Here is a 115,343-nt window from a genome sequence, read left to right on the forward strand (position 1 = left end):
AAAAAGTCCATATTGATAATCCCGGTTGGCATATGGGTCATTAGGAGACCATGTTGATTCCATCTTATAGTTAGGCTCAGCGTATTCCACATTCGGGTTATTATTCAGTGCCTTTACGGCTTTATCCACGTTTCCGACTTCCAATACCTTAAATGATGATTTGACAGGGTCCTTATCGGGAGTAACCTGTGCATTCAGTTCATTTAAAGCAGCACCTTTGTTCTGATGAGCTGCATCATCCTCGAATTTGACAATCACCTCTCCCTTTATGTATTCCCCTTGTTCTGCTGTTTGGTTGACTGCTGATGTGTGATCAGCAATGTCATTTCCTTTGTCAGCGGCTTCTCCTGTTATTGGGCATACTGCGAGCAGAAATGCCAGAGCAGCACCGCTTAGAATTGACTTCTTCATGAATTCAGTCCTCCCTTTAAAAAAGCTAATGGTAATGTTCGACAGGTTGGAGCATATTCCTGCTGAATCAGACTTGGGAAAGAACAGGTGAAGAAAGCCATTTCATAAGGAGTCTTTCGCCCCAGACTTGCATATTTAGGGGCAATTCCCCGTGTGCGCAAGGATGACGTGACAAAATAACAAATGTGCTATCAGGCTTTACAAGCAGGATGTCCTGGTTGCAGGTCCTGTGTATCATATGTTCTTTTGAGATAATCATCCTAATGCTAGCTTGTTTGGCGATTAGTGAAAGTAAAGGTAAGGGTAGTGGGCATTTAATTAAACAAAACGAAAACAGCTGCTAGTTATTGAAATAGCAGCTTCTTAGTGGGGTATTATAAAGTGAAGCACTCAAGACAGGTGTATATCAATCAAAAACCTGCCCGCCATTCACATGGAGCACCTGCCCGGTCACAAAGCGGGAGTCATCGGAAGCCAGATAGACGAACGTTGGGGCTACCTCAAAGGGCTGTCCCTGCCGATCCATGGGGTTGCCGGCGAGTGGTACCTGGTCAGCTGAGAAACTCGCGGGAATAAGCGGGGTCCAGATGCGGCCCGGAGCTATGGCGTTGACGCGGATGCCTTTACTGATCAGGCTGTTGGCAAGCGCACGGGTGAATCCGACGTTGGCACCTTTTGTCGCTGTGTAATCAATCAATTGGTCATTGCCGTAAAAGGCAACGACAGACGTTGTATTGATGATCGAACTGCCTTTATTCAAGTGCTTCAGCGCTGCACGGGTTGTGTAAAAGTGTGAATATATATTCACTTTAAATGTATCATCAAACTGCTCATCCGTAATATCCTCGAGATTTAACTGCTGGAACTGGATCCCAACATGGTTACAAAGAATATCCAGTTGTCCAAACGTTTCAACTGTTCTTTCCACAATATCAATGCATTGATGTTTTTCGCGGAGATCGCCCGGCAGTAACAGGCAGCGTTGTCCCAGTTCTTCCACCCGCTGTTTTGTCCGGTTTGCGTCGTCGTGCTCATCCAAATAAGCAATCGAGACATCCGCACCCTCTTTAGCAAATGCAATGGCAGCTGCTGCGCCTATTCCGCTGTCACCGCCTGTAATGAGTGCCACTTTTCCTGTCAGTTTTTCGCTGCCTTGTTCATTTGGATTTTCAATTATCGGCCGCGGTACCATAAGACCTTCGACCCCTGGCTGCCGGTATTGGCGCTGTTCGGGAACCGTGATGGCGACATCCTCATATTGCGTTATTTTCCCGTAGTTGGGATATAACGGGTATTGCCGCTTATGTCTTTTATCTTCAGTCATCAAATCCAACCCTTCCTGAAAATGAGCTTCAGATTTAAGATATGCCAAATAGTCACCTGCCGTGCTTAGAGTGTCTTCCGTACAGGCTCAATTGTGAGGGAAATGAATAGGCTAACAGGGAATACGCGCAGGAAGGAGGTCCGTATTGTGCACGATTACTACTACAATCCTGAAGTGAGATATTTGCTGATTTCTCGCACAGAAGGAAAGGCGAAAGTATTATATGACAATAACCCCAAAAGGTGGTCACTTCCCAAAATTGGACCAAGACCGCCATGTTATACCAATCCGCGTTATGAGCCGTATTATCCGGTCATTTAGTTTTCTGTTTCAACTATATTCTTTGTTTTAAAGGGAAAAAGTCGGTAAAATAGAAATAGAATAAGGTTGAAAGGATTTCACTTCATGGCTGACAATATAACATCGTTTGTTTTCCTATTCGCACTCATGCTCCTGGTCGGTGTATTCACAACAAAATTCTCAGCCCGGCTGGGGTTGCCTTCACTTGTGCTTTTCCTGTTCGTTGGGATGCTGCTCAACGAATTTATTTATTTTGAAAATGTGGAGCTTACCCAGTTCATCGGCATCATGGCACTGATTATCATCTTGTTTGAGGGTGGTACACAGACGAAGTGGAATAATATGCGTCCGGTCCTTGCGCCGGCGGGGGTATTAGCGACTGTCGGGGTATTGTTAACCTCTGTTATCACCGGATTTGCCGCTTATTATATCCTTGATTTGACCATGCTGGAAGGGATGCTGTTTGGTGCGATTGTAGGTTCAACCGACGCTGCGGCGGTCTTCTCTGTCCTTGGAAGTAAAAATATTAATAAGCGATTGACGGCTACATTGGAAGCTGAATCAGGAACGAACGATCCAATGGCGGTCTTTTTGACAGTTGCTTTTATTGAAATGATTAAAGTTCCGGAAACCACCATCTGGTCTGCGGTCGGCGACTTTTTTATCCAAATGGGTCTTGGCTTGATTTTTGGTTTGCTGTTTGGCCGGTTAAGTGTATTATTGATCAATAAAATAAGGCTCGACGTCTCCGGCATGTATCCGCTTCTGGCATTAGGGAGTGCCGTTTTAACGTATGGCGTTACTGATTCTTTGGGCGGCAGCGGATTTTTAGCCGTCTATGTGATGGCAGTCTTAGTCGGCAACAGTGACTTGATGCATAAGTTCTCCATTGTCCGCTTTAATGAAGGGTTCGCGTGGATGATGCAGATCATCATGTTTATCTTTCTGGGAATGCTCGTCTTCCCGAGTGATTTGTTAACGGTCGGCTGGCAGGGGGTTCTGTTAGCGATCATTCTCATGTTTGTTGCCAGACCTGTCGCAACCTTTCTATGTATGATTTTTTTCAAACACAGTGTGAAAGAGCAGATATTCTTATCCTGGACAGGGCTCAAAGGTGCGGTTCCAATCGTTTTGGCAACTTATCCGCTCATTTCCGAAGTAGAAAATGGCTACATTATCTTTAATGCCGTCTTTTTCGTTGTCCTGATTTCAGCGCTTGTACAGGGTAGCACACTGTCACCGCTGGCAACAAAACTAGGACTGACGGAGGATGGAACGGACTTTGATCCGAGCGGGTTTGAAATGATTCCTTTAGGTAATACGGATTCCGAAATCATTAAACTGCCGATTGGCAAAAAAGCTCCGGTTGTTCACTCAACATTAATTGATATTACCCTGCCAAGTGATACATTGGTTGTTGGCATTGTCCGTGAAGAAGAATTGATTACACCGGGCGGCACAACTTCAATTGAAGCCGGGGATACACTGTTTGTCCTCAGTGAAAAGGAAAAACGTTCTAAGGTCAGGGAAGTGTTTTTGGGCAAAAAAGCGAAAAAGGAAAAACCGAAGAAGAAAAAATGGTGGGACATTTTTGGCCGGAAAAAGGACTGATCAGAACCGCTGTCTCGACTAATCACTGCTTCCATAAATAGGTGGAAGCAGTTTTTGTCTTGACATTATCCTGAATTCATAATATATTAGTTCCGTACTTACAAAAAGTAAGTTAGTAATAAAAAGTAGGAGGATTTATATATTATGATTCATATCGGTTTATTGATTATAAGGTTGGTTCTTGGAATCAGCCTGGCCGGACATGGCGCTCAAAAGCTGTTTGGCTGGTTCGGCGGACATGGAGTAAAAGGGACAGGCGGATTTTTTGATTCAATCGGTGTCAAACCAGGTGTACCATTGGCCTTTCTGGTTGGCTTGTTTGAATTTGTCGGTGGACTGCTATTGGCAGCAGGTCTTCTGACATGGCTTGCAGCTGCTCTTATTGTCATTGTCATGATCGGGGCCATCTTTAAGGTCCATTTGCCGAATGGCTACTTTGCCGATAAAGGCGGCTTTGAATACCCATTTGTCATCATTGCGATTGTTGTCGGTATTGCCTTAATCGGCCCTGGCGTTTACGCTATTGGATAAAGTATCAAAAGGCGCAATTCCTTTATGGGATTGTGCCAATTTTTTCGTTATAATCACTGGAATATCAGCCAAAATAAGCATACGACACTGAAGGGAGTGATGAGCATGGGCGAACAATCCCGTTTCCGTGGTGGCCAAAAAGCGCCGAATAATGGCGTTTACATCGAAAAAGGCGAGACAGGTAGCAATGTAGAGGACCCGAGACAAATTGACATGAAAGCAGGCGACAAATTCCCGGAAAACGCCAATCCGGAACGTGTATGGGTCAATAAACGCGATCTGTCCAGACCGGGCGTCCAGGGAAGAGCCAATGACTGACGGCGGGAGAGCAGAACGTTGTTAATACTTACGAATAAGCTGCTGGTATCAGACCGGCAGTTTTTTAATGTGGTTTTATTAGCTAATAATAAATCAGCGACTACAACAAAAGAAAAGCGGTATTTTCGATTCTACATCTTTTCATGCTGAATAAGTTAAAGAGTGGGGATTTTTTCGGTATTAAAAAAGAATTGTATGAATGCTGAAACTTAATGCGTTTGTAATCGTACTGTAATATATAGATCCATTTACATAGCTTGATGGATTGGATTCATTATTTATAAGGGAGCGGATTTTTTGTTTCAAGATGCACTATTTTTAATGATTCTCGCCATTATTGGAGTTGTGGTGGTTGTTGGGGGAGCAATCGCTTTTATTATCTTCAGGCTCCGCTACAAAACAGCAAGCTCCAATGAAGCGCTCATTGTTACCGGACCGAAACTGGGTGATCCGGAAAAAGAGCGGAATGTTTTCCAGGATGAAAATGGCCGTTCAGTCAAAATCATCCGCGGCGGCGGTTACCGTCTCCGTATGTTCCAGACGGCTACACCGATTGACCTGACGTCTTTCCAGCTGCAGGTTGATTCAGAGAAAGCCTATACCAAGGAAGGTATCCCGGTGCGTGTTGTCAGCACGGCTGTCATCAGTATCGGCAGTGAGCTCGAGATTATGGCAAATTTTGCAGAGAAATTTCTCGGTAAAGAGCAGGATGAGCGGGAATCGGAATTAAGGGATGTCTTAAATGGTCATCTGCGTGCGATTATTGCTTCGCTTTCCATTGAAAAGATCTATAACGATTTTAAAGAAGTTAATACGCAGGTGAAGAAGATTGCTGAGGCGGACCTGAAAGGTATGGGTTTTGAGATCACATCATTTGCTTTGAATGATGTGGAGGATGTTGATGTCGAGAACGGCTACATCGATGCCCTAGGACGTCCGCATATTGCCGAAGTACAGAAATTGGCGAACCAGGCAGAATCTGATGCGGAGAAGGAAACCCGCATTTATCAGGCACAGAACGACCAGGAGGCACAGGACGAGGAAAACCGTCGTCAAACAGCCATCGCTCAATCCAAAAAGGACAAAGATATTAAAGAAGCTGAATTCCAGAAAGAAACAAACCGTGCCAGGGCTAACGCAGAACAAGCTGGAGAACTGGAAAAACAACGCCTTGCCCAGCAGGTGAAGGATGAAGAATTGAAGGTTCAATATATTGAGAAACAGCGTGCGGTAGAACTCGAAGAAGAGGAAAATAAACGCCGGCGCTCAATCGCTGATGCGGAAGCCTATAAAACGACCAGAGCAGCTGAAGCAGATGCGGAGAAAGAACGGATTAAAGGTGAATCTGAAGCTGAAGTTATCCGTCAGCGCGGTATTGCCGAAGCAGAATCCAAAGAACGCATGGCTCAAGCAATGGAGCAATACGGGGAAGCAGCGATTATGGAAATGCTTATCAACGTTCTGCCCGAATATGCTGAAAAAGTGTCCGCACCGATATCCCAGATTCAGGATATGAAAGTGATCGATATGGGCGGCAGCGATTCGCAGGGCGGTTCATCAAAAGTCGCCAATAATGTGACCTCAACCATGCTCGGCATTCAGGAATCCTTGAAGGAAACGACCGGCATGGATCTGAAAGCGATGCTTGAGAGCTATGTATCCCGCGGAAATGCTGATCATTTTGGCGCCCAGAAGGAAAAATATTATCAGGAAGCTTCAGCCGCCAAGGGGTCGGATGGAGATGATGACGGCTCAGTAGACAGCGACCATAATGAACAGTAAGGTCCTATCCTGTCATGGCTGAGCACATAAAAAACCGGGGCTTTTACTTAGATAATGGTGAAAGTCGCGGTTTTTAAATAGTATTAAATACTTACTTACGGCATAAGTGCAACGAAGGGATTGGCGATTAAAGCTTAACAATGAGCCAATTTTACTAATAAAATTTCCTTTTCAAGAGGAATTGGCATGTTTATTGTCGAAAGTGGAATATGGGCGTTAATATTAAAAATTTATAAGGAATGAATGCTGTGTCTCGAAAGGTCTTATTATGGTCGGGTCTATTCATGTTTATGATGGGTCATCTTTTCCTGGTGGGTTTATTGGAATTTAATCCTGTTGCCGGTAATGAAGTTATGGTGTACTTAATTATTATTGTAGGGCTGTTTTTAATTGGCGTTTCTAATTTGCTGAAGCAGCAGCGATAGCTCGAGTATTGGGGAAGACGGAAAACATGAGCAGGATGTCGTGAACATCAGCAGAAGGAGGAAATTATCAGCAGAACATCGAAAATATCAGCAGAAGAAGGGGATTATCCGCAGAACATCGAAAATATCGGCAGAAGAAGGAAATTATCCGCAGAACATCGAAAACATCGGCAGAAGAAGGAAATTATCAGCAGAACATCGAAAATATCGGCAGAAGAAGGGGATTATCCGCAGAACATCGAAAACATCGGCAGAAGAAGGAAATTATCCGCAGAACATCGAAAATATCGGCAGAAGAAGGGGATTATCCGCAGAACATCGAAAACATCAGCAGAAGAAGAAAATTTTCAACAGAACTCCGCATACATCGGTAGAAGAACAGAAACATCAGCAGAACAGCTGCTTCGGCTCTGTACACCCAGTGAAAGTGATGTGATAATAGTTGGTGTTATACATCTGTAAAACATACAAGCAATAGAGACCGTATAATCAACGACAAAAAAGGATGTCAGCAATGAAAAAATTTATTATTTTTGCGCTTAGTTTCATCGTGCTGTTCGTATTGTTCCAAATCTTATCTGGACTGATTCTCACCTATGTATACACTCCGGATATAGAGGAGGCGTGGAACCTGAGTGCTGCGTTATCCCGCGAAACTGAAATTAACAGCAGTAGCAGTTCCTTTTTAATAACATTCTTTATTGCCTTGCTTTCAGCCACAATCGCTTATTTTATCCCGAAAAAATTTTAGCTGTGTTATATTAGAGGACCTCGTACGGAATAATGAAAGTGATTGCGACCCTGTGGTGAAGCGCTGGTTTTTGCGCTGCATGTGTGACTGTAATCGGCGGATTTTTGATTGCGCTGACAGGATACATTACAGCCAACTTATTATTTAATTTGCTTAATCCCCTTGTATATCCCAGGAGGTAATCAACCAGGAAGAGGTGTTATAAATGAATAGCTGGCTGTACGGTCTATATGCACTTATATTGGGTCTGGTTTCGATTGTGACCGGAGAAATCATAACGTTTGTTATGCTGGGCCTTATTTTAATGAGCCTTCAAAATATTCATTCTACATTAAAACAGATCCTTATGGCTCAAAAAGAGCAAAATTGAATAATAAAGTTGCCCTGCCCTTGCAGTGTTGGTAGTTGTTATTCAAGTTATAATAAGCTGGATATAATTTAAGCCCTGTAAAACTTAGGATGGTTTTAATGGAAATTGGAAAACATCTGGCTTATACGAAGAAAAAGAATCCATTTTGAAAAAAGAGTGATCAAAATGGATTCAACTAGGTTGACTATAACCGGTATTATTCAGCTTCCTTTAAGTCTTCAATGGAATCAATATCCATGTAGGAAGGTACAACGAGGCCATTCCGTGTACCAGTCAGGTTAACGCCTAAATCTTCAAAGTCTCCTTCATACTTTTCATAGTAATCAGCATGTGTTGAAGGTAACCATGCACCTACCATTGCGTCTGCACTTCCATCTGCGATACTGGCAAACATTGGACCCGGTTCCACTTGCATTAATTCAACTGAGTAATCTAACTTATTTTCCAATACGTATTTTACAACATTAGAACTGGCAATTACATCGGCCCAGGCAACATACGGTACTTTTACTGTCGCTCCGTTTCCAGGCTCTGCACCTTCTATCCAGGAATTAACCAAGTCTTCATTATTTTCGACCCATTCTTTGGCTGCTTTTTGTTCGTCCATACCTTCTTCAATATTCAGCATGACCTCTTGCAGGTGATCCGGCTTCCACTTGAATTGATCAAAAAACGTATATGCTCCAGGCATGTCTTCCTTTAAACCTTTGCGTACAAGTGTATTTATATTTTCTTCTCCACCATAAACCTCTTTAGGGTCATCCAGCATTTTGAGGTCATACTCAAAAAATTTCCAGTGTGGAATCCAGCCAGTCACGATGATTGGCTCTTCTTTATTAATCGCTCCATCTAACTCTGCTGTCATAGCCGCACCGGAGCTTTCCTTAAGTTCCCAGTTCTCTTCAAGGCCATACTCAGATAATACGTTTTTCGTTTGTCCCATAATACCAGCGCCTGGGTCAATCCCAATGATCTCATGATCAACCTTTTCACCCACAGAAGCGTTCTCATTATTTGAGTTCTCACTACCTCCACATGCTGTTAAGCCGATTGATAAAGTTAGAGCTGAAGTAATTCCTAAAAACTTTTTTAACATTATGTAGAACCTCCTTGATGACTTTATGTTCAATTTTGTTTCCAAAATAACGGCTAACCTATTAAGTGTCACATATTAGAATTGCAGTCTCAAAGTTCAAAATCTGTCATATTCTTTAATGAATCTTATAATGTTAATATTTTGTCGATATAATAAGGAATATATATAGAATTACTCTGTTTTTCGTTAGTTTAGATTAATATAACCCCTTTTTCACCTTCACGCCAAAAGCCTCAATAAATTGCGCAGCCTGTTCAGGTGCGATTACTGCACCACGCAGCCCTTCCCCGTCGATATGTAAATGGGTGAACTTGCAGCGGCTAAGGTCGACATGTTTGAGTGAAGTTCCCGTGAATTGCACATCTTCGATGACTGAAGTGCCAAGAAGTAGGTTGTCCTGGGCGGCATCAATGAAGTTGGCACCTTTTAATAAACAGTTATCAAACTGTACATCCCGAAGTTCGGTCAGGTTACAGAGAATATATGGGGCCTGACAATCTGTCCAAGTCACATCTTGCATTACAGCCTGGTCAAAATCAGTACCCGTGAGCTTGCAATTACGGAACTCGACCCGCTTAAACCGTGCGCCATTCAGTCTGACGCCAGAAAGGTCACAATTATCAAAAGTGACATCCAACCACTGGGAAAAAGGAAGCTCTGTATCGGTAAACGCGACACCTTTGAAATGAATCTGATCAAACCGGACATGTTCTGCATGTACCGGGCCGATTGCGGTCCTGATCGTACCCATTTCGTAAAACATCTGATCTGTCAGCTTATCAGTTTTGATAATATCTAATTGTCCCGGTAGATCCGGTTTCTGGATGCATCTATTTTTCTTTTTCACAGTTGCAGCCTCCTTTCATAGAAATTATAGATGAATATTGAGAAGCCTTCAATTCAATAATTATTTTGATGATCGAAACGTTAAATCATATTTTACCATATAATTAGGTGGTGCAATCATCTGCCTGTAAAGCTCGATTCGTTCAACTAACATTCAGAAGGATAAAGTTCCCTTGAATGAATCCCCACTTTATCGACAGTTTGTATTATTTCCCGGGAAATATCGACAAAAATATTGCGTACGCTGAGTTTACTTCAAAGTTATAGTTTTCTTCGGAATTCGTCGCTTGCCAGCAGCATATACACTTGTCTTCCCCAGACTTTTACCATTTCGGCGGTTGTATTTTCCTGAATGGCAATTGCCTCAACACTCATCCCGCCAATGATGTGCAAATAAATCCACTTCCATTGATTGACGGTTAGGTTCCTGCGTAGATTGGACCACAGGCTTGGATCCTGCAAAACGACAGGAATTGGTACATACGTGCACGGCCCCTTTTCGAATAAATGTGTCATTTGTTTTCCCCCTATAGAAAGACTTCCTCATACTTATAATCGAAGTGAAACGCAAAAAAGGGGCATGATAAATAAAAATTTTTTGCTGGAATATATGTCTGCCAACACGTACAATGGTGGTAAAGACTGTAAGCGAAAGGATGAGACAGAATGGGGCAGGATATTAAAGGAAAAGTTGCCTATATTACGGGGGCCGGAAGCGGCATAGGCAGGGCAACAGCGCTTGAGTTGGCGCGTGTTGGTGTACATGTCGGGCTGATTGCACGGACAGAGAACAAGCTAAAGGCAGTGGCAGAAGAGGCTGCAGCCCAAGGCGTGAAAACAAGCTACGCCGTTTGCGATATCGCCAAAATAGATGATGTGAATCTGGCAGTCGAACACTTGAAAAGCAACCTTGGTGCTGCTGATATTCTCCTTAACAATGCCGGTGTCGGTCAGCGCGGTGATTTTCTCGAAGTTAATCCGGATGAGTGGAAGCATATATTGGAAGTAAATGTGTTTGGTACATACCATGTTACGCGCGCTGTGCTGCCGCAAATGATTGAGAAAAATCAGGGCGATATCATGAACATTTCATCAAGCAACGGGTTAAAAGGAACAGCGAAATCGACGTCGTACAGTGCGTCTAAGTTTGCTATACAGGGTATGACAGAGGCGCTCATGCAGGAAGTTCGCCCGTACAATATTCGTGTCTCCACACTTAACCCGAGCATGGTCGGGACGGAAATGATATTCGGAGATAATCCTGATAAAAATGATAAGGAGAAATTCATGCAGCCGGAAGACCTAGCGGAATATATGGTATCGCAGCTACAGCTGCATCCGCGGATTTTCATCAAACAGTCGCTGCAATGGGCGACAAATCCGTTTTAACAAGCACTGTCTGATAAAAATAGGGGGCGAATGCATGAAGCAAATAAAAAAGGCTGTTGTGTCAATTTCAATGATTAGGATCAACCTTTATAACCTTATCACAACTATTGCAATGCTTGTGGTTGTGATGACCCTGCATGCGTAATTGTTGAAGCATTCGTTATAACATTTAGTATGCCGTGTATCAATAACGTCTGCTTATAGGTTTCCAGAATTTAAAAATGCTTTCACAACAGCGGAAAAAAGAGGCTTTTGCCCCTTTAGCTCGATTTCGTTCTATTAATAATAATAGAACGATTTCTCAGTTCCTCCTTTATTAACTGGATAAATTCGTTATCTAATTTGTGATCGACTGCCCGATGGTATAATTCAACGAGCAATTCATCTGATAACTGTCGCATGGCATTTCTCGATAAGCTCCTTTCCTCTTGATACTCTAACCTTAGGCATAATACTATATATCCCGATTGTTGCAAGGAAAAACCTCAATTTTCGCCAAAAAACGGCAACGTTATGGCTTAATTTCCAATTAGAAAATCGAATTAAACTTGTAATAAGAGCCACAAGTTTCAAAAGACAGCCATCACGCAAAAAATTGCTTTATAAGTTCGATAAACCGCATAACAATCGGGGGCTGGTAACGGTTTTTGTCATAGGCGAGATAGACGATCCGGGAGATGCTGTCACTGTCTATTTTTTTGATAGCACAGTCCGTCTGTTTGGAATAGCGGACGTAATTCTCCGGTATGACAGTAATGCCGAGCCCGTCCTCCACAAGGCTGCAGCCTGTTTCGAACCATTCGATCTCAAACTGGATGTTCGGTTTAACACCCGATTTGCTGAAGGCATTCAGGATGTCCTGCCTTGTTTGGAATCCCTCTTTGCAAACGATGAAGTTTTCCCCTTCCAGGTCGTGGATTTGCACTGTGTCTTTCCGGTTTAACCTGTGGCCCGGAGGAATGAGTGCGACGAGATTTTCCTCATAGATTGGAATGGTTTCGATATCTTCCTGGTAAATGTACTGATTGGTGATAGCGAGATGGATATCAAAGCTATTAAGGGCTTTCATGACATCGGTGAGACTTAACGTTTCGAGCAGGCTGATACGCACATCATGATATTCGCGCTTGAAATGCGATAGTATGTCGGGTATGAAAAACATCGATGATTCTATCAGACCGATTGACAGTTCCAGCGGTCCTTGTTGCTTGAGACGATCCATTTCAAAGGAGACGTGCTCATAATGGTGGAGCAGTTTCCGGGACTCCAGATAGAGAATCTGGCCTTCTTTCGAAATCTGGAGCTGCCGTTTAGAACGGTCAATTAGAATTAGACCAACTTCCTGCTCCAACTTTTTGATTGCAGCACTTAATGATGGCTGTGAGATGTGCAGTGTACTGGCGGCCCTTGTGTAAGTTTGCTCATCGACAAGGGTGATGAAGTATTTTAACTGGCGTAAATCCATAGCATACAACCTCCTATAGACAAAAACTATCGAAATATAAAAAATGAGTATTAGTCATTATACCATAGATGAATTATAATAGTTATTAAAGTTGATATTTTCAAAAATTAGCAGCATGACAGGGGTGGTTGATATTTATAGACAGACGGATAAGGAAGTCTGGTCCGGCAGGGTTGATGATGAAGCGGACCCGGCTACTTTTCGATTTCATCAGATGGTTCAGGCGCTCGGAATTGGTGAGCTGACGGGACCGGTTAAAAATGGATTTGGCATCATTGGGTTTGCCAGTGATGAAGGTGTCCGGCGCAACAAGGGGCGGCAGGGTGCTGCACATGCGCCTGATGCAATCCGCCGATTTTTAGCTAAATTGCCGTATCTTATGGATGGGGAAACGATTGATACTGGCAATGTTCATTGTGAAGGTGAAGCGTTGGAAATGGCACAGGCTGAACTTGGCCGCCATATTAAGACGATTTTTCAGGCAGGGGCCACACCGATTATTTTTAGCGGTGCGGTATGATGATTTGATTATGACTTTGTGCACCGATTCAATCGTGTCATCGGCAGCACCTGGGGTGAGTGCTCCGTCCCCGCTTGGACTTAATCCGAAAACGGTCAGGTCAATTTTAGCCTATGCCGCGGAAAAGTATAATTTGCTCAGTTTTGATATATCAGAGGTGAACCCTTTGGTGGATGAGGGTGACAAAACGATCAAACTGGCTGCTTATTTGGCAGCGGAAGTGATTCGGAATTTTCACAGGTGATATTTGCAACTCCTTAATACACATCTTTAACAATTACCCTCTTTCCTCTATAATAAGTCAGAGAACCATCATTCGCGTGGTGGTTCTTTTTTGTTCATAAATAGAGGAGATGACCCTGTTGAATAACTGGCGCGCATTTGCTGAGGCAATTGTGGTGGCACTGGCCGGTGTTACCATATTTTCAGTTACGAATATCCCGCTCCCGTGGCTGATCGGCCCACTTGTGGCTGTTGCAGCTTGGCGGATTACGACTCAACGAGAACTGTATTGGCCGTTTACCTTTCGAAAAATAGCGATGGTTCTGCTCGGTTATTTAATCGGCACGTCATTTACACAGGATACGCTGGTTGAAATGGGTAACCATGTGCCGTCAATGATTCTAATAACCGCTCTGACCGCTACATTCAGCCTGATGCTGGGATTCATATTTTCAAAGCTGACCGGCCTTGATCTTTCCAGCTGCATGATTGGGATTATTCCAGGCGGTCTGTCGCAAATCATGGTTCTGCTTGATGAAATAAAAGGTTTGAATTCGACGATCATCATGTTTCTGCAGAGTATGCGCGTGATGGTGATAGTTATTGTTGTACCGATCGTTACGGTGTATATATTTGGTGGTGAATCCGGCGCAGAGCTGAGCGGTATGGGCACCAGCTCTGTCACTTGGGCGGACATGCCGTGCTATGCATTCCCTTTATACCCGATGCTTATGACGGCAGGGGCGTGGCTTTTTGCCCGTCTGCGGATTCCGACCGCATTATTGCTCGGGCCGATGGTGCTGACAATTGTTATGACGTTTGCAGGCCTGCCTACTCCCGAACTTCCAGTGGCGTTCATTAATCTGGCACAAGTTTTTATCGGTGTGCATATCGGTTTACAAATGCAGCCGCGCGACCTGCCTGATTGGAAGCGAATTACCGGCTATACCGTCGCTACGATTGCTGTTCTGGTGTTTTTTGGGCTTGTTATTGGTTATGGGCTGGCAATGTTATATGATTTACCGTTCCCCACGGCACTGTTGAGCACGGCGCCGGGGGGCATGGTGGAAATGGGCCTTACTGCAGTGGCAGTCGGAGGTGATGTTTCCGTGGTAACCAGCTACCAGCTTTTCCGGCTGCTTATCATTATGTTGTTTGTGCCGTTTTTCTTTAAATGGCTGAATAAGCGGGGTGCAGGCAGCTCGCGAGGTTAGAGCTGAGGATAAACAGCTGGCGTATTCAGTTTTGAAACGGTAATATAAAGACAGACCTGATAGAAAGGAAGATTCATTCTGAAGTTTTTCCGTCCGCTTGAAATCATTCTCGCTTTGTGCGTAACCATTTTGCTGGTTTACGATTATTTTCCTGATATCCCGTTTGTGGAAGCCGTGCCGTTGGAGCTCTTAATCGTTGCGATGCTTGTCTTATTTATGGTAACTGTTTACCGCAACCGGAAACATAACACGGATCAAAAAACTGTATTCCGGTCACAGCTTTTCTTCCTCGTCTATATTGTTGCGTTAATGGTCCTGCTGACGGCCTTAGGCGGGGAATCACAAGTCGGTATTTCGTTTGATAAAGGGGTTTTCTGGGCTGCTGTGGCGATAGCCATTATGGAAATATCGTTTCAGTGGCGCCGGATGCAGCAGGAAGAGTAGGATTGTGCAAGGAAAGCGAACTTACGGATTTATACTGTTTTGTTAGAACTCTTTTCGGAGCAGGTGTAACCTCTTAAACACAATTTCTTTAACATTAAATATTTTAGTGTTAAAATAAATGTGTTAAAAGAGGAGTGATGATTATGGGTAAAATACAGGATAAAGTCGCGATTATTACTGGTGGAGCAGGCGGGATTGGCAAAGGCATGGCGATGGCTTTTGTGAAAGAAGGTGCCAAGGTGGTGATTGTGGACTTGAATGAGGAGGCCGGTCAGGATTCAATAAAGGAATTAAAGCAGTACCAGCCGGAATCCATGTTCATTCAGGTGAATTTGGCTGAGCATGACAAATTGAAGGACATCATCGGTCAGGTTATAGAAAAGTATGGAAAATTGGATATTCTCGTCAACAATGCGCACGCATCCAGAAATAAGCCTTTTCTGGAAACAGATCAAAAGGACTTGGATCTGTCATTTGATACTGGTTTCTATCCGACCTTTTATCTGATGCAGGCAGCCATACCACATTTGAAAGAAACGAAAGGCAACATCATTAATTTCGCATCCGGTGCGGGGATACAGGGTCATGCGACTCAAACGGCTTATGCGGCAGCGAAGGAAGCAATCCGTGCTATTACGCGGGTTGCAGCCAATGAGTTTGGCAAAGATGATATTAATGTTAATCTGATCGCGCCAATTGCCAATTCACAGGGTGTGCAGGAATGGGCTAAGGCTCAGCCGGAGTATTATCAGGAAGTTGTTTCAAAAATTCCAATGCAGCGTTTTGGTGAGTTAGAGGAAGACATTGGTCCCGTGGCGGTTTTCCTGGCAAGTGATGAGTCCAACTATATTACCGGCCAAACCATCAACGTTGATGGCGGATCTGTCAAATTCTAGCGGTGATCGAATGAGCGATAATATTTTAGAATTGATTCGTGCAGTTGAATTGTTCACCAATAAATCGATTATCCGTTTTAATGAGGCATATGAGCATAATATCGGAATTTCATCAATTCTCGTTCTGGCTGAGTTAAATAAGAAGGGACCGCAAAAGTCATCAGCAATTGCAAAAGAACTTAGCTATACACCCGGAGCAATGACGAATATTGCAAACAAACTGATCAATGAGGGTTATGCCGTGCGCCAATATGATGAAAAGGATCGTCGGAGGGTGATGCTGGCTATCACTGATCAGGGCCAACATGCGCTTGAGGATGCACAAAAGACAGGACAAGTATTACGAAAAGATGTATTTGAAACATTAACCGAAGAAGAAATTCGGCAGTTCCGTGCTATTTATGAGAAGCTGCTGGATCAGCTGGACACATAATAGAAGATTGACATATGGGATGAGTTAAAGAAATAGTTCCATCTAAAAAGACAATTGCCCTTTTGTTATACTGAAAAGAAAGGGGGGGTACCGAAATGACTGAACAGGTGAAACATGCGATACAAGACGATTATCCGGCAGATTTTTCCCATTGCTACGGATGCGGGCGACTGAATCAGGAAGGCCACCATTTCCGCACTGGCTGGAACGAGGATCAGACGGTCACCATCTACACACCAAAACCGGAACATACTGCAATTCCAGGTTTTGTATATGGCGGGCTTATTGCATCATTGGTTGACTGCCATGGAACTGGTTCAGCGTCGTTGGCATTGCATCGTAAAAACGGGCATGAGCCTGGCGGCGCTCAAGAACCGCCGCGGTTTGTCACGGCAGCATTAAACATCGATTTCCTTAAGCCGATCCCGCAGGATATACCGCTCAAAGCAATTGGAACACCCGAAGAAGTGCATCCAAAGAAGTTTAACATACATACAAAAGTTTTTGCGGGTGATACGGTCTGTGCAAAGGCTGTGGTGACAGCTTCTGTTATGCCGGCATCATTTACACAACAGACAACAGAATGATTAGACGGCATTAGATCGGCATTCACGGAAAGGCTAATGACCATTATATACAGGAAAAGAAGAAGGAAAAGTGCAATCACTTTTCCTTCTTCTTTTTCTTTTTAAATTCTTCCCGGATTTTTTCGTTCATCACGCGGCTGATGCCGACGGTGCTTTCAACGTCCAGCACAAAGGCAATCCCTTTACCCGGCTTTTTCAATTCAGCGTCTTCATTAATAGTTTTAAGTACTTCCGTCGTTTTGTTCTTATCGATGAGTGTCAATACCACTTCTTTCTCAGGTTCGATCATAATGTTGAATAGTTTGGCCTTCTCGTGAACACCGGTTCCGCGTCCATGCAGGATGGTTCCTCCTTCCGCCCCGGCTTTTCGAGTCGCATCCACAACTTTTTCCGAATCGCCCCTGTTGACGATGGTAATGATTAAATCATATAGAACGTCCTGATCTTCCTTCATGATATCAACACCCTCCTCATCTGTTGCATCGCCTTCCTCACCATGCCACCCCAGCAAATGATTGATTCCGGCGATTTTTTTCGTATCGATTACAAATCCGATGCCCTGTCTCGGCTTATTCAGCTGAACAGAATCGATGATGGCGTGTTTGACATCATCAAAAATTTCATCGGATACAAGTGTCAGTATGACGGCTCTTTCACGTTCCGCCGGTATGCCTAAAATCCGCATCTTTTCGTTGAGCCGGATTCCCTCGCCTAGCAGGGTGGTTCCGCCTTGAGCCCCGGCGTTTCGTGAAGCCTGCACAACCTTTTTGGCCTTATCTTTTTTAACGATCGTGATGATGAGCTTCTGCCCCTGAATCGTCACTGACATACTGACTTTTCTCCTTTCTGCTGTACAGAATACCAAGCGTTAACACTGATAATATAGGAGCCAATGCGACCATTGCAACCATACCAAACCCATCAAGTAACGGGTCGCGTCCTTCTATCTGTCCGGCGATGCCGGTGAACATGGCCAGTATGAATGTTGCCGTCATTGGCCCCGTGGATACCCCGCCTGAGTCGAATGCGATTGTTGTAAATGTTTTTGGCGAATAGCGAACCATTACAAACGCTATTATATAACCTGGAATGATAAAATACCATAGGGAAAATCCAAAAATTAGCCGTATCATTGACAGTGCGACCGAAATGCCGACCCCTATTGATAATGTATACAGCAGTAGTTTTTCCGGGATATAACCACCGGATACTTTCTCAGCCTGCTCAACCATGACGGCAACAGCAGGTTCTGCATAGATGGCAAAAAAGCCAATGATAAATCCGATTGGTATCAAAACCCATTTATATGACATATCCCCCAGAACATTCCCCATTTGTTCCCCGAAAGGCATGAACCCGATGTGAACGCCCTGCAGGAAAAACGCAAGTCCAAAAAATGTCAGAACGAAGCCGATTCCGATGTCCAATAGCCGGCGAACCGGCAGTTTCAGAAAGACAAAGTGAAAAATGGCAAACAAAACAGCCAGAGGCAACAGCGCAATCGCCACCTCTTGCATGGTCTGGGGGAAGCCTTCAAATATGTGCAAATTCATCCGTAAATCACCCCCAGAATCAGTACCGATAAAATCGGGCCGATAGAAGCGAGACCGACAAGACCGAATCCGTCACTTGAGGCTGTTTTACCCCTGATAACGGTAGCAACCCCGACGCCCAATGCTAGGATGAATGGTACAGTCAGTGGCCCGGTTGTGACACCACCAGCATCAAACGAAATTGGTACAAAGCTTGATGGCGCAAAAGCAGCTATCAAAAAGATAAGCGCATAGCCGCCTGCCAGCAAATAAACAATGCTGATATTAAACACGATACGGAACATGGCTAAGGCTACAAAAATACCTACACCAATAGCGACTGACATGATTAGAACGCTCTGCGGAATAGCTCCCCCGGAGACATCATCAATTTGCGAGGAAAGAACGCGCACATCGGGTTCAGCAAACGTTACAACTGCCCCGAGGAGAAAGCCAAACAATACAATGATCCAGATCTTTTTGGTCTTGGATAAAGCTGATCCGATCATTTCTCCGACGGGAAGCAGTCCTACATTAACGCCCAGAAGAAAGAGGATAAGGCCGATGCCAACAAACAAGACGCCAATTAAAAATTGCACAAACGCCTCCATCGGCAGCCAGATGATTGTGAATTGCAGTGCGGTTATAACGAGTGCAATCGGCAGGATAGAATAAATAACCTCAAAAACAGTGTCCTTAATATTGTCCATAAAAAACCCCCAGGTGTGTTTGGTGATTTGTTGCTAGCGAAGAAACGTATATTGGAAGATTAAGATCAAAAGAGGATATATACGTAAATGTTCCCTTTTCATTATAGCATTGTGAAAGAATAATCAGAAATAAAAAGCATCAGCCCGTTCTGATGCTGTGGTTTGCGCAACCGCCATAAAAAACTGTCAAACAGTTTCGTTGACACATTCATAAGGTATAGCGATCCAGGTACAAAGAACTATTTATGTATCGAATTTTTGGAAAATTAGTTACATTGTAGTATGTACAGCATGCCCTGGAGGCTCTAATCTAGTATAGAGAGGCTTTATTAATAGATTTGGAAGGAGGCAAAAGTCATGTAAACATGATGGTTTTGCTTAATTTTAACCCTGCGACAAATGTCATGAAACTATTAACGCTGAGGGGAGGGCTGTAATATAAAAAATTGGTGGATATGTTTATTTGTTGTTATGGCGATATTGACCATACCGTTGACACAGGCCCATGCAGACGACAAAAATGCCCGAAATGTCACCATTAAAGTGATGACATACAACATTCATGCAGGCATTGGCAGTGACGGTAACTATGATATTGACCGGATTGCCGATGTAATCGAAGCGTCAGATGCTGATGTCATCGGTTTACAGGAAGTTGATAAGAACTGGGGCTACCGCAGCAATTTCGAAGACGGGCTTCAAAAGCTTGCCGAAAAGTTGGATATGCATGCCTTTATGGCCCCGATTTATAATCAGGACCCCATCAATGAAGGTGATCCAAGACGGAAGTATGGCGTAGCGGTTCTAAGCAAATATCCAATTATTGATTCAGCCAACCGCGCGATCACAAGGCTTTCAACCCAGGATGCCAATCCGGAACCGACGCCTGCACCGGGGTTTGCTGAAACAGTAATTAATGCCAAGGGGGCTATGTTTTCATTTTATGTTACACATTTGGATTATCGCGGTGACCCTTACGTCCGCGAAATGCAGGTGAACGATATGCTAGATATTATCCCGGCCGACAGTAATGCGATACTTACCGGGGATATGAACGCTGGGCCGGATGCGCCTGAGCTTTCGCCTCTTTTTAGCCGATTTAATGATGCATGGGCTGAAAGCGGAGAGGGTGAGGGCTATACGTATTTGGCTTCCTCCCCAAGTAAACGCATTGACTACATCCTGACATCACAGGGGCTGGGTGTCTCAAATGCCAAGGTCATTGACACGCTGGCATCCGATCATTTGCCTGTTGTAACAGATGTGACACTGAAACGCGGCAATGGCAGATAAACGCTTTTAAACTATGACTATAGGAGTGAATGCTTTGCTGAAACGACGATTGTTTTCAATACTATCATTCATGCTTATTTTCCTGCTATGTTTCCCTGCTTCAGCATTTGGCAAGGGCTGGGACGATCCAACAAGGCCAGGCTGGGGCAACGGTGAAAAAGCGAAACACGGTTGGATTATCAGCAAAATGAACCACATGACGCTGGAAGAGAAAATCGGCCAGTTATTTATTATCCACATGTATGGACAGACCCCCACAGATCCCAACTATGAAGAGACCAACCTGAACAATAATCGCGGCGCTAAAAACTTTAAAGAAGCAATTGAAAAATATCATATCGGCGGTGTCATTTATTTTAATTGGACGGATAACATCGGCAATCCGGCTGATGTTGAACAGGTTAACGCCCTGTCAAATGGTCTGCAGGAGATCGCCATGGATCAGCGGATGCCGATTCCGTTATTCATTGCGACCGACCAGGAAGGCGGCATTGTTCAGCGGCTGACAAGTCCCGGAACGGTTTTCCCGGGAAATATGGCGCTTGGGGCTACCCGATCAACCGATTTGGCTGGTGAGTCTGCAGGGATTATTGGAACCGAGTTAAGCAGTCTTGGCATAAACATGAATTTTGCCCCTGTGGCAGATGTCAATGTTAATCCGGAAAACCCGGTCATAGGTGTCCGGTCGTTCGGAGAGGACCCCGACCTTGTTTCGGATATGGCTGTTTCTCAGGTACAGGCTTATCAGGACCAAAAAGTTATTCCGACAGCCAAACATTTCCCGGGACATGGTGATACGAATGTTGACTCACACTATGGTCTGCCGATCATCAATCATGACCTTGAAACATTGCACAATGTTGATTTGAAGCCATTCAAGGCAGCAATTGACGCTGGTATTGAGGCGATCATGACGGCACACATTGTCGTTCCGGCACTTGATGACTCAGGGCTGCCGGCAACATTGTCGAAACCGATTATAACTGATCTTTTGCGCGAAGAAATGGGCTATGACGGACTGATCGTAACGGACAGCCTCGGCATGTCTGGAGCAAACGTGGTGGAGCCTGAGCGCGTGCCGGTTGAAGCATTTAAGGCCGGAAACGATATTTTACTGAACCCGCCTGATGTCGAGCAGTCATACAATGCGATGCTTGAAGCGGTTGAAAGTGGTGAGATCAGTGAAGAGCGCGTTGACGAATCCGTTTACCGCATTTTGAAGGCCAAGATGGAAAAAGGCTTATTCGGTGATCCGAAAACTGATCCTGATGCGGTCGAAAACATTGGCACTGACGAAAACCTGGCCAAAGCGGATGAAATTGCCAATAAGAGCATTACCATGGTGAAAAATGAGAACAACTTGATGCCGCTGCAGGATAATCAGGATATTCTGATTACCGGCCCGTCCCTCGGTAAGCCGTCCTACCTTGCCGATCAGATGGCAGGCAAAGGCTACAATGTCACAGATTATGCAACCAATACAAGTCCGACGCAAGAGGAAATTGATGAAGCAACTCTAAAGGCACAGAACGCTGATAAAGTGGTGGTTACAACGTATACGGCAAATACCAACACGGCTCAACAGCAACTGGTTTCAGCATTGCAGAGTACAGGCAAGGATGTCGTTGTTGCGGCTATCCGGAATCCTTATGATCTGATGAAGTTCCCTGACGTGGAAGGTTATCTGACCACTTACGGCAACAGAGATGTATCAGTAGAAGCACTTGCCAGAGTTCTGAGCGGTGACGTGAATCCGCAGGGCAAGCTGCCGGTTACTATTCCAGATCTGTACGAATATGGTCACCATCTTGGTTATTAAAGGTGGCGACAGTAGTTTCAATATAGAAGCAAATTACTCAGCAAAATAAAAACAGGAGGCATTCACAATGAAAAAATGGATGGTCATGCTAGCAGCCGGCATCATGACATTAGCAACATTGTCTGTCGTTATGGCAGATTCCCCGGGAAATGGTAAAGGGCCACCTGATGGTGTTCCGCCAGGTCATGACACAGACGTCAAGCTTGGTATTGATGTATTGCTGGAAGACGAAATTGATATGCTGGAGGGCAAAAATGTCGGTCTTATTACCAATCCGACCGGTGTTGACCAGCAATTAAACAGCATTGTGGATACCCTGCACAATCACGATGATGTCAATCTTGTCTCACTGTATGGACCGGAGCATGGTGTCCGGGGCAGTGCGCAGGCAGGGGAGTATGTTGAGTTTTATATCGACGAAAAAACCGGGCTGCCTGTCTACAGTCTTTATGGTGAAACGCGCAAGCCGACACCGGAAATGCTTGAAGGCGTTGATACATTGCAGTTTGATATTCAGGATGTTGGGACACGCTTCTACACGTATATTTATACGATGGCGTACGCGATGGAAGCTGCAGCCGAAAATGACATTGAGTTTGTTGTTCTTGATCGACCGAACCCGCTTGGCGGTGAAAAAGTGGAAGGCCCGGTACTGAAACCTGAGTACTCATCGTTTGTCGGGGTGTACCCGATTCCACTAAGACACGGCATGACTGTCGGTGAACTGGCCAAGCTGTTCAATGAGGAGTTTGATATTGGTGCTGATCTGGAAGTGGTTGAGATGGAAGGCTGGAACCGTTCGATGACATATGACGAGACGGGACTTGAGTTCGTTATGCCATCACCGAATATGCCGACCCTTGATACAGCAAGTGTTTACCCGGGGGCAGCATTAATCGAAGGCACAAATGTCTCAGAGGGACGCGGTACAACGAAACCGTTTGAATTGATTGGCGCACCGTTCATCGACAGCACGGAACTTGCGGCCAATTTAAACGATCAGGAGCTTGACGGTGTTCAGTTCAGAGCTGCATCGTTTACACCGCAGTTTTCAAAGCACAGCGGTGAATTGTCCCATGGCATCGAGATTCATGTGAAAGACAAAGAAGTATATGAACCAATTGAAACAGGTGTTACCATCGTGAAAACAATCCATGACATGTATCCGGAAGATTTTGCTTTCCGGGAAGAAAACAGTCAGGGCATTTCTTTCTTTGACAACCTGATCGGTAATGGCTGGGTCCGGGACAAAATTGAAAACGGTGCCTCAGTTGATGAAATCGTCAGTACATGGCAGCCGGAGCTCGACGAATTTAAAGAGACACGAGAGGACTACTTGCTTTATGAAGGGGGCAAAAAACGGGGGCCACCATGGGAATAGCCAAAACAAAAGCACTTCCGCAATTACTTGCGGGAGTGCTTTATACGTTCATAACAAGGCTCACGCTGTGTTACGGATTGACAGATCCTCTAATTTCACCTATAATGAATGATAGTCAGTCATTTAGATGGAGGATATAGGATTGGACAATAAAAAAGAGGCAATTATTCAATCAGCAATCAATGTGTTTCGTGAAAAAGGTATTGATAAGGCGACGGTTTCAGATATCGTTAAAGGTGCCGGAATCGCGCAGGGAACCTTTTATTTATATTTTTCATCCAAATTATCGGTTATGCTTTCAATTGCAGAAGTGATGACCGAAAAGATATTGAAGGAAATTCAGGAAAATGTTTATGACGATCAGCCGTTTGAGCGAAAGTTGGAATTAGTCATTGACATCGTGTTTAATTTGACGAAGGAGTACAGGGACGTGTTCGCGCTGACTTATGCGGGACTTGCTTCAACTGAGTATATGCAGGAATGGGAGATCATTTATGAATCCTACTATGCATGGTTCAGTGGCCAGCTTGAATCGGCTCAAGCAGACGGTGTCATCCGTAATTCTCTGAATCCAAAGCGCACCGCCGAGATTTTGATAGGTTTGATTGAAGATGCAGCAGAGCAGACCTATATGTACAGTCATCAAAATGACAGGAAAGCTGAATTGAAGAAAAAAGAAGTATTGAATTTTGCCGGACATGCGCTGGGGATTTAACTCAGTGTCATGTCCTTTCTTACACAGCAATGACTGATAATCAGTCATTATGAGGGGGCGTTCTGAATGAATAAATCATGGGTCTATCTTGTTCTTGTATGCTTGTTAGAGTTGTGCTGGGTGTTTGGCTTTAATGTGGCTTCCAGCTGGTGGCACTGGGGGCTTATTGCACTGGTGGTCTGGCTCGATTTGGAATGCCTCAGAAAGGCTTGTGAGGCACTGCCAACCGGTACAGTTTACGCCATTTTTGCTGCGGCAGGCACGACCGGTACCGTATTAATGGATGTGTTTTTATTTAACGGCAGCATCAATGTCGCAAAAATGTTTTTCATTATGCTTTTGGTTGTCGGTGTAATCGGTCTGAAACTTGCCGATCGCCAGGATGACAAACGTATGGAAGGAGGCTCTCACTGATGGGATGGGTATTTATTTTATTGGCATCGATGTTTGAAATGATTGGGGTGGTTGGGCTGAAATTGTCCAGCCGGCAGAAATCTATGAAAAATAGTGTGCTGTATCTCGGCGGGTTTTGTACGTCTGTTGCTATGCTGTATCAGGCTTTTGCGTATTTGCCTGTGAGTGTGGCTTATGCGGTCTGGGTTGGCATTGGGACAGCTGGTGCAGTAATTGTGAACATGATCTTCTTTGGTGAGTCGAGAAGTCTCTCACGGGTTGTGAGCTTGTCGGCCATTATTGTTGGCGTGATCGGGCTACGGGCGATTTCGTAATACTTTGCCGTGGAAACCTCAGTGTAAAGACACGCAAAGGGTCTCCTTGTGGTAATCATGTTGTTCATACTGAAGAAAGCTGGACAGCTCTTAAGAAGCGGTCCGGCTTTCTTGGTATCATGCTCAACTAGTGCCGTTTATTGAGCCAAAGCACACCGGATTTAGCCAGGCGCGGAATGTAGCCGACCATTGATTGTGACATCATTTCACCGAAGCCTTCTGAGCTTCCGAGTGATCCGAGGGTACCTTTTAATTTGAGTTTACCGGGCTTCTTCGGCTTTTTCCCTTTAAGTATGGCACCGAGAACTTCAGCAATCTGCTCTCCCTGCTGCCGGGCAAGCTGTGCGCTCGGGGAGTGTTCAGAGGAGGCACAGTCACCAACAACATAGATATGCTGTTGTTCCGGCACCTGATAAAAGTCATTGACGATAATTTTTTCCTGGTCATCCTGCTCAAGTGGGAGTTCGCGTACCAGGTAATTCGGTCTCACTCCTGCCGTCCAGATAGTGACATCGTTTACGTAACAAACACCATTGTCACAGACGCCATCTTTTTCCACATATTCAACGTTGGCACCATGAATCACACCTACGTCATTTTTCATAAACCAATTCTCAACGTAGTTCTGGATTTTTGTATCAAATGCTTTTAGAACGGATTGTCCGCGGTCAAGCAGACGAATGTTCAAATCAGGACGGCTTTCACGGACTTCAGCTGCGACTTCAATGCCACTCAGCCCTGCGCCAACAATGGTAACTTTTCCATAAGCAGGGAGGTTGCCGATCGACATTCCGGCGCTGCGTGCCCTGTTGAAGGTCTGAACACTTTCGGTAAATTCACCAGCGCCTTCAACACCGTGGTAATTGTCCTCGCATCCCAGCGCTATGATCAAATAGTCATAAGGAACCGATTCACTTCTTTCCTGCAAAACAATCTGTTGTTCATCGATATCAATTTTGGTGATTTCAGCGAACACGTAGCTCACTTTATCATGCTCTGGAAAGTCCATGCGCACATCTTTATCAGCTGATGTGCCAGCTGCTATCGTATAGAATTCGGTTTTAATTGAGTGGTATGGATTACGGTCAATCACTGTAATATGCAGGTCTTCAGGCAGATCGTGCTCAATCAGGTTCTGCAGGATATTAACACCGCCATATCCACCGCCAAGGATCACTAAATTTTTCATTTCTAAAACTCCTTAACTATCTATAAGTGCTCTTACTGTTAAGATTACCAAATGTCGCCATGGAAAACTAGGAAAAGATAGGAATTGTTATTTTTTCGCATATAACTGCGCCTAAATGGCGATTCGTTCAACTAACAATCAGCAGGAAAAAAACCTCCGGCTGATTGAAGTTTCACTTTCCCCGCATGTAATGGACAGTAACCCACCAAAGAACGGTGGCTAACTGTCCCTAAAAGCCCGATTCGTTCAACTAACAATCAGCAGGAAAAAAACCTCCCGCTGATTGAAGTTTCACTTTGAGCAATTATGGAATTACTATCATGAGGCACTTGAGCGCGGTGGAGAGACCCCGCATGTGCTTGAAAAAGCGTTCTCCTGGCATGCGAATTTTGCCAAGTATGGCACGATGCAGGAACGCTTACCGGAAATGGTTTAAAAATAAAGGGATTTGCACTGCTCATGAATGTCTATATACAGAAAAAACCACGCTAGGGGCGTGGTTTTTTCTTATGGTTATTTATTAAGCACTTTTTTCATCGCATTGATTCTGCCGGCATGGTTACCATAATGGAATGCGGCTACCGCTGCGAGTTCGCCATAGGTCTGTGCGCCCAAAACCATTTTAGGCAGTTTTTCATCAAATTTTTCAGAAGGAATTTGCTTAATCCGCTTCAATTGGTTATTCAATTGTTCTGCAAGCTCATCAGCGCTCGGGACATCTTCAGGCCAGTCCGCCGGCTTGGAGCCATTGCCGAAAAGATTCTTATAACGCTCCGGAAGGTTTTCGGTGTTATCCGGAAATCCAAATAGAAATTGTTCATTCGTTGTCAGCACATGGCCAATATGCCAATGGATTGTATTATGGAATCCCTCAGGCTGCTCGTCAAGCTGCTTCTCGCTTACGTCCTTAATTTCATTCATGAATGCGTTGTGTGTAATGCCGAATTGCGAAATAATTAAATTGTTCATTATAAAACCTCGCTTCTTATCATATTTAATTCTACTATAACAATTATCACCCCGATCCCTAAACTATAAGGCTTGACTAAAATACTTGACGAATATTAGACAAAAGTTTATTATATAAACAAATGTTTAAAAGAGGTAAGCAAACATGAATCAAAATGAACAAAGGCTTATACAGCTGATCAAAAAAGATCCATATATTTCACAGCAAAAGTTAGCGGAAGTGCTGGAGCTTTCCCGGTCATCTGTTGCCAATCTGATCTCAGGACTTATGAAACAAGGCTACATTCGCGGAAAAGCTTATGTGCTGAATGAGATGGAGGAAGTCATCTGTATCGGCGGTGCGAATGTCGATCGGAAATTCTATGCTGATGAGGCTTTGCAGCAGGGCACGTCCAACCCGGTTACCTCAACACAGACTGCCGGTGGTGTTGCTCGCAATATCGCCGAAAACCTTGGCCGGCTTGACATAAATGCCAAATTGCTGACTGTCGGCGGCAAAGACAAGGACTGGGATTACATTGCCGACGCATCTGCTCCCTACATGAACCTTGAGGATGTGACGCAATTTACCGAAGCAACAACCGGTTCGTATACCGCTGTTTTGAATAGCTCAGGAGACTTGATCTATGGGCTGGCTGATATGGATATATTTGAGCTTATGACGCCGGAATGGCTGCAGGTCCATTCGCCTGTTCTATTGCAGGCCAAATGCATTCTGGTCGATTTAAATTGTCCAAAGGAAACGTTGGCCTTTTTGTCCCAATTAGCCAAGTACCATCGGATAGCGCTCATATTGGTAACGGTATCCGCCCCGAAGATGGCACGTCTGCCTGAAGATTTGAACGGTGTGGCATGGCTGATCACGAATCGGGATGAATCTGAGGCGTATTTCAATGGCAGTTTTTCATTGCGTGATTTGGCAGCAAAATGGCTTGAACTCGGAATCAGCAATGTGATTATCACCAACGGCAAAGAAGGTGCGGTAATCGGTACCGAAAAAGATGGCATAAACCATATTCCGGCGGTTGAAACAAAGAAAGTCGTCGATGTGACCGGAGCGGGGGACGCGTTTTCAGCAGCGGTTGTCTTTGCCTGGATGCAGGGTAATGCGCCTGTTGATATCGCCCGGGCAGGGGTTGTCAATGCAACCAAGACCTTACTGTCCCCCAGCACCGTTCGCCCTGATTTAACAGCAGCACAACTACACGAAGATTTGGAGGAACTGTCATGAAGCAATATTTAGCATTATCAGAAGAAGTCAGAGAAGCGAAGGAACAGGGGAAACCAGTTGTCGCACTTGAATCCACAATTATTTCGCACGGGATGCCATACCCAAAAAATGTGGAAACAGCACGTGCAGTCGAACAGATTATTCGCGACCATGGTGCAGTGCCAGCAACAATAGCCATTATAGATGGACAAATTAAAATCGGGTTGAGTGATACAGAACTGGAAGATTTTGGCCAGTCGGAGGGTATTGCTAAAGTTTCCCGGCGTGATTTGCCGTATTTGGTCGCAACCGGGCAAAAAGGTGCCACAACAGTGGCTGCAACGATGATTTGTGCGGACCTTGCTGGCATTTCTATCTTTGTCACAGGTGGCATCGGCGGTGTCCACCGGGGAGCTGAAACATCGATGGATATTTCAGCTGACCTGGAAGAACTGGCAAAAACAAATGTAGCGGTCGTTTGTGCCGGCGCTAAATCAATTCTTGACCTCGGTTTGACGATGGAGTATTTGGAAACAAAAGGAGTGCCGGTAATTGGTTATGAAACGGATGTATTACCGGCCTTCTATACTCGGACAAGTGAGTTCCCGGTCAATTTCCGGGCAGATGATTCGGAAACAGTGGCCAGTACGCTTAGCACAAAATGGAATCTCGGTCTTTCCGGCGGTGCTGTGATTGCCAATCCGATTCCGGAATCACATGCCATGGCCGAGACAGAGATTGCAGCGGTCATTGACCAGGCGCTGACAGAGGCGGAAGCAAACAACATCAACGGAAAAGATGTCACACCATTTTTGCTGGCCAAAGTCGAGGAACTGACCGGCGGTGAAAGTCTTGATGCCAATATCGCCTTGGTAAAACATAACGCATATGTCGGCGCGGACATTGCCGTCAAGCTGGGAGACAAATTGAACTAAACCTGTTAAACACATGGGATAGCTTCCCATGTGTTTATTTTTTGACTTGGTGAATGAAACACGGTATATTAGTTACATAAAGTAACTAAATAACATTAAAATAGTTACATATTTTCTATAACAAAGGGAGGGATAAGGAAGGAATTACACAGAACAACTCGGGTAAGCTAGGTGATGACAACATGGGATTTTTCGATAAACATTTTTCAAAAAGACAGCAAAGGAGACACAAACAATGGCAAACGTGAAATTAGCAATCGTTTATTACAGTTCAACAGGTACCAATTATCAGATGGCCCAATGGGCTGAAAAGGCTGCAAAAGAGGCCGGTGCTGAAACGAAGCTGGTAAAAGTGCCTGAACTTGCACCGGAAGAAGCCATCGTATCCAATCCAGCATGGAAAGAACATTATGAAGCAACGAAGGACGTGCCTGAAGCAACGTCAGACGATGTTGAGTGGGCAGACGCGATTATCTTCAGTATGCCGACCCGCTTTGGAAACCTCCCAGCCCAAATGAAGAATTTCCTTGATACACAGGGTGGACTGTGGGCAGCAGGCAAAACCATTAATAAAGTCGTCAGCGGCATGACCTCCGCACAAAATCCGCACGGCGGTCAGGAAGCGACACTGCTTTCATTATATACGTCCATGATGCACTGGGGCGCTGTTATTGCAACACCTGGTTACTCAGATGATTCAATCTTTGCCAGCGGCGGCAACCCTTATGGTGCCAGTGTTTCCGTCGATCAGGACGGCAACATGGTGGAAGATGTTGAAGGTGCAGTTAAGCATCAGACACGCCGCACAATCGATGTAGCGTCCCGCATTGTAGCAGGCAGCTAATATGGCTGATTGAAAAAAGCCGCAGTTCTCGTTTTGAGCTGCGGCTTTTTTACGTTAAAGGTTGTCTTTCTGGCAAGATGCTAAAGTTCACACTGCTTTCGCTAAAGTTCACAGTATATTTGCTAAAGTTCACAGTATATTTGCTAAAGTTCACAATTTAAGCAGTTGGTATAAGCAAAAAAGCCTGGCAATCGCCAAGGCTTTTTTGATCCGATAAACTATTCCATCAGTTCGCTGACGATTTCATATGAGCGGACACGGGCTTTGTGGTCATAGATTTGCGAGTTGATGATCATTTCGTCAGCCCCTGTTTCTTCAAGCAGCTTTTCCAGTCCCTGCTTCACCGCTTCTTTCGTGCCGATCAATGTGTATGGTGAACTATTTGACTGTTCCACGACAGCCTTTTCCATTTCTGACCAGACCTCATCAGGGTTTTTAATCGGCGGCTGCAGCTTCTCTGGTTGTCCGCGACGGATGCTGAGTGTTTGCTCCTGCTGGGTTGTGGCCAAGTATTTGGCTTCATCTTCCGTATCGGCAGCAATCACATTGACACCAATCATCGCATATGGCTTATCAAGAATGTCGGACGGTGCAAAATGCTCGCGGTACATATTTAGAGCCGCAACGGTATTGTCTGGTGCAAAATGGCTCGCAAATGAGAATGGCAGTCCCTTTTGTGCTGACATCTGCGCACTGAACCCGCTGGAGCCGAGCAACCAGATCGGGATTCTGAGTCCTTCGCCTGGCACACTGTGTACCGGTGCGGTTCCGGCGAAGTAATTTTCCAGTTCCTCCACCTGCATTGGATAATCCTCAACCCGTTGATTCAATGTGCGTCTTAGGGCATATGCGGTCGCCTGGTCGGTGCCGGGTGCACGGCCTAAGCCAAGGTCGATGCGGCCTGGATACAGTGTTTCCAACGTTCCAAACTGCTCAGCGATAATGAGTGATGCATGGTTTGGCAGCATGACACCGCCTGAACCTACGCGCATCTCATCAGTTGCGCCGGCAATATGTCCGATCAATACTGATGTGGCCGAACTGGCAATGCCCGGCATATTATGATGCTCTGCCAACCAGTAGCGGTTGAACCCGAATTTTTCTGTGTTCTGTGCCAAATTGACACTGTTTTTGAATGACTGTTCGGGAGTACTGCCCTCCAGAATAGGGGCAAGATCCAAAACAGACAGTGGAATATTGTTAAATGTTTTGCGCTGCATTAAACTCACTCCTTAAGAAACATGATACGACCTGAAATTCTGGAGCGCCAATATTTTGCCCATTGATTTGGAAATAACTCTTGATCCGCCAATTGGTTTGTTATTGAAAAGACTACCCAGATTGATATTTTTTAAAATGCGATTTGGGGTTGGGTCATATACAGTTGAACTAAACATACATTGGTAATAGTTTGTAAAATAAGAAAGAGGTGAAACGTTATCAGTACCCAGCCTCATGAATATGTGCGAGCAACGTTTCAGGCGGTTACCGACGCTTTGTTGCCATCAGTCCAAACCGGGTACGGAACGCCTTTTAACAATATGGATTTGGGTGTTCATGATTATATCATTTATAGTCTTGATCACAGCATTTCCATTCAGCAGCAGCTCCATCATCATATTGTTCCGCTTGCATATCCCACAGCCTCGATGTTGAATATTGCCGCAATGCAGCTTGTGTATTCACAGCACGCTCAAGCCTCTCCGCAAAGCATGGTTTCCAGCGGAGGCATGTTTTCGCATCTTTCCCGGACAGATCGAATCCTGACGTTATCGGCACTGGAAAACCTTGAGATCGATCTTTACGTATTGCCATCGCCTTTTCACAATAATGCCGGGATGGTCAAATATGTGACCGATGCTGTAAACCGTTTTTCGTTATTCGGGTATTATTCTGAATGGCCGGCTTATGGCTCGACACGTTTATGCCCGCCGGGTGACCGCCAGCTTGAATTTTTTCCGTTGACGTGGCAGCAAGTTGGCTATCCAGGTGTGTCACTTGGTTATCGCGATTTCCGTGGCTTTTTAATAACAATGGCAGAGGTGAGGACATGAAGAGAGATCCTGATGTAATTGTGATTGGTGCGGGTGGTGGCGGGCCGGTTATTGCAAAAGAGCTTGGCGAATTAGGTATCAGTGTGCTGGTGCTTGAAGCCGGCCCGTGGTATGGTAATAAAAAGTGGCCCGAACCAAATGAAAACCGTGGTGCAGCCAAAGAAAGCTCGGACCCGGGGGATTTGGATGGTTCACTTTACCGCCGTCAGCTGACACGACTCGAAAATGATATGGATGACCAGGTCAGCGGCAAATTTCGTTGGGGCGCGGCTGACCGGAGACGAACCCCGTGGTACCGAAACATCCCTGATCCGGCGTTATTATGGCAGAGCGCTGGAATTGGCGGTTCGACACTGCATTACTATGCCAACTCGCTGCGTGCTTTTCCCGAAGTGATTGATAATGAATGGCCGATTAATTACAGTGACCTTGTTCCTTATTATGAAAAAGTTGAGGCGACATTGCCTGTTGAATTTGCACCGACGACATCGAAAGAAGCACTGTTTTACTATGGGGCAGATAAGGCCGGCTTTTCATTGAATCAGACACTGGATGTCACAAGCAGCGGTTATCGTCCACAGCCAAATGCCATTTTGCCGCCAAATGAGCATTTAATGGATCCAAACTATTCGTTGGAAGAATTAAGCCACATGGAAGGATGCACATTAAGCGGGCATTGCGGCCAGGGGTGTCCGTATGGGCCAGCATTGGACAAAATGGCAAAACGTTCAACAACAGTCAGCTATGTCCCGCTTGCGATGAAGACCGGAAATGTGACGTTCAGACCGAACACGTTTGTAACAAAGGTATTGACCGATTATAATACCAGTGGAAACAGGCAGGCATCAGGAGTCCAGATCCGGGATACGTGGACAGGTGAAACCGAAGAATTACGCGCCAAAGTCGTTGTGATGGCGGCCGGCTGTGTAGAAACGCCACGCCTATGGCTGAACTCTGATTTGCCGTATAATCCCTGGGTGGGCCGCGGTTTGACAAATCATTACATGGATATGGTAACAGGCACATTTGATGAAGAGACGTTAATGGGAATTTTAGGTAGTCCGTCGACAAATCCATTTGCCGGACATACGTCAGGGGCGCGCCTTGATTATCCCGGACTTGGCATGATTGAAAATATTGGGGAAAGTCCCGGCATGTCAGCACAGCTGCTATTCGGGTTTAGTCAGTATGGCTATAATTGTATTCGTCAGCATGAAGGTGACCTGTGGGATCAGCAAGGAAGACTTGTTGGCAGTGAACTGGAAAAGGCTATGGAGGACTATAGCCGAACACTCACGCTATCGGCGATTACAGATGACGAAGTACAATTTCATAATAGAGTTGAGCTTGATCCGCATATTCAGGATGAGCATGGTGCAGTGCCACGCGTCCACTATGAGCCAAGTAAAAAATCGAAAAAGAGACGCGAGCAATTAACCAGGATTGCTACCGATATTTTACGGAAAGCTGGTGCCAAAAAAGTTCACCGATCGAACCTGCCAGCTAATTACTACATCCACTTGCAAAGCACGATGCGGATGGGGTTTGTTGTTGATACATCATGTGAAGCTTATCAGGTGGGGCGACTCTATGTTGCAGATAACAGCGCCGATTTTGATGCGCTTGGCGGGCCTAATCCGACATTGACAACGCAGGCGCTCGCAACCAGAACAGCGGAACTATTGGCTTCGAAGTATTTTTAGTTTAATAAGGGTGCCTCAATGCAGTTATTTGAGGCCTCAGTTTTTTCATAAAGGGTTCGGATCTACCGGAGTCTATCGAAAATGCTGTAGATCGAATTAAAAGGTTCTTTTCTAGATATTGTTGTTTTTTATGTAGTTGATGTAAACTGCGACATAGTGAAAATTTCAATAAAGAATGGTCCTATCATTCTGATTATCGATAAGTGCTTTGAGACGCTCCGGCAATATACTTCGCTTTCCATGGGCACGGCCTCAGCCTCCTCGAAAAGCAAAGATCGCTTTTCTGCGGGGTCTTCGGACACGTGCTTTTCCCATAGGAGTCTTCGTATATTGCCTCCGCTGAGAATTGCTTACTGTAGTTTTATTCGATTATGGCGAAAAAAGAAACGTTAGTAACGATTTAAACCAGCAGCTGGAATATACTCGCTTTCCGTGGGCTCGTGGTGAGCCCACGGAAAGCGAGTATATTCCAGCTGCGTCGCCAGAAAGCTTACCTAAATGCTCTAATAAGACTTTACGTCGCAGTTTATGGATATTGTGTCAAAAACAACAACTCTTAAAAGTAATTGTTCCAGAGAAATAGCATACACGATCAACCGTTCCATTTGCTACATTGCTGTGCATGCCGTATTATAGTACAATAGAACATTGGATGTATGGAAATGAGGGATATACATGAGTAAAAAGTCCATTTACGGATTGACATATGAACAGCTGCAAAACTGGCTCACCAACCATGGACAGCGGCGTTTCCGGGTTGATCAGGTGTGGAATTGGCTATATAAAAAGCGTATCAGTCAATTTGCGGATATGAAGAATGTGAATAAAGAGACGATTGCACTGTTGGAAGAGAACTTTCTTTTGCACACGACAAAAGAAGAGCTCAGGCAGGAATCTGAGGATGGTACGATTAAGTACTTGTTCAGGCTGTCGGACGGTAATCTGGTGGAAACAGTGTTAATGCGCTTTAATTATGGCCTATCGGTTTGTGTGACGACCCAGGTCGGCTGTAATATCGGGTGTTCGTTTTGCGCCAGCGGGCTCCTTCGTAAAAACCGTGATCTGAAAAGCGGTGAAATCGTTGAGCAGATTATGAATGTGCAAAAGGATATGGATGTGAAAGGCAGCGACGAGCGCGTCAGCCATATCGTTGTCATGGGAATCGGCGAGCCTTTTGATAATTTCAATAACCTGATGGATTTCATCAATGTTGTTAACGATGATGCGGGGCTGAATATTGGAGCCAGACATATCACAGTGTCAACGAGCGGGCTTGCCCACAAAATATATGATTGGGCTGACACTGGTACACAGGTTAATCTGGCTATATCGCTGCACGCACCGAACAATGAATTGCGTACATCGATCATGAAAATCAATCGTGCCTTTCCGATTGAAAAATTGATGAAAGCTGTCGATTATTACCTCGAGCACGTGAATCGGCGTGTCACATATGAGTATATTATGCTGAAAGATGTCAATGATCATAAGGAAGACGCTGAAGAGCTGATTGAACTACTGTCAGATAAGCGCCACTTATCATATGTGAACCTGATTCCATATAACACAGTCAGTGAGCATGATCAATATCAGCGTAGTGATTCATCGACCATCCAAGCCTTCTATGAAACATTAAAGGAAAGTGGTCTTAATTGTGGTGTCCGCTGGGAGAATGGTGCAGATATTGACGCTGCGTGTGGACAGCTCAGAAGTAAACAGGTTAAAAAAGAAAATGTCGGATAAGATATATACGTCCCGTTTTGGGGGCGTTTTTTTATGAAGAAATGAATACCTTCATGAATTGCTTTTTAATCTCAGATTGCTTGCATAATGAAGATAAATTAAATTCCGATTTATTGTAAAAGTTTTACAATATACAATTGTGTGTACATGTATTCAAAAAGTACACATTTAGTTTGCAATCCAGTTTTCTTGTAAACAAAACAGCACACATACTGTCATTACAATGTGTGCAAAATTAGTAAACAAGTATACAGAAAAGAACACATGTAAGCGAAAAAGAATACGAAAAAAGTCTGATTGCTTATTTTAACTAAAAGGCTTATTCTATTAGTAGAGATGATTTAATAGAAGCGTGATAAAAAGCCTCTATTATGTTAAATCAATTTTAAGGAGGAGAAACAATATGAAAGATTCACGAGTTGCTGCAGTTGATGTCGGAAATGATGCAGTCAAGGCAAATTTCGGGAAGATGGACAATTCCTATTACATACCAAATGTGATTGCACGGGATATGGAGGATAGACCGGTGATCGGCATTGAAGATTTAGATGAAAAGGAACCGATTGATAACTTGCATATTCGCGTTCATTCCCCTGCCTTGGAGGAGAACAATGCCGTTTATCGTGTCGGGACACTGGCAACAAAAACGAACAACTCAACTGAACTTGATCAGGGGAGCAGTAAATCAGAGGAAGACCAGACATTGGTGATGCTATTTGCTTCAATCGCCCTGGATGCTGTTAGCAATACTTCTTTTAAACAGGGTAAAAAAGACGTGATTGATGCAAATTATACATTAGGCACCGGCCTCCCGTTGAGGGAAGTCAAAGAAGGCAAAGATGTTGGCTACCGTTCCCAGCTGCTCGGTTCGGTTCACCAGGTGGAATTTCTGGTAACACCTCAATATCAAGGGAAAAAAGTGAACATCAAGTTTGATGAAGTGAAAGTATATCCGGAAGGCTTTGCAGCATATGTCAATCTGATTATGGATAATAACCTGAACGTGATCAACCAGGAGTTGATCGATAAACAGATTTTGATTCAGGATATCGGCGGTCTTTCAACCGACATCGCTGTTATCCGCAACCGGAATGTTGATGATGATAAAGCACAAGGCTTCCCGTTGGGGGTTGCTGAATCACTCGAGGAAATTCGTGACGAGATTCGGACAAGACATGGTGTCGAGCTAGACAGCCGCCGCGACGTGGTTGATATCATTACCCGTAAAAATGACCGCCATCACATTATGGTCCGTGGCAGCCGGACAAACATTCACGATATCACTGACCGGATTCTGCTGGAACTGGCTAAGAAGGAATACCGCAACCTGCGCAATGTCTGGCAGAAAAATTCACAGTCGGAAATCTGCTACTTTGTCGGCGGCGGGTCTGCTGTATTAAAAGATTATATCAAAGCACTCAATAACAAACTGGATGGCTTTAACATTGATTTCTTTGAGGATGAAAAGGAAAGTATCTGGATGATGGCCAATGCCTATTACAAACTGATTATGGATTATGTGAATAAAAACACGCAGGCAGAAGCAAAGGAAAAAGCCGCCTCAGAGAAAAAGTAGGGTGATACCATGCAAGGGTCAAAGAAAAATATCGAACGCGGCCAGTCGATTACATTTCGTGTTCCTTCCGATACACCGGATTATCTGTTAAAACAGCTGCAGAAACTGAAAGAAACCGAACGCCGCAATTTTTCCAGCCAGATAGCACAATTTGTCCTGAAAGGTGTCAATGAGACCTATACACGCGAGCGAGAAACAGTGACGATTCCACTCCCGCGGCAGCTGACCAAAGAGCAGAAGAGCTGGCTGAAGCATGAGCATTCGGAGGCGCTGATTGGCACAATTGTCTATCAGCTGCTGCAGGATCCTCTTCGGGCAACATCAATCCTGTCCACATTGAACGGTAATCAGCCGATAGAGCCTGAGCCACCTTTGGCTGAGCCAGAAGTCGAGGAAGAGCCCGTAGAATCGCTGCCTGTGAAGAAGAAGCCTGATTTGGATGCGGTAGATCTTAACAATTTAGGCGATTTGCATGAGACCGATGAAGCAGAAACGGAAGAGCCTGAAGAAGATCCGCTGGCCGACTTTTTCTCCAAAATGAATAAATGAACGGTTAAACTAAACTGCCCTGATTAATAAGAGGGCAGTTTTTTCTTTGATCGCAACAGACCAACGCCCATATGAATAAGAAGTCGAATTCCAATCAAACTAACGTTAGAAAGGAGTTTGATACAGTGGAATTCGATTGGATATGGAAATCCGTTTTGATCGTGATTGCGGGGACGTTTCTGTTGCGACTTGCCGGGCGAAAGTCCATTTCTCAGATGACACTCCCGCAAACGGTAATCATGATTGGAATCGGTTCCTTACTCATCCAACCTGTCTCCGGTAATAACATCTGGATAACCATAGCAGTTGGAGCCATACTGATTTCGACACTATTCGTTATGGAATATGCTCAGGTGAAAGGAAATATTTTTGAAAAGATTATTACCGGTAAGTCAAAAGTGTTAATTGAAAATGGTACTGTCAACGAACAAAACATGAAGAAATTACGGATGACTGTCGACCAGCTAGAAATGAACCTGAGAATGAAAAATGTTAAAAGTATCAATGATGTCGAATGGGCGACGCTGGAACCAAACGGGCAGGTCGGTTTCAGTCTTAAGAATGATGCCCAGCCTGTCACGAAAAAGGAATTTAACCAATTGTCTTCGGACGTTCAGCAAATATTGAGTCAGCTGTCGGCTAATTCACAAATAAACCAGCTTAGAGCACAATTAGATGATCTCAACAATCAGATCGCCCAGTTGAAGACTCAACGTGACATGTTTAAGGAACTTGATGAAAAGCATCACGATGAAAACCCCTCGCCAAAGCACCTGCAGTAATGGCGGGGGTTTTTTGATGACAGCTTATGAGGCCGGCTTAGACCAGAAAGAATCCGACAGCCAGATAAACGCCAGAGGCTATGCCGGCACCGACAGCACAAATTTTCAGCTTGTAGCGCGCATAATCGACCAGCGGCACCTCCAGAATTGATGCGGTTGTAATCGTCGTGTCCCCAAGCGGTGAGGTCATGGCACCGAATGACCCGCTGGCAAATACAGCACCGACTGTCAATGGAATTGAGGACCCGGTTGAGACAGCCAGCGCGATTCCGAGCGGCATGAATATCCCCCATGTTCCCCATGATGAGCCGATAAAATAACTCACAATAGCTCCAAGGATAAATACAATGGCCGGAATCGTAAAGCTTGGCAAAAACGAACCGAGTGTTGCATTGATAAATTTGGAAAAGCCAAGATCCTCGGTAACAAGTGACAAAGCCCATACCAGAATGAGCAGGATAATTGCCTGCATGAGCTGATTGCCGCCGTCATAAAAGTGATAAATGGTTTCTTCCATGGATTGGCGGCGAATCATATAAAACACAAATGTCAAAATCAGCGTTATGAAAACAGCCAGCAGCATGACAAATGTGGCATCAGCTTCCGAAAAAGCCTGGAAAACGGTGTCGGCACCTTTAGACATCCCGTCCTGCCATAGCAAAAATAGCGATAACCCCAGGAGCAAAAAGAGCGGTACTATCAGATTCCATGGCTGTGCCTTGACCGTCGAGAGCTCTTTTTCGATGCCCGATCGATGGTAGTCATGCTCATTTCCCTTGTCACCGGTTTCTTTCTTTGTTCTTTCCTTTTCTGAGGATGACCAGAATGTCCGGATAAGCCCAATTACAAGCATTACAATGGCATAAAAATTAAACAGAATACTGAGCAGGAAAATCTGATAGGGATCCATGTCCAGGTTAAACTTTTGGACACCGCTCTCGACAAGCGAAATCATGAAACCGACAAATGCTGTTGCAACAGGCAGGAGAACGATAACTGAGCTCGTCGAAACATCCATCGTAAACCCGACTTTGCGTTTGGAAATACTCATATCTTTCATAAGTGATTTCACGACCGGGCCAATCATCATAATCCGAAACATCGGCATCATGAACGTGAATGGCAATGTCAGCCAGATCAGCCCCAGCAGACCGCGCTGTGATTCAATCTTTGCTCCGATCCATTCGGAAAAGCCTTTAATGCCGCCTGAAATGTTCATCATCCCGATCAGGCCCCCGAACAAATAGAGAAAGGAAATAATTTTGATGTTGTTTTCATCTGATAAGGTTGTGACAACATAGCTCACTGATTTCTCAGTACCACCGAGCACACTGAATTCGACCAGTAAACCGCCAATAAGAACGCCTAGAACAAGTCCGGGAAGAATTTTCTTAAGCCATATCGACAACCCTATGACAATCACAAACGGAATTAAGGAAAGCCACTCCATTATTTTGGTCTCCTTTCGATTAATAGCTGCACATTTTTCGTTGAACTACCTCTTGACGGCAGCCTAGTCATCAAGATTCCTATCCTCCAAGACTTCGAGTGCGGATCTTCTTTTCTTACGCCGCTTATCCTGCCGATCAATATGAATGGTTGGCGGCTGATAATCCTTGGTTGCGCGGATATCTTCATTGGAGGCCCGCATGAATGACCAGGCGAGGAGCCCCATAATAAACAGAACTGGGAAACCGGCGACAATACTGGCAGTCTGCAGTGTCTGTAAATCGCCGATAAACATTAAAACAAGAGGCATCAGACACAGGGTGAATGCCCAAAAAAGACGATTCCAGCGCAGTGGCTCGGCTTTGACTTCCTTTTGGACAACAGCAGACAGGATGTAGGACGATGAATCGAATGTTGTTGCGAGGAAGATGATTGCCAGAATTGTGAACACTGCCACCATAATCCACGACATCGGCAGCTGATTCAGAATGGCGATGATGGCAGCAGGTGCACCGTTTTCGTTCATGAAGCCAACAACGTCAAAACGGCCGGTCAGCTGTAGATGCAGACCGAAGTTTCCCATGATGCCGAAAAATAAGATACAGCCAAGCGTACCATATACCATTGTGCCGAATATCATCTCCTGGATGGTCCGGCCGCGCGAAATCCGGGCAACAAACAAACCCACAAATGGTGCGTAGACAAGCCACCATGCCCAGTAGAATACTGTCCATGCTTCCGGAAATCCTGTCTCGGTAAAGCCGCCAACGGTAGCAAATGGCTCAAGCCAGGTAGCCATTTTAAAGAAGTCGTCAACAATAAGGCCGATACTGGTGAAGGTCGTTTCACTGATAAATAATGATGGCCCGAAAACAAAAATAAAGGCGAGCACAAAAATAGCGAGCCAAAGATTGATGTCACTCAGCACTCTGATTCCGTTCCGCAGACCAGAGTACGCACTGACTGCAAATATTGCGGTACAAATGAGCATAATCACAGCTTTCATTGTAAGGTTTACCGGCAGACCGGTTACGTCATTAACGCCTTCTGCAATCATCGGTGTCCCCAGCGCCAACGTCGTTCCGGCACCACCCATAAGACCAAACATGAATAGAACATCAATGACAACCCCAAGTGGTGTATCGACTAATCGGCCAAGAACAGGTCTGACAGCTTCACTAATTTTCAGGACCGGCTTTTTGCGGACATAATAAAAGTAAGCTATCGGCAGCGCCGGCAAGGTATAGATTGCCCATGCAATCGGCCCCCAATGGAAGATACCGTATGCCGGTGCATAATTCATGGCTTCCTTCGATTCAGGTTCTATGCCGAACGGCGGACCCTGGTAATAGTAGGCCCACTCAATCATTCCCCAGTAAAGGATGCTCGAACCGATACCCGCAGCGAACAGCATGGCTGCCCATGATATCGTGCCAAATTCCTTTTCAGCATCTTTATCGCCAAGTTTGATATGGCCATTTTTGCTGAATGCAACAAAAATCAGAAAGGCAAAAGCAGCCAGACCGAAAATTAAATATAAGACCCCAAAATTACCGGTCATAAACTCATTTGCCATATTAACGAATTCTTTACCTGTTTCAGGGAAAACCGCCAACGGGATGGAGACAGCAAGCAGCAGAAATAAAGCACCAAAAAATGTCGGCCAATCGATCAAATCTTTGTTCATTATTTTCACCCTTTCTACCGATAGCTTTTCTAGATGTTTGCAGGATATTCATTGATGATGAAATGTTTGGATGGATGCTGGTAATAAGGACGGTTATGGTAAAAAGGGTGCGTGAGTCAATAAAGGGTTTGAAAGTACTATAGAGGGATTTTTAGGGAGGAGATCCCCAAGTTGTTATGAATTTCCCCCGAAGTTCACAAAAGTCTTAGTTTCCAGTGGGTATATACAAAAAAGCTGTATGAACTCAAAAAATGTTCATACAGCGGATGGATGGGCATTAGCCGGCTTCAGTTATTTGATTCGGCGGGAGCATTTGCCGCAGCTGCTGTTTTTCTTCGCTTGATAACGGGATCATTGGCAGACGGACATCTCCAACGTAAATCCCCATCATGTTAAGGGCTGCTTTAACAGGGGACGGGCTTGGCTGAGCAAACAGCGCCTGCATCGTCGGAAGCAGTTTCTGATGGATGAAAGCTGCATTCTGTACGTCACCGTTTTTGAAGCTTTGGGCCATTTCCTTCATGTCGCTCCCGATAATATGCGAGGCGACAGATATCACGCCGCTTCCGCCAATCGTCAGTGCAGGAAGTGTCAGACTGTCATCACCGCTGTAGAGGGTGAACTCATCAGACGTTTTACTGACGATTTCAGTCATCGCATCAAGGTTGCCGCTCGCTTCTTTAACCGACACAATGTTACTGATCTCAGACAACCGAATAGTGGTTTCAGGAGCGATTGCCACTGCACTGCGGCCCGGTACATTGTAAAGCATGACAGGAAGGGATGTTGCCTGTGCTATTGCTTTATAATGCTGATACAGACCTTCTTGGGAAGGCTTGTTATAGTATGGTGTCGTGAGCATGATTGCATCGATACCGGTCGCTTCTGCCTGCTGTGTCAGCTCAATGGAAGCCCATGTGCTGTTTGACCCTGTTCCTGCAATGACAGCTGCCCGTCCATCTGCAACTTGTGCGACAAAGCGGAACAAGTCCAGTTTTTCGTTATTTGTCAGGGTTGGGGATTCACCTGTCGTACCTGCAACGACTAATCCGTCCGAACCATTTGCAATTAAATAATTGACTAATGTACGTGTTGCGTTGAAATCAATATCACCATTTTGATCAAATGGGGTCACCATTGCGGTTAAAACTTGGCCGAAATTCATTGCTTATTCACACCCTTTTAAAAGTTTTTTAAAAGGCTATCCCCCATTTTCGCAATAAAAAAACAACAACGAGGGTACGCTGTTGCAGCAGAAACGTGACAATAACCGTTTCTTTGCGCAAGATAGCCCTCCATATAGTTTCCTATATGACAGTCCTGTATTTTTTCAATAGCAGAACCAACTTCGAGAATATGAGCTTCTCTTAAGTTTCGGCGAACGCCCCTTTTCACAATCGTCAGCAGACCCCATAGTCCTCTTATTGTGTACTGATGGTCTTCGCACCTCTACCCCACTTCAATCTATTGAAATGGAAAATATTTAATTAAATTTAACATAACACAGGGTTCCTGGAATTTCAAGGCATTATTAAGAAATTTAATAGGTAAACCTTAATCCGGAAAATTCCTTTATGTTCTTTTCATAATTTTTACTGCTTTGAATTCTCGGAGTTGATGTAAACTGCGACATAGTGAACATTTCAATAAAGAATGGTCCTATCATTCTGATTATCGATAAGTGCTTTGAGACGCTCCGGCAATATACTTCGCTTTCCATGGGCACGGCCTCAGCCTCCCCGAAAAGCAAAGATCGCTTTTCTGCGGGGTCTTCGGACACGTGCTTTTCCCATAGGAGTCTTCGTATATTGCCTCCGCTGAGAATTGCTCACTGTAGTTTTATTCGATTATGGCGAAAAAAGAAACGTTAATAACGATTTAAACCAGCAGCTGGAATATGCGAGACTCCTGTGGGACAGCGAGCCTAAGAGACCCCACAGCGAGCGGTCTTTGCGAGCGAGGAGGCTCGTGGTGAGCCCACGGAAAGCGAGTATATTCCAGCTGTGTCGCCAGAAAGCTTACCTAAATGCTCTAATAAGACTTTACGTCGCAGTTTATACATTTTTGTTAAAAACAACTTTTTTTAATCTATTGCAACGGAGGGGTTTCTATGATAGCCTATTAAATACAATATATATTAATAAGTTTTAATAGATACACTATATATAGTGTTCGCTAATTAAGGTGACAATTTCGTCTTAAAAGGGAATCCGGTGGAACTCCGGAACTGTCCCCGCAACTGTAAGTGTGGACGAACTGGCTATCCACTGTATCGTAAGCTTCACGGCAGCTATACGGGAAGGGCCTCAGTAGACAGAAGCACAAGTCAGGAGACCTGCCTTAGTTTGGGCGTTTCAATCCTCGGGGTAAGCGATGGTGAGACGATAGGAACATATTGCATATTTCTGTCGTTTTATAACCGTTCATCCCCGGGGTGAGCGGTTTTTATTATTTTTAAGGAGGCAAAGTCATGACACTGACAATAACCGGCGAGTTTGAGCCATTAGTTGAACAGGTGACCCAAGGACTGGACGTTGATAAGGAAGCAATTTTGGACAAAGCACGTAACAATGATGCCCCCGTTGATAAAGATCATTTAATAAAATTGGCACTGGAAAATATCGATGAGGCGAATCCCGATTGGACATTTGTCGCTGCAAGATTGTATCTGCAGACATTGTATGAACAAGCAGCAGAAAACAGAGGTTATGATGACACTCGTCAATATGGTGATTTTCATCGGCTTATTACCGCATTGACCGAGAAAGGTATTTATTCAGACCACTTGCTGCAAAAATACAGCAGACGGGAAATCGAATACTTCGGTAAAATGATTATGCCGGAACGGGATTTATTGTTCAACTATCTTGGACTGTATACCCTGACCACTCGTTATCTGGCAACTGACCATGATAAATACATATATGAACTGCCACAGGAACGCTGGATGATCATTGCGATGCATCTGATGCAGGATGAGGATTCCGAGTACCGCGGACACTACGTAGCTGAAACCTATTGGGCGCTCAGCAATCTGTATATGACGGTTGCCACGCCAACCCTAACGAATGCGGGTAAAACACACGGCCAGTTATCGAGCTGCTTTATAGATACCGTTGATGACAGTCTACAGTCCATTTATGACAGTAATACCGATATTGCCAAGCTTTCAAAAAATGGCGGCGGGATTGGGGTTTACATGGGAAAAATCCGCAGCCGCGGCAGCTCGATCAAAGGTTTCAAAGGCATGTCAAGCGGAGTTGTCCCGTGGATTAAACAGCTGAACAATACGGCAGTCAGTGTCGATCAGCTGGGGACGCGGAAAGGCGCTATCGCTATTTATCTTGATGTCTGGCATGCAGATATTGAAGCATTTCTTGACTTGAAGCTCAATAATGGAGATGAACGGCTGCGTGCGCACGATATTTTCACAGGTGTCTGTCTGCCGGATTATTTTATGGAACAGGTAGAGAAACGCGGTGACTGGTACTTATTCGATCCGCATGAAGTGCGACAAGTAATGGGCTATTCGCTTGAGGAATGCTATGATGAAGAGCGCGGCGCTGGGTCGTGGCGCGAGCGCTATCTGGAATGTGTGCGGTCCGAAGAGCTTACGAAGCGTGTGGTCCCGGCAATTGATATTATGAAACGGATAATGAAATCGCAATTGGAGGCCGGGACACCGTTCATGTTTTACCGGGATGAGGTGAACCGGCAAAATAATAACCCGCACGAAGGCATGATTTACTGCTCCAATTTGTGCACGGAGATTACCCAGAACCAGTCACCGACCGAATTTTTGGAGGAACTGACCGAAGCGGACGGCACTATCGTGAAAAAATATAAGCCCGGTGACTATGTCGTCTGCAACTTGAGTTCAATCAATCTTGGCCGGGCTGTGCCGGATCAGGTTCTGGAGCGTTTGATCAGCATACAGGTCCGCATGCTTGATAACGTGATTGACATAAACACACTGCCTTTGAAGCAGACGCAGATGACCAACTGGAAATACCGTGCTATCGGTCTTGGAACATTCGGCTGGCACCATCTGCTGGCAAAGGAAAATATCGGCTGGGAGTCAGAAGAGGCTGTTGATTATGCTGATGAACTTTATGAACAAATCGCCTACCTGACAATCAAGACAAGCATGGAACTGAGCAGGGAAAAAGGCAGCTATCCGGCGTTTGCGGGCAGCAAATGGCAGACAGGGCAATATTTTTGCGATAAAGGTTATACCGGTGAAAAATGGGATGATCTTAAACGGGATGTAATGGAACAAGGCATTCGCAATGGCTATCTGATGGCCGTTGCGCCAAATTCATCCACGTCGATGATTGCATATTCGACTGCCAGCATCGATCCGGTATTCAAACCGTTTTATTTTGAAGAAAAGAAGGACTTCAAAATTGCCGTGACAGCACCTGAACTGGATCATAACACATACGGGATTTACCGCCGGTCAGCGTATATTCTCGATCAACGCTGGTCGGTCAGACAGAATGCGGCACGGCAGAAACATATCGACCAGAGTATTTCATTCAATTTTTATGTGCCGAATACGATTAAAGCTTCTGTCCTCCTTGATTTGCACCTGCAAGCGTGGAAGGAAGGTTTGAAAACAACGTATTATGTCCGGTCAACGGCCAACGATGTCGAAGAATGTGAGTGGTGTGAAAGTTGAGAACCTTGATCGCCTATTTATCATACAGCGGCAATACGAAAGAAACTGCTGAACTGATTGCTGGTAACCTGGCAGCTGATGGCGATGCGGCAGATATGCATCGGATTGGCATTGATCCGCCGGTTAGCGCGTCCGCGTATGATTTGATTTTCATCGGTGCGTTTACGTGGGAGATGGGTGCGACCCCTGATGAGGTGAAAGATTTTGTGCTGGAAGTGGGCTATAAACCGGACAATGTCGCCCTATTCGGTACAGGGGATACGCAATTCGGCGGTGACGAGCTCTTTTGCCTGGCCGTGGATAAACTGGCCCGATTTTACCAGAGCAGATGGGACGGATTGAAAATCGAGCAGTCGCCGCGCGGCTCACAGGAATTTATCGTAAAAAATTGGCTGAAAGGAGTTCTTCATGATGTCAAAAATCTTACTTGAAAAAGCAAAAACCCTGGAACCAATCAACCCGAATAAATCAACCGCCCTGTTCGGCGGGAAGTCAAGCGGCATTCTGAATTGGAACGATATCGCTTATCCACACTGGTATAAAATGTATAAACGTCTAATCGGCAACTACTGGCAGGCAGATGAAATCAATATGTCAGACGACTTGCGCCAGTTTTCATCTCTTACTGATGAGGAACGGGATGCGTATTTGAAAATCATCGGACTGCTATCAACGCTGGATGCGCCGCAAACACGGACGGCGCTGCTGTTATCATTATATGCGACCGATCCGTCCGTTCAGTCGATCATGGCGGTCATCGCTCAGCAGGAAGCCGTTCATAATGAAAGCTACTCATATGTGCTGTCCTCAGTTGTATCGCTTGATGAGCAGAATGAGTCGTTTCAGCTTGGGCGAACTGATCCTGTTCTGCTGAAGCGAAACGAAACGATAATGCAGCAATACAATGCGTTTGTTGAGGAACCGACAATTGAAAATATCCTGAAGACGTGTGTTTATACGGCACTTCTGGAGGGGATGTTTTTCTATTCCGGGTTCGCGTTTTTTTATCATCTCGCACGAAAGAACAAGATGGTCGGTACATCAACCATGATTAGTTATATTAACCGGGATGAGCTCGAACACGGACGGTTTATTTCTGAATTATTCCGCGCAACATTGGATGAAAACCCTGATTTGAATACAGCGGCATTTTCCGATTGGGTTTATAGCAGGTTCAGCGAGTCAGTCGAACTCGAAATCGAATGGTCCGCGTATGTGCTAGCAGAAATTAACGGGATTGATCTCGATGAAATGGCTGGATACATCAAGTATCGCGCTAACAAAATGCTGCGCATGATGGGCTTGAGTGAGATTTACCCCGAACATACGGAAAACCCGATGAAGTGGATTCGCGCGTACGCCGATAATTTTGACGGCACCAAGACAGATTTTTTCGAACAAAAATCACGGCAATATACGAAAACGAGTGACCTGAACGGGTTTGATGATTTGTGAGCTAAGCCGGTGGCGTTTTTATCAGAATATCTTGAGAAATCACTTTTGCTTAAGTTCACAATAAATTCGCTAAAGTTCACAATTAAAATACTAAAGTTCTCATTATGACTCCCAATTAACAACTGTCTAAGCTTCGATGACATAATAGCCGGTGCGCTCATAAGGCGCATCGGCTAAAACATGTCGTTCAGTGCAACTAGCTCACCTGTCACTGCATTCACGCCATAGGCACAGTCCAGTTTGCCGCACATGATATAGCTATCGCGCTCACAGTCATAAACATAAACCGGCTCAATTTCGATATGCTCACGCAACGACTCAAATGCTTCCTCAGATGACATGACCGGTTCCTCAGCCGAGCTAAAGTTACTGAAAGCCTTCAGCAGTCTGCTCTGATCGAAATAATTAACCGCTGTTAGCGATGCACGGTCGATCACCAGCTTCACCTTAATATCAAGCGCATTTTTTACTGCATTTTCCTGAAGAGGTCTAATCTCAGCCAAAATATAGTCATCTTTTAGATGAATCCCGCTCAACTTGCGTTTTCCGCTTTCATTCGGATAAACAAGGCGCATAAAACGCAGCACTTCCTGCTTACCGGCTTCCACTTCAGTTTCAGTTAAAGGAATTGTTTCCGGGTGCGGTTCATTTGCGAGTACAGTCACAAGATCCACTTCAGGAGACAGGTCAATCTCTTTCTGTTCAAATTCGCCGCCTTCCAGTGGTTCTTCCCACTGCAAGACCTCGTCCAACGTCATATAAGAGCTGCGATCCTCACCATACGTAAACGGAATGGTCTGTACTGCATCATTGGTCAAGAATACTTCCTCAATACCATAGACAGGCAGCCATTTTTCCTGTTCCTGATCAGGTAGTACAAGCAGCCGGCACTGATCTTTTGCAAATGGTTCATATTTGTCAGGTGTCAGAGCAAACGGCTCCCATTCAATTTGTGCTTCATTTGGAAATTCACCGTCGATTGAAAATCCTGTCAGAACATCATCATCATTAAATCCGACTCGGATCCTCCCACTGGGTGACACCGGGATGTTATCAACCGCCGCCCCGAATTTAAGCGTCGTATCCTCCTCATGTGCAATCAGAAACTGCCGGCCAAATGTCAGCCCGGTTATCTCTTCAATCCAGTCAATCACATCTTCTTTAGCAGCAGATAATGGGTATAAGCTACTGTCTGCACTGTTGACACCCGCGGCGAAATTTAGCAGGCGTATTGCTTTCGTATGAAAATTGATATCCACGACTGCAGTCCCCTGTGGATTAAAATCTTCATCTGAACCAGCATCACCGGTTGGAAACCATTCCATATTTAAAATATAGATCGTTTCGTTAAAGTGATTCTTTTCCCGGAAAAATTGATACCGTTTAAGTTCGTGGTCGTTTAACCCGACTGTCTCGCGCACATAGTCTATGATTTCCTGTAGTTGTTCATCCATTATAAAACCTCGTTTCTTCTGGATTGTGTCCAGTATAACACCTTCCTTAAGACATCTGAAATTGCTGATGTACATGAGGACTTTTTGAAGCAAGTCCTACGATCAATTGTCAGCCAATCAGAAAACATTTAATTAAACCGCTTTCCTTTGGTACAATTGGAAAATAGGGTCTGAATATTAAAGAAACAGATGAGGTGAACAACATGGGAGTGGAGCATAATCCGCATCTGCTGTGGTTCGTCGTGGGCTATGGCGTGATCATGGTGATTCTTGGCATTTATTTTTCCAGGAAAATCTCCAGCAGTGAAGACTTTATTCTGGCCGGAAAGGGTTTGGGGACGATTGTCTTAACAGGTACGCTCCTGGCAACGTGGACAGGCAGCGGCAGCATCTCCGGCGGCGAGACATCAATGGCCTATACATACGGAATTATTCCAGCATTCATGCTGATTTTTCCCACGTTGTTGGGTATTATCATTCTATATGTGATTGCCCCAAAAATTCATGAATTCGGCAAATATACGGTCTCCGGCATTCTAGAGGCCAAATATGGTCAAACGGCTAGACTAATTGCCAGTATTATAATTATTCTGGCATTCGTCGGTATCGTATCCTATCAGATGACAGGGATAGGGTTCATTTTAAATGTGACAACGGGAATTTCCGTTGACACCGGCACAATTGTCGGTGCGGTTTTAATAATCTTTCTGGCGACGATCGGCGGACTGCGTTCAATTGCCCCGACAGACGCCTTGAGCGCGTTTTTGGCCATTGCGGGTCTGTTCGTTACGTTGCCGGTGATATATAGCATCGCAGGTGGCTGGGATGGTGTGACATCCAATGTTCCTGCTGACCATCTGACGGCGACCGGTACATTGAACACAGTGCAGCTGCTTGGTTTTCTGCTGCCGTCATTATTTTTGCTGCTCGGTGATCAGAACATGTACCAGCGGCTGGCAGCATCCAAAGGTGGCAAATCATCCAAGAAGGCGCAAATCGGCTGGCTTGTTGGCATGACACTTATTTCCCCGGCAATATCACTGATTGCGTTTGCCTCTCGCTCCATTTTTCCGGAAATTGATCCGGGTATGGCACTTATGGCGACAACAACCGTCATGCCGACAGTAATCGGGGGCGTGCTGCTGGCAGCTGCCACAGCGTTCATTGTAACGACAGGCAACTCGTATCTGCTCTCGGCTGCAACGAACGTGACGTACGATGTTGTCAAAAAACATATCAAGAAAGACGCATCCGACAAACAATTGCTTAACATAACGAAAATTTTCACGATTTTGCTCGGTATTGTTGCGTTTGTGCTCGTCACGTTCTTTCCGACAGTCCTGGAAGTACAAATGTATGCCTATACCGTCTACGGCGCAGGACTGACACCCGCTTTGCTCGCTGTCTTCTTCTGGAAGCGCGTCAATATGGCCGGCGGTGTATCCTCGATGATTGCCGGTGTTGGTACAACCTTGCTGTGGGAAATACCGCTCGCCAAACCGTTTGAACTGAACAGTGTTATTATCGCACTGCCGGTAGCGGTTATGGTGCTGATTGCCGTAACATTGGCTACTTCACGTAAATAGAAAGCAAATGTCTTAAAGTGCCGTCCTCACTTTTAAGAACGGTGCTTTTTATCCATGGCGTCAATCAATTATTTCCCGGGAAATCATAATTTTTGTGTTCCTATTTAATAAGTGAGCGGAATAAAAGAAGCTGCCCTATCAAGGGACAGCTTCTTTACTTACTAATTAAAATAATTAATGACACCTTCAACAATGCCATCAGCAACATTAGCCTGATGATCTTCAGTACGAATAACCGACAAATCATGCGGATTGGTAATGAATCCAAGTTCCACCAGTACCGCTAAATCGCTGTTCTCGCGTAATACATGATAGCCATCTTGCATAATGCCCCGGCTGTTCAATGTCATATGCTGATTGAGGCCGGATTGGATGTCATTTGCAAGTGCACGGTCATTGCCATTTGTATGGTAATACGTGCTGAACCCATTGACACCTTGAAATGGAAATGCATTATAGTGCAGACTGATGAAGGCATCTGTTGCGTACGCATTGCTGAAGCTAACCCTGTCTTCAAGCGATACATATGTATCATTCGAGCGTGTCATCATAACGGTCGCTCCAGCCGCGCGCAATTCTTCTGCAACGCTGTATGCCGTATTCATAGTGTGCGTTTTTTCAAGTGTTCCTCCATAACCGATGGCTCCAGGGTCATTTCCGCCATGGCCCGGATCAAGGACGATGCTGTAGCCATTAAGTGTACCCGATGGTTCAGTTGACTGTTGAGATTCCGCAGTGTTTGTTGTATTTGTTTCGCTCTCGGCAGATACACTGCTCGCGGCTGCATCATCTTCCATTGGATAAAGAAAGTGTGACGCGACCCATGCAACTTGTCCGTTATAATAGGTTTGTGCCCATCCATACTTTTTCTGGAATACGACAGCTTGGTCACCTGCGGAAAGCTGACCAAGCACCTCAGCGCTATGCGATGGTGCGGACCTGACATTCAGATTGTCAGCGTCAACGCCGTGAATTTGGCCGTTATTTGCCAGGGCATTCGGCGCTATGATAAGGAATAATAATAGCACAAAACCTGCAGGTATAAGTATTCGTGCTCTCCCCACAAAATCCTCTCCTCTCTTTTCTGTTCTATTACCTCATATTTTCCATTATAAGAAAATTACAAACGCACATTTAAAAAAATCGATCAAAAGTTCCAGAGTGGTTTTTGAAATATGTCGAGAAAAATATGGAAATGTCTTTTTGTGTGCAACATCATACCATGTCGTAAGCTAAAAAAACAAGGGATATCAGATTGATAGACAAGGCTTTTGCATTATCGGAACTTTTGACCCATATGATCCGTATAAGGGATACACGATCAAAAGTGAGGTGGTTGCAGCGAATGGCAGCGAAACATGGAGACATGGAAAACCCGCAAAAAAAGAAAGACCGGGGCTGGATAGCAGATCTACTTTTTTCCATACCGGAATTAATCATATTAGCGGTTAAATGGCTGTTTAAAGGGATATTCGCTCTTATGCGGAATTGGTCATAACGGTAGGAAAAGTTCAGGGAGGACTTGGGGAAGCATAAAACTGGCAAAGCATGTGTCTACATTAGTAAGTTGGCTGATGTTGATACAGATTTACTAAGAAAACTGATCCGTCAGTCGGTTGTGTTTTTGAAAGCACAGTATCCGGTGAACGGATGAGATCTGAAGGCCGTTGAATGGGGTGATAGCTCAGAAAGCTTCAATCTTGAAGCAGAAGAATAGTGCTACTGAGACGTTTCCCTGAATGTGATATCCACGACGTTTTCTGTTTTGGCATTGAATTCAATATCGATGAACACACCGAATTCCCTGTCGTCTTCCTGCAGCCATAGTTTAAATTTTTCCACCGATGTCTCATTTTTATCCTCGCGTCCACGATGCAGATAGTCGATGATGTCCGCGTCCGGGTACTTGGATTGGGTCTCTTTCATCGCAAGCCGCCCCCATTTGGCGTAGGAAGGAATATCTTTATCCGCATGAACAATGGGTTGCATATAACTGGTGCCACTAACAGCTGATAAAAGGACAATAAGGCCAAAAATAATGGATAAAGCGCGCATTAAAATCATCTCCTTACAGTTAGGATGGCACTGTACCGAGATTTTTATGAATGTTTCTGTAACGATTTTTGACAACTGCAGCTGATGTCTTCACTTGTAGGCGTGAACTGTATCATTTATACTTAATAATGGTTTATACTAATTCAAAATGGAAGGCGGTGACATAATGCGAAAAGCTTTAGCAACCTTTGTTGTATTGGCGATTATCCTGGTGATATTCTTCGTTGTTATCGAGTATACTGGCGATAGTCCGGGTGACGCCGCTTTAGGCGGTGATGGAAAGGTTGAAGCAGCTGAAAGCACAGCTGTTTCATTTCACCCCGACGGTGAAGTGGAACAGCTTTCCACTTATGACACACGCCGTATAAAGGAACAAGAAGATATAGAACAAACGCTGCAGAATGAGTATGAAAAAGGATCTCATTCGATGGAGGATCCGTTTGTGAAACTGGATCCGTATGGGGTTGCGCCGTTAACAGCGCTCGCCATGTTCGAAACGGACAAGCCTGTCAAACTTACTGTAACGGTCGAGGGAAAAGAGGAGCGCGGGGATATTCCACGTTCCTATGATGATTATAAAACAAAACATACCATACCACTGCTTGGTCTCTATCCAGACTATGAAAATACGATTACTATAGAGGCGAAGACTAAGGACGGCAAGACATCAATAAGCACATTTACCACCGAAACAGAGCCACTGCCGGATGACTTTTTGACGAATGAAACAGCAGAATCTCATCCTGAAAAAATGGAAAATGGCCTGACGTTTATTGTTCCCAGTACCCGTTATGCGTATGCGGTTGATTATAATGCTGATGTTCGCTGGTATTCAACGTTATGGAACTCGCATGTTTTCAAACGGCTGGATAATGGCAATCTACTCTATGCCACAAAGGAGAAGGGTCAGAATCAATATAACGAAATGCTTGAGATGGATATGCTTGGAAAAGTGTACAACTCCTATCTGATACAGCTTGATGATTATGAGGATACAAATGTTGTACATCATGGCATTATTGAATTGCCGAACGGGAATCTTCTGGCCACCGTGCATGATACGGAGTCGCCGTATATTGAAGATGAGATGATTGAAATTGACCGAGACACAGGCGAGACAATACGGGATTTCAGCTTCCGTGATTTATTCCCTGAGGATTTTTATGAAGATTATGGCAATGTATTCTCAAATGATGGTGACTGGTTCCATCAGAATGCCATCTGGTATGTGGAAGAAGATGATTCGATTCTCGTGTCAAGCCGTCATCAGGACCTGGTTATGAAACTTTCCTATCCGGAGGGGAAAATTGATTGGATTCTGGCCGATCACGAAAAATGGCCGGATTCTTATGATAAGTATTTGCTCGAGCCGAAAAGTGACGACTTTAAATTTCCTGCCGGTCCGCATGCTCCGATGACAATGCCTGATTTCGACGATAATGATGCAACGAATGATTATCTGCTATTTGATAATAATGTCGTCATCACCCGCGGTAAAGATCCGCTCAGCGGTGATTTCAGCCAGGCTGTCCAGTATCGGATTAATCCTGAGGAAATGACAGTTGAGCAAGTCTGGCAATTTGGCAAAAATCGCGGTGAAAGCTTCTACTCGAAGATTGTTGGTGATGCGGACTACCTCAAAGATACAGGCAACCGGCTGGTGACTTCAGGTTATATTGAGGCTGATAACGGCATGAACAGCCGACTAGTGGAAGTCAGCGATGGACAACCGGCCGATGTGATTTATGAACTTGTCATATCCGGTTTTGAAAAAGAAAGTCACAGACAGGCTTACCGCGCAGAGCGAATGCCGCTGTATCCTGATCAGGAATGGCAAGTTGAACTGGGCGACTGATTAAGAGATGAAGCAGCCGAATGCGCTGCTTCATTTTGTGCCTTATTAAGGTGAATACGATCGTGGGAATATTTTCATAGTGTGGAAGAGTTAACAGAATACGGGGGAACATCGACAGAAGGGCACAACCTTGAGCAGAAAAACACTAATATCAGCAAAGGAAGATAAGGGAGCTGCCTGAGAGGCGCTCCCTTAATTCGTTATGCCTTGATCCATTTCCAGATTTCTGCCGGGGTGGCATTTTTTCCGTACATGAGAATACCTGTCTTGAATATCTTCCCGGCAAGCTTCATCAATACCCAGATGCTGACCACCAGAATTGCCAGCGCAATGATGATTTCCACCCATGGCCACTCCCCCATTACTGTGAGTCGCATCAGCAATACGCCTGGTGTCGTAAACGGAAAATAAGTACCAATCTGTGCAACTATTCCGCTTGGGTCGTTGATAACCGGCCCAATAAAAATGAACGGCAGGAATGGAAGCATCGTGACCATGCCCTGAAAGTTACCGGCAGATGACATATCGGCCATCGTAGCACCAACACCAACGAACAATGCGGCAAAAAGGAAATAACCGAGTATGGAAATCGCAACGAGCAGAATCAATTCAGGCACAAGCAAATAATCCAGGATGTCGACACCATCCAGCTGCCAGATACTGAGCGGAATGGCAAATGCCAGAAAGACGGCTGCCTGAATCATGCCCAGTATAAAATACCCAAGGATTTTTCCCTGCATCAATTCGCCGGGCGTGACCGATGATAAAATAATCTCGGCAATTTTGTCTTTTTTCTCATTTGAAGCACTCTGAAAGATATACATTCCGGAGATTACAATGGAAAACAGGATAATAGCAGCAAAGGCACCCGGAATAACACGTTCGAAAGGATCTTCTCCGAGGAACCCGCCGCTCCCGCCTGCTGATTCAGCATCATCCGTTGCAGCCATTTCTTCTGACGTTGTTTCCTCAAACTGAATGCTCATCGAAACAGCGGCAAGTTCTTCATCAGATAATCCGAGCTGCTGCATTTGCAGCGTTTTAACCGGGGTAGACAAAATCTGTACCTGATTCATAAAACCTGTTCCGATTTCTTCACTCGTATACACCGGGATGACGCCTTCCTCCAGGGCACGCTTATCGAGGAAGATGTATGCGGCATTCCCGCTCTCGCTGGATTCCAGTTGATTTTGCACCTCATCCTCATTTACATCTGTCGTCTGAAGCTCCCAGCCCAGATCAGCTGCTTTAACTGTTTCTTCCAAGCTATTGAAAATCCCAAGCTGGTCATTAACATAAACTTGCGTTGCTGCATCGCCATCATCCGAATCGCCGAAAAGACTTCCGAAAAAGAAGAATACTAGAAACAGTGCAGGCGTCAAGAACAGCCCGATTAAAAACGATTTATTTTTCAAATTGCGTTTGATTTCCCACTTGCCGACTTTCATAGCATTACGCATGAGACACACCTTCTTTCTGAGCAATGTGACCATCAGTTGCAATATCAATGAAGATTTCGTGCAATGATATACGGTCAATCGATAATTCATGGACTGACAGGCTTTCAGGTAAATTTCTCAGCCAGCTGACCGCCTGCACATCTTTGACAAGATAGAGCACGGAGGTATCTTCATCCTGTTCCACCCGCTCGACATCCGGCAGGCCTTCCAGCTCATGCAGGTTATTTTTCCCGCGTATCGTACATTTAAAGTTGGCATATTTTTCTTTGACATCATCCATATCGCCATAAATAATCCGCTGGCCGTTATGCATCATGAACAGTCGGTCGCACATTTCTTCAACCAGATTCATCTGATGTGAAGATAATAGAATCGCTGTGCCGTTTTCAGCCAGATTGCGGATTTCATTTTTGAATAACTCCTGGCTGACCGGGTCCAGTCCGGAGAAGGGCTCATCCAGAATCAGCAGTTCAGGCTCATGAATAACAGACGAAATGAATTGCACTTTCTGCCCCATCCCTTTTGATAATTCCTCGACCGAACTGTATTCCTGTCCCTCGAGATCGAACTTTTTCAAATAACTGAGGGCGCGCTCTTTGGCCTTTTTCAGTGGATAGTCCTTCAACTCAGCCAAATAAAGCAGGATATCCATGACTTTTACGTTTTTGTACAGCCCGCGCTCTTCCGGCAAATAGCCGATTTTATGGCGCGGTATTTCATTGTGGCCATGGAAGGTGATGGACCCGGCATCGGGATACATGATACCCATAATATTGCGGATGGTCGTGGATTTCCCTGCACCATTCGGCCCCAAAATCGCCATGATTTCTCCCTTTCGAACATCAAATGAAATGTCCCTTATGACTTGCTTGTCTTTAAATGATTTTTCTAACTGATCAACTGTCAGCATTGTTTCCATATGTTTGTCACCTCTCTAATTTGAACGAACCAAATCGTTTCGTGTTAAAAATTCCGGCAGCTCTCCCCTTTTCAAATGTCCCGATTTGTTCCCATCAAATAATACGCACAAATAGTCCACAAGTTTCAATAATATCTGAAGATTGATGTCTGTGCACCTTTTTTAGATATAAACATTATATTTATACGGTATGTGATTATAAAACAATTTAATGAAAAATGCGGAACATGTTCCCGTGGGTTCGCCTTATGGGCGGGAAAAATAAAACATGGGCGGCGGATGTCACGTTATGGGCTGTTGCAGATTACCGAAACTGGAAAAATCACTCAAAAAGTGTAGAATAGTGGAGAGAAATTACTGGTCTAATTTTGTTGTTGCAGAATCCGCAGTTATTGTCAAAAAACCGACTTAATCTGCCACTTTTTGGCTGATGCTGCCAAAATTGGCGGCAAGATATGATAAGCAGGTCTCTTCCGTCGATATTTTGGAAGTTAAGCTGATAAATCAAAAATTAAGTTGAAATTTTAGAATTAAGGTCGAAACATCGAAAACCCCGCTGGTATATGGTAAATTGGGTCGGTATATTATAAATCCGGTCGATATTCCGGAAATTGAGCAGAAATACCAAAAATCTTGTTGAAATTTTATATTTAGCCAAACAGATTTTGTCAGGAAGGTGAATAAAATGGGATGGATCATAGCGATTATCACAATGGCAGCGCTAGTTTCGGCTATCTATTTATTAGATAAAAAGCCGAACCTTAGTCTGGCGATTGCCATTATTATACCATTTGTTTGTTTTTACGTTATCGGACGTTTGGATGGAGGCGTCATCTTTACATTTTTTGCAGCGATTTTTGTTGTGATTATGAATGTGCTGAACCGAACTAAATTAGAAGATTAAAAAGTTGATATTGGCGAAAAACGTCGCTATTCAAAAGGAGCTGACTTTCACAATCGGAAGGTCAGCTCTTTGTGTTGTTACCCCGATAATATCAGGATTCTAAGGATTCTGTATAAGTTTTCCAATTCTGAGCACACTAAAACAGAAAAAAGTCTGCCGAGTAAAAGGAGAGTGGCGACATGAGAAAGTATATACTGATTGCCGGTCTGGCTTTGGCCATGCTGCTGGCTGCCTGTGCAGATACAGAAGATGATATGGAAGAAACGCGGGGTGGTGACTCAAACCCTGGTGCTAAAACATCAGTGCCGGTTAGTGAAGATACGGAAAAACTGGAGGTTACGATGTACAACAAAGATAAAGAAAAAGTTGGTACAACAACAATCCGACCTGTCTATAAAGGCGTAAAAGTGACACTGGAGGCATCTGATCTGCCACCTGGAACGCATGGTTTTCACATTCATGAAAATGGCATTTGTGAAGCACCGGACTTTGAATCGGCCGGGGGACATTTTAATCCGACTGATGCCAAACATGGCTTTGAACATCCTGAGGGACCGCATGCCGGTGATATGCGTAATATAGAAGTTAAAGAGGACGGAACTACATTTGCGGATGCAGCGGCGGAAATGGTCACGCTGGAGAAAGGCAAAAACAATTCATTGCTGAAAGAAGGTGGAACAGCACTGGTGATTCATTCGGGAGCAGATGATTATAAATCACAGCCGTCAGGAGACGCAGGTGAGCGGATAGCCTGTGGGGTTATCAGTGACTGACTATGGTTGGTGTTATATGAGACCCGGGTGGGATGCCCGGGCTTTTTTGATCTGTTATACTGAAAAAAATTAATGATTAGCAGGTGTTCATATTTGGAATCAGTGGTTTTATTTTGTCTTATTATCTTAATCGCTTCTACTTTGCAGACAAGTACGGGCTTCGGCTTTTCCATTATGGCAACCCCATTTTTGCTGTTATTGTTTGAACCCCGGGAAGCAGTTCAGATCAATCTGATTTTGTCGCTCGTGATTTCAGTTTCGCTCATCATGAAAATCCGAAACGATGTCGATACCGGCATATTAAAATGGCTTATGACAGGAAGCCTGGTTGGCCTGCCAATCGGTATTGCGATATTTTTAATAATCGATATGACATGGCTGAAGATAGTTGTCAGTCTGATGATTCTAGCTCTAACAGTCTTATTGACGCTGAACTTCCGGATCCGCGGGTCACAGGCCCGTGATCTGACAGCAGGCGGCTTTTCGGGTGCATTCACAACGAGTATCGGCATGCCCGGTCCGCCACTCCTGCTGTATTTTTCCGGTACTGACACACTGAAAGAAAAATTGCGCGGTACAACACTGGCATTTTATTTATGGATATATGCAGTCAGTTTGATGATTCAGGTAGTATTTGCCGGAACTTCGGCAGACATCTGGCAATCAAGTACAGCGGGCTTGCCGTTTGTCTTGATTGGGCTGATTTTGGGGCAAAAGCTGTTCTGGCGGATTAATCAGGAACTGTTCCGCAAGTTAACATATGTGCTCCTGTTCTTCACTGGGATATATTTGCTACTGCAGCAGATTTGAAAAATGCACGCCTGATAACGTTGATCAGTCACCGCCACATCAATCCTGCAGCTGCCAAACTCCTCACTTGTGCCCATTTCAAATTCTGATAGACTCATGTATACTATATTTCGAGAGTCTAAATAACATTTTTACCCACTGATTGTCAGTTGAACCGAATCGGGTGTGCAAGGGACAGCTACCCGTCTCCGTTTGGGGGCTAACTGAATAGGACATATAGGATGAAAAGGGCGGTGACACTATGGCAACCGGAGCACAAACAGCACATGCTCAGGATAAAATCTGGACAAAGGATTTTCTGATTATTTGTCTGGCAAATTTCTTTATTTTCCTGGGTTTTCAAATGACAATGCCGACGCTGCCATTGTTCGTGGAGGAACTTGGCGGCAGTGACCAGCAGATTGGCTTGATTGTCGGCATTTTTACGTTTTCCGCGCTACTTTTCAGACCGTATGCGGGCCACGCTCTTGAATCAAAAGGCCGTGCATTTGTTTATATGACCGGTTTGGTCATTTTTGTGCTATCAGTCGGATCATATGCATTTATTTCCATTATTGCGTTGTTGTTTATCATGCGTGTTGTTCAGGGGGTTGGATGGGGCTTATCGACGACAGCGACAGGTACGATTGCCACCGACCTTATTCCACCGAAACGGCGTGGTGAGGGGATGGGCTATTTTGGCCTGTCCGGTAATCTGGCGCTCGCGTTTGGCCCTTCACTGGGCTTGACATTAACAGGATATATTTCGTTCACGTCGCTGTTTTTGATATGTGCCGCGCTGGGTCTGACAGCATTCATTTTGTCGACCCGCATTCGCTATAAGCGTGTGGAACAGTCGGAGCATAAATCAACTACGGTTAAATTTGATATATTTGAAAAATCAGCGGTCAGGCCGTCTGTATTGTTATTATTTATAACTGTCACATTCGGCGGGATAGCCTCTTTCCTGCCCATTTATGCCGAAGAGAGCGGTGTGGCCGGGATTGAGCTGTACTTTCTTGTCTATGCCCTGTTTCTCATGATTTCGAGGTTGTTTGCGGGGAAAATATATGACCAAAAAGGGCATTTATATGTTTTTCCGCCGGGGACGGTGCTCATTTTCCTTGCCATGCTTCTGCTGTCCTGGCTGCCGAATACCGGTATGATGCTAGTTGCAGCTGCATTGTATGGTTTAGGCTTTGGCGCTGTGCAGCCAACGCTTCAGGCCTGGGCGGTGAATGAATCACCTGACAACAGACGCGGAATGGCCAACGCCACCTTCTTTTCCTGCTTTGATTTTGGTGTTGGTGTGGGGGCGATATCGTTCGGTCAGATTGCCTCAATGTTCGGCTACCACATGATTTATCTGACAGCAGCCGGCTCTGTGCTGTTCTCACTTCTTCTATATGTTTACTTATATATGCGTGCTAAAATCCGGAGAGCGTGACTCTTCGGATCTCTTTATGGCTGAAAATCCTTATAAAAACTTTTCATTATGATGCCCCCTTTTGCGCATTTCTTTCGATTATAGGGCTGAAGGGAGGTGATCATTAATGGCCGCAGCACAAAAAGTAGGATCACGGTTAACGCTGGTGTTGGACGACGGTGATGACATGATGACAGGCAAAACCATTTTTAAATCAAAAAGTTTTAATAATGTAAAACCTGAAGCAACAGCTGATCAATTGTTTGCTATCGCAACAGCTGTTGCAGAACTTCAGGAACGTCCGCTTTATACGATCGAACGTTACGACGAGTCCGAAATCACTCAGGAATAATCCCAAAAAACAATAACAGGAAGGAGGGGAGAAGATGAAAAAACTTGAGCTAAAATTTTTGAATGAAGACGACAAAACCGTCACGTATTCACTGGAGGAGCCGGTTGAGCCAGTTGACCCGGCTGCTGTGGGCGCTGCAATGGACGAAATTATTTTACAAAATGCATTCACATCTTCAGGTGGTGACCTTGTTTCCAGGAAAAGTGCCCGTGTTGTGGACCGCAATGTCGTCGAAATCGAGCTTCCATAAGGCATAAGAAAAAGACCAGCGGCAACATCGCCTCTGGTCTTTTTCTAAAAACCGGCAAGGGAAGAGCAACTATCAACATTAAAGGGGGTCATATCAGTGGAAACATGGGTGTCATTTATCACGGAAGTTGGCTTTCCGATCATGGTGACGTTTTACCTGCTGCACCGGATCGAAGGCAAACTGAACGATTTGATCGAATCCATCCACGCACTTCCGAGTAAAATGAAGTGATGATTGAGTGGAGAACTTCGGCATTTGCCGGAGTTCCTTATTATCGTGCGTAAACATCACTTTCTCAGGATAAGACGTTTATAACCCGCTTGATTCTTCCATCCTGTATTAAAAGTCTTTGGTTTAAAATCGGCATCATCTCGTATACAATATTAATAGTTAAAAAGATGCCAGAAGGTAGGGTAATTGTGTTTTGAAACAAATCCGTGATCTTAATATACAAAAAATGTTTTCAACCGCCGTCTACCAACGCGGCTGGCAATATTATCAAAAAGGTCTGGTAAGTGATCTGACCTATGATAAAAATTTTAAAATCTGGTCTGCATCCGTTCAAGGGACTGAGAAATATTTTGTGGAAGTCAACACATCCGAATTGGCCAATGGCTCGATGGATGTGTATTGTGATTGTCCGGCTTATTCCACATTCGGACCCTGCAAGCATATTGCAGCCGTTTTAATTAAAATCAGCAATAGCAATGTTGATAATCCGATTAAAATGTCGCGGGATTATCGTATGACCGATTGGCTGATGAACTCTATTTCATCGCTCGCCACATATCAGCCGGCTTCCGAAATCACGTTGCAAAAAGTGCCGCTGCATGTCGAGTATTACTGCAGATGGAATTATGAACATAATTTGCTTCTTGAGCTGAAAGTCGGTGAAAATCGTCCCCTCGTCGTCAAAAACGTACAGGATTTTCTGGATGCCGTCCTTTCTGGGGATGAGCATTACTTTACCAAGACGTTCACATATAATCCGGAAATCCATTACTTTCATGAACAGGATATGGAAATTCTCGAAACACTTTATTCCATTTTGAACAATGAAAAAGTTTATGTTGACCGGAATATTTACCGGTTTATGGATGCTCCCGAGCGTGCAGTGATCATTCCGCCATTAACTGCCAGAGAATTGCTTCTGAAGCTGACTGAACGTGACTTCACCGTAAAAGCGCCGGAGGGAAACTATCAAAACATTGCGATTGCCGAGGATGAGCTGCCGTTTCAATTTGACATTTCCAAAACCGAGGAAGGCGAGCTGTCCCTGCTAATGGATGATATTGAAGCTGTGACATATTTTGAACGCTATAATATATTATTTTCGCATGGCACATTCTATTTTCCGTCTAAAGAACAGATACCGGTCATTGCCCAGCTCACATACGCCGGTAAGCAAAGCGACCGGTTGCCGATAGCCAAGGACAAAGCTGATGACTTTATTTCACAGGTAGTTCCGTCGCTCAAAAAAGTCGGCGATGTGCAAATATCTGAAAACATAGCTGATGAAATCATCCAATTTCCGCTGAAAGCCAAATTATATCTCGAATTGCAGGACAATTGGCTTGCCGGAAAATTGTCCTACCACTACGGCAGTCATGAGTTTGATCCGTTTAATGGACGGGAGCGGGATGATGACGCTATTATTATCCGCGATGTCGAAAAAGAACAGCAGATAATGAACCTAATTGAGCATGCGAACTTCCATTACAACGGCAAAGAGCTGTATATTGAAGTCGATGACGATACGTTGTATGACTTTCTGTTTAGTGTGCTGCCGGTGCTTGACAAATACCTTGAATTGTATATGACTGATGAGATCCGCCGGTTTTTTGTTGATACACAGGCTTCACCGAGCACAAGTGTCCAGCTGGAATCGTCGTCCAACTTGCTAGATATCGGCTTCAATATCGAGGGGGTTGATGATGAAGAAGTGGACCAGGTGCTCAATGCCGTCATGGAAAAAAAGCGTTATTATCGCCTTCAGGATGGTGCGTTCCTTTCATTGGAAGGGGAGGAGTTCGCCTCTGTGCAGCAGCTGTTTGATGATTTGGATATCGGGCATGCGGACTTGCAGGATGGGAATGTGCAAATGCCAGTTTACCGCGGTACCCAGATAGATGAGTTGATTGATACGAAAAAGCAGTATGACCCGGCATTTCAGAAGTTGCTCCATCAATTGCGGTCGCCCGAAGAACAGGTCTATCCGCTTCCGGAAAATTTGAATGCTGAGCTGCGGAATTATCAGCTGACCGGCTACCAGTGGTTCAAATCATTGAGCCATTACCATCTTGGCGGTATTCTTGCCGATGACATGGGACTCGGAAAGACTGTGCAAAGCATTGCCTATATCCTGTCAGAACCGGGAGACATGCCCCATTTGATTGTCGCGCCATCCTCGGTGTTATACAACTGGAAAAATGAATGTGAAAAATTCGCACCTGATCTAGAGGTGGCCGTCATGACGGGAGCACCTGCTGAGCGGGCGAAAATGATCGAGGAAAATGGCGGCAAGGATGTCTGGATCACATCCTATGCAACATTAAGACAGGATATCGAATTATATCAGGAAAAAACGTTCCAGACACTGATACTTGATGAAGCACAATATATTAAAAACTATGCAACCAAGACATCCAAGGCCATTCGTCAAGTCAGGGCAGGCAGACGTTTTGCCCTAAGCGGCACCCCGATTGAAAATTCAATTGACGAACTGTGGGCGATTTTTCAGGTGATTTTGCCCGGGCTGATGCCGAGCCAGCGCAAGTTTAAGCAGCTGGAGCATGAAAAAGTCGCATCGATGACCAGACCGTTTATCTTACGCCGGGTAAAAGGAGATGTCTTGAAAGAACTGCCTGAAAAGATTGAGTCAGTCCATGTATCCGAGCTGACGAAGGATCAAAAAGATCTTTATGTAGGATATTGGCGTCAGCTGCAGCAGGAAGCGGCCCAATCGATGAAAGAAAGCGGCTTCCAGCAGAACCGGATGAAAATCCTGGCCGGGCTGACACGTCTGCGCCAGATTTGTTGTCACCCATCCGTGTTCCTGGAAAATTATGAAGGTGAATCCGGCAAGCTCAACCAGTTGATGGATACGGTCAGAAACGCGGTGGCAAACGGTAAACGCATGCTTATTTTCTCCCAGTTTACAAGCATGCACGAGATCATAATGGAGAAATTGCAGGAAGAAGGCATTGATTATTTTTATCTACATGGCCAAACCGGGTCCGAAGAACGCGTTCAAATGAGTGAGCGGTTTAATGATGGTGAAAAGAGTGTATTCCTTGTTTCCTTAAAAGCGGGTGGAACCGGTCTGAACTTAACCGGCGCGGATACGGTCATCCTATATGATTTATGGTGGAATCCTGCCGTTGAAGACCAGGCGACAGGACGCGCGCACCGGTTTGGGCAGAAAAATGTCGTTCAAGTCATCCGTCTTGTCACAGAAGGAACGATTGAAGAAAAAATATACGACCTGCAGCAGAAAAAGCGAGAGCTCATTGATCAGGTCATCCAACCTGGAGAAACGATGCTGTCAAGCCTGAGTGAGGAAGATGTCCGCGAGCTATTGAACCTATAGCAGATAACACAAATTTTACAAAATTGTAAATTAGTTTTATAATAAGAATACGTGGCGGATCGAGGGAGTGATTCATATGAAATATTTATTTAGAGGAACCGCCAAATTCATCGTATCCAACATTGCCGTTATCTTTACAATAATGTTACTGCCAGTATTTCTCATTACCGATTCAGTACCAATCTATGAAGAAATAATGAATTACTTATTTAACAACAAATCGTGAAAAAACCGGGTATGCGTGTGACGTGCATACCCGGTTTTTTCATGGGTTGTGTCTTAGTGTGGATCCGCAGCGTCAAGATTTAACAAAATAGATACTATCATAACAATGACTTGTAACACATATAATAATCTAAATTTTTTTAAAACTTGAATTAACTGCGGATTAAAGGTAAAATACAAAGGTAAACCGTTTTCATGTTGGTTTGACCAAAAATTCAAAGGGGGTATCATCTTGAGAAAGCGAATTTTTTCTTCATTTATTTTGTTCTTTGCCATTGGAATCATATTAAGTGCCTGTGGTGAAAGCGGTCAGGGAAGTAATGGCGGAAGCGGCAGTTCCGGTGATTCAGCTGAACCAGTGACGAATTTGACCATGGGGACCGGAAGTGTCGGTGGTGTTTACTATCCACTTGGCGGTGAAATGGCCAATCTTTTTACAGATAATATTGACGTAGAAGGGTTTGACGTAAGTTCAGTCGAATCTGGCGCATCCGTTGAAAATATCGCAAAAATTCAATCAGGAGACTATCAGCTGGGGATCGCACAAAATACAACTCTGATTAACGCTGTCAATCAAAAAGGCGAATTTGAAGGAAAAACCACTGACAAAGTCGGGGTTATTGGCTCACTTTATCCTGAAGCGCTTCAGGTAGTTACACTTGAGTCAACAGGGATCGAATCTATTGAAGAATTAAAAGGTAAAAAAGTAGCAATCGGTCCTCCGGGCGGTGCTACCCGTGAAGCCGCGGAGTTGGTGCTGAGCGCATATGGAATCGAAGAAGGCGACTTTGACGCATATGAAGAAGGCTTTGGCGATGCAAAAAGTAAATTGCAGAATGGCACAATTGACGCTTCATTTGCAGTTGTAGGTGTGCCATCATCAACAACTGACGAACTAGCTAACGCGACAGATCAAGTGAAATTCCTCGACGTAGAAGGGGATGCTTTACAGCAAGTAGTGGATAACAGCCAATATGAAGCTTATACGGTTGAACCTGGTACTTACGAATGGCAGAAGGAACCTGCAGAAACAATTACCGCAATGGCACTTCTGCTCGGGTCAACTGAACAGGTAAGTGAAGATCTTGCATATCAAATAACAAAAACATTGTATGAAAAATCAGGTGATATGACGATCGAACAGGCGTCACTAATAACGCAGGACAATGCAATGACTGGTGTTGGAGATTTGCCTCTGCACCCTGGTACTGAAAAGTATTTTAAAGAAGTCGGTATTATTGAATAGGGAGAGCCGGGCATACACTGTCCGGTTTTTCTCACGAGGACACAGCATATAACTTGAAATCGGCGGACCGACCGATTTCTGCTATTCCGGCCTCTGGCATCTAACCTCAGGGAATACGAGGTGAAGTTAAATAATTCTTATAGTGTGTGTTCAAAAAGGAGGATAACAAGCCAATGACGAAATTCGATGTGTCATTGTTACCGGACTTTTTGAACAACCTCTTATAGAACAGCAGACGAAGAGAATGGAGGGAAACCGGTGGCTGAACAGCATACAAATGAAATCGACAAACATGAACTAATGGCAAAATATGATAAAGAGAGTAATTTTCGAACCAATCTGGGACCGTGGGGATGGCTTACACTTGCAATCGGAGTTGCTTTAACCATTTTTCAGCTTTATACGGCCTATTATGGCGCTAAAGTTTCCATGGTTCAGGGAGCAATTCACCTTGGTGCGGGATTGAGTCTTGTGTATTTGTTTTACCCGATAAAATCCACCATGGCTAAAAATAAAGGTGTTCCCTGGTATGATGCTCTGTTGGCGCTGGCAGCATTATTTACAAATTTCTATATTGTTTATAATTACGACCATCTAGTCAACGAGGCTATTATTTTTGGGTTTACAGCATTTGATCAAATTGTAGCTACTGCTGGGGTCTTGATCCTGCTTGAGGCAACTAGACGTGTTGTTGGTGTTCCAATTGTCATAATAGCAATTATTGCGTTACTTTATGGCTTGTTTGGCAATTATATTCCGGTAATTGGACATGCTGGCTATGATTGGCCTTCGCTGGCCACGGAGATGTTTTTCAGTTCAAGCGGTATTTTTGGTATTCCGATTCAAATTTCATCCACTTATATTTATCTATTCCTGTTTTTTGGGGTTATTCTGGTTAAAACAAATATTGGGCAATTTTTTAATGATATTGCATTAAGACTGACAGGAAAGTATACCGGTGGAACGGCAAAAGCTGCCGTTGCAGCAAGCGGGCTGCAGGGGATGGTCAGCGGCTCATCCGTTGCAAACACGGTAGGATCGGGTTCATTTACGATTCCGATGATGAAAAATGCGGGCTTCAAGCCTCATTTCGCCGCTGCGTCAGAGGCAGCGGCTTCGACAGGCGGGCAAATAATGCCGCCAATCATGGGTGCTGCCGCTTTTATTATGGCATCATATACAGGTGTTCCGTATAGTGAAATTATCGTTATTGCACTTATCCCGGCGGTGCTGTATTTCTCCGGGGTCTTTATGGGAACACATTTTGAAGCAAGAAAGCAGGGAATTCTAGGACTGACAGTTGACCAACTTCCTAAATTGAAAAATCTAGTAAAGCGGCTTGATTTGTTTGCGCCGCTCGTTATCATCATTGGTTTCCTTCTGGCGGGGTACACACCAACTTTTGCGGCGCTATTCGCCATCTTTGTCGCATTTATCATCAGCTTCTTCAGAAAAGAAACGCGTATGTCGCTGAAACAAATTATAAAATTGCTTGAAGAAGGGGCCAGAACAGCGTTGCCCGTCATTGCTGCCTGTGCGACGGCAGGTATTATTGCAGGTACTGTTACGACAACAGGACTGGGTCCAAAAATTGCCGGCGGGATTATCGATTTGGCACAGGGACAATTCTTCCTTGTCATGGTTTTCACGATGTTTGCCTGTATCATTCTGGGTATGGGACTTCCGACTACTGCCAACTATGTTGTAACTGCAACGATGGCGGCACCGGCGTTATTGGCCTTTGATGTACCGGTTATAGCTGTGCATATGTTTGTGTTTTATTTTGGCATTGTTGCTGATATTACACCTCCTGTCTGTCTGGCAGCATATGCCGGTGCAGGTATTGCGGGTGCGAACCCGATGAAAGCTGGCGTAACAGCTGTTAAGCTCGCGATTGCGGCATTTATTATACCGTATATGTTTGTTGCACAGCCGATTCTGCTGCTGCAGGGCGATGCAAATGCCTTAAATGTGTCGATTGCTGTAATAACGGCAATGATTGGTATGGCAGCAATCAGCTCAAGCTTGATTGGTTATTACGTTAATTCATTGAATTGGGTCGAACGTATTATCATGGTTATAGCCGGATTACTGCTCGTTTATCCGCATATCATGATCTCGCTGACAGGGCTGGTAATTTTTGCAGTCATTACGGCTATGCAATTTATGCAAAGTAAATCAGATAAGCCAAAACGGCAAGTGTCATAAAAAATGCAGGCGATATTGATTCGCCTGCATTTTTAAGTGGGAAATTGGGTTTGACCTAATTCCTGTGTATTCATTGGTTCAATTTAAACAGTTTTCGCGGTCGTCCTTTAACATAAGGCTTCTCCTCACCGATGATTTTGATGACGTCTCCTGCTATCAGTTTTTTTATGGTGCGTTCAGCGCTGCGTTTTGTTACGCCGTAGTATGCTGCGATATCATTAGATGAAAACGGCTCGTTGTTCCGCACTTCAATGAAATCTATGAAATTGTAGGATAGTTCATTATTTAATTTGGCCTTATGAATCAGTGATCGGTACAGTGCTGACGTGCTGAATTCCTTTTTGACGCCAAGCGGGCCGATCATATCACGGCGTTCATTGATGATGTAACAGGTGCCATCTTCCTTGGCTTCACAGGCCTGCAGCGCGAGCTTTGCATTATCGTCGGCCTGTTTTGCGGTCAATCCGAGGCCAAATCCAATGTCGACTGGAGTGTCTAGGGCGTTTTTCATTTCCTTTAATAATGCAAAGTCACGATAGCTGTTGGTAATGTGATCGAGCATTCCGCGAGTCCCGAACAACACAAACTGGCCATTGCTGATCGATAAGACGGATCCATATGTTTTCTTGGAATAATTCGATAAAATCTGCTGCAATTTTGGGTGTAATTCATTTTTTTCCGATTGAACGGCATCATTATTTTTAATACGCACGTATCCGGTCACAATTTGTGTGCTTCGTGACTGATTGATGCTGGCAATTGATTTGGCTTTTTCAATGGCGCGCATCAGATTTAGTCGGGGGACTGTCATCCCGCTGCATGGTATCCCTTTTGCACGCATAATTTGATTCACCTCGCTTATGGATGTCAGGACATAATCTATTTTTCCTTCCTCCCAGAGCTTTTCATGATAGGCAACAACCCGACCGGCATCAAAGGAGGTATCATCCTCATAATTGTAAGTATGAACCCCCTGATCATCGATACCTGTTTCATGCATAACCTCATCAACATGTCTGCCGTCAGGTACATCAATGGATAATCTGTTTAAATTATGTTCATAAATAGTTTTAACGTGGTAAATGGAAGACAGGATCATATAGGCATCAAAATCCACTTGAACAGCAGGAAGTCTTTTTTTGTCGATTAACTTCTTGGCATATAAATAGGCCAAAGCATCGGCAAATAAATATATATCACACATAACGGCTTTTTCCACCAGTTCCGCTGTTTCGTTAGGATTCGAGTAATCGAATAGAAAAAATTCTATATCTTCCTGGTCTGCAGCATAACTGTAAAATTTGTGCATTATGTCTTTATGGCCAAACACTGCAATCTTGACATTCAATTTCATCACCTCGGTACGATTCAAGGAATTGTCACGCCCGTTAGTTAACGGCATAGTAGGATAATAATTATTATCGTACGGAATTTTCGAAATATTGTCAAGATGTAAAATGGAGGAAAGTCTTTAATCTTTCGGGGTATGGAGCAGAATTTTTTTAAAGTGTGATATGATAGGCGTAACTGTAGACAAGGAGGAATATGGTCATGAATACGTTAATGGACAAGCTTGGAATGGATGTGCCGATTATTCAGGCCGGCATGGCAGGAGGCATCACGACACCTGAGATGGTCGCGTCTGTTGCGAATGCAGGTGCGCTTGGGACAATCGGAGCTGGGTATATGAGTGATACCGCACTAAAGGGAGATGTACAGACAATCAAGCAGCTGACCGATAAGCCATTTGCCGTGAACCTGTTTGCCGTCAATCTGGAGGCATTTTCCGATGATATACAGCCGATGCAGCAATTTCTTAACCGATATCGTGATGAGCTGAAAATTGACGTCGGCGGAGACTCGGTAAAAGTCCATGATTATTTGCAGGAAAAAGTTAATGTTATTCTGGAGGAAAATATTCCGATTGTCAGCACAGCTTTCGGTGTTCTGTCATACATGCTGATCGACCGCTTAAAAGCCAACGATGTCACATTAATCGGTATGGCAACAAATCTGGATGAAGCGAGGCAGCTGGAGGATGCTGGGTATGACGCTATTGTCGCACAGGGAACAGAAGCAGGGGGACATCGCGGAACATTTAATGTGGACAAATATCCAAACGGCTGTCAGACGGGATTGCACGTCTTGGTGCAGGAGCTACTGAACCATATCAGACTACCTGTAATAGCAGCTGGCGGCATACATATGAATTTACAGGTTGAAACGTTATTGAATATGGGTGTTGCAGCCGTTCAGCTCGGCACGCGATTTTTGGTTGCAAAAGAAGCCGGAACGAACACCGCCTACCGTCGTGCTCTTATTAAAGCGGGGACAAATGACACGACGATTACGAAAGTATTTTCCGGCCGCCCGGCACGCGCTATCCGGAATCGGTTCATTGAAGAGGTGGGAGGCAGCGGTGTTGCATTGCAGCCATTTCCTATACAAAATCAAATGACAAAAGATATCCGCTCCGCCGGAAAAGAATTTGCTGCATCCGAAATACAGTCTTTGTGGGCAGGCCAGGGTGTTGGAGCGATTAAAAAGGAAGAGAGTGCAGCAGAAATTGTGCAGTCACTTGTGCAAACTGCAGGCAACCGGTGATTAATGTACGGAATACGCTGATACACCCCGCACAGTAAATGCTTTTGGCCGGCAAAAACAAAAAATCGGCCAAAAGCCGATTTTTTGGTGATTATACTTATACCTTATAATGCTCTTTCACCCGTTCGCGCAGCTCGCGTTTCAAAAATTTGCCGACGGATGTTTTCGGGATTTCATCGAAGAACAGCACATCATCAGGCATCCACCATTTTGCAAATTGTGGCCGAATGAACTCAAGGAGCTCATCTTTTTCTGTATGATAACCTTCATGGAGAACGACACAGGCCACCGGGCGTTCCTGCCACTCGGCGTCCGGCATTGCCACAACACTCGCTTCAAAAACAGCCTCGTGTGCCATGAAGGCATTTTCAATTTCGACCGATGAAATCCATTCACCGCCGCTTTTAATCAAATCTTTTGTGCGGTCGATGATTTGTATATTACCTTCTACATCAACCGTTACCACATCACCGGTATGAAACCAGCCATCATGAAACGCGCTCGAACTTCGGTCATCCTCGTAATATTCGCTGGCTATCCACGGTCCGCGCAGAAGCAGCTCACCCATTTCTTCTCCATTCCAGGCCACTTCACCGTCATCACCTATGACTTTCATTTCGAGGCCAGGGACAAGCGCCCCCTGTTTAGCCCGTTCATCCAACTTCCCTTCTGCGCTCAAATCCTGCTGGTAGCTTTTCAGGCGTGAATACGTTACAAGTGGTGTTGTTTCGGTGGCGCCGTAAGCATGTGCAAATGGAACGCCCAGTTTCTGTTCAAATGCCTGAATCAGCCCTCTTGGCGCAGCGGAACCGCCGCAGAGGACAGCGCGCAAACTTGATGTATCATACTCCCCCTGCTCGAGTTCACGCAGTACACCAAGCCAGATGGTCGGAACACCTGCCGTTATGGTTACTTTAAACCTTTCAATAAACTGAGCAAGCCTTTTTGGAGTGAAACGCGGTCCGGGCATCACTTGTGTCGAACCGAACCAGGTACAGGCAAACGGTGTCCCCCAGGCATTGACATGGAATTGCGGTACAACGGGCATCGAAACATCGGATTCGGAGATGGCAGCTGTGTCGGCGAGTCCAAGTGTATAGCTGTGGAGCACAATGCCGCGGTGGGAATAGACGACACCTTTGGGTTTGCCGGTTGTTGCAGATGTATAGCACATGCCGGCAGGATCATTTTCATCGATATCTGTTTTAAAAGGTTGTTCGGGGTCGCCGGTCTGCAGCAGCGTTTCATATGAGTGGAGCGGTGCCAGGTTCGATTCAGGAAGTTCATCTTTATCGGTCATGACGACAAAGGCTTTAACGGTCTGAAGTTTGTCCTGGACCTTTTCAATCAGCGGAAGAATGTCTTCATCAATAAACAGGATCTGATCCTCGGCGTGGTTAATAATATAAATGATATGCTCGGGTGTCAATCGGATATTAATCGTATGCAGCACGGCGCCCATCCCCGGTGCGGCAAAGTAAATCTCAAGGTGACGATGGTGATTCCAGGCCAATGTCCCGACACGATCCCCTTTTTGTACACCAAGCTGGCTGAGGGCACTCATGAGCCGTCGGGTACGTTGCCCGATTTCGGCGTATGTTAGCCGGCGAAGCTTATCGTGTGTCTGTGAGATGACTTCTTTTCTCGCAAAAAACTGTTCCGCATGTTCCATCATTGGCCCAATGAGAAGCGGCGTTTGCATCATGATACCATCCCCTTTGATTCAATTTTATAGGCTTAGATATATAATATCACATTATTAAAATAATTAAAAAAACTTAATGGATGAACCTCAAAAAGGAACTGCATAACAATCCATGCTACAATGAAATAAGGTTATTACTTACATTAATCGGAGTTATTGTTATGGATGATAAACGAAAAAGCAACATACCGAGGAACAAACAGCATGATTTTACTCAGGGGAGTATTTTTAGGCATTTAATAATATTTTCCGGACCGCTGATGCTGACGAATCTGCTGCAGACATCATATCAGTTTGCCGACAGCCTCTGGGTTGGAAACCTGCTCGGAGCAAATGCACTCGGGGCGGTGGCGATTGCGAGTACGATCATTTTTACAGTTCTATCATTTGTGCTGGGACTTAATAATGCTGCTCTGACTATTCTTTCCCAGCAAAGAGGGAAAGATAATGACTCCGGCTTAAAACGCTATTTGAATGCATTTGTCGTTATTCTGACGATTCTCGCGCTGGTACTGAGTGTAATTGGATTTGTGCTGGCAGAGCAGCTCCTGCGTCTTTTGGGAACGCCGGATAATATGCTTGGGGAAGCTGAAACGTATTTACAAATCAATTTTCTTGGCATCCTCTTTTTGTTCGGCTACAACTTTATCAGCACAGTACTCAGGGCTTTAGGTGACAGCAGGATACCGCTCCGATTCGTCATGGTTGCCGTCCTGCTTAATATCATTCTAAACCCGCTGTTTATTGCCGGACTGGATCTTGGTATCAATGGGGCGGCGTTTGCTACCATTGTGGCGCAGGGTACAGCTTTCTTGTACGGCATCATTCATGTGTTATCCAAAAAACTCGCCCCGTTTAGTGTCCCGACAATCCCCTCAAAGCAAGAGGTGGGTCTGATACTAAATCTGGGTATTCCATCCGGACTGCAAATGGCAGTGATTTCAGCAGGTTCGGCAGCCATTATGAGTGTTGTCACCATTTTTGGCAGCGGTGTTGTAGCAGGTTTCGGGGCAGCCCAGCGTCTGGACAGAATTTTGATGCTGCCCGCACATGCGCTGGGGACAGCTGTGAACAGTATGGCCGGACAAAACATTGGTGTCCAAGATTGGCAGCGGGTGAGGAAGGTCGCCAAATACGGTGTACTTTACAACTTTTCGATTATGCTACTGGTTGGTCTTATTGTGGTATTGTTTGCGGAACATGGCATCCGGCTGTTCATCGAGAATGCTGAAGCGGTGGCATTTGGGACGAAGTATTTGCAGATTGTTGCCTTGTGCTACCCGTTTCTCGGCATCAACTTTATTTTAAACGGTATTGTCAGAGCGTCCGGTGCCATGTATCAGGTACTTGTGTTGAATATCATCTCGTTTTGGGTTCTGCGTTTTCCATTGATTTACGTTTTCTCAAACTGGTTCGGCGACACAGGAATTCCGCTTGGTATGGGCGCAAGTTTCTTGCTAAGCAGCTTTGCGGCATTCATGTATTACCGGTTTGGAAAATGGCATAAGAAGGAATTGTTTTCTAGAGCAACTTAGGAGCGAAAGTCTATGAAACTAGTTATCAGGCTGCTTTTTGCTGGTATAATAGCGGGTACCATTCTGGAAGTAATGTTAAAAGGAATCGACGTTTTTACAGGTAAAAAGGTGTATGCCTTATTATTAAACGTTGATTACATCCCGGTAATGAGGAAGTGGCAGATGACTGAAGTGCAAGCGTTTCTTCTGCACTTGGGCGTCTCAGTCGTGATCGTTTTTGGGCTGTATTTTTTGTTAAAACGCACGCGGAAAATGGTTTTGTGGTTTGCACTTACTACCTTCCTGATAGGCGGGTTCTATTTTCCGCTGCGGCCTTATCAGGGCGGACGCCTAATGTAATAGATATAGAGGCGCTTATGTACTGGCTGTTTGCTCATGCCGTATATGGTGTTTTGGCAGGAATTTTGGTTAATTTCAGGAAAGACAGGGAGATATAATGAAACGAAAAACAAAGCAGGCTATCAAGAAAACAGTACTCATTTCAGCCATTCTGTGCGGGCTGTTTATTGTGCTTTCCATTGTAGCACTGGAAGAACAGCAGCAATCATACAGCCCGGCAAACCTCAGTGAGCAGGTGTTGGATTATCGGCCGGTTGTGGAAAAATATGCAGCGCAATATGATGTTAAAGAACATGTTGATGTTCTGCTGGCAATGATGATGCAGGAATCAGGCGGCCGCGGTGATGATCCAATGCAATCTTCTGAGAGTTATTGCGGGTCCCGCGGCTGTATTGAAGACCCTGAGCTGTCCATCAAACAGGGCGTCCATTATTTTTCCAACACACTGGAAGAAGCCGACGGCGATGTGATGCTGGCAGTCCAGTCGTACAATTTTGGCAAGGGTTTTATTGATTACGTGGAGGCCAAGTCAGGCGAATACACACAAGAAGCGGCGGTTAATTTTTCCCAGGAAATGTATGCTTCCTCTGATAATCAGGCAAAATTCCGCTGTCCGCGGGAGGAAGCCCAAAAAATTAATGCGTGTTACGGGGATATTTATTACGTACGTGATGTAATGGCTTATACGGAGGATGCGTCGGAAAAGTAGTCTTATAAAGTCATAACATGATACGATAAATGTAAATTTAGGAAGGGGAGGCATAATGATGAGAAAAGAAATTCATACGGAAAAAGCACCGGCTGCGCTAGGCCCGTATTCACAGGCAATCGAGGCAGGTGACTTCATTTATGTATCGGGTCAGATTGGCATTAACCCGGAAACAGGCGATGTCGCTGAAGGGATAGAGGCGCAGACTAAGCAGGTCATGCACAATTTGCAGGAAATTTTGACCGAGGCGAAAAGTGACCTGTCCCAAGTGGTCAAATTCACCATTTATATTGACTCCATGGATAACTTCGCGACGGTCAATGAAATTTACGGCAGCTACTTAACAAAGCCATATCCGGCAAGAGCTACGGTTGAAGTCAGCCGACTTCCGAAAAGCGTGCTAATTGAAATGGATGCGGTTGTCTATAAAAAATAATTTCTTGCGGGAAATATGTCACATTATTGCCCCGTCATTAAGCAGAAAACGGGACCGGGGGAGCTCACTGCAATGAACCGCAAATAATACAATTTCCGACAAAATATTTCCCGGGAAATATTTTCGTGAATGAATCTCGAAGAAAAAAGAAGAACTGGGATTATCATTATTGATAAAAAGCCAGTTCTTCTTTTATAGCTTCGCGTATTTTATTTAAACATTCCTCAGGTGTTCTACCGTAAACACGACGATTGTTAACTAGTGCATAAGGCCGGACCCTACACAAGCCGCAAATCGCTAAACATTCATTCATGAGTACGGCAACCTCTGGAAATTCGCTTTCAATAATTTCTTCTATATCCAAAGAAGTGATCGCGTTTCCGTCACAGACTTCGACAACAATTGCGCCCATAGCTATCACTTTCTTTCTAAGTTTAAAATAGTACGATCTTATTTTTAACATATGTCGCCTGATTTATCAACTATGCGGTCTGCATGATTGGGGGGGTACCGGCTGTGGACAGCAGCTTAATATCAACTGCTGTCATTCGATTCAGTTAGAAGATAGCGGATGTGTACGTTTTCGTTTCTTCCCTTCATATTCGTGCTTATACCACGTAACAAGCATGATGGCACCACTTACAATCAAAAGAGCACTGGTCACGAAAAACACTGCAGAGATGCCGAAGAACCCGGACAGCATGCCGCCAAGTGCAGGTCCGATAATATTGCCTAGGAAACGTAAACTTGTGTTGTAGCCAAGCATTTCACCCTGAATGGATAATGGCGCTTCCTGCCTGATATAAGCAATCCGGACCGGGATGATGCCGCCGATTGAAACGCCGAGCAGGAAGCGTAGCACCACCAGCTGCCAGATATTTGTTACAAAGGCTCCCGGAAAATAAACTATACCTGCAATGAACAGCAGAAGAATTAAAATTTTGATGTAGCCGACACGATCGCCAATGCGTCCCCAGCGTCTGGCCATCAATAAGTTACCTAGTCCTGCCGCGGAGAAGGCCATACCGGAGAAGAATGCGATACTGACCGGGCCATGGATTTCCGCTACATATAATGACAAGATAGGCTGTATGCTGAAGTGCGCAATCTGCACAAGCGCCGATATGAGCATGACTGCAAGCAGTACGGGGTGACCGAGAATGTGCAGCAATACCTGTTTGCTCGTATAGGCTGTTTCTTTGTCTTTGCTTTCTTCATTTTTGTATAGAACCTCTCGGATGCCAAGTAGTACAAGCAATCCGGACAGGAAAATGGTAATGGAAACCCATTTGAATGTTGCGGAATAGCCGAACATGTCAGCCAGGACGCCGCCTAATAGCGGCCCCATCAGGTTGCCGGTAACACTGCCGGTCTGCAGCGTACCCAACACACGACCGGCGATTTCTTTTGGTGTCTGCGTCGAAATAAGCGCCTGGGACATTGGAATAAATCCGGTAAATATTCCCATAAACAAGCGCAGGAAAAAGAGCTCCCAGACCGAGTCGGCAAATCCCATTAACAAAACTGATAATCCCATTCCTGCAGCAGATATAATCAATATATTTTTTCGTCCGAATTTATCGCCAATGCGTCCCCAGATTGGCGAAAATAGAAACGCCGTCCCAAACGTGATTCCAAAAATCCACCCTGACCAGTTTTGCACATATGCATCCGAGAAGTTTCCGAATTCCTCAATATACAGTGAAAGAAATGGCAACACCATCGTTAGACTGCCGCCGACGAAGAAATTCGCAAACCACATAATGATTAAATTCCGTTTGACATTAGCGTTTTCCTCAGAAATTATAAGTCCCTTCTTTCCATTTATTTCGTTATCCTAAATATATAAGTATAAAGAAGTGCAAGCGTTGATTAAAGCTTAATGCTCACCGAATTATTTTTCCCTAAATCGGACAACCTGACACTGGAAAAGTCTATTCAAACGAAATATAAAACGGTATAATAAGTTTTGATCAGTCGTAAGATGTAAGTGGACAAGCAAAACTTTCTGTAAAGGAGAAACAAAGATGAAACGTTATGTACATTCAGTTATGACTGTTGTGATTTTAGCGGCTATGATGGTTGGATTTGTAACGCCGGCGCACGCCACAAACGATAGCATCAATGAAAAACTGGGTGTCCCGGTTGTTGTATATGGTGATACATTATCAGACTCTCAGAAGCAGGAGGTCACGGAGCTGCTTGAAGTGACCAATCCTGACAGTGTTGAAGAATATACGGTAACTGGTGAGGATATCGCGAATTATATCGATGGCGACCCGAATTCGAGAATGTTTTCCTCGGCGAAAATCAAGCGGGAGGAGCAGGGCACAGGGCTGACGATTAACATTGTCACTCCTGATAATATTACAGAAGTGACCAACGAAATGTATGCCAATGCATTGCTGACAGCAGGTGTGGAAAATGCCACTGTTGATGTGGCCTCGCCGGTTAAAGTCAGCGGTCACTCTGCTCTGACCGGAATCTATAAAGCGTATGATGCTGAGGGACAGCAGCTTGACAAAGAACGGATGGAATTGGCGAATGATGAACTGGATGTGGCGACAAATCTAGCGAATAAAGATGGACTGAGCCAGGAGAAAGTCAGTGAACTGCTGACTGAAATTAAGCAGGCGATAGCGGAGCAGAATCCCGCTACTAAAGAAGAAGTACAGCAGATTGTAGAGGGACAGCTCAATAATCTGGAGATATCTTTAAGTAAAGAAGACCGGCAAATGCTGATTGATCTATTCAACAGAATGCGGGATCTGGATATTAATTTTGATAATGTGAAAAACCAACTTGATGATATCGCCTCCAAGGTTCAGGAAGTGATAAATGATGAAGGCTTTTGGAATAAAGTAGAAAATTTCTTTAATAACCTGGTTAGGATGATCGGCAACTTCCTGGAGAGTGTATTCAGCTAATTGTTTGTGTAAGAATATGGCTGGCCCGCGTATTGGCAGCCATATTCTTAAATACTCTCCCCTAAGGGAAGCACCTGCTATTGATATCAGCTGTAATATACAAACCAGTAAACTAAAATCAGAATAACTCCGATATTAATGAGCAATGTTAATAAAATTCCATTATATTCATTTTATCATGACTTCAATATTTCCCGATTAATAAAAGTATATCATAGTTATTGGACACAGATTAAAATATATTTTTAAGCCCTGAACCACTGTCATGAAAGCGCTTTAGTAATCGTTTTATACCTAATGAGACTTATTCCCTAAAAAAAGCCTTTACAAACTTATAAGAATAATAGTATAATTCATATCAGCGGTTAAATCTGCTAAATTATCAGAAAATAGGATTAATTAAGGGGGTATTTTTCAGCATGAAATTCAAGAAGATTTGGCTTTTAGCATTGGCATTATTCTTTAGCTTATTCTTAGCAGCATGTTCCGGTGGAAATGAATCCGGTTCATCGGACGGCTCGAGCGGGGAGGGGTCCGGCGGAAACGGCGGTGAATCCGGCGAAAGTGGCGAAACCGCAATGGCTGAAGACCAGTCACTTACAGTGAATATTAAAACCGAACCACCATCTTTGCACCCAGGTAAGGCAACTGACACAACATCAAATGCGGTGCTTACCCAAGTGTTTGAAGGGTTGACAAGGATGGATCAGAATGGTGAGCCTCAGCCTGCGATGGCAAGTGACATTCAAGTTTCTGATGACAAAAAGACTTATACGTTTACCATTCGTGACGATGCTACATGGTCTAATGGTGACCCTGTAACAGCTCAAGACTTCGCTGACTCGTGGAAATGGGTGCTGAACCCAGACAGCCCTGATACCGATTATGCTTATCAGCTGTATCCAATTAAAGGTGCTGAGGCTGCTAAGACCGGCGAGGGCTCATTGGATGATGTTGGTATTACTGTTGAAGACGAAAAAACGTTGGTTGTTGAATTGAAAAATCCAACTCCGTATTTTCTGGAATTAACAGCATTCTATACGTATTTTCCGGTTAACCAGGATGTAGCCAAAAGTAATGATGAATGGGCTGCAGATGCAGGGGAGGATTACGTAACAAACGGCCCGTTCCTGCTGGATACATGGGAACACAAGAACCAAATTATACTTAAGAAAAATCCTGACTATTGGGATGCAGAAAACGTACATTTGGAAACAATTACAATGGAAATGGTCAATGATGAAAACACGGCAAAAAATATGTATGACCAGGGTGAACTGGATTGGATTGGGGACCCAGTGGATGCAGTTCCATTGGCAGCTATTCCGCAGATGAAACAGGAAGGAACTTTAAATATATCACCATTGGCGGGAACATATTACTATTCATTTAATACGGAAAAAGAGCCTTTTACAAATCCTAATATCCGTAAAGCATTCGCACTGTCGCTTAACCGTGAAGCCATTGTAAAAAATATTACCAAAGGTGAAGAGAAGCCTGCCATGGCTCTTGTCCCAACTGCTATTTGGGAAGAAAATGAAGAAGGTTACTTTGAAGACGGCGATACAGAAAAAGCAAAAGAATATCTTGAAACGGGGCTGGAAGAGCTCGGCCTTGACGAATTGCCAACGGTTAAACTTTCATATAACACAGATGAAGGACATCAAGCAATCGCACAGGCTGCCCAGGACATGTGGAAAGAGAATCTTGGTGTAGATGTTCAACTGAACAATGAAGAATGGAATGTTTACCTGGATTCCATGAGTGAAGGAAACTACCAGGTAGGTCGCATGGGTTGGAATGCAGACTTCCTTGACCCAATCAACTTCCTGGAAATCTTTGAAACAGTTGGGGGCAATAACTACACCAACTGGGAAAACGAAGAGTATGCCAGCCTGATTGAACAATCCAGAAGTGAAGAAGATGAAGCTGCACGTAAAGAACTGCTTCGTGAAGCTGAACAGATTTTCATGGATGAAATGCCGATTGCACCAGTTTACTTCTATTCAAACGTGTATGCCCATAAAGAATATGTAAAAGATGTAACAGTCGGCAATTTGGGTACTATTCAATTCAAATGGGGCTACATCGCGGAACATTAAGAAAGACAAATGAAAATCAGAGAGCACAAACACGTATTAAGGTATATAGCTTGCTATATGCCTTAATGCGGGCTTTAAATAAAGAAACATATAAACATTACATCAAGAATTTAAACGCCTTTGTATTTCGATGAAAAGAATTACAGTTATCAACCGTTCACTATTTCTCTTAAACTCTTTATGAGTTTGATTGAGGAAGTGGACTGTTAAGGGGTGATTAAATTCACCCCTCTTTTTATTATAAAAAACATAATACTAATAAGAATTATAAAGTTTGAGGAATTGAGATAATGGGATTCATAAAATAGCTGGACAAGCTTATCAAGGTTTTAGCAATGGAAAGAAAGGCGGAGGTGTTCAATTTTGGCAAAGTACCTGCTAAAACGATTAGGATTCATCGTCATTTCCCTGTTCTTTATCGTGACGATTACATTTTTATTAATGCAAGCCGCTCCAGGTGGTCCATTCACATCTGAACGACAGTTACCGCCGGAGATTGAAGCACAACTTAATGAACAGTATGGGCTAGACGATCCGATATATACTCAGTATTTCGATTATTTAAAAGATGTAGTCACATGGGATTTCGGTCCATCGTTTAAATATCCTGGGCAATCTGTGAATGAAATTATCAATCGAAGTGTCCCGTATTCACTTATATTAGGTGCAGAGGCTATTTTCATCGCACTGTCGGTTGGTGTATTTCTAGGAGTGATTGCCGCTATGAAACACAATAAATTTGGGGACTATTCAGCGATGGTAATAGCGGTTCTGGGTATTTCAGTTCCAAACTTCATTATGGCAGCCGCTCTGCAATATGTGTTTGCCATGCAATTGGGTGCACTGCCGGTTGCCCGGTTTGATTCATTTGCCCATACCATAATGCCAGCAGTCGCTCTGGCAACAACACCACTAGCTTTTATTGCCCGTTTAATGCGTTCCAGTATGTTGGAAGTATTGAGTTCAGATTTTATCAAAACTGCGAAATCCAAAGGACTAAGCAGTCGTATAGTTACGTATAAACACGCATTGAGAAATGCGATTATGCCAGTGGTCTCATATTTGGGCCCATTAGTAGTGGCTATTTTAACGGGAAGCTTTGTTATTGAAAAAATCTTTGCAATCCCGGGACTGGGCAATGAATTTGTTGAAAGTATAACTAATCGTGACTATACCGTGATAATGGGGACCACAGTATTCTTTAGTGCTCTTTTATTGGTTTCTATTTTAATTGTCGACTTAATTTATGGATTAATAGACCCTCGTATTAAGGTCGCAGGTAAAGGGGGCAGCAAGTAATGGCGCAATTAAATTTAAAACCGTCTGACTTTGAACCAATCGAATATAGCGAGACCGAAGCCGAGAAAATTGCCGGAGAAAGTACTTCCTTTTGGAAAGACGCCTGGCGTAGATTCAGGAAAAATAAGTTAGCCCTGTTTGGAGTCGTAATCATTATTTTACTGGGCATTATGTCGTTTATTGGAGGACCAATATCCGGATATAACTATTATTCCAATGATCTGATTAATGCAAACCAGCCACCATCAGCCGACCATTGGTTTGGTACTGACCAATTGGGAAGAGATATTTTTGCCCGGACGTGGTATGGTGCGAAAATTTCCCTGTTTATTGGTTTAGCCGCAGCATTCCTTGATCTGATTATAGGGGTCTTTTGGGGGGCTACCGCCGGATTTTTTGGCGGAAAAATTGACGAGTACATGATGCGTATTGCTGATGTTCTCTATGGCGTCCCATATCTATTAGTGGTTATTTTGTTAATGGTTGTTATGCCACAAGGGTTATGGACTATGATACTGGCAATGACCGTTACAGGCTGGATTAATATGGCCAGGATTGTACGTGGGCAAGTAATGCAGCTCCGGAATGAGGAGTATGTGATGGCAGCACAATCACTTGGCGCAGGAAAAGGCAGACTGCTATTCAAACACCTGATTCCGAATACGATGGGACCGATACTTGTTACGTTGACATTAACAATTCCAAATGCCATTTTTACTGAAGCATTTTTAAGTTACTTGGGATTAGGCGTACCTGCTCCACTTGCAAGCTGGGGAACGATGTCAGACGCGGCATTGCCATATTTGCAATACCAGCCATATCAGCTATTTTTCCCATCATTTTTCATTGTTTTAACGATGTTAGCATTTAACGTTATGGGTGATGGATTACGGGATGCACTGGATCCAAAGGAACGCAATTAATGGGAGGATAAAAAATGAAAAATGTATTAGAAGTAAATAATCTTTCCGTTTCGTTTGATACGTTTGGCGGTGAAGTGAAAGCTGTACGCGATGTTAACTTTGAATTAAGTGAAAGAGAAACGCTGGCAATTGTTGGTGAGTCAGGATCCGGGAAAAGTGTTACAGCACAATCAATAATGCAGTTAATTGAAATGCCGCCGGGAAAATTCGCTGAGGGATCAATTAAATTTGAGGGCGAAGATATTATTCAAAAATCGGACAAACAAATGGAAGGTATACGAGGTAAAGAAATTAGTATGATATTCCAAGACCCGATGACTTCATTAAACCCTACTATGAAAATAGGTAAGCAGATTTCTGAAGGCTTGATCAAACATCAGAATATGACAAAAAAAGAAGCCCACAAGCGTGGGGTTGAATTGCTGACTCTTGTAGGTATCCCCAACCCTGAAACAAGAATTAATCAATTTCCGCACCAATATTCAGGTGGTATGCGCCAGCGAGCAATGATTGCGATTGCGCTTGCTTGCAATCCAAAGGTTTTGATCGCGGATGAGCCTACAACGGCATTAGATGTAACCATTCAGGCACAAATACTTGATTTGATGCGTGATTTAAAAGAACAAACTGGTACAGCTATTGTTCTGATTACACACGACTTAGGTGTCGTAGCGAATTCGGCTGACCGGGTGGCTGTCATGTATGGTGGGAAAATTGTCGAAACAGGGTCTGCGGATGAGATTTTTTATAATGCACGCCATCCATATACTTGGGGGCTGTTAGGGTCCATGCCTAGTATTGAGGGCGGAGATGATGAGTTGCAGGCAATTCCAGGTTCGCCGCCGGATTTGCTGGACCCGCCAAAAGGTTGTCCTTTTGCTGCACGCTGCCCGTATGCTATGAAGGTTTGTGAAAATCACATGCCGGAGTATACTGAGTTATCTGATACTCAAAAAACAGCATGCTGGCTGCTGGACGAACGTGCCCCAAAAGTTGAACCACCTGAATCCGCAATTGTAGGAGGTTCGAAAGTAAATGATTGATCAAAGTCAAAAATTACTGGAGATAAAAGATTTAAAAAAACACTTTCCAATGGGCGGTAAAACTGTATTGAAAGCAGTTGATGGTATTACATTTGATATTTACAAAGGTGAAACATTTGGTCTTGTTGGAGAGTCTGGCTGCGGGAAATCAACGGCGGGTCGGACTATAATGCGACTATATGAAGCCACAGAAGGCGAGGTTGATTTTCAGGGAACGAACGTACATGGGAAAAAATCAAGCAAAGAATTAAAGGAATTTAATCGAAGTATGCAAATGATTTTTCAGGATCCGTATGCTTCATTGAATCCAAGAATGACCGTAAAAGACATTATCGCAGAAGGCGTCGATATTCATGGTTTAGCGAAATCGAAAAAGGATCGTTTAAATCGAGTTAATCAATTGCTGGAAACGGTAGGTTTGAACCAGGAACACGGTAACCGTTATCCGCATGAGTTCAGTGGTGGTCAAAGGCAACGGATAGGAATTGCACGAGCGTTAGCAGTGAGTCCGGACTTTATTGTGGCGGACGAACCTATTTCAGCCTTAGATGTTTCCATTCAGGCTCAAGTTGTAAACCTGATGAAAAAACTGCAGGAAGAGCATGGATTAACTTACTTATTCATCGCACACGACCTTTCCATGGTAAAGCATATCAGTGACCGGGTCGGAGTCATGTATTTGGGGAATATGGCTGAAGTGGCAACAAGCGATGATTTGTATCATAAGCCATTGCACCCCTATACACAGGCGCTATTGAGTGCCATTCCAATTTCTGATCCGGAAGTGGAACGCTCCAGAGAACGGATAATTATTGAAGGTGATGTTCCTAGTCCGATTGATCCTCCAAGTGGATGCCGGTTCCGGACAAGGTGCCCATTTGCAATGGATGTGTGTGCCAAAGTGGAGCCTGAATGGCAGGAATATACGAAAGACCACTGGGTAGCCTGTCATTTATATAACGACAAGTATAATGACGAATACGAAGCAAGACAAGCAGTACAGAGTTAAAACCAACGACATAATTCTTTTTTTAAATTGAAGTATGTATTGAAGCCAGATGAAAGGACTCGGTGGGTTTAAGCCATTCGAGTCCCTATTATAACGGATGTATAGACATTTTAGTACTGTGAATTTTTCGAATATACTGTTAATATTGTAATAAGAAAATCTTGAAAGGGGCTTGTTAAATATCTGAAAATAATTTACACTTTAAATATTACAGCAGTATTTCAAACAAATATAGACGTAAAGAGAAGTCAGATTCGAGAATAACAACTAGGTAACCAGGAGAATACCAGTACAGCAATAGGGTGGTCATAATGAATGAGAAGTTACTGGAAATAAAGAATCTAAAAACATCGTTTAGGATTGAGGATAGATATTATGCAGCAGTTGATGATGTGTCACTGACAGTCAACGAGAATGAAGTGCTAGCCATTGTTGGTGAATCAGGATGCGGAAAAAGTGCCCTTGCTTTTTCATTAATGGGGTTGCACAATCGAGCGAAAATTGAAGGCGATGTTCTTTTCAAAGGGGACGATGTGACAAAGTATTCTGCAGGGCAAATGAATAGGCTTCGTGGTCATGAAATGAGCATGATTTTTCAGGATCCGCTAACAGCTTTAAACCCATTAATGAGAATCGGGGATCAAATTGGTGAAGTATTGTTATTGCATAATAAAAAACTATCAAATTCAAAACGCAAAAGTAAAGCGGTTTCATTGCTGGAAAGAGCGGGGATTGCTCGGCCGGAACATGTATATGAACAATTCCCGCATGAACTATCCGGTGGTATGCGGCAGCGGGTTGTTATCGCTATAGCCATTGCAAACGACCCAGAAGTGTTGATAGCCGATGAACCGACTACGGCACTGGATGCGACGATTCAGTCACAAATACTGGACTTATTAAATGAATTGAAAGAGGATATGAATGCTGGAATTATCCTGATTACTCACGATTTAGGTGTTGTGGCTGAAATGGCTGATCGGGTAGCGGTTATGTATGCTGGTCAAATTGTTGAAGTTGCTGATGTGCATGATTTGTTTGGCAACCCTCAACATCCGTATACGAGATCACTATTAAGTTCTGTTCCTAATGCTGAGTCGATAGATTCAAAGCTTCATGTTATTCAGGGAATTGTGCCTTCTTTGAAAAACTTACCCCGTGAAGGTTGCCGATTTCGTTCCAGAATTCCATGGATCGATGGTGCAGCACATGAAGAAAACCCGAGATTACATGAAATAAGGCCCAATCACTTCGTCCGCTGTACATGTTATAAAGATTTTTACTTCCCGGATGAGGAAAAGGGGGACCAGAATCATGGCATTTCTTGAGGTGAAAGATCTGAAGGTACACTTTCCGGTTAAAGGTGGGATATTTGGAAGGACCGTTGATCATATCAAAGCTGTTGATGGTGTCTCTTTTTCACTTGAACAAGGAAAAACATACGGGCTTGTAGGTGAATCGGGATCAGGCAAAACGACAACAGGTCGGGCAATTATTGGCCTTAATAAAATCACAGCAGGGAAAGTCTCTTATGATGGCCATGACATCACAAATATAAAAAAAGCAGGTTTGGATGTAAGGAAAGAAATTCAAATGATTTTTCAGGATCCTTATTCGTCACTAAATCCTAAAAAAAGAGTTTTAGATATTATCGCTGAGCCATTGCGGAATTATGAAAAACTATCAAAGCAAGAAGAAAAAAAGCGCGTTCAGGAGTTAGTGGAATTGGTGGGCTTAAGCCCGGAAAGTATTGTCAAATACCCGCATCAATTTTCCGGGGGTCAGCGTCAGCGAATAGGTGTGGCTAGGGCCATTGCTCTGAAGCCCAAACTCATTATAGCTGATGAGCCGGTTTCCGCTTTGGATGTATCGGTTCAGGCGCAGGTTCTAAATTTCATGGAAGACATTCAGGAAGAAATGGGGTTAACGTATATTTTCATCGGTCATGATCTAGGTGTTATTAGACATATGTGCGATGATATCGGAATTATGTATAAAGGCAGGTATGTTGAAGAAGGAACGGTTGAAGATATTTTTAATAACCCGCAGCATATTTATACAAAACGTCTGGTTGCAGCTATACCTGATATTAATCCGGAGAATCGTAAAGGCCTGATTAATTATCGTCATGAAATACAAAGAGAATATGAGCAGTTCTATGACGACTATTTTGGTGATGATGGTTTGGCTTACAGTTTGAAACCTATATCTGATACACATCTAGTGGCACTACCGGAGAAAGGTTGAATCATATGTGGAAATTTACGGTACGACGAACCTTAATAATGATTCCGCAATTATTATTACTGAGTGTACTTGTGTTTCTAATGGCGCAAGCGATGCCGGGCGATGCACTGACTGGCCAAATAAACCCTGACCTGGATCCCCAGGAAATGCAGGAACAGCGGGAAGAGCTTGGACTTAATGACCCGTGGCACGTAAAATATGCTGACTGGATTACTGGAGCATTACAAGGCGACCTTGGGCAGTCCTTCCAGTTTAAGATGCCTGCCTCGGAGCTCATATGGAATAGAATGGTCAACTCCTTTTGGCTCGGGGTTGCGACATTAATCATTACATATCTGATAGCTATTCCATTGGGGATCACGAGTGGAAGGTTTAACGATTCCTTATTGGACAGTTCGATAACCGGTTATACGTACATTGGATTTGCAACACCAATCTTTATTTTCGCATTAGTCATGTTATGGATTTTCGGTTACCAATTGGGATGGTTTCCGACCAGCGGAAGTGTTGCTCCAGGGGTCGAATCGGGTGGTCTAGAATATGTTATGAGCAAAATATATCATTTATTACTCCCTGCAATTTCTCTGGGATTGATTACAACGGTTAATACAGTTCAATATTTGCGCAGTGAAATTATTGATACGAAGCAAAGAGATTTTATTATTACAGCCAGAGCGAAAGGTGCGTCTGAATCAAGAGTCTATAATCGCCATATTTTCCGTAATTCATTGTTACCTATCGCTGCATTCTTCGGTTTTGAGATTACTGGTTTAATCGGTGGAACAGTATTTGTCGAACGCATTTTCGGTTATCCGGGTATGGGTGATTTATTTATCGAATCCGTCTTGCTGCGCGATTATACTGTCGTGACATCTGTTGTTCTTTTATTTGGTTTGGCTTCGATTCTTGGGGCATTGATATCAGATATTATATTAAGTCTGGTAGATCCGCGCATTCGCATTAAATAGGAATACGACAGACTTTGGGGTGATTGAAAATGGAAAAAGAAAACGCGTATACAGACAAGTCCGTGCAGAACTCGGAGGCAAGTGAAAGCCCATCCGGATTCCGTATTCTTTGGCGGGAAATTATGCGGGATAAAATCGCACTGATCTCATTAATTCTTTTAATAATAGTTGTTGCGTTCGTATACGGGACATCAATCATCATGGATAAGGAAGAAATCGTTAAAGTAGATTTATTTGCCATTCACCAGCCGCCATCTGATGAATTTATCCTTGGTACGGATTATGGCGGACGAGATATTTTTGGACAGTTGATCATTGGAACGCGGAATTCGCTTTCAGTAGCTATCCTTGTCACGTTGATGACCGGAATCATTGGAATTGTCTACGGTTTAGTATCCGGTTATTTTGGCGGACATGTTGATAATATTATGATGCGTATTTTAGACTTCTTTTTGATTTTACCATTTATAATGGTTGTTATTGTTTTTGTAGCGATTGTCCCCAAATATACTGTGGTTTCATTCTCCTTGATTATGACAGCATTTTTATGGATGGGGATAGCCAGATTGATACGTTCAAAGGCCTTGCAGGAGAGAGAACTGGATTATGCACAGGCCTCTAAAACACTTGGTTCCTCAAATCTAAAAATCATGTTTTCACAGGTCCTGCCAAATTTAAGTTCGCTGATTATTGTAACGATGACATTAAATCTGGCAGCAAACATTGGTCTGGAATCCGGACTCTCCTTCTTAGGATTTGGATTTCCTGAGAGCACGCCAAGTTTGGGAACCCTTGTCAGCTATGCAACAAACCCGACAACGCTGGAAGAAAGATGGTGGATCTGGGTCCCGGCATCCGTCATGATTTTTGTGCTGATGCTTGCTGTCAATAATGTCGGGCAGGCGCTTAAACGTGCAACCGACGCAAGGCAAAGAAGAGGTTAATTTGAGGGGGTGAGGATAAATATAACGAGGGAAGCATAAAGGTTACTTACATTGATGCTGCCATTCCGGCATTGATGATGAGTATAAAACTGTCAGACGGGCAAGTGTCTGACTGAAAAAATTAAAACTAAGGGGAGGGTCTAATGGATGGAAAAGTCTAATGTCACAAAGGCTGTATTTGCACTATTTTTAGTGTTGCTGCTGGCACTGACAGCCTGCAGCGGCGGATCTGATGACAGTGGCGATTCATCGGATTCCGGTGAAGGAACTGAGGAAGGGTCAAATGAAGGTGGAGGAGGAGAGGCTTCGGAAGATAAACTGTATTCGATTGAAGATTTTAGTCCTTCAGCTTCAAATGATGGTGAGCCAATTGATGGTGGATCGATAACGTATGGTCTTGTATCGGATACTTCCTTTGAAGGCACATTGAACTGGAATTTCTACGATGGTGACCCCGATTCACAAATCCTTAAATGGTTCGATGAAGGGTTATTAACGTATGACGAAAACTATACGATGACAAATGACGGAGCTGCAACCTTTGAAGTGAGTGATGACAACAAAACATTCACGTTTACGATAAAAGATGGCGTTAACTGGCATGATGGCGAACCGGTTACAGCCGAAGACTGGGCATTTGCACATGAAGTCATTGGACATCCGGATTACAATGGTCCGCGTTATAACGCAAGCTTCCAGAACATCGAAGGAATGGAAGCTTACCATAATGGCGAGGCTGATTCCATTTCCGGAATTGAAGTAGTAGATGAAAAAACGCTAAAGATCACGTACAAAAAAGCAACACCGTCATTGCTGACCGGCGGCGTTTGGATCTACCCAATGGCCAAACATATTTTTAAGGATATGCCGGTAGATAAAATAGCAGAGTCACCGGAAGTTCGCGAGCACCCAATTGGATTTGGACCATTTAAAGTGGAAAATATCGTTCCCGGTGAGTCTGTTGTACTGAAGGCAAATGAAGATTACTGGCGCGGTGAGCCAAATCTTGATGAGGTCGTTATAAAAGTCATCAATCCAGATACGGTTGTTCAGGCACTGGAAAGTGGCGAAGTTGACCTTGTCAGCAAATTCCCGACAGATCAGTACCCGGATAATGCTAATTTATCCAACGTTGAATATCTTGGTAAGGTTGATCTTGCCTATACGTATATCGGTTTTAAACTTGGTACTTGGGATAAGGAAAATAATGAAGTCAAACCTAATCCTGACGCCAAAATGGCCAATAAAAATCTGCGCCAGGCAATGTGGCACGCGGTTGATAACAAATCCGTCGGCGAGAAGTTCTATAATGGACTTCGCTGGAACGCGACAACTTTGATTCCGCCATCCCACCCGGCTTATCATGATGAAAACAATCCTGGCCGTGAATATGATCCGGAAAAAGCGAAACAGCTGCTGGACGAAGCAGGCTACGTGGACACAAATGGCGATGGTATCCGTGAAGATCCTGATGGTGAGGAATTGACCATTAACTTTGCCTCGATGTCAGGCGGCGACGTAGCTGAGCCAATCGCGAACTATTATATGCAGGCTTGGGAAAACGTTGGTCTTAACGTTGAACTGCTAAATGGCCGCTTGCTGGAATTCAACACGTTCTACGATAAAGTAGGTCAAAGCGGAAACGACGATCCTAACGTTGACATCTACCAAGGGGCATGGAATGTCGGCTATGACGTTGACCCAACTGGACTTTATGGGCGTAATGCGCTGTTTAACTTCTCCCGTTATGCAAGTGAGAAAAATGATGAACTCCTGGCAAAAGGTGTATCTGAAGAAGCATTTGATCAAGAAGTACGCCAGGAAGTCTACAATGAGTGGCAGGAATTCATGGTTGATGAGGTGCCGGTCTTCCCAACATTGTACCGCTCATTAATCGTTCCGGTTAATAACCGTATTGTCAATTACGACTTGTACGATGACGACATGTCAACGGGCGATACCTACCTTTATGAACTCGGTGTCACACAGGAAGAACCAGTGAAAGCAGAATAACTTGCTTAAAAGGCTGCCTCCAAACGCCACCTTTTAGTGGTCTTTTGGGGGCAGTCCCATTTTTTGCCTAAAAGACTGATAGACATTATTTCTTTGATGTGACGAGAGGCCTCTTGAAGGATGTTTTGGACATACATATGTAATTTGAATGCTATTTTGAAACAAACCTATTATATTTGTAATATTTACTGCGCATTTCGGTAACTCTTGTAACAGACTCTTAATTCCTCTGTAACTGCATTGTCTATAAAGCTATGATAGTATTGTGAATGCAGTAATCAAAGGAGGGAACTACCTATGAAGAAGTTGGTAGCTTCAATCGCTACGGGAATCATTATTGCTGGCGCTACAGCAACGACTGCGTCTGCAGCAGACTATGATGTTGAAAAAGGAGACAGCCTTTGGGGTATCGCAAAGGAACATAATACAAGCGTGGATGAACTTGTTGATGTAAACGATTTGGAATCAACAACGATTTATCCAAACCAGACAATTTCGATCGATGGATCCAACGAGAACAATGGCACATATAAGGTACAAAAAGGTGATACATTATACGATATTGGTAATGAGTTTGGTGTGTCCGTAAATGAATTGAAAGCTTGGAATAACCTTCAGTCAGATATCATTATCGCTGGTCAACAACTAGCAACGGAAGGTTCAAATGTTGAACAGGGTGAAGCTCAGTCTGCTTCTGCATCTAAAGCAACTCAATCATCTGAATCAAGTTCATCCAATCAGTCCAGTGAATCAGCGGAGAAGTCTGATGAATCAGAACAAGTGACTCAAGTATCCACTGACAATAATACAAATGAACAGCAATCACAAGAATCCTCACAGGATAACCCTGAGGGCAAAACCATTACAGCAACAGCAACAGCGTATACTGCTGACTGTGCCGGGTGCTCAGGTGTTACGGCTACCGGTGTTGACTTGAATGCCAATCCAAACAAAAAAGTCATTGCGGTTGACCCGAGCGTTATCCCATTAGGATCAAAAGTTCATGTTGAAGGTTATGGTTATGCAACTGCTGCAGACGTTGGTGGTGCCATTAACGGCAATAAAATCGATGTTCATGTCCCATCAGAGAGCGAAGCTAATCAATGGGGCGTTCAAACAGTTGATGTAACAATCGTAGAATAATGATAAGTCAACAATAAAAAGGGGAGCATCGCATCAGATGCTCTCTTTTTATTTGACGGTTAAAGTTTCCTAACTTAATAGGTTCTTAGAAAGCGGATCTGAGTCATTCGTATAACAGATCAGCCTAATTCAAAATTATTGTATTGTTATCATCGCTTTCCTCTTTTTCTACAACGTCATCTGTATCAAAAGTTGTCTGGAAATATCCAACTATTCCAAAACTGACAACCAACCCAATAAATAGTGTCATCAAAATTTGCTTCATCATGCGTTTTCCTCTCTAATATCTTATATTACAATTATATTACAAACAGAGGGTGTTTTGCCATAAATTTGTTAAAAAAATAAAAGGGAAATCTTACTATCGCAGAATTAACATCAAAAAAAGACCTATGGTTAATGGCCATTGTAAATACCAAATAATCATATCATGTGTTAAACTCAATAATGGAACATGTTAATTCTTTAAATAAAAAATGACTAAAACGCTTACATAATAAAAGGAGGAAATAAAATGACTAGCAGCGTACTGCAAAATTTCCTGAAAGCGAATATTTCAGACTTAAAAGAACGCGGGCTCTATAATGAAATTGACCCGGTACAGGGAGCAAACGGTCCGGTGATTAATATTGACGGAAAGAAGCTGATTAATTTATCATCCAATAATTATTTGGGTCTTGCCACCGATGAGCGGTTGAAGGAAGCTGCCAAAGAAGCGGTGGATTCCCATGGGGCAGGTGCAGGCGCCGTCCGCACGATTAACGGCACACTTGACCTGCACCTTGAGCTTGAAAAGAAACTGGCGGAATTCAAGGGAACCGAAGCGGTCATTTCCTATCAGTCAGGATTTAATTGTAATATGGCGGCAATTTCTGCGGTAATGGATAAGCACGATGCGATTCTTTCCGACGAATTGAATCATGCGTCGATTATTGACGGCTGCCGTTTGTCCAAAGCAAAGATTATCCGTTTTAATCACTCGGATATGGACGATTTGCGGGCCAAAGCTAAAGAAGCGGTCGAATCCGGACAGTATAATAAGGTGATGGTGATTACAGACGGTGTCTTTTCCATGGATGGTGATATTGCCAAACTGCCGGAAATTGTGGCCATTGCCGAAGAGTTTGACTTGATAACCTATGTTGACGATGCACATGGGTCAGGTGTACTTGGTAAAGGTGCCGGCACGGTAAAACATTTCGGGCTGCAGGATAAAGTTGATTTCCAGATGGGGACCCTGTCCAAGGCAATCGGTGTCATCGGCGGGTATGTTGCCGGCAAAACGGGACTGATTGACTGGCTGAAAGTACGCTCCCGTCCATTTTTATTTTCAACGGCTGTTTCACCAGCAGACGCAGCTGCAAGTACAAAAGCCGTTGAACTGTTGATGGAATCGACGGATTTAAATGAAAAGCTTTGGGCGAACAGTGATTATTTGAAAGAGGGGTTGAAAAAGCTCGGATTTGATATTGGCGAAAGTGAAACACCGATTACCCCATGTATTCTGGGTGATGAGAAAGATACGCAGAAATTCAGCAAGCGGCTGTATGAAGAAGGGGTTTATGCGAAATCAATTGTTTTCCCAACAGTGCCAAGAGGCAAAGGCCGTGTCCGCAATATGCCGACAGCAGCCCATACCAAAGAAATGCTGGATGATGCGCTCAAGGCCTATGAAAAAATCGGCAAGGAATTGGGACTGATTTAAAAGTGATGCCCATAATTAACTTCATGAATAAACATATTTGCTGGAAGGATAGCTGGGGGAAATAACGATGAAAAAAATTCTGGTTACTGGGGCGATGGGTCAAATCGGCTCAGAGCTTGTCAGGAAACTGCGGGAAAATTATGGCCCATCTAATGTTATTGGAACCGACCTTTGGAAAAAAGAAGAAACGGAAGGTCCATTTGAGATTGTTGATGTGACCGACGGAAAGGCAATACATGACGTAGCCAAAAAACATAACGTCGATACGATCATGCATCTGGCTGCTTTGTTGTCGGCCAAGGCGGAATCAGCCCCGCAACTAGCATGGGACTTGAACATGGGCGGATTGATGAACGCTCTGGAAGCAGCGCGAGAACTTGATTTGCAATTTTTCACGCCGAGTTCGATTGGCGTATTCGGCCCGACAACGCCAAAGCAAAACACGCCGCAGGAAACAACAATGCGCCCGACAACGATGTATGGTGTCAATAAGGTGGCTGGGGAGCTTCTATGTGATTATTACTATTATCGATATGGCCTGGACACGCGCGGTGTCCGCTATCCTGGCTTGATTTCCTATATGACCCCGCCAGGCGGAGGAACAACGGATTATGCAGTGGAAATTTATTATGAGGCGATCAAGCATAAAAAGTACACGTCCTATATTGCAGCCAACACGTACATGGATATGATGTATATGCCGGATGCTTTGAATGCGATTATTAAGTTGATGGAAGCCGACCCCGACAAGCTTGTCCACCGCAATGCTTATAATATTTCAGCTATATCCGCAACACCGGAGGATTTTACAGACGCTATTCGAAAGCATATTCCGGAGTTTGAACTGACATATGACGTTGATCCTGTCCGTCAGCAAATCGCCGACAGCTGGCCGGACAGTATTGATTCGTCTGCAGCTAAAGAAGAATGGGGCTTTGAAGCGGCATATGATATAGACCGGATGACAGCAGATATGTTGGCAAAAATTCGGGAGAAATCATAAAATAAGCAGTCCAATTAAACAAAGATTGGACTGCTTATTTTTATGATTTAACTCAAAGGCAGAAAATCGATCGAGTTGTATACCCGATCGATCAAGCCATCAAGTCAGCTCGCATACATGGCTTCAACTTTCTCTTGCAATTCTTTATCCGCAATATATTCGTCATAGCTCATTTCTTTATCGACAATACCCTGAGGCGTGATTTCAATCAGCCGGTTGGCAATCGTCTGAATGAACTCGTGGTCGTGGGAAGTGAAAAGCACCGATCCTTTAAACCGTTTCAGCCCATTGTTCAGGGATGTGATTGATTCCAGATCCAAATGGTTCGTCGGTTCATCCATTACTAGAACGTTAGCACCTGAGAGCATCATTTTCGACAGCATGCAGCGGACACGTTCGCCGCCGGATAGGACGCTGGCTTTCTTCAGTGCCTGGTCACCCGAGAACAGCATCCGGCCAAGGAACCCGCGCAGAAAGGTTTCCGTTTCATCTTCCGGTGAATATTGCCGGAGCCAATCAACCAGTGTTAAGTCGCTGCGGTCAAAATAGTCAGCATTATCCCTTGGGAAGTAGGATTGTGATGTTGTGACACCCCACTTGTATGTGCCGGCGTCAGGCTCCATATTACCCATTATAATCTCGAAAAGTGTCGTCTTGGCAATATCGTTTTTTCCAACTAAAGCGATTTTGTCATCTTTTTTCATGGTAAAGCTGACATTGTCGAGCACTTTTTCACCGTTGATCGTTTTAGTTAAGCCATCAACGAACAAGAGATCGTTACCGATTTCACGGTCCGGTGTGAAGTTAATATACGGATACTTTCGGGATGACGGTTTAATGTCATCCAGCGTAATGCTGTCGAGAAGTTTTTTCCGTGATGTGGCCTGCCGCGATTTTGATGCATTTGCACTGAACCGCTCGATAAATGCTTTCAGGTCTTTGATTTTTTCTTCTTTCTTCTTGTTTTCTTCCTGAGCCATTTTTTTGGCCAGCTGGCTGGATTCATACCAGAAGTCATAGTTACCGACGTAAATTTCAATTTTTCCGTAGTCAACATCTGCAATGTGTGTGCATACTTTATTTAAAAAGTGGCGGTCATGAGAAACAACGATCACTGTATTTTCAAAGTTGATCAGAAACTCTTCCAGCCACTGAATGGCGTGAATGTCCAAACCGTTTGTCGGTTCATCCAGAAGCAAAATATCCGGGTTTCCAAAGAGTGCTTGTGCAAGCAATACTTTGACTTTCTGGTCTTCGGGCAGCTCCGCCATTTTTGCTGAATGAAGGGATTCACCAATACCGAGCCCTTTCAACAGAACGGCTGCATCGGACTCTGCTTCCCAGCCGTTCATTTCAGCAAATTCACCTTCGAGTTCAGCAGCACGCATGCCATCCTCTTCGGAAAAATCAGGTTTCATATAAATCGCGTCTTTTTCCTGCTTGACCTCATACAAACGTTCGTGCCCCATCAGAACAGTTTCCAGAACATCATATTCTTCAAAGGCAAAGTGATCCTGCTGCAGCACAGCCATTCGTTCATTAGGAGATGTGGAAACACTGCCTGATTGCGGCTCAACGTCACCGGACAGGACCTTCAGGAAAGTGGATTTGCCGGCACCATTCGCACCAATGACACCATAACAGTTGCCAGGCGTGAATTTTAGGTTCACATCCTCGAATAATTTCTTATCAGCATATCGCAAACTTACATTATTAACCGTTATCATTCATTAACGTCCTCCAATTAATATCATCACCGTTAGCTTAAGGGATTTAGGCCATTTCGTCAACGTAAATGGATTGTTGGCACCTATTTGTTCACAAAAATTTTAGAAAAATTGATTTTGCTGCTTAGAAAATTTGGCTTGTCGCCAAGCTTTCATGGCGAAAGCTTAAGTTCTGCCAAAAAGGATTATATTTTCCTGGGGGTTTATGCAACAATGTAAAAAAGTATTTGCGGGATGACGGAGGGAGAGGCCTATGGAAGGAAAAAGCACCCCGCTACACCGAAAGCGTCGAAGGAATCATTCGTATTTATATTGACAGAAAAAATAAAAAGGCTTGTGATTAAATGATCAGAACCTTACAGTGGATGTAGAGGTTCTTTTGTTTGGCGCGGTTTACTGTTTAATTGAAAAAAGAACAATCATTCACTATAAATTTACTAATGATGAAACTAATCCTTCTGCCACTACAGATAATGTTGCCATTATGACTGCCAGCGTACTAACTCCCAGAGTTGTCCAAATAAACACTTGATTTCTCGAGGCTCCAAGAGTCGTTATGGCACCAGCACCAATTTGGCTACTAAACAAAATAGACGATAAAAAACATACGCCGGTTGCCCCAAAACGATCAAAAGTTCTTTTTATTCGGGGGTTAATTCCCACAGGTGCTCTATCTCTCTTCCGAAGTTTATTATATACTGTGTGAAAGAGTTTGTTAATTTCAGTTCCAAAAAATACAAAAAACAGGACACTAATCGCATTTCCGAGAATGGCTACAATTAGTGCTGCAAAAGGCGGAAAGTTGAAAACGATGATTGCCGTTGGAACAGTTAAAAATACTTCAAGAAATGGAACCATACTTATAAAAAATATAAAAATACATTGAAGCAAAACGTTTTCCATATTAAATACCTGCCTTTTCCTTGTTAGGTCAACTGACTTAAATACATTATAATACAGATGACTTAAAAAATCAAAGGAGTTATAATATGCCTAAAAAAATAAATCATGCTGAAAGAAAAGATCAAATTGTAGATGCAATGTTTCGTATTATTCATTATTCAGGTTTCGAAAAAGCGACATTACGTGAAATTGCCAAAGAAGGAGAATTATCTTTAGGTTCTGTTCAATACTTTTTTCCAAAACAAAAGGATATATATATGTTCGCAATGGAGGTTATTTATCAAAGGTTTGAGGAGAGAATGCAAAAGGTCGTTCAGGTAAACCAAGGAGGATTTGAAAACGCAGTTCGTATGATAAAACAGATTGTTCAAGCTAATACCGAAGAAGAAAGAATGGAAAATGATATTTGGATGAAATTTTCCATCATGGCAACGATGAACCCGGAATACCTCGCGACAAAAGACAGATTCCGAGAAGTAAACCTTAATTTTGCAAAGGATATTTTAAGGATGCTTTATAACAACGGGTATATTTATAACCCCATTAATGTTAAAGATAATGCAAATTCGTTAACAATATTCATTCACGGCTTAGTATTTGAATCTGTCATTTATGCCAATTTATACAACAGTCAAGTCATTGAAAAAGAAATCACAGAATATTTACGAAAAGTGTGTAATTAAAATAGATAAATTTTACTTTCGCTCTTCCTGAAACGGGTACGCCAATTGAATAACTTACCTTACTTCAAAAGTGGACCATAGTTTATTTTATGCTACAAAAGGATACAATGAAAAAACGACTGGAAGTGAGGTGTTCGGCAGATGGATAAGGTTGATAATCCGCAAAAGAAGTATGAAAGCCGCAATCTATGGGCAGGCATTCTTTTTGGCATTGGATTTGCTGCCTTCTTAGATGAATTTATTTTTCACCAGCTGCTGGGCTGGCATCATTTTTATGATCGATCAACAACTCGAATTGGCATTTTGTCTGATGGACTATTCCATGCTTTCAGCTGGTTTGCAACTGTCGGATCGCTATTCATGGTTGCAGATCTCCGGCGCAGGGACACCTGGTGGCCAAAAAGGTGGATCGGTGCAGCACTTGTGGGCTTAGGGGGATTCAATCTCTATGACGGCATTGTTCAGCATAAAATTATGCGAATACATCAAGTGCGCTATAATACCGGCAACCTGTTGATGTATGATATGTTATGGAATATGATAGCGGTCATCATTTTAACTATTGGCATTGTCGTAATGCTTCAGACAAGAAAAAGAATGAAAGAAAGGGTAAGCTGATATGCAGAATCATTATCATTACCTGCCCGTATTTGCTGAATGGGTGCTTGCCTTTCCTTTTCTGGCGGCCCTGATTGTTTACACGGGGGCTTTATTTATTTCGAGAAGAAAAGGCAGAAAGTGGCCGGTGTTCCGCACATTTCTTTGGTTAACCGGCATCGTTCTCTGTCTGATCTCTGTTGCTGGACCGCTGGCACGTCTGGCTCATGCAGACTTCCGGATACATATGGTAGGTCATCTTTCTCTTGGTATGTTGGGTCCACTGCTGCTGACGTTAGGTGCTCCGGTGAAACTTCTGCTCCGTTCCCTTTCTGTCCATCAGGCCAAACGTTTGACCCGGATTTTGCGCAGCTGGCTACTTGGATTTTTAAGTAATCCTGCTGTAACGGCAACCTTGAATATAGGTGGTCTTTGGGTTCTTTACACAACTGATTTGTTCACGATAATGCATGAGAGCCCGCTTTTGCATATCTTCGTCCACCTTCATATATTTCTGGCAGGATATCTGTTTACCGTATCGCTAATTTATGTAGAACCGATTCCGCATCGAACCAGCTACTTATACCGTAGCACCATATTAGTGTTAGCACTCGCCGCCCACGGCATTTTGTCGAAACATATTTATGCATGGCCTCCGGAGGGTGTTCCCAAGGTTGAAGCCGAAGTCGGTGGCATGCTGATGTATTATGGCGGAGATGCCGTAGATCTGATAATGATTATTATCCTGTGTTGTCATTGGTATCATGACACTAAACCTAGGGAAACGGTGAACGGCGGGGTCCTTGCTCCAGAAACATAGATTCAATACAAACCGATTTTAAGAGGAAGCGGCGCGGTTGGCCGATACTTTCAGTAGTATCGTTTCTCAATTCCCAATGTTTCGTAAGGTATTTCAATATTAAAAGCAAGATTGTTAGATTCCAGGTCAAAACTTTCGACACTGACGTTTAAATTACTTCTGATCTCCATGTCAGTTACCGCGACATAGATTTCCTCATTTTCCGGATCAACTGTCACCCATTCAGGCATTGGCAGATATTTCTTCAGGTATTCCATAATCTTTTTATTCGGCAGTGCCAACTGGCCGATCGAAATTGATTCCTGTTTCAGGATGACATCGCCGTTGTCCTGGACAACCGGTTCCAGATGAACGGAAACCGGAACAGTCGATGAAAAGACAGGAAGCTCTCCGATCAATTCCACATCCTCATCCAGTGAAACACTGTACTGATGATCAGTGTCGTCCAGCAGTTTTTCAATATAGGCATTCACCAGCTCATTGACGTTTTGTTTTGAGGTTCGCACCGTAAACTCCGAGCTGTCTTGTGTATTTTCTTCTGACGGTGATGGTGTCTCCGTTTCAGACACAGGCCAGAAAATCAGTGCCAGCATACAAAGGAGAACCAGCACGTTAGCACCAAAGAGCCAGAAGAAAAAGTGTTTCCATTTATTTCGTTTCTTTTTATGTTTCGGCACAGTGTCCGCCCCCTATTGATCTGTTAAATATTTCAAGACACGTCTGGCAAAAAGCTGGTACCCCTTATGACTCGGGTGGAAATTATCGTCTGCGAACAATTCTTTATCCCCGCTTTTGAATAGATCCGCAATTGGTATAAATGTCGCATTATCATATTGTTCCGTCACGTTCTGGCTGGTTTCATTCCAGTCCTCGACAATCATGCTCAGTTCTTCTATATTCGGAAAGTAATGCATGAAAGGATTATATATTCCGATCAGATAAATCTCAGTGTTATCATTTAAAGCGTTTATTTTATCAAAAATTTGATGTAAATTATCTTCGTATGTTTCTTGTGCCGATGTGAAATTCTTAATCTTCAAGTCAGTAAAATTTTCTTTGACGACCTGCATGATATCATTTGCCCCAATAGTAATCAGCACCATATCGGCATTTTCAACAGACTGAGCTACCTTTGGTTTCTCGAGCCGCTTAAGAAGCTGATCCGAGCGGTGGCCGCGTTTGCCGTAATTATCAAATGTTACCAGTTGATTGTTATGGTTAATCGTATTATCCATAATACCGACATATCCACCCTCTACAATGCTATCACCGACACCCTGGGTTAAGGAATCACCAAGTGCTGTAACATTTGCCTCCCGATTTGAATAAAAGTCAATGGTACGTTGGACGGCTTCACTGAAAATGTCCTGCAGGTTAGTAATGGGCTCCCCAGCTGTCTCTGCAGACGCCTGCTCTCTCACCTGAGAGGATGCTTCTTCTTCGTTGTCAGTGTTTTCGGTATCTTGTTTCTGCTCCTGCTGTTCAGTATTATCGCTGGTTTCATTCATAGCATCTTTCGGCGGATCTACGACGAGAAAGAGGGTTATACCTATAAGCAGTATGCCCAAAATAATGAGCATGTATCGTCTTCTGTTCATGATTTTCACACCTATTATAAGTTATTCTGGTGGTGATGGGTTTTATCTTATATATACAGGATTATACCTTGCAAGTGTTATGCTTTCCTGTACATTTCCCCCCGCATCTAACGGTCAGTAATCCGCCAAAGAACGGCGGCTAACTGCCCCTAAATGCCCGATTCTGTTCAACTAACATTCAATGGGGAAAAAGCGCTCCATTGAATGAAGTTTTACTTTATTATACCATGATTATGCTTGGCTAATCCCCACTATATATCATATTTAAACTTAAAAAGTTCGCCTTCGGTTGAGGGCGAACTTTTATCGTATAAGTCAGTGGGGAAAAGTGTCCCGCTGAATGACGTTTCACGTTATTAATTGCTCTTAAACTTGGGCGTTTGCAGGTGTTTTTTGGACGCCGTTTTGCCGGATACGGATCGCTTCTTCATACGCATTTTTGTCTGAAACAACCGTTGTTCCGGCACTCTGCACGTTCTCCAGCGTCTGGTTTGCAACAAGGTTTTCGGCCCAAACAATGCTGGTGTTTGTCTCGCTCAGTTGTTCGGCTATGTCGGCTGGAAGTGCCTGATCATTTGTCAGAACAGCATCGACTGTTAACGGGACGCTGTTTAATTGTTGATATGTTTCGTCAGTTAAAATTGCGTTTCCTGGCGAGTTAACCGAAACAATCTGGAATCCGAGCTGCTGCAGCTGTTTTGCGCTTTGGTAAACTGAACTGTCAGGTGAATCCAGCCCGTATACTGCAATTGTTTTCTGGCGTATGCCGCCATCCGCGCGGTCAAATGGGGAAGCGAGGAGCCAGTTAATAGCATCTTCCTCGGTCGGCTCGATGGTTGGTGCCTCATCGGTTGCCTTGGCAATCGCCTGATCAAGGTCAGCCAGCGTATCTTTAGTTGATTCCAGACCGATTGACAAACGGACCAACTCTTCTGTCACACCGCTCTTTTTCAGGTCTTCTTCGCCAAGCTGTTGGTGGGTGGTGGATGCCGGGTGTATAATCAGTGATTTGGCATCCCCGACGTTGGCAACATGTGACCAAAGGTTAACGCTGTCGATCAATTTCCTGCCTGCCTCACGTCCGCCTTTAATGCCGAATGTGATGATGGATCCATAACCGCTTTGCAAATATTTATTCGCTAAATTGTGTGAAGGGTGTTCTGCCAGCCCAGGGAAGTTGACCCATTCCACGGCCGGATGATTTTTCAAGTAGTCTGCCACCACTTCAGCATTTTGATTATGGCGTTCAATGCGAAGATGGAGTGTTTCAAGCCCTTGCAGCAGCAGGAATGCATTTTGCGGACTTAAAGAAGCTCCGATATCCCGCAGCAGCTGAACACGCAATTTCGTGGCAAATGCAGCCGGTCCGACATCTACATAACGCAAGCCGTTATAGCTTTCATCCGGTTCGGTAAATCCAGGGAAATTTCCATTGCCCCAGTTAAATCGTCCACCATCAACAACAACGCCCCCAATTGTGGTGCCGTGGCCACCGATCCATTTCGTAGCTGAATGGACGACAATGTCAGCTCCCCATGAAAGTGGTTTGGTCCCATACGGTGTTGCAAATGTATTGTCAATAATAAGGGGGATATCGTGATCGTGTGCAATTCCGGCAAGTGCTTCAAGGTCCAAGACGTTCAAGCTTGGGTTGGTAATGATTTCGCCGAAAATCGCTTTGGTTTTATTAGTAATCGCATTTTGGATCGTTTCATGGTCTGTGCCATCAACGAGCTTCACATTAATACCGTATTTGGGTAATGTGTTGGCAAATAGATTGTATGTGCCGCCGTACAGATTACTGTCAGCAATTATTTCATCGCCGCTTCCGGCAAGATTCAAAATGGATAAGGTGATGGCGGCCATACCGGATGAGGTAGCAACGGCTGCAACACCATCTTCAAGCAGAGCAATTCGCTGTTCAAACGCATCGTTGGTGGGATTCATGATACGGGTATAAATATTGCCTGGCTCGGTAAGCCCGAAAAGGCTCTGAGCGTGTTCAGTATCCCGGAACACATATGACGTTGTCTGATAGATTGGGACCGCGCGTGAACCTGTTGCCGGGTCTGGCTCCTGGCCTCCATGAAGCAGCTGTGTTTCCTGGTTGGGCAGATGAAAATTGGTCATGATAAATTCCTCCTTAAGAAATGGTGTATTGTTGTAAACAATGAGACTCGGCGGATGGAGGAGGGAAGAAACAACAACCCCCTTCATAAGAGAAGAGGGTTGTTTATGTAACCGGTCCTCCTCTTATCTTCCAGATCCCGCCTGATCTGTAGGATTTAGCACCTTTCAAGGCAAAGTGTTTTACCTCGATGGTTGCCGGGCTTCGTAGGGCCTATCCCTCCACCGCTCTTGATAAGAGATTCAAATGTTAGTAATTTAATGAACATTATATACATTGTTCAGTCTATTAGTCAAGCCGTTTTTAAATTTTTTCCCGGCGGCTTTTTGGTTTTTGGTATGTGGAAGCCATATAAATAATAAGCGCTATCCAGATAAGTGCAAAGGACATGAGATGGGCGCCGGAAAACGTCTCGTCATATACAAACACACCGAGAATCAGCATCAGGGTCGGGGCGATATATTGCAAAAATCCCACCATTGATAATGGAATCTGTTTGGCCCCGGTTGCAAACAGTAGCAGTGGAACAGCCGTCGCAACCCCTGCTCCGATCAGTAATGGTCCGGATGCGGTGAACATGACGTCCGGTTCGATGGAGCTGTCCGGTATGATAAGTAAATAAATAAGGGCAATGGGTGTAACAATCATGGTTTCAATCGTCAATCCGAACATGGCACTGATGTTGACAGTCTTTTTCAGAAGTCCGTAGATGGCAAAACTGAATGCCAGCACTAATGAGACCCATGGAAACACACCATAACTGATGGTGAGATTGACGACACCAATACCAGCCAGGATAAATGAAAACAGCTGCCGCCTTGTTAATGTTTCTTTCAGCACGATCATCCCAAGTAAAATACTGACGAGCGGATTAATGTAATAGCCAAGGCTTGACTGGATGACATGATCATTATTGACAGCCCAAATAAAGGTGAGCCAGTTCAGGCTGATAACGATGGAAGCAAGCGTGATCCCGAGCAATTGCTTCTTGTCTCTGAGTATTCTTTTGCACTCCTGAATGAACGGCCTCCATTTTCGGACAGCCAGAACGATAGCGATCATAAAGATGAACGACCATAGAATGCGGTGGGCAAGTATTTCACCGGGGGGTGTGTCTTTAAGCAGCTTCCAGTAAATCGGCAAAAAGCCCCATAAAAAATAAGCTCCAGCTGCATACAGAATGCCTGCTTTGTTTTCCTGATTCATGGTAAGCCTCCTTGTATAATGGTTGTTGGTACAGGCGAATTGGGGTGCACCCGTGTGAGAAATGCCTCAACACGTGCAGGAGTGGGGTTAATTCGCGCGACGAACCACGGAATGCGTGCAGCGGACGCCCAAACTTGTGCGGGGATGCCCTTAATTCGTGCGAGAACTGCCCAAGCTCGTGCAGAAATCGCCTCAACTCATGCGAGGCACCAAAATCTGCGAACCCAACTCCTACAGCACATACCCGCTCAGCACTAAACTGAACAGCCTTTTCATTATGTAAATAATCTAAGTTTAGAATCTATTTTAGTAAAAAGCAATAGCTGGCGCCCATCGTTTTTAAACGAAAACGCTTTCGAAAATCTTGGAAATGCAATAAGATGATAGTATAAGAGTTTTCCCTTTAACAGACAGTAAGCTCTCCCACAACAAAGTGGCAGTAGACCATCGCCAATAGGGGTAACCGTCTGTAAAGGTCTGATTTTGGTCAACGACTATCCGGCGGGAAAAAGCGCCCGCAGCGCTCCGCTGAATGAAAATTTACTTTATACAGGGGGATTATGAATGACGAACAATCATAAACGATTCAATACATCGGCTATCCATGACGGCTATGACCCGTCTGATCTACTGGGAAGTCTGACTGCGCCGCTGTTTCAGACATCCACGTTTACATTCGAGACTGCGGAAGAGGGGGAACGCCGTTTTGCCGGTGAGGAAGATGGTTATATGTATTCAAGACTTGGCAACCCGACCGTCACGGTTCTCGAGGAGAAAATGGCAGCTCTGGAAAAAGGAGAGCGGGGACTGGCATTTGCCTCCGGGATGGCGGCTGTATCAGCAATTTTGGTTGCGCTAACGAAAGCAAATGATCATATCTTATGTTCGGCGGGGTTATACGGGTGTACATTTGGTTTAGTGAGCATGATGAAAGAAAAATACAATATTGATCACGATTTTTCGATGATGGAGACAAAGGATGAGGTACGGGGATTAATCCGCCCGGAAACGGCCTGCATTTATGTTGAGACACCGATTAACCCGACGATGAAACTGATTGATCTACAAATGGTTGCCGAGGTGGCACATGAGTGTGGCATCCCGGTTGTCGTTGATAACACATTTGCGTCACCCTATCTCCAGCGCCCGCTTGAACTAGGATGTGATGTCGTTATTCACAGTGCAACCAAATACATTGGCGGACATGGTGATGTCATAGCCGGGGTTGCTGTCGGGAAGAAGGATTTCCTTGATCATGTCCAGATGACGACACAAAAGGATATGGGCGGTATCATGTCACCGCTTGATGCGTGGCTCCTGATCAGAGGGTTGAAGACCTTGCCAATCCGGGTTGACCGTCATTGTGATAATGCAGAAAAGATTTACGCGAAACTAAACAAGCATCCCAAGGTCAGCCGTGTTCTTTACCCGGATGACAGTGATCATCCTGATTATCACATTCGGCAAAAGCAAATGAAACGAGGTGGCGGCCTTATTTCCTTTGAAGTCAAGGGGACAAAGAAGGATGCCCAGAAAATGCTGAACAATCTCGGTTTTATCAAAATTGCCGTCAGCCTGGGGGATGCCGAGACTTTAATTCAGCACCCTGCAACAATGACCCATTCAGTCGTACCGGAAGCATCCCGGCAGCAAATGGGGGTAAACGACCAGCTTATCCGGTTATCGGTCGGCCTTGAAGAATGGGAAGACATCTGGGGAGACCTGGAACAGGCGCTGGATCAGCTATAATGGCCGCTGATCCCAGGGTTCAATTGTCCCGACGACCGATTCGTCTTTATCCGATTCAATTGCCTGAATGACGCCATCTGAAATTTCGCCGTGGGTTAGCCATCTTGATTGATTATTTTCCTGAGTAAATCCAAGGTAAACACGCTTGTACAGACAGAGTTCCGGTACGGGCGTGTTTTCTTTGATCCAAAAACCGGCGCTGCTCTGAATGTGAAATAAGCGCCATGAATTGTCTGTATGATAATCCTGTATGACGTCCAAAATATCGGATAGCGCATTTGGAGCAGTCGAGTGAATCCAGCTGACAATGATATCTGGGAGCCCATCAGCCGCCAAGATCCTATTCACCTGTTGTTTCAGCTGTTCACTATCGCGATAATCAACCGATATGCCACAGCTACTTTCGGGATGCTTGCATTCAAGCTGTACATCTTGCAACTTTTGCCTATCACGGCCGATGATATATACCGAATAACCAATTTCATTAAGCCAGCGGGAAACGCCTCGCAGCATACCAGAGCCCCCGATGACCAAAGCAATTTTTTTAGCTGTCACGTAAAATCCTCCTTTATGTTCACGCACTTTAATAAAAACTGGTCCGAGTCATCCCGATAATGGTTTCTCAGGAGCGATTCAATATCAGATTAACGTACTAAGGAAAATTATGCTATGATAAGGTGAAATGGCACGTTTAAAAAGAGAGGTTTTACACGTGGGGATATGGTCAATATTACTGGGAATCATTCTTTTTTTAAATATAGCCCTGGCGTTAGCTATCATTTTTCTGGAGCGGAAAGATGCTTCGGCAACATGGGCGTGGCTGATGGTGCTGCTGTTTCTACCTATTGCCGGGTTTATTTTGTATTTAATTTTTGGGCGGCGGATCAGCGGACAGCGGATTTTTACCTGGGATACAAAAATGAAATTAGGGGTGAAATTTGCTGTACAGGAACAACTGCGTGCGCTGGAAGATGATACTTTCCAATATAAAAATTCAAAACTGGCAGAGTACAAAGGCCTGTACTATTTACATCTGCGCAATGATGATGCGATATTAACACAGGATAACAGTGTTAACATTTATACAGACGGCAGAGAAAAGTTTGATGCAATGATCCAGGATATGGAGCAGGCGGGAGACCATATTCATTTGTTGTATTATATCCTACGCCATGACCGGCTGGGTAAACGTGTGGCGGATGTGCTGATCCGAAAAGCCAAACAAGGAGTCGAAGTACGTGTCCTGTACGATGACATGGGATCAAGAGGCATCAGCAAAAAGTTTATTCGCCGTATGCGGCGGGCGGGAGTTGAAATCGAATCATTTTTTCCGTCAACTATTCCGAAAATCAATTTTAAGATCAATTACCGCAATCACCGGAAGCTTTCCATCATTGACGGTAAAATTGGCTATATCGGCGGTTTTAATATTGGTGATGAATACCTTGGCGACAGTAAAGAATTTGGCTACTGGCGCGACACCCATTTACGTATATGCGGTGATGCAGTTGCCAATATGCAGACCAGGTTTATTATGGACTGGAATCAAGCATCACGGCACGATATCGTGTATGATGAGCGGTATTACGCTTATGGGAAAAACGGCGATGTCGGTGTGCAGGTAGTTTCCAGTGGGCCGGATTCCGACTGGGAGCAGATCAAGAATGGCTATATTAAGATGATTATGTCGGCAAAGGAATATGTGTACATTCAGACGCCATATTTCATTCCGGATGACAGCCTCCAGGATGCACTGCGTATTGCTGCGTTATCAGGTGTTGATGTGAAAGTCATGATTCCGAATAAGCCGGATCACCCGTTCGTCTATTGGGCAACCTTATCCTATATCGGCGATTTGCTGAAAGCAGGGGCCGAAGTCTATGTATATCAGAAAGGGTTCCTCCATGCGAAAACGATTATTGTCGATGGAAAAATTGCCTCAGTCGGGACAGCGAATATTGATGTGCGAAGTTTCCGCCTGAATTTTGAGGTGAACGCGTTCCTGTATAATCAAGGCTTGTCAGAAAGGCTTTTGGAGGCGTTTGTTGACGACATCGCCCATTCGACCCAAATGACCCCAAAATTGTACAGGGAGCGGTCAATTGGTGTACGATTTAAAGAATCAATTTCAAGATTAATTTCTCCGATATTGTAGTGGATAAAATGGGTACAATATCAGTAAACTTATGAAACGGAGGCAATGATATGGATAAGAAACCTTGCAGAGATTCGCTTGCTGTTAAGACGTCACATGTGCTGCCACCCGATACCAATAATCATGGAACGTTATTCGGGGGCAAACTGATGGCTCATATTGATGATGTTGCTGCGATTGCGGCTGTGAGACACGCGCGAAAACCGGTTGTAACGGCATCAACAGATTCGGTTGATTTTCTGTCGCCGGTCAAAGAAGGGGATTCCATTTGTGTCGAGGCATATGTCACGTGGGCACACCATACATCTATGGAGGTATTTGTGAAGGCAGTGACTGAAAATTTGCTGACGGGTAGTCGGAAAGTGTGCACGACAGCTTTTTCAACCTTTGTAGCAATAGGGGACGATGGAAAGCCAGTTTCTGTCCCGCAGGTTTATCCTGTTTCGGCACAGGAGAAACAATTGCACGAATCCGCACCTGAACGCGCGACCCAACGAAAAAAACGCCGGGAGCATTCCAAAGAGATGGCCGCAACGTTTGGCACCGATTACCCGTGGAACGAGGTGGATTAGGCGGGAAACGTAAATTTCGTTGGGCTTTAAACCTTGTGGTTGATATGAAATGTGACTTAGTGAAAAATTGTAAGCTTAAACACCACTTCGGAAATACACTTCGCGCACCTTAGGGCGGCTGGTGAGCCTCCGCGTGCTTTATGCTCGTCGCGTTGTAAGTTATTTCGGTACAGCATACGCTCCTCGCAACTCAAAGCTGATTCGGTAGAGTCGGCACAAGGTCATGGGGCGCTCTGAATTTCGCGCGGGGATTGCATGAAATCGCGCGTGGCTCACCGAATTTCGCGCAAGGGTGGCATGAAATCGCGCGACACTCTCTGGATTTCGCACGAGAGTGTCACGAAATCGCGCGATACCCTCTGAATTTCGCGCGAGGATTCCTCGTACTCAATCGAACTTTTGTGCTTTTCGATTGATTTTCTCCCTTAATTGCTGTTGAATACAGGGGTACTGATAAAATGGCTCCACAGACGAAGCGATTTTATGACCGGGCACGCGGGGGTTGTCTTATCGTCTCAGCGGACAGAGTGTTTGCTGATGACATTGAAAACATGGCAAGCTGCTTAAATAAGAATTGTCACTAAAAAGAGCCCGTCATACAGGCTCTCAGATCATGCATGTGATGTTTCAGCATTGTCAGCTGATACCCATTCATCTGCCCAATTTTGGATTTCCTGGATGACAGGTTCCAAAGCCTTTCCTTTTTCGGATAAGCAATACTCAATGCGGACTGGAAATTCAGAGTATATATTGCGTTCAACAATACCTTCCTTTTCAAGCATTTTCAGTCGATCAGAGAGCAATCGTCCACTTATAGGCAAATCTGTTTCCATTTCGGAAAAACGTTTTGCGCCTTTCAACAGTTCAAACAGTATCAAGCCAACCCAGCGTTTACTGATAATTCCCATTGCACCTTCAAAGCGCGGACATAAATCAGCCATGACCTTTCACCTCTCTCTGATTAATGATAATATGATTACGAAAAGTAACCTAATTCGATTATAACACAATGAGCCTCTCGGGTAAATTCAATTTTCAGTCCTACTGATCTTATTCAAGATATTTGGTCATTTATAGCATTTGTGAAATAATAACATCATAAAGTGCGTGTTCAAAAAGGAGGATAAAAAGGATCGAGAAGTTCGAGGCGGCGTAGTTTCGAGAAGCGGAATGTATGCATTTAAATACATGAGCACAAGGAAAGCTGCCCTGAATCCGCTTCGCACGCAGGAAAAGTGGTTTTCCTTTCCAAGGAGCGGAGAAACAAGCCAACGCCGAAATTCGATGTGTCATTTTTACCGGACTTTTTGAACAACCTCATAAAACAACATTTTGGAGGTTTTTTGTAATGGCAGATCAAAAAACAAAGGAAAAATATGCGGAACTGGCGCTGCGTACAGGTGTCAATCTGCAAAAAAATCAGGCACTGATGATCAATGCGCCAATAGAGGGAGCGGATTTCACCCGGATCGTGGCACGAAAGGCGTATGAACTGGGAGCCAAGGATGTACATATCAATTGGGCGGATGATGAGCTGACCTTGCTGAAATATGAGAATGCACCTGATGAGGTCATTGAAGATTTTCCAGAATGGCGGGTTAAACTGTATGAATCGTATGCTGAAGACGGGGCAGCCGTGCTTTCGATTCGCTCAACCAACCCCGATTTGTTAAAAGATATTGATTCCTCACGGGTTGCGATGGCGAATAAGGCGTCGGCACAGGCCATGAAGAACTTTCGCCAATACACGATGAACGACAGGATTACATGGTCAATTATCTCAATCCCGACTGGTGACTGGGCACAAAAAGTTTTTCCGGATAAATCACGTGAGAACGCGGTGGCTAGTTTATGGGATGCTATCGTTAAAATTGTCCGTGTTGATCAGGCTGACCCAATTGCAGCGTGGGATGCCCATAATGAAACACTGAAAACGGCACGTGAAATCTTGAATCGTAAAAAGTATACGAAGCTGATTTATAAAGCACCCGGAACGGATCTCGAAATCGGGCTTCCACAAGGCCACATCTGGAAAGGCGGTTCAGCGGTTTCCGAACAGGGAACGACGTTTAATCCGAATATGCCGACCGAAGAGGTTTTTTCGCTGCCGCATAAGTATCATGTGAACGGCACAGTAGCAAGCACAAAGCCACTCAACTATGGCGGCAGTCTGATCGATAACTTCAGCCTGACGTTCAAGGATGGCAAAGTGGTCGACTATAAAGCTGAGCAGGGTGAAGAGACACTTAAGCATCTGCTGGAAACAGACGAGGGTGCAAGCCGTCTTGGTGAGGTGGCACTTGTACCGCATGAATCACCTGTCTCCCAGTCAGGGCTGATTTTTTACAATACCCTGTTCGATGAAAATGCATCATGCCACATCGCATTGGGAAAAGCCTATCCAACCAATTTGGAAGGCGGTGCGGCAATGGACGATCAGGAGCTTGATAAGCACGGTGTGAATGACAGCCTGACACACGTCGATTTCATGATTGGCTCTGAAAATCTGGATATTGATGGCGTTCTGGAAGACGGCACGACAGAAGCGGTGTTTCGGAATGGCACATGGGCGCTGAACGTGAAAGGAGACTAATTGGATGAGCCGTAATCGCATAGCTAGTGAGTGACACAAACTTGTGCGAGGGCAGCGGAAACTGGTGCAGGAATGGCACAAACTTGTGCGAGAACAGCGAAAACTCGTGCAGGAATGGCACAAACTTGTGCGAGAACAGCGAAAACTCGTGCAGGAATGACACAAACTCGTGCGAGAACAGCCCAAACTTGTGCGAGAACAGCACCGATACGTGCGAGCAACACACGAAAACACCCGGCGATTGGGGCCCAGATCGCGTGATGCATCCTAATACTAGTCTGCATCCTTAACTAAAAAGGTGTCAGGTTCTAACAATAAATCTGACACCTTTTTTCCCTCTTATACGTTTTACATCAGCCCATTCTTCACTAGGACAGCTTTAATTTTCACATAAGCGTATTCATCCGGTAATGACTCTTTCAAAGGTTTCAATCGTAAATCTTCAAGTTCATCCCGTGCAGCCAGAATAGCCGATTCCTCTTCTCGATTGAAAAATATTTCCCATGCCAGCGGGTGTCCGTCTTTGAACGCCTTAAAAATATGCCCTTCGATGGTCTGCGGTGTCAGATCGCGGATGAGGGCGATATCTTTTATCGATTTGCCCGACTGGAACATCGTATAACTGATCAGGTGGCTCGGGCGGTCATCAGCTTGTTCTTTCTTTTGGGAAACAGGAGGAGCACCGGCTATTTTAACAGGCCTGGATACGTCGGGGTTTTCTCTTAGCCAGTCTTTAACAGCCACCAGGAATGCTTCACCGTACTGATCGTATTTCTTTTCACCGACTCCTTTAATGGACAGCATATCCTCTTTTGTTTCGGGAAAATAGCGGCTCAGTTCTTTTAATGTGGCATCTGAAAACAGTACATATGGCGGCACACCTTGTTCGTCCGCCATTTGTTTCCGTAATTCGCGCAAAGAAACAAACAGCTCCTCCTGATAATCTGCAGTTTCATTTGATGGTATCGGGGCTGTATACATCCAGACAGGTTGCTTCCCCTTCAGGACATCAACTGAATGGTGGTTGAGCCTTAATGTCGGGAATTTGCCGTCCTGTGTTGCGAGTAATTGTTCGGCAACCAAAAACTGAATCCGTTCCGTGAGTTCTTTTTCTGTATAGGCAGACAGAATGCCATAAGTGGAGAGCGTGTGCAGGCGAAATTGATGCAAACGGCTATCCTTGGACCCTTTAAGCACTTTAGCTGTCATGCTTACCCCAAACCGTTCACCCATCCGTTTGACACAAGACAAAATCATTTGTGCTTCTTCTGTGATGTCAATCCGTTCCTGACGGTAAAGGCAATTGCTGCAACGTCCGCAAGTGCTTCCGGCAGACCCCTCGTCATTAAAGTATTCTAGAATATACGACGTTAGACAGCCATGTGTATGACAATAGTTGATCATTGCCTGCAGTTTCCGGTACTCATTTTGTTTGGCATGTTCATCAATTAATGATTGTTCGATCAGAAATTTTTGCAGCTGGACATCCTGCGGGGAGAACAGCAGAATGCAATCACTATGCTCGCCGTCGCGTCCGGCTCTGCCTGCTTCTTGATAGTATGCTTCAATCGTCATCGGCATGGCGTAATGAATGATAAACCTGACGTTGCTTTTATCAATGCCCATGCCGAACGCGTTTGTCGCGATCATGACGGCTTTTTCATCATGGATGAACGACGCCTGAGCATGTTTCTTTTCGCCCTTTGTAAGCCCGGCATGGTATTTGGCCGCGGGGTACCCCCGCTTAGTTAATTGTTCGTGCAGAGTATCAGCTTGTTTGCGTGTTGCTGTATAAATAATGCCGGATTCATCCTGATGTTCCTTCATAAATGAACGGATATATGTTGCTTTATCTTTACCTTTTACGACATGGAAGGAAAGGTTTTCCCGTTCAAAGCCGGTCTTGATAACGTTCTGATTGTTGATATGCAACAGTGACTGAATATCAGCCATCACTTCTTCGGTAGCAGTTGCTGTTAACGCCACAGTAACCGGAATATCCGGAAGTTGTTTTAAGTTGGGGATGATCGATCTGTAGCTTGGTCTGAAGTCGTGCCCCCATTGGGAGATGCAGTGTGCTTCATCAAATGCCACTAACGCAATACGAATTCGCCGTATCGCGGAGATAAACATAGACGATTCAAAACGCTCCGGTGCGACATAAACAAACTTGCAGCTGCCCGCTTCGATGTCGCGGAGGCGTGATTGCTGTTCGGCGGCTGTGAGCGAGCTATTTATGTAGGTGGCCGGAATCCCTAATGCCTGCAGCGCATCCACCTGGTCTTTCATAAGTGAGATAAGCGGGGAAATAATGATGGCAACACCGTCCATCGTCATGCCGGGAATCTGGTAGCACAGTGATTTGCCGCCGCCCGTCGGCATAACTGCCAGTGTATTTCTGCCATTCGTGATGCTGTCGATTGTCTGTTTCTGGCCGGCACGAAATGTATCATAGCCAAAATATGTCTGCAGCATTTGCTCAGCATTTCTCATGGTTCGACTCTCCTTTGCCTTTTACCCCCACTTGTAACGGTCAAGTAATCCCCCGCTTAGTGAGTGTTGTAAGCGGGGGATGCTTTTCCACCTTTACTATCCTAACATATTTTAGAGGTAAAGAAGCCGAAAAAATTCTGAAGCCAAAAGCGTTAAGCGTTTGAGGGCGGTGCTGCTGGCTTTTTGAACAAATACCCGGTTAACCCGCCAACGATCGCCGGAACAACCCATCCAAGTCCAAGTGAGAAAAAGGGTAGGTATTCCATGATCGATGTAATGGCAGGCATTTTGAGGCCGAACGCCGCAAGACCATCATACAACGCCGTAACAGCTGTGAGCAGTATAGCGCCCCGGTACACAGCCTGAGCTCCGCCAAATGATTTATGCAAAAACGTCAGAATGATTAGCACAATCGCTATCGGATAAATAAACGTC

Annotated in this window: 110 protein-coding genes, 1 pseudogene and 3 riboswitches (2 of these 114 only partly in view); of the genes and pseudogenes, 75 read left to right on the plus strand and 36 right to left on the minus strand. The window is 44.3% G+C overall.

Translation table 11 applies throughout. The features are described 5' to 3' along the window. On the minus strand, positions 1-411 hold the 5' portion of the coding sequence (locus ON01_RS12605) for a S8 family peptidase (protein WP_010531413.1). It extends 795 nt beyond the left edge of the window; only the first 411 of its 1,206 coding nucleotides appear in the window; it begins with the start codon at positions 409-411; its stop codon lies beyond the left edge, outside the window. Between the two features lie 406 nt (positions 412-817). Next, on the minus strand, positions 818-1,735 hold the full coding sequence (locus ON01_RS12610) for an SDR family oxidoreductase (RefSeq protein WP_029329118.1): 918 nt from the start codon (positions 1,733-1,735) through the stop codon (positions 818-820). Between the two features lie 147 nt (positions 1,736-1,882). Here ON01_RS12610 and ON01_RS19535 point away from each other — a divergent pair, with 147 nt between their 5' ends. The 9 genes from ON01_RS19535 to ON01_RS19545 all read left to right on the plus strand — a co-directional run bounded on the left by ON01_RS19535 (position 1,883) and on the right by ON01_RS19545 (position 7,823). Beyond that, positions 1,883-2,056: a hypothetical protein gene (locus ON01_RS19535; protein ID WP_245545003.1), complete on the plus strand. Its 174-nt coding sequence runs from the start codon at positions 1,883-1,885 to the stop codon at positions 2,054-2,056. Between the two features lie 84 nt (positions 2,057-2,140). Further along, complete coding sequence (locus tag ON01_RS12615; RefSeq protein ID WP_010531415.1) at positions 2,141-3,646, plus strand: potassium/proton antiporter; 1,506 nt, start codon at positions 2,141-2,143, stop codon at positions 3,644-3,646. A 144-nt stretch (positions 3,647-3,790) separates the two neighbouring features. Further along, positions 3,791-4,177 carry a DoxX family protein gene (locus ON01_RS12620; RefSeq protein ID WP_010531416.1) on the plus strand — a complete coding sequence of 129 codons (387 nt, stop codon included), beginning with the start codon at positions 3,791-3,793 and terminating at the stop codon, positions 4,175-4,177. A 105-nt stretch (positions 4,178-4,282) separates the two neighbouring features. Next, on the plus strand, positions 4,283-4,495 hold the full coding sequence (locus ON01_RS12625; protein WP_010531417.1) for a YjzC family protein: 213 nt from the start codon (positions 4,283-4,285) through the stop codon (positions 4,493-4,495). 297 nt (positions 4,496-4,792) lie between these two features. Then, positions 4,793-6,277 carry a flotillin family protein gene (locus tag ON01_RS12630; protein ID WP_010531418.1) on the plus strand — a complete coding sequence of 495 codons (1,485 nt, stop codon included), beginning with the start codon at positions 4,793-4,795 and terminating at the stop codon, positions 6,275-6,277. Positions 6,278-6,525: 248 nt separating this feature from the next. Continuing rightward, positions 6,526-6,702 (plus strand): hypothetical protein, encoded by a 177-nt coding sequence (locus tag ON01_RS19540; RefSeq protein ID WP_175284950.1) that lies wholly within the window; start codon positions 6,526-6,528, stop codon positions 6,700-6,702. A 40-nt stretch (positions 6,703-6,742) separates the two neighbouring features. Then, positions 6,743-7,138, plus strand: coding sequence for a hypothetical protein (locus tag ON01_RS12635; RefSeq protein ID WP_010531419.1), 396 nt, complete (start codon positions 6,743-6,745; stop codon positions 7,136-7,138). A gap of 78 nt (positions 7,139-7,216) precedes the next feature. Beyond that, positions 7,217-7,453: a hypothetical protein gene (locus ON01_RS12640; protein ID WP_010531420.1), complete on the plus strand. Its 237-nt coding sequence runs from the start codon at positions 7,217-7,219 to the stop codon at positions 7,451-7,453. Between the two features lie 205 nt (positions 7,454-7,658). Next, positions 7,659-7,823 carry a hypothetical protein gene (locus ON01_RS19545; RefSeq protein WP_010531421.1) on the plus strand — a complete coding sequence of 55 codons (165 nt, stop codon included), beginning with the start codon at positions 7,659-7,661 and terminating at the stop codon, positions 7,821-7,823. 196 nt (positions 7,824-8,019) lie between these two features. Here the strand turns inward: ON01_RS19545 and ON01_RS12645 are convergent, their stop codons facing one another. From ON01_RS12645 to ON01_RS12655, 3 genes are all read right to left on the minus strand, one after another. Continuing rightward, complete coding sequence (locus ON01_RS12645) at positions 8,020-8,919, minus strand: glycine betaine ABC transporter substrate-binding protein (protein WP_010531422.1); 900 nt, start codon at positions 8,917-8,919, stop codon at positions 8,020-8,022. Positions 8,920-9,115: 196 nt separating this feature from the next. Further along, complete coding sequence (locus ON01_RS12650; protein ID WP_010531423.1) at positions 9,116-9,766, minus strand: pentapeptide repeat-containing protein; 651 nt, start codon at positions 9,764-9,766, stop codon at positions 9,116-9,118. Between the two features lie 260 nt (positions 9,767-10,026). Beyond that, positions 10,027-10,281 (minus strand): hypothetical protein, encoded by a 255-nt coding sequence (locus tag ON01_RS12655; RefSeq protein WP_010531424.1) that lies wholly within the window; start codon positions 10,279-10,281, stop codon positions 10,027-10,029. A gap of 150 nt (positions 10,282-10,431) precedes the next feature. Between ON01_RS12655 and ON01_RS12660 the strand changes: the two genes are divergently transcribed. Beyond that, the gene (locus ON01_RS12660) at positions 10,432-11,154 is read left to right on the plus strand and encodes a 3-ketoacyl-ACP reductase (protein ID WP_010531425.1); all 723 of its coding nucleotides are present in this window, start codon (positions 10,432-10,434) and stop codon (positions 11,152-11,154) included. Positions 11,155-11,414: 260 nt separating this feature from the next. On the opposite strand, the gene sda is transcribed toward ON01_RS12660, so the two are convergent. Beyond that, entirely contained in the window at positions 11,415-11,555 is a 141-nt protein-coding gene (sda, locus tag ON01_RS18990) for a sporulation histidine kinase inhibitor Sda (protein ID WP_010531426.1), read from the minus strand. A gap of 182 nt (positions 11,556-11,737) precedes the next feature. Beyond that, entirely contained in the window at positions 11,738-12,619 is an 882-nt protein-coding gene (locus tag ON01_RS12665; protein WP_010531427.1) for a LysR family transcriptional regulator, read from the minus strand. Between the two features lie 124 nt (positions 12,620-12,743). On the opposite strand from ON01_RS12665, the gene ON01_RS19930 reads away from it, so the two are divergent. From ON01_RS19930 to ON01_RS12700, 7 genes are all read left to right on the plus strand, one after another. Next, positions 12,744-13,139 carry an arginase family protein gene (locus ON01_RS19930; protein ID WP_029329119.1) on the plus strand — a complete coding sequence of 132 codons (396 nt, stop codon included), beginning with the start codon at positions 12,744-12,746 and terminating at the stop codon, positions 13,137-13,139. Positions 13,140-13,149: 10 nt separating this feature from the next. Next, a complete protein-coding gene (locus ON01_RS19935; protein WP_245545004.1) occupies positions 13,150-13,383 on the plus strand; it encodes an arginase family protein in 234 nt (77 codons plus the stop codon). 118 nt (positions 13,384-13,501) lie between these two features. Beyond that, the gene (locus ON01_RS12680; protein WP_010531428.1) at positions 13,502-14,575 is read left to right on the plus strand and encodes an AbrB family transcriptional regulator; all 1,074 of its coding nucleotides are present in this window, start codon (positions 13,502-13,504) and stop codon (positions 14,573-14,575) included. Between the two features lie 114 nt (positions 14,576-14,689). Next, positions 14,690-15,019, plus strand: coding sequence for a hypothetical protein (locus ON01_RS12685; RefSeq protein WP_138919781.1), 330 nt, complete (start codon positions 14,690-14,692; stop codon positions 15,017-15,019). Between the two features lie 143 nt (positions 15,020-15,162). Beyond that, complete coding sequence (locus tag ON01_RS12690; RefSeq protein WP_010531430.1) at positions 15,163-15,915, plus strand: SDR family NAD(P)-dependent oxidoreductase; 753 nt, start codon at positions 15,163-15,165, stop codon at positions 15,913-15,915. 10 nt (positions 15,916-15,925) lie between these two features. After that, on the plus strand, positions 15,926-16,348 hold the full coding sequence (locus tag ON01_RS12695; protein WP_010531431.1) for a MarR family winged helix-turn-helix transcriptional regulator: 423 nt from the start codon (positions 15,926-15,928) through the stop codon (positions 16,346-16,348). 95 nt (positions 16,349-16,443) lie between these two features. Continuing rightward, positions 16,444-16,935, plus strand: coding sequence for a PaaI family thioesterase (locus ON01_RS12700; RefSeq protein ID WP_010531432.1), 492 nt, complete (start codon positions 16,444-16,446; stop codon positions 16,933-16,935). A gap of 76 nt (positions 16,936-17,011) precedes the next feature. Here the strand turns inward: ON01_RS12700 and ON01_RS12705 are convergent, their stop codons facing one another. The 3 genes from ON01_RS12705 to ON01_RS12715 are packed head-to-tail and all read right to left on the minus strand — an operon-like array spanning position 17,012 to position 19,177. Next, positions 17,012-17,764 (minus strand): P-II family nitrogen regulator, encoded by a 753-nt coding sequence (locus ON01_RS12705; RefSeq protein ID WP_010531433.1) that lies wholly within the window; start codon positions 17,762-17,764, stop codon positions 17,012-17,014. Then, positions 17,718-18,488 carry a DUF1538 domain-containing protein gene (locus ON01_RS12710; RefSeq protein ID WP_010531434.1) on the minus strand — a complete coding sequence of 257 codons (771 nt, stop codon included), beginning with the start codon at positions 18,486-18,488 and terminating at the stop codon, positions 17,718-17,720. The genes ON01_RS12705 and ON01_RS12710 overlap by 47 nt, the downstream gene beginning before the upstream one ends. Then, entirely contained in the window at positions 18,485-19,177 is a 693-nt protein-coding gene (locus tag ON01_RS12715; RefSeq protein ID WP_010531435.1) for a DUF1538 domain-containing protein, read from the minus strand. Before ON01_RS12715 ends, ON01_RS12710 begins: the two co-directional genes overlap by 4 nt. A gap of 471 nt (positions 19,178-19,648) precedes the next feature. Between ON01_RS12715 and ON01_RS12720 the strand changes: the two genes are divergently transcribed. The 6 genes from ON01_RS12720 (at position 19,649) to ON01_RS12745 (ending at position 25,113) form a co-directional block, all read left to right on the plus strand. Next, complete coding sequence (locus tag ON01_RS12720) at positions 19,649-20,470, plus strand: endonuclease/exonuclease/phosphatase family protein (RefSeq protein WP_010531436.1); 822 nt, start codon at positions 19,649-19,651, stop codon at positions 20,468-20,470. Positions 20,471-20,495: 25 nt separating this feature from the next. Then, positions 20,496-22,289, plus strand: a complete 1,794-nt coding sequence (locus ON01_RS12725) for a glycoside hydrolase family 3 protein (protein WP_425357506.1) — start codon at positions 20,496-20,498, stop codon at positions 22,287-22,289. 67 nt (positions 22,290-22,356) lie between these two features. Beyond that, the gene (locus ON01_RS12730) at positions 22,357-23,670 is read left to right on the plus strand and encodes an exo-beta-N-acetylmuramidase NamZ family protein (RefSeq protein ID WP_010531438.1); all 1,314 of its coding nucleotides are present in this window, start codon (positions 22,357-22,359) and stop codon (positions 23,668-23,670) included. Between the two features lie 142 nt (positions 23,671-23,812). Further along, complete coding sequence (locus ON01_RS12735; RefSeq protein ID WP_010531439.1) at positions 23,813-24,385, plus strand: TetR/AcrR family transcriptional regulator; 573 nt, start codon at positions 23,813-23,815, stop codon at positions 24,383-24,385. A gap of 66 nt (positions 24,386-24,451) precedes the next feature. Continuing rightward, a complete protein-coding gene (locus tag ON01_RS12740; protein WP_010531440.1) occupies positions 24,452-24,799 on the plus strand; it encodes a DMT family transporter in 348 nt (115 codons plus the stop codon). Continuing rightward, a complete protein-coding gene (locus ON01_RS12745) occupies positions 24,799-25,113 on the plus strand; it encodes a DMT family transporter (RefSeq protein ID WP_010531441.1) in 315 nt (104 codons plus the stop codon). The genes ON01_RS12740 and ON01_RS12745 overlap by 1 nt, the downstream gene beginning before the upstream one ends. A 127-nt stretch (positions 25,114-25,240) precedes the next feature. On the opposite strand, the gene ON01_RS12750 is transcribed toward ON01_RS12745, so the two are convergent. Then, positions 25,241-26,302, minus strand: a complete 1,062-nt coding sequence (locus tag ON01_RS12750; protein WP_010531442.1) for an NAD(P)/FAD-dependent oxidoreductase — start codon at positions 26,300-26,302, stop codon at positions 25,241-25,243. Between the two features lie 513 nt (positions 26,303-26,815). After that, the gene (locus tag ON01_RS12755) at positions 26,816-27,271 is read right to left on the minus strand and encodes a DinB family protein (protein ID WP_010531444.1); all 456 of its coding nucleotides are present in this window, start codon (positions 27,269-27,271) and stop codon (positions 26,816-26,818) included. Between the two features lie 145 nt (positions 27,272-27,416). Here ON01_RS12755 and ON01_RS12760 point away from each other — a divergent pair, with 145 nt between their 5' ends. The 3 genes from ON01_RS12760 (at position 27,417) to wrbA (ending at position 30,260) form a co-directional block, all read left to right on the plus strand. Beyond that, entirely contained in the window at positions 27,417-28,502 is a 1,086-nt protein-coding gene (locus ON01_RS12760) for a carbohydrate kinase (RefSeq protein WP_010531445.1), read from the plus strand. Then, positions 28,499-29,416 (plus strand): pseudouridine-5'-phosphate glycosidase, encoded by a 918-nt coding sequence (locus tag ON01_RS12765; RefSeq protein WP_010531446.1) that lies wholly within the window; start codon positions 28,499-28,501, stop codon positions 29,414-29,416. Before ON01_RS12760 ends, ON01_RS12765 begins: the two co-directional genes overlap by 4 nt. A 235-nt stretch (positions 29,417-29,651) precedes the next feature. Then, a complete protein-coding gene (gene wrbA, locus ON01_RS12770; RefSeq protein WP_010531447.1) occupies positions 29,652-30,260 on the plus strand; it encodes an NAD(P)H:quinone oxidoreductase in 609 nt (202 codons plus the stop codon). A 218-nt stretch (positions 30,261-30,478) separates the two neighbouring features. Here wrbA and ON01_RS12775 read toward each other — a convergent pair whose 3' ends face one another. Next, entirely contained in the window at positions 30,479-31,480 is a 1,002-nt protein-coding gene (locus ON01_RS12775; protein WP_010531448.1) for an LLM class flavin-dependent oxidoreductase, read from the minus strand. A 276-nt stretch (positions 31,481-31,756) separates the two neighbouring features. Between ON01_RS12775 and ON01_RS12780 the strand changes: the two genes are divergently transcribed. From ON01_RS12780 to ON01_RS12805, 6 genes are all read left to right on the plus strand, one after another. Further along, positions 31,757-32,314 (plus strand): hypothetical protein, encoded by a 558-nt coding sequence (locus ON01_RS12780; protein WP_010531449.1) that lies wholly within the window; start codon positions 31,757-31,759, stop codon positions 32,312-32,314. Next, positions 32,311-34,017 (plus strand): GMC family oxidoreductase N-terminal domain-containing protein, encoded by a 1,707-nt coding sequence (locus ON01_RS12785; protein ID WP_010531450.1) that lies wholly within the window; start codon positions 32,311-32,313, stop codon positions 34,015-34,017. Before ON01_RS12780 ends, ON01_RS12785 begins: the two co-directional genes overlap by 4 nt. Positions 34,018-34,692: 675 nt before the next feature. After that, a complete protein-coding gene (gene rlmN / locus ON01_RS12790) occupies positions 34,693-35,760 on the plus strand; it encodes a dual-specificity RNA methyltransferase RlmN (RefSeq protein ID WP_010531451.1) in 1,068 nt (355 codons plus the stop codon). Positions 35,761-36,163: 403 nt separating this feature from the next. Next, entirely contained in the window at positions 36,164-37,336 is a 1,173-nt protein-coding gene (locus ON01_RS12795) for a ParM/StbA family protein (RefSeq protein WP_010531452.1), read from the plus strand. A gap of 9 nt (positions 37,337-37,345) precedes the next feature. Beyond that, the gene (locus tag ON01_RS12800; RefSeq protein ID WP_010531453.1) at positions 37,346-37,885 is read left to right on the plus strand and encodes a hypothetical protein; all 540 of its coding nucleotides are present in this window, start codon (positions 37,346-37,348) and stop codon (positions 37,883-37,885) included. A 125-nt stretch (positions 37,886-38,010) separates the two neighbouring features. After that, positions 38,011-38,667, plus strand: a complete 657-nt coding sequence (locus ON01_RS12805; RefSeq protein ID WP_010531454.1) for a YetF domain-containing protein — start codon at positions 38,011-38,013, stop codon at positions 38,665-38,667. Positions 38,668-38,704: 37 nt separating this feature from the next. On the opposite strand, the gene ON01_RS12810 is transcribed toward ON01_RS12805, so the two are convergent. The 3 genes from ON01_RS12810 to dapA all read right to left on the minus strand — a co-directional run bounded on the left by ON01_RS12810 (position 38,705) and on the right by dapA (position 42,968). Beyond that, on the minus strand, positions 38,705-40,117 hold the full coding sequence (locus tag ON01_RS12810) for a Na+/H+ antiporter NhaC family protein (RefSeq protein ID WP_010531455.1): 1,413 nt from the start codon (positions 40,115-40,117) through the stop codon (positions 38,705-38,707). A 63-nt stretch (positions 40,118-40,180) separates the two neighbouring features. Then, positions 40,181-41,803 (minus strand): BCCT family transporter, encoded by a 1,623-nt coding sequence (locus ON01_RS12815; protein WP_010531456.1) that lies wholly within the window; start codon positions 41,801-41,803, stop codon positions 40,181-40,183. Between the two features lie 277 nt (positions 41,804-42,080). Continuing rightward, positions 42,081-42,968: a 4-hydroxy-tetrahydrodipicolinate synthase gene (gene dapA / locus ON01_RS12820; protein ID WP_010531457.1), complete on the minus strand. Its 888-nt coding sequence runs from the start codon at positions 42,966-42,968 to the stop codon at positions 42,081-42,083. Positions 42,969-43,083: 115 nt separating this feature from the next. Beyond that, positions 43,084-43,263, minus strand: a riboswitch (Lysine riboswitch). 705 nt (positions 43,264-43,968) lie between these two features. Then, positions 43,969-44,160, plus strand: a riboswitch (cobalamin riboswitch). Positions 44,161-44,273: 113 nt separating this feature from the next. On the opposite strand from dapA, the gene ON01_RS12830 reads away from it, so the two are divergent. The 3 genes from ON01_RS12830 to ON01_RS12840 are packed head-to-tail and all read left to right on the plus strand — an operon-like array spanning position 44,274 to position 47,939. Then, positions 44,274-46,484, plus strand: coding sequence for a ribonucleoside-diphosphate reductase subunit alpha (locus ON01_RS12830; RefSeq protein WP_010531458.1), 2,211 nt, complete (start codon positions 44,274-44,276; stop codon positions 46,482-46,484). Next, the gene (locus tag ON01_RS12835; RefSeq protein WP_010531459.1) at positions 46,481-46,915 is read left to right on the plus strand and encodes a flavodoxin; all 435 of its coding nucleotides are present in this window, start codon (positions 46,481-46,483) and stop codon (positions 46,913-46,915) included. The genes ON01_RS12830 and ON01_RS12835 overlap by 4 nt, the downstream gene beginning before the upstream one ends. Beyond that, on the plus strand, positions 46,896-47,939 hold the full coding sequence (locus tag ON01_RS12840) for a ribonucleotide-diphosphate reductase subunit beta (RefSeq protein ID WP_010531460.1): 1,044 nt from the start codon (positions 46,896-46,898) through the stop codon (positions 47,937-47,939). The genes ON01_RS12835 and ON01_RS12840 overlap by 20 nt, the downstream gene beginning before the upstream one ends. A gap of 173 nt (positions 47,940-48,112) precedes the next feature. Here the strand turns inward: ON01_RS12840 and ON01_RS12845 are convergent, their stop codons facing one another. Then, positions 48,113-49,393, minus strand: coding sequence for a hypothetical protein (locus tag ON01_RS12845; protein WP_010531461.1), 1,281 nt, complete (start codon positions 49,391-49,393; stop codon positions 48,113-48,115). 203 nt (positions 49,394-49,596) lie between these two features. Between ON01_RS12845 and ON01_RS12850 the strand changes: the two genes are divergently transcribed. Further along, positions 49,597-50,979 (plus strand): sodium:solute symporter family protein, encoded by a 1,383-nt coding sequence (locus ON01_RS12850; protein ID WP_010531462.1) that lies wholly within the window; start codon positions 49,597-49,599, stop codon positions 50,977-50,979. Between the two features lie 161 nt (positions 50,980-51,140). Here ON01_RS12850 and ON01_RS12855 read toward each other — a convergent pair whose 3' ends face one another. Beyond that, positions 51,141-52,043 (minus strand): N-acetylmuramoyl-L-alanine amidase family protein, encoded by a 903-nt coding sequence (locus ON01_RS12855; protein ID WP_010531463.1) that lies wholly within the window; start codon positions 52,041-52,043, stop codon positions 51,141-51,143. A gap of 281 nt (positions 52,044-52,324) precedes the next feature. On the opposite strand from ON01_RS12855, the gene ON01_RS19550 reads away from it, so the two are divergent. Both ON01_RS19550 and ON01_RS19250 read left to right on the plus strand, forming a co-directional pair. Then, on the plus strand, positions 52,325-52,477 hold the full coding sequence (locus ON01_RS19550; RefSeq protein WP_175284951.1) for a hypothetical protein: 153 nt from the start codon (positions 52,325-52,327) through the stop codon (positions 52,475-52,477). A gap of 21 nt (positions 52,478-52,498) precedes the next feature. Then, positions 52,499-52,633: pseudogene (locus tag ON01_RS19250) on the plus strand (DUF1801 domain-containing protein); the annotation flags it as partial. A 65-nt stretch (positions 52,634-52,698) separates the two neighbouring features. On the opposite strand, the gene ON01_RS12860 reads toward ON01_RS19250, so the two are convergent. After that, positions 52,699-53,034, minus strand: coding sequence for a YqzG/YhdC family protein (locus ON01_RS12860; protein ID WP_010531465.1), 336 nt, complete (start codon positions 53,032-53,034; stop codon positions 52,699-52,701). Between the two features lie 166 nt (positions 53,035-53,200). Here ON01_RS12860 and ON01_RS12865 point away from each other — a divergent pair, with 166 nt between their 5' ends. Then, on the plus strand, positions 53,201-54,889 hold the full coding sequence (locus tag ON01_RS12865) for an aryl-sulfate sulfotransferase (protein WP_010531466.1): 1,689 nt from the start codon (positions 53,201-53,203) through the stop codon (positions 54,887-54,889). Between the two features lie 200 nt (positions 54,890-55,089). Here ON01_RS12865 and ON01_RS12870 read toward each other — a convergent pair whose 3' ends face one another. Further along, the gene (locus ON01_RS12870; protein ID WP_010531467.1) at positions 55,090-56,349 is read right to left on the minus strand and encodes an ABC transporter permease; all 1,260 of its coding nucleotides are present in this window, start codon (positions 56,347-56,349) and stop codon (positions 55,090-55,092) included. Further along, positions 56,342-57,268 carry an ABC transporter ATP-binding protein gene (locus ON01_RS12875; RefSeq protein WP_010531468.1) on the minus strand — a complete coding sequence of 309 codons (927 nt, stop codon included), beginning with the start codon at positions 57,266-57,268 and terminating at the stop codon, positions 56,342-56,344. Before ON01_RS12875 ends, ON01_RS12870 begins: the two co-directional genes overlap by 8 nt. A 685-nt stretch (positions 57,269-57,953) precedes the next feature. On the opposite strand from ON01_RS12875, the gene ON01_RS12880 reads away from it, so the two are divergent. The 10 genes from ON01_RS12880 (at position 57,954) to ON01_RS12920 (ending at position 69,030) form a co-directional block, all read left to right on the plus strand. Continuing rightward, positions 57,954-58,172: a hypothetical protein gene (locus tag ON01_RS12880; protein ID WP_010531469.1), complete on the plus strand. Its 219-nt coding sequence runs from the start codon at positions 57,954-57,956 to the stop codon at positions 58,170-58,172. 179 nt (positions 58,173-58,351) lie between these two features. Beyond that, a complete protein-coding gene (locus ON01_RS12885; protein WP_010531470.1) occupies positions 58,352-58,945 on the plus strand; it encodes a superoxide dismutase family protein in 594 nt (197 codons plus the stop codon). Between the two features lie 72 nt (positions 58,946-59,017). Next, entirely contained in the window at positions 59,018-59,755 is a 738-nt protein-coding gene (locus tag ON01_RS12890; protein WP_040912510.1) for a sulfite exporter TauE/SafE family protein, read from the plus strand. Between the two features lie 241 nt (positions 59,756-59,996). Further along, a complete protein-coding gene (locus ON01_RS12895; protein WP_010531472.1) occupies positions 59,997-61,181 on the plus strand; it encodes an MFS transporter in 1,185 nt (394 codons plus the stop codon). A gap of 106 nt (positions 61,182-61,287) precedes the next feature. Then, positions 61,288-61,512, plus strand: coding sequence for a DUF1659 domain-containing protein (locus ON01_RS12900; RefSeq protein ID WP_010531473.1), 225 nt, complete (start codon positions 61,288-61,290; stop codon positions 61,510-61,512). A 34-nt stretch (positions 61,513-61,546) separates the two neighbouring features. Further along, entirely contained in the window at positions 61,547-61,762 is a 216-nt protein-coding gene (locus tag ON01_RS12905) for a DUF2922 domain-containing protein (protein ID WP_010531474.1), read from the plus strand. A 96-nt stretch (positions 61,763-61,858) separates the two neighbouring features. Further along, positions 61,859-61,993 (plus strand): YvrJ family protein, encoded by a 135-nt coding sequence (locus tag ON01_RS19000; protein ID WP_010531475.1) that lies wholly within the window; start codon positions 61,859-61,861, stop codon positions 61,991-61,993. A gap of 193 nt (positions 61,994-62,186) precedes the next feature. Further along, positions 62,187-65,351, plus strand: a complete 3,165-nt coding sequence (locus ON01_RS12910; protein ID WP_010531476.1) for a DEAD/DEAH box helicase — start codon at positions 62,187-62,189, stop codon at positions 65,349-65,351. 457 nt (positions 65,352-65,808) lie between these two features. Next, complete coding sequence (locus tag ON01_RS12915; RefSeq protein ID WP_010531477.1) at positions 65,809-66,822, plus strand: TAXI family TRAP transporter solute-binding subunit; 1,014 nt, start codon at positions 65,809-65,811, stop codon at positions 66,820-66,822. Positions 66,823-67,122: 300 nt separating this feature from the next. Next, a complete protein-coding gene (locus tag ON01_RS12920) occupies positions 67,123-69,030 on the plus strand; it encodes a TRAP transporter permease (RefSeq protein WP_083838395.1) in 1,908 nt (635 codons plus the stop codon). Between the two features lie 70 nt (positions 69,031-69,100). Here the strand turns inward: ON01_RS12920 and ON01_RS12925 are convergent, their stop codons facing one another. Beyond that, positions 69,101-70,384: a hypothetical protein gene (locus ON01_RS12925; protein WP_040912524.1), complete on the minus strand. Its 1,284-nt coding sequence runs from the start codon at positions 70,382-70,384 to the stop codon at positions 69,101-69,103. 197 nt (positions 70,385-70,581) lie between these two features. Here ON01_RS12925 and ON01_RS12930 point away from each other — a divergent pair, with 197 nt between their 5' ends. After that, a complete protein-coding gene (locus ON01_RS12930; RefSeq protein ID WP_010531480.1) occupies positions 70,582-71,634 on the plus strand; it encodes an NAD(P)H-dependent flavin oxidoreductase in 1,053 nt (350 codons plus the stop codon). A 97-nt stretch (positions 71,635-71,731) separates the two neighbouring features. Here the strand turns inward: ON01_RS12930 and ON01_RS12935 are convergent, their stop codons facing one another. Continuing rightward, positions 71,732-73,339: a long-chain fatty acid--CoA ligase gene (locus ON01_RS12935; protein WP_010531481.1), complete on the minus strand. Its 1,608-nt coding sequence runs from the start codon at positions 73,337-73,339 to the stop codon at positions 71,732-71,734. A 161-nt stretch (positions 73,340-73,500) separates the two neighbouring features. On the opposite strand from ON01_RS12935, the gene ON01_RS12940 reads away from it, so the two are divergent. The 4 genes from ON01_RS12940 (at position 73,501) to ON01_RS12955 (ending at position 76,358) form a co-directional block, all read left to right on the plus strand. Further along, complete coding sequence (locus ON01_RS12940; RefSeq protein WP_010531482.1) at positions 73,501-74,874, plus strand: MATE family efflux transporter; 1,374 nt, start codon at positions 73,501-73,503, stop codon at positions 74,872-74,874. Between the two features lie 12 nt (positions 74,875-74,886). Beyond that, positions 74,887-75,213: a hypothetical protein gene (locus tag ON01_RS12945; protein ID WP_010531483.1), complete on the plus strand. Its 327-nt coding sequence runs from the start codon at positions 74,887-74,889 to the stop codon at positions 75,211-75,213. A gap of 97 nt (positions 75,214-75,310) precedes the next feature. Continuing rightward, positions 75,311-75,922, plus strand: a complete 612-nt coding sequence (locus ON01_RS12950; protein WP_010531484.1) for a lysozyme family protein — start codon at positions 75,311-75,313, stop codon at positions 75,920-75,922. Between the two features lie 58 nt (positions 75,923-75,980). Further along, complete coding sequence (locus tag ON01_RS12955) at positions 75,981-76,358, plus strand: RidA family protein (RefSeq protein WP_010531485.1); 378 nt, start codon at positions 75,981-75,983, stop codon at positions 76,356-76,358. 166 nt (positions 76,359-76,524) lie between these two features. Here the strand turns inward: ON01_RS12955 and ON01_RS12960 are convergent, their stop codons facing one another. Continuing rightward, entirely contained in the window at positions 76,525-76,770 is a 246-nt protein-coding gene (locus tag ON01_RS12960; RefSeq protein ID WP_010531486.1) for a YuzB family protein, read from the minus strand. 141 nt (positions 76,771-76,911) lie between these two features. Then, entirely contained in the window at positions 76,912-78,120 is a 1,209-nt protein-coding gene (locus ON01_RS12965) for an MFS transporter (protein WP_010531487.1), read from the minus strand. Positions 78,121-78,385: 265 nt separating this feature from the next. Between ON01_RS12965 and ON01_RS12970 the strand changes: the two genes are divergently transcribed. The 12 genes from ON01_RS12970 to ON01_RS13025 all read left to right on the plus strand — a co-directional run bounded on the left by ON01_RS12970 (position 78,386) and on the right by ON01_RS13025 (position 92,976). Further along, positions 78,386-79,285, plus strand: a complete 900-nt coding sequence (locus ON01_RS12970) for a DUF1002 domain-containing protein (RefSeq protein ID WP_010531488.1) — start codon at positions 78,386-78,388, stop codon at positions 79,283-79,285. 419 nt (positions 79,286-79,704) lie between these two features. Next, the gene (locus tag ON01_RS12975; protein WP_010531489.1) at positions 79,705-81,387 is read left to right on the plus strand and encodes a peptide ABC transporter substrate-binding protein; all 1,683 of its coding nucleotides are present in this window, start codon (positions 79,705-79,707) and stop codon (positions 81,385-81,387) included. Positions 81,388-81,750: 363 nt separating this feature from the next. Continuing rightward, positions 81,751-82,686, plus strand: a complete 936-nt coding sequence (locus ON01_RS12980; RefSeq protein WP_010531490.1) for an ABC transporter permease — start codon at positions 81,751-81,753, stop codon at positions 82,684-82,686. Then, positions 82,686-83,609, plus strand: a complete 924-nt coding sequence (locus ON01_RS12985; RefSeq protein WP_010531491.1) for an ABC transporter permease — start codon at positions 82,686-82,688, stop codon at positions 83,607-83,609. Before ON01_RS12980 ends, ON01_RS12985 begins: the two co-directional genes overlap by 1 nt. Positions 83,610-83,623: 14 nt before the next feature. Then, positions 83,624-84,652: an ABC transporter ATP-binding protein gene (locus ON01_RS12990; protein ID WP_010531492.1), complete on the plus strand. Its 1,029-nt coding sequence runs from the start codon at positions 83,624-83,626 to the stop codon at positions 84,650-84,652. After that, positions 84,645-85,661, plus strand: a complete 1,017-nt coding sequence (locus ON01_RS12995; protein WP_010531493.1) for an ABC transporter ATP-binding protein — start codon at positions 84,645-84,647, stop codon at positions 85,659-85,661. The genes ON01_RS12990 and ON01_RS12995 overlap by 8 nt, the downstream gene beginning before the upstream one ends. A 311-nt stretch (positions 85,662-85,972) precedes the next feature. Next, on the plus strand, positions 85,973-86,989 hold the full coding sequence (locus ON01_RS13000; protein ID WP_010531494.1) for an ABC transporter ATP-binding protein: 1,017 nt from the start codon (positions 85,973-85,975) through the stop codon (positions 86,987-86,989). Then, positions 86,976-87,908: an ABC transporter ATP-binding protein gene (locus tag ON01_RS13005; protein ID WP_010531495.1), complete on the plus strand. Its 933-nt coding sequence runs from the start codon at positions 86,976-86,978 to the stop codon at positions 87,906-87,908. The genes ON01_RS13000 and ON01_RS13005 overlap by 14 nt, the downstream gene beginning before the upstream one ends. Before the next feature lie 5 nt (positions 87,909-87,913). After that, a complete protein-coding gene (gene opp4B, locus ON01_RS13010) occupies positions 87,914-88,876 on the plus strand; it encodes an oligopeptide ABC transporter permease (protein WP_010531496.1) in 963 nt (320 codons plus the stop codon). Between the two features lie 29 nt (positions 88,877-88,905). Continuing rightward, entirely contained in the window at positions 88,906-89,820 is a 915-nt protein-coding gene (locus ON01_RS13015; protein ID WP_010531497.1) for an ABC transporter permease, read from the plus strand. Positions 89,821-89,967: 147 nt separating this feature from the next. After that, positions 89,968-91,833: an oligopeptide ABC transporter substrate-binding protein gene (gene opp4A, locus ON01_RS13020; protein WP_010531498.1), complete on the plus strand. Its 1,866-nt coding sequence runs from the start codon at positions 89,968-89,970 to the stop codon at positions 91,831-91,833. 297 nt (positions 91,834-92,130) lie between these two features. Next, positions 92,131-92,976: a 3D domain-containing protein gene (locus ON01_RS13025; RefSeq protein ID WP_010531499.1), complete on the plus strand. Its 846-nt coding sequence runs from the start codon at positions 92,131-92,133 to the stop codon at positions 92,974-92,976. A gap of 124 nt (positions 92,977-93,100) precedes the next feature. Here the strand turns inward: ON01_RS13025 and ON01_RS19555 are convergent, their stop codons facing one another. Beyond that, positions 93,101-93,244 carry a hypothetical protein gene (locus tag ON01_RS19555; protein WP_175284952.1) on the minus strand — a complete coding sequence of 48 codons (144 nt, stop codon included), beginning with the start codon at positions 93,242-93,244 and terminating at the stop codon, positions 93,101-93,103. 246 nt (positions 93,245-93,490) lie between these two features. Here ON01_RS19555 and ON01_RS13030 point away from each other — a divergent pair, with 246 nt between their 5' ends. Continuing rightward, positions 93,491-94,681, plus strand: a complete 1,191-nt coding sequence (locus ON01_RS13030) for a glycine C-acetyltransferase (RefSeq protein ID WP_010531500.1) — start codon at positions 93,491-93,493, stop codon at positions 94,679-94,681. Between the two features lie 67 nt (positions 94,682-94,748). Continuing rightward, positions 94,749-95,684, plus strand: coding sequence for an L-threonine 3-dehydrogenase (locus ON01_RS13035; RefSeq protein ID WP_010531501.1), 936 nt, complete (start codon positions 94,749-94,751; stop codon positions 95,682-95,684). A gap of 104 nt (positions 95,685-95,788) precedes the next feature. Here the strand turns inward: ON01_RS13035 and ON01_RS13040 are convergent, their stop codons facing one another. Both ON01_RS13040 and ON01_RS13045 read right to left on the minus strand, forming a co-directional pair. Then, positions 95,789-97,411 (minus strand): ABC-F family ATP-binding cassette domain-containing protein, encoded by a 1,623-nt coding sequence (locus ON01_RS13040; protein WP_010531502.1) that lies wholly within the window; start codon positions 97,409-97,411, stop codon positions 95,789-95,791. A gap of 426 nt (positions 97,412-97,837) precedes the next feature. Then, complete coding sequence (locus tag ON01_RS13045) at positions 97,838-98,314, minus strand: small multi-drug export protein (RefSeq protein ID WP_010531503.1); 477 nt, start codon at positions 98,312-98,314, stop codon at positions 97,838-97,840. An 86-nt stretch (positions 98,315-98,400) separates the two neighbouring features. Here ON01_RS13045 and ON01_RS13050 point away from each other — a divergent pair, with 86 nt between their 5' ends. From ON01_RS13050 to ON01_RS13060, 3 genes are all read left to right on the plus strand, one after another. Beyond that, positions 98,401-98,997, plus strand: a complete 597-nt coding sequence (locus tag ON01_RS13050) for a TetR/AcrR family transcriptional regulator (protein WP_010531504.1) — start codon at positions 98,401-98,403, stop codon at positions 98,995-98,997. 141 nt (positions 98,998-99,138) lie between these two features. Continuing rightward, positions 99,139-99,615: a DUF2243 domain-containing protein gene (locus ON01_RS13055; protein WP_010531505.1), complete on the plus strand. Its 477-nt coding sequence runs from the start codon at positions 99,139-99,141 to the stop codon at positions 99,613-99,615. Between the two features lies 1 nt (position 99,616). After that, complete coding sequence (locus ON01_RS13060) at positions 99,617-100,414, plus strand: cytochrome c oxidase assembly protein (RefSeq protein WP_010531506.1); 798 nt, start codon at positions 99,617-99,619, stop codon at positions 100,412-100,414. 50 nt (positions 100,415-100,464) lie between these two features. Here the strand turns inward: ON01_RS13060 and ON01_RS13065 are convergent, their stop codons facing one another. The 4 genes from ON01_RS13065 to rarD form a co-directional block, all read right to left on the minus strand. Beyond that, the gene (locus ON01_RS13065) at positions 100,465-101,091 is read right to left on the minus strand and encodes a YpmS family protein (RefSeq protein ID WP_010531507.1); all 627 of its coding nucleotides are present in this window, start codon (positions 101,089-101,091) and stop codon (positions 100,465-100,467) included. Between the two features lie 12 nt (positions 101,092-101,103). Continuing rightward, a complete protein-coding gene (locus tag ON01_RS13070; RefSeq protein WP_029329128.1) occupies positions 101,104-102,012 on the minus strand; it encodes an SGNH/GDSL hydrolase family protein in 909 nt (302 codons plus the stop codon). A 366-nt stretch (positions 102,013-102,378) separates the two neighbouring features. Continuing rightward, positions 102,379-104,142, minus strand: a complete 1,764-nt coding sequence (locus tag ON01_RS13075; RefSeq protein WP_010531509.1) for a PLP-dependent aspartate aminotransferase family protein — start codon at positions 104,140-104,142, stop codon at positions 102,379-102,381. A gap of 120 nt (positions 104,143-104,262) precedes the next feature. Next, a riboswitch (SAM riboswitch) is annotated at positions 104,263-104,380 on the minus strand. Between the two features lie 63 nt (positions 104,381-104,443). Continuing rightward, complete coding sequence (gene rarD / locus ON01_RS13080) at positions 104,444-105,346, minus strand: EamA family transporter RarD (protein ID WP_010531510.1); 903 nt, start codon at positions 105,344-105,346, stop codon at positions 104,444-104,446. Positions 105,347-105,910: 564 nt separating this feature from the next. On the opposite strand from rarD, the gene megL reads away from it, so the two are divergent. Continuing rightward, the gene (megL, locus tag ON01_RS13085; protein WP_010531511.1) at positions 105,911-107,095 is read left to right on the plus strand and encodes a methionine gamma-lyase; all 1,185 of its coding nucleotides are present in this window, start codon (positions 105,911-105,913) and stop codon (positions 107,093-107,095) included. On the opposite strand, the gene ON01_RS13090 is transcribed toward megL, so the two are convergent. Further along, on the minus strand, positions 107,090-107,650 hold the full coding sequence (locus tag ON01_RS13090) for a Rossmann-fold NAD(P)-binding domain-containing protein (RefSeq protein ID WP_010531512.1): 561 nt from the start codon (positions 107,648-107,650) through the stop codon (positions 107,090-107,092). The two genes, megL and ON01_RS13090, sit on opposite strands and share 6 nt — an antisense overlap. Positions 107,651-107,807: 157 nt before the next feature. Between ON01_RS13090 and cls the strand changes: the two genes are divergently transcribed. Continuing rightward, a complete protein-coding gene (cls, locus tag ON01_RS13095; protein ID WP_010531513.1) occupies positions 107,808-109,250 on the plus strand; it encodes a cardiolipin synthase in 1,443 nt (480 codons plus the stop codon). Between the two features lie 50 nt (positions 109,251-109,300). After that, positions 109,301-109,822, plus strand: a complete 522-nt coding sequence (locus ON01_RS13100; RefSeq protein WP_010531514.1) for an acyl-CoA thioesterase — start codon at positions 109,301-109,303, stop codon at positions 109,820-109,822. Positions 109,823-110,433: 611 nt separating this feature from the next. Here the strand turns inward: ON01_RS13100 and ON01_RS13105 are convergent. Further along, the gene (locus ON01_RS13105; RefSeq protein WP_010531515.1) at positions 110,434-110,763 is read right to left on the minus strand and encodes a winged helix-turn-helix transcriptional regulator; all 330 of its coding nucleotides are present in this window, start codon (positions 110,761-110,763) and stop codon (positions 110,434-110,436) included. A gap of 407 nt (positions 110,764-111,170) precedes the next feature. Between ON01_RS13105 and ON01_RS13110 the strand changes: the two genes are divergently transcribed. Beyond that, positions 111,171-112,415 (plus strand): aminopeptidase, encoded by a 1,245-nt coding sequence (locus ON01_RS13110; protein WP_010531516.1) that lies wholly within the window; start codon positions 111,171-111,173, stop codon positions 112,413-112,415. Positions 112,416-112,763: 348 nt separating this feature from the next. On the opposite strand, the gene recQ is transcribed toward ON01_RS13110, so the two are convergent. Together recQ and brnQ are read right to left on the minus strand one after the other, a co-directional pair. Beyond that, on the minus strand, positions 112,764-114,908 hold the full coding sequence (gene recQ / locus ON01_RS13120; RefSeq protein ID WP_010531518.1) for a DNA helicase RecQ: 2,145 nt from the start codon (positions 114,906-114,908) through the stop codon (positions 112,764-112,766). Positions 114,909-115,060: 152 nt separating this feature from the next. After that, positions 115,061-115,343: the final stretch of a branched-chain amino acid transport system II carrier protein gene (gene brnQ / locus ON01_RS13125; protein ID WP_010531519.1), read on the minus strand. It continues 1,013 nt past the right edge of the window; only the last 283 of its 1,296 coding nucleotides appear in the window; the start codon falls outside the window, past its right edge — the gene reads right to left on this strand; the stop codon is at positions 115,061-115,063.

Source organism: Lentibacillus jeotgali, from assembly GCF_000224785.1.
Classification (GTDB): domain Bacteria; phylum Bacillota; class Bacilli; order Bacillales; family Amphibacillaceae; genus Lentibacillus; species Lentibacillus jeotgali.

Coding starts and splice junctions, on each gene's coding strand:
- ON01_RS12610 (WP_029329118.1), bottom strand. CDS start 1,735: ATGACTGAAGATAAAAGACATAAGCGGCAATACCCGTTATATCCCAAC.
- ON01_RS12615 (WP_010531415.1), top strand. CDS start 2,141: ATGGCTGACAATATAACATCGTTTGTTTTCCTATTCGCACTCATGCTC.
- ON01_RS12620 (WP_010531416.1), top strand. CDS start 3,791: ATGATTCATATCGGTTTATTGATTATAAGGTTGGTTCTTGGAATCAGC.
- ON01_RS12625 (WP_010531417.1), top strand. CDS start 4,283: ATGGGCGAACAATCCCGTTTCCGTGGTGGCCAAAAAGCGCCGAATAAT.
- ON01_RS12640 (WP_010531420.1), top strand. CDS start 7,217: ATGAAAAAATTTATTATTTTTGCGCTTAGTTTCATCGTGCTGTTCGTA.
- ON01_RS19545 (WP_010531421.1), top strand. CDS start 7,659: ATGAATAGCTGGCTGTACGGTCTATATGCACTTATATTGGGTCTGGTT.
- ON01_RS12645 (WP_010531422.1), bottom strand. CDS start 8,919: ATGTTAAAAAAGTTTTTAGGAATTACTTCAGCTCTAACTTTATCAATC.
- ON01_RS12655 (WP_010531424.1), bottom strand. CDS start 10,281: ATGACACATTTATTCGAAAAGGGGCCGTGCACGTATGTACCAATTCCT.
- ON01_RS12660 (WP_010531425.1), top strand. CDS start 10,432: ATGGGGCAGGATATTAAAGGAAAAGTTGCCTATATTACGGGGGCCGGA.
- sda (WP_010531426.1), bottom strand. CDS start 11,555: ATGCGACAGTTATCAGATGAATTGCTCGTTGAATTATACCATCGGGCA.
- ON01_RS12665 (WP_010531427.1), bottom strand. CDS start 12,619: ATGGATTTACGCCAGTTAAAATACTTCATCACCCTTGTCGATGAGCAA.
- ON01_RS19935 (WP_245545004.1), top strand. CDS start 13,150: ATGACTTTGTGCACCGATTCAATCGTGTCATCGGCAGCACCTGGGGTG.
- ON01_RS12690 (WP_010531430.1), top strand. CDS start 15,163: ATGGGTAAAATACAGGATAAAGTCGCGATTATTACTGGTGGAGCAGGC.
- ON01_RS12695 (WP_010531431.1), top strand. CDS start 15,926: ATGAGCGATAATATTTTAGAATTGATTCGTGCAGTTGAATTGTTCACC.
- ON01_RS12700 (WP_010531432.1), top strand. CDS start 16,444: ATGACTGAACAGGTGAAACATGCGATACAAGACGATTATCCGGCAGAT.
- ON01_RS12705 (WP_010531433.1), bottom strand. CDS start 17,764: ATGTCAGTGACGATTCAGGGGCAGAAGCTCATCATCACGATCGTTAAA.
- ON01_RS12710 (WP_010531434.1), bottom strand. CDS start 18,488: ATGAATTTGCACATATTTGAAGGCTTCCCCCAGACCATGCAAGAGGTG.
- ON01_RS12715 (WP_010531435.1), bottom strand. CDS start 19,177: ATGGACAATATTAAGGACACTGTTTTTGAGGTTATTTATTCTATCCTG.
- ON01_RS12720 (WP_010531436.1), top strand. CDS start 19,649: ATGGCGATATTGACCATACCGTTGACACAGGCCCATGCAGACGACAAA.
- ON01_RS12730 (WP_010531438.1), top strand. CDS start 22,357: ATGAAAAAATGGATGGTCATGCTAGCAGCCGGCATCATGACATTAGCA.
- ON01_RS12740 (WP_010531440.1), top strand. CDS start 24,452: ATGAATAAATCATGGGTCTATCTTGTTCTTGTATGCTTGTTAGAGTTG.
- ON01_RS12745 (WP_010531441.1), top strand. CDS start 24,799: ATGGGATGGGTATTTATTTTATTGGCATCGATGTTTGAAATGATTGGG.
- ON01_RS12750 (WP_010531442.1), bottom strand. CDS start 26,302: ATGAAAAATTTAGTGATCCTTGGCGGTGGATATGGCGGTGTTAATATC.
- ON01_RS12755 (WP_010531444.1), bottom strand. CDS start 27,271: ATGAACAATTTAATTATTTCGCAATTCGGCATTACACACAACGCATTC.
- ON01_RS12760 (WP_010531445.1), top strand. CDS start 27,417: ATGAATCAAAATGAACAAAGGCTTATACAGCTGATCAAAAAAGATCCA.
- ON01_RS12765 (WP_010531446.1), top strand. CDS start 28,499: ATGAAGCAATATTTAGCATTATCAGAAGAAGTCAGAGAAGCGAAGGAA.
- wrbA (WP_010531447.1), top strand. CDS start 29,652: ATGGCAAACGTGAAATTAGCAATCGTTTATTACAGTTCAACAGGTACC.
- ON01_RS12775 (WP_010531448.1), bottom strand. CDS start 31,480: ATGCAGCGCAAAACATTTAACAATATTCCACTGTCTGTTTTGGATCTT.
- ON01_RS12785 (WP_010531450.1), top strand. CDS start 32,311: ATGAAGAGAGATCCTGATGTAATTGTGATTGGTGCGGGTGGTGGCGGG.
- rlmN (WP_010531451.1), top strand. CDS start 34,693: ATGAGTAAAAAGTCCATTTACGGATTGACATATGAACAGCTGCAAAAC.
- ON01_RS12795 (WP_010531452.1), top strand. CDS start 36,164: ATGAAAGATTCACGAGTTGCTGCAGTTGATGTCGGAAATGATGCAGTC.
- ON01_RS12800 (WP_010531453.1), top strand. CDS start 37,346: ATGCAAGGGTCAAAGAAAAATATCGAACGCGGCCAGTCGATTACATTT.
- ON01_RS12810 (WP_010531455.1), bottom strand. CDS start 40,117: ATGGAGTGGCTTTCCTTAATTCCGTTTGTGATTGTCATAGGGTTGTCG.
- ON01_RS12815 (WP_010531456.1), bottom strand. CDS start 41,803: ATGAACAAAGATTTGATCGATTGGCCGACATTTTTTGGTGCTTTATTT.
- dapA (WP_010531457.1), bottom strand. CDS start 42,968: ATGAATTTCGGCCAAGTTTTAACCGCAATGGTGACCCCATTTGATCAA.
- ON01_RS12830 (WP_010531458.1), top strand. CDS start 44,274: ATGACACTGACAATAACCGGCGAGTTTGAGCCATTAGTTGAACAGGTG.
- ON01_RS12840 (WP_010531460.1), top strand. CDS start 46,896: ATGTCAAAAATCTTACTTGAAAAAGCAAAAACCCTGGAACCAATCAAC.
- ON01_RS12845 (WP_010531461.1), bottom strand. CDS start 49,393: ATGGATGAACAACTACAGGAAATCATAGACTATGTGCGCGAGACAGTC.
- ON01_RS12850 (WP_010531462.1), top strand. CDS start 49,597: ATGGGAGTGGAGCATAATCCGCATCTGCTGTGGTTCGTCGTGGGCTAT.
- ON01_RS19550 (WP_175284951.1), top strand. CDS start 52,325: ATGGCAGCGAAACATGGAGACATGGAAAACCCGCAAAAAAAGAAAGAC.
- ON01_RS12860 (WP_010531465.1), bottom strand. CDS start 53,034: ATGCGCGCTTTATCCATTATTTTTGGCCTTATTGTCCTTTTATCAGCT.
- ON01_RS12865 (WP_010531466.1), top strand. CDS start 53,201: ATGCGAAAAGCTTTAGCAACCTTTGTTGTATTGGCGATTATCCTGGTG.
- ON01_RS12870 (WP_010531467.1), bottom strand. CDS start 56,349: ATGCGTAATGCTATGAAAGTCGGCAAGTGGGAAATCAAACGCAATTTG.
- ON01_RS12875 (WP_010531468.1), bottom strand. CDS start 57,268: ATGGAAACAATGCTGACAGTTGATCAGTTAGAAAAATCATTTAAAGAC.
- ON01_RS12880 (WP_010531469.1), top strand. CDS start 57,954: ATGGGATGGATCATAGCGATTATCACAATGGCAGCGCTAGTTTCGGCT.
- ON01_RS12885 (WP_010531470.1), top strand. CDS start 58,352: ATGAGAAAGTATATACTGATTGCCGGTCTGGCTTTGGCCATGCTGCTG.
- ON01_RS12890 (WP_040912510.1), top strand. CDS start 59,018: ATGATTAGCAGGTGTTCATATTTGGAATCAGTGGTTTTATTTTGTCTT.
- ON01_RS12895 (WP_010531472.1), top strand. CDS start 59,997: ATGGCAACCGGAGCACAAACAGCACATGCTCAGGATAAAATCTGGACA.
- ON01_RS12900 (WP_010531473.1), top strand. CDS start 61,288: ATGGCCGCAGCACAAAAAGTAGGATCACGGTTAACGCTGGTGTTGGAC.
- ON01_RS12905 (WP_010531474.1), top strand. CDS start 61,547: ATGAAAAAACTTGAGCTAAAATTTTTGAATGAAGACGACAAAACCGTC.
- ON01_RS12920 (WP_083838395.1), top strand. CDS start 67,123: ATGGCAAAATATGATAAAGAGAGTAATTTTCGAACCAATCTGGGACCG.
- ON01_RS12925 (WP_040912524.1), bottom strand. CDS start 70,384: ATGAAATTGAATGTCAAGATTGCAGTGTTTGGCCATAAAGACATAATG.
- ON01_RS12930 (WP_010531480.1), top strand. CDS start 70,582: ATGAATACGTTAATGGACAAGCTTGGAATGGATGTGCCGATTATTCAG.
- ON01_RS12935 (WP_010531481.1), bottom strand. CDS start 73,339: ATGATGCAAACGCCGCTTCTCATTGGGCCAATGATGGAACATGCGGAA.
- ON01_RS12940 (WP_010531482.1), top strand. CDS start 73,501: ATGGATGATAAACGAAAAAGCAACATACCGAGGAACAAACAGCATGAT.
- ON01_RS12945 (WP_010531483.1), top strand. CDS start 74,887: ATGAAACTAGTTATCAGGCTGCTTTTTGCTGGTATAATAGCGGGTACC.
- ON01_RS12950 (WP_010531484.1), top strand. CDS start 75,311: ATGAAACGAAAAACAAAGCAGGCTATCAAGAAAACAGTACTCATTTCA.
- ON01_RS12955 (WP_010531485.1), top strand. CDS start 75,981: ATGAGAAAAGAAATTCATACGGAAAAAGCACCGGCTGCGCTAGGCCCG.
- ON01_RS12960 (WP_010531486.1), bottom strand. CDS start 76,770: ATGGGCGCAATTGTTGTCGAAGTCTGTGACGGAAACGCGATCACTTCT.
- ON01_RS12965 (WP_010531487.1), bottom strand. CDS start 78,120: ATGTGGTTTGCGAATTTCTTCGTCGGCGGCAGTCTAACGATGGTGTTG.
- ON01_RS12970 (WP_010531488.1), top strand. CDS start 78,386: ATGAAACGTTATGTACATTCAGTTATGACTGTTGTGATTTTAGCGGCT.
- ON01_RS12975 (WP_010531489.1), top strand. CDS start 79,705: ATGAAATTCAAGAAGATTTGGCTTTTAGCATTGGCATTATTCTTTAGC.
- ON01_RS12985 (WP_010531491.1), top strand. CDS start 82,686: ATGGCGCAATTAAATTTAAAACCGTCTGACTTTGAACCAATCGAATAT.
- ON01_RS12990 (WP_010531492.1), top strand. CDS start 83,624: ATGAAAAATGTATTAGAAGTAAATAATCTTTCCGTTTCGTTTGATACG.
- ON01_RS12995 (WP_010531493.1), top strand. CDS start 84,645: ATGATTGATCAAAGTCAAAAATTACTGGAGATAAAAGATTTAAAAAAA.
- ON01_RS13000 (WP_010531494.1), top strand. CDS start 85,973: ATGAATGAGAAGTTACTGGAAATAAAGAATCTAAAAACATCGTTTAGG.
- ON01_RS13005 (WP_010531495.1), top strand. CDS start 86,976: ATGGCATTTCTTGAGGTGAAAGATCTGAAGGTACACTTTCCGGTTAAA.
- opp4B (WP_010531496.1), top strand. CDS start 87,914: ATGTGGAAATTTACGGTACGACGAACCTTAATAATGATTCCGCAATTA.
- ON01_RS13015 (WP_010531497.1), top strand. CDS start 88,906: ATGGAAAAAGAAAACGCGTATACAGACAAGTCCGTGCAGAACTCGGAG.
- opp4A (WP_010531498.1), top strand. CDS start 89,968: ATGGAAAAGTCTAATGTCACAAAGGCTGTATTTGCACTATTTTTAGTG.
- ON01_RS13025 (WP_010531499.1), top strand. CDS start 92,131: ATGAAGAAGTTGGTAGCTTCAATCGCTACGGGAATCATTATTGCTGGC.
- ON01_RS19555 (WP_175284952.1), bottom strand. CDS start 93,244: ATGATGAAGCAAATTTTGATGACACTATTTATTGGGTTGGTTGTCAGT.
- ON01_RS13030 (WP_010531500.1), top strand. CDS start 93,491: ATGACTAGCAGCGTACTGCAAAATTTCCTGAAAGCGAATATTTCAGAC.
- ON01_RS13035 (WP_010531501.1), top strand. CDS start 94,749: ATGAAAAAAATTCTGGTTACTGGGGCGATGGGTCAAATCGGCTCAGAG.
- ON01_RS13040 (WP_010531502.1), bottom strand. CDS start 97,411: ATGATAACGGTTAATAATGTAAGTTTGCGATATGCTGATAAGAAATTA.
- ON01_RS13045 (WP_010531503.1), bottom strand. CDS start 98,314: ATGGAAAACGTTTTGCTTCAATGTATTTTTATATTTTTTATAAGTATG.
- ON01_RS13050 (WP_010531504.1), top strand. CDS start 98,401: ATGCCTAAAAAAATAAATCATGCTGAAAGAAAAGATCAAATTGTAGAT.
- ON01_RS13055 (WP_010531505.1), top strand. CDS start 99,139: ATGGATAAGGTTGATAATCCGCAAAAGAAGTATGAAAGCCGCAATCTA.
- ON01_RS13060 (WP_010531506.1), top strand. CDS start 99,617: ATGCAGAATCATTATCATTACCTGCCCGTATTTGCTGAATGGGTGCTT.
- ON01_RS13070 (WP_029329128.1), bottom strand. CDS start 102,012: ATGAACAGAAGACGATACATGCTCATTATTTTGGGCATACTGCTTATA.
- ON01_RS13075 (WP_010531509.1), bottom strand. CDS start 104,142: ATGACCAATTTTCATCTGCCCAACCAGGAAACACAGCTGCTTCATGGA.
- rarD (WP_010531510.1), bottom strand. CDS start 105,346: ATGAATCAGGAAAACAAAGCAGGCATTCTGTATGCAGCTGGAGCTTAT.
- megL (WP_010531511.1), top strand. CDS start 105,911: ATGACGAACAATCATAAACGATTCAATACATCGGCTATCCATGACGGC.
- ON01_RS13100 (WP_010531514.1), top strand. CDS start 109,301: ATGGATAAGAAACCTTGCAGAGATTCGCTTGCTGTTAAGACGTCACAT.
- ON01_RS13105 (WP_010531515.1), bottom strand. CDS start 110,763: ATGGCTGATTTATGTCCGCGCTTTGAAGGTGCAATGGGAATTATCAGT.
- ON01_RS13110 (WP_010531516.1), top strand. CDS start 111,171: ATGGCAGATCAAAAAACAAAGGAAAAATATGCGGAACTGGCGCTGCGT.
- recQ (WP_010531518.1), bottom strand. CDS start 114,908: ATGAGAAATGCTGAGCAAATGCTGCAGACATATTTTGGCTATGATACA.